General features: G+C 54.7%; 99 protein-coding genes, 3 pseudogenes and 1 riboswitch. Of the genes and pseudogenes, 80 read left to right on the plus strand and 22 right to left on the minus strand.

The window, feature by feature from the left end:
* Positions 1-227: 227 nt before the first annotated feature.
* The gene (locus CV945_RS03015; RefSeq protein ID WP_063329883.1) at positions 228-926 is read right to left on the minus strand and encodes a helix-turn-helix transcriptional regulator; all 699 of its coding nucleotides are present in this window, start codon (positions 924-926) and stop codon (positions 228-230) included.
* Positions 927-1118: 192 nt separating this feature from the next.
* Between CV945_RS03015 and comGA the strand changes: the two genes are divergently transcribed.
* The 8 genes from comGA to CV945_RS03055 all read left to right on the plus strand — a co-directional run bounded on the left by comGA (position 1119) and on the right by CV945_RS03055 (position 5534).
* Positions 1119-2192 carry a competence type IV pilus ATPase ComGA gene (gene comGA / locus CV945_RS03020; protein ID WP_011231917.1) on the plus strand — a complete coding sequence of 358 codons (1074 nt, stop codon included), beginning with the start codon at positions 1119-1121 and terminating at the stop codon, positions 2190-2192.
* Positions 2189-3217 (plus strand): competence type IV pilus assembly protein ComGB, encoded by a 1029-nt coding sequence (gene comGB, locus CV945_RS03025; protein ID WP_033016395.1) that lies wholly within the window; start codon positions 2189-2191, stop codon positions 3215-3217. The genes comGA and comGB overlap by 4 nt, the downstream gene beginning before the upstream one ends.
* 41 nt (positions 3218-3258) lie before the next feature.
* Positions 3259-3555, plus strand: coding sequence for a competence type IV pilus major pilin ComGC (gene comGC, locus CV945_RS03030; protein ID WP_100659103.1), 297 nt, complete (start codon positions 3259-3261; stop codon positions 3553-3555).
* Complete coding sequence (comGD, locus tag CV945_RS03035) at positions 3539-3982, plus strand: competence type IV pilus minor pilin ComGD (RefSeq protein ID WP_232721966.1); 444 nt, start codon at positions 3539-3541, stop codon at positions 3980-3982. Before comGC ends, comGD begins: the two co-directional genes overlap by 17 nt.
* On the plus strand, positions 3966-4292 hold the full coding sequence (locus CV945_RS03040; protein ID WP_047818694.1) for a hypothetical protein: 327 nt from the start codon (positions 3966-3968) through the stop codon (positions 4290-4292). The genes comGD and CV945_RS03040 overlap by 17 nt, the downstream gene beginning before the upstream one ends.
* Before the next feature lie 23 nt (positions 4293-4315).
* The gene (comGF, locus tag CV945_RS03045) at positions 4316-4717 is read left to right on the plus strand and encodes a competence type IV pilus minor pilin ComGF (RefSeq protein ID WP_230581369.1); all 402 of its coding nucleotides are present in this window, start codon (positions 4316-4318) and stop codon (positions 4715-4717) included.
* Between the two features lie 108 nt (positions 4718-4825).
* Positions 4826-5215 carry a competence type IV pilus minor pilin ComGG gene (gene comGG / locus CV945_RS03050; RefSeq protein ID WP_044743169.1) on the plus strand — a complete coding sequence of 130 codons (390 nt, stop codon included), beginning with the start codon at positions 4826-4828 and terminating at the stop codon, positions 5213-5215.
* A gap of 139 nt (positions 5216-5354) precedes the next feature.
* Positions 5355-5534, plus strand: coding sequence for a YqzE family protein (locus CV945_RS03055; protein WP_044743170.1), 180 nt, complete (start codon positions 5355-5357; stop codon positions 5532-5534).
* A 96-nt stretch (positions 5535-5630) separates the two neighbouring features.
* Here CV945_RS03055 and CV945_RS03060 read toward each other — a convergent pair whose 3' ends face one another.
* Together CV945_RS03060 and CV945_RS03065 are read right to left on the minus strand one after the other, a co-directional pair.
* Positions 5631-6425, minus strand: coding sequence for a YqhG family protein (locus CV945_RS03060; protein WP_063329790.1), 795 nt, complete (start codon positions 6423-6425; stop codon positions 5631-5633).
* On the minus strand, positions 6412-8076 hold the full coding sequence (locus CV945_RS03065) for a DEAD/DEAH box helicase (RefSeq protein ID WP_033010189.1): 1665 nt from the start codon (positions 8074-8076) through the stop codon (positions 6412-6414). Before CV945_RS03065 ends, CV945_RS03060 begins: the two co-directional genes overlap by 14 nt.
* A 218-nt stretch (positions 8077-8294) precedes the next feature.
* A riboswitch (glycine riboswitch) is annotated at positions 8295-8383 on the plus strand.
* A gap of 189 nt (positions 8384-8572) precedes the next feature.
* Between CV945_RS03065 and gcvT the strand changes: the two genes are divergently transcribed.
* The 4 genes from gcvT (at position 8573) to CV945_RS03085 (ending at position 13866) form a co-directional block, all read left to right on the plus strand.
* Positions 8573-9670 (plus strand): glycine cleavage system aminomethyltransferase GcvT, encoded by a 1098-nt coding sequence (gcvT, locus tag CV945_RS03070; protein ID WP_033010240.1) that lies wholly within the window; start codon positions 8573-8575, stop codon positions 9668-9670.
* 17 nt (positions 9671-9687) lie between these two features.
* Positions 9688-11034 (plus strand): aminomethyl-transferring glycine dehydrogenase subunit GcvPA, encoded by a 1347-nt coding sequence (gene gcvPA / locus CV945_RS03075; protein WP_033010188.1) that lies wholly within the window; start codon positions 9688-9690, stop codon positions 11032-11034.
* Positions 11027-12493 (plus strand): aminomethyl-transferring glycine dehydrogenase subunit GcvPB, encoded by a 1467-nt coding sequence (gene gcvPB / locus CV945_RS03080; protein WP_033010187.1) that lies wholly within the window; start codon positions 11027-11029, stop codon positions 12491-12493. Before gcvPA ends, gcvPB begins: the two co-directional genes overlap by 8 nt.
* A 182-nt stretch (positions 12494-12675) precedes the next feature.
* Positions 12676-13866 (plus strand): ROK family transcriptional regulator, encoded by a 1191-nt coding sequence (locus CV945_RS03085; RefSeq protein WP_033010239.1) that lies wholly within the window; start codon positions 12676-12678, stop codon positions 13864-13866.
* Between the two features lie 259 nt (positions 13867-14125).
* On the opposite strand, the gene CV945_RS03090 is transcribed toward CV945_RS03085, so the two are convergent.
* Positions 14126-14500 carry a rhodanese-like domain-containing protein gene (locus tag CV945_RS03090; RefSeq protein WP_011231903.1) on the minus strand — a complete coding sequence of 125 codons (375 nt, stop codon included), beginning with the start codon at positions 14498-14500 and terminating at the stop codon, positions 14126-14128.
* A gap of 149 nt (positions 14501-14649) precedes the next feature.
* Here CV945_RS03090 and CV945_RS03095 point away from each other — a divergent pair, with 149 nt between their 5' ends.
* The 3 genes and pseudogenes from CV945_RS03095 to CV945_RS03105 form a co-directional block, all read left to right on the plus strand.
* Positions 14650-15489, plus strand: a complete 840-nt coding sequence (locus CV945_RS03095) for a lipoate--protein ligase family protein (protein ID WP_033010185.1) — start codon at positions 14650-14652, stop codon at positions 15487-15489.
* A gap of 253 nt (positions 15490-15742) precedes the next feature.
* Complete coding sequence (locus CV945_RS03100) at positions 15743-18316, plus strand: vitamin B12-dependent ribonucleotide reductase (RefSeq protein WP_100659104.1); 2574 nt, start codon at positions 15743-15745, stop codon at positions 18314-18316.
* 100 nt (positions 18317-18416) lie between these two features.
* Positions 18417-18698, plus strand: a pseudogene (locus CV945_RS03105) (spore gernimation protein); the annotation flags it as partial.
* Between the two features lie 44 nt (positions 18699-18742).
* Here the strand turns inward: CV945_RS03105 and CV945_RS03110 are convergent.
* Positions 18743-19120 carry a hypothetical protein gene (locus CV945_RS03110; RefSeq protein WP_100659105.1) on the minus strand — a complete coding sequence of 126 codons (378 nt, stop codon included), beginning with the start codon at positions 19118-19120 and terminating at the stop codon, positions 18743-18745.
* Positions 19121-19175: 55 nt separating this feature from the next.
* On the opposite strand from CV945_RS03110, the gene CV945_RS03115 reads away from it, so the two are divergent.
* The 4 genes and pseudogenes from CV945_RS03115 to CV945_RS03130 form a co-directional block, all read left to right on the plus strand.
* The gene (locus CV945_RS03115) at positions 19176-19370 is read left to right on the plus strand and encodes a DUF2332 family protein (RefSeq protein WP_100659106.1); all 195 of its coding nucleotides are present in this window, start codon (positions 19176-19178) and stop codon (positions 19368-19370) included.
* 86 nt (positions 19371-19456) lie between these two features.
* Positions 19457-19585: pseudogene (locus CV945_RS03120) on the plus strand (spore photoproduct lyase family protein); the annotation flags it as partial.
* Positions 19586-19712: 127 nt separating this feature from the next.
* The gene (gene mntR / locus CV945_RS03125; RefSeq protein WP_033009676.1) at positions 19713-20138 is read left to right on the plus strand and encodes a transcriptional regulator MntR; all 426 of its coding nucleotides are present in this window, start codon (positions 19713-19715) and stop codon (positions 20136-20138) included.
* 87 nt (positions 20139-20225) lie between these two features.
* Positions 20226-20393: pseudogene (locus tag CV945_RS03130) on the plus strand (patatin-like phospholipase family protein); the annotation flags it as partial.
* A gap of 121 nt (positions 20394-20514) precedes the next feature.
* Here CV945_RS03130 and CV945_RS03135 read toward each other — a convergent pair.
* Both CV945_RS03135 and CV945_RS03140 read right to left on the minus strand, forming a co-directional pair.
* Entirely contained in the window at positions 20515-20871 is a 357-nt protein-coding gene (locus CV945_RS03135; RefSeq protein ID WP_033009672.1) for an SA1362 family protein, read from the minus strand.
* A 20-nt stretch (positions 20872-20891) separates the two neighbouring features.
* The gene (locus CV945_RS03140; RefSeq protein WP_033027765.1) at positions 20892-21821 is read right to left on the minus strand and encodes a DUF1385 domain-containing protein; all 930 of its coding nucleotides are present in this window, start codon (positions 21819-21821) and stop codon (positions 20892-20894) included.
* 187 nt (positions 21822-22008) lie between these two features.
* Between CV945_RS03140 and CV945_RS03145 the strand changes: the two genes are divergently transcribed.
* The 20 genes from CV945_RS03145 (at position 22009) to CV945_RS03240 (ending at position 36420) form a co-directional block, all read left to right on the plus strand.
* Positions 22009-22539, plus strand: coding sequence for a YqhR family membrane protein (locus CV945_RS03145; RefSeq protein ID WP_033016421.1), 531 nt, complete (start codon positions 22009-22011; stop codon positions 22537-22539).
* A gap of 163 nt (positions 22540-22702) precedes the next feature.
* Positions 22703-23764: a M24 family metallopeptidase gene (locus tag CV945_RS03150; RefSeq protein ID WP_033009385.1), complete on the plus strand. Its 1062-nt coding sequence runs from the start codon at positions 22703-22705 to the stop codon at positions 23762-23764.
* Between the two features lie 27 nt (positions 23765-23791).
* A complete protein-coding gene (gene efp / locus CV945_RS03155; protein ID WP_033009386.1) occupies positions 23792-24349 on the plus strand; it encodes an elongation factor P in 558 nt (185 codons plus the stop codon).
* Positions 24350-24534: 185 nt separating this feature from the next.
* Positions 24535-24816 carry a YqhV family protein gene (locus tag CV945_RS03160; RefSeq protein ID WP_033009388.1) on the plus strand — a complete coding sequence of 94 codons (282 nt, stop codon included), beginning with the start codon at positions 24535-24537 and terminating at the stop codon, positions 24814-24816.
* 60 nt (positions 24817-24876) lie between these two features.
* Positions 24877-25794, plus strand: a complete 918-nt coding sequence (gene spoIIIAA / locus CV945_RS03165) for a stage III sporulation protein AA (protein WP_033016424.1) — start codon at positions 24877-24879, stop codon at positions 25792-25794.
* The gene (gene spoIIIAB / locus CV945_RS03170; protein ID WP_033009392.1) at positions 25791-26303 is read left to right on the plus strand and encodes a stage III sporulation protein SpoIIIAB; all 513 of its coding nucleotides are present in this window, start codon (positions 25791-25793) and stop codon (positions 26301-26303) included. The genes spoIIIAA and spoIIIAB overlap by 4 nt, the downstream gene beginning before the upstream one ends.
* 16 nt (positions 26304-26319) lie before the next feature.
* Complete coding sequence (spoIIIAC, locus tag CV945_RS03175) at positions 26320-26526, plus strand: stage III sporulation protein AC (RefSeq protein ID WP_020960538.1); 207 nt, start codon at positions 26320-26322, stop codon at positions 26524-26526.
* A gap of 11 nt (positions 26527-26537) precedes the next feature.
* A complete protein-coding gene (spoIIIAD, locus tag CV945_RS03180) occupies positions 26538-26933 on the plus strand; it encodes a stage III sporulation protein AD (protein ID WP_227412604.1) in 396 nt (131 codons plus the stop codon).
* A gap of 12 nt (positions 26934-26945) precedes the next feature.
* The gene (gene spoIIIAE, locus CV945_RS03185) at positions 26946-28109 is read left to right on the plus strand and encodes a stage III sporulation protein AE (RefSeq protein WP_033009396.1); all 1164 of its coding nucleotides are present in this window, start codon (positions 26946-26948) and stop codon (positions 28107-28109) included.
* Positions 28110-28119: 10 nt separating this feature from the next.
* A complete protein-coding gene (spoIIIAF, locus tag CV945_RS03190) occupies positions 28120-28731 on the plus strand; it encodes a stage III sporulation protein AF (protein WP_033009399.1) in 612 nt (203 codons plus the stop codon).
* A gap of 5 nt (positions 28732-28736) precedes the next feature.
* A complete protein-coding gene (spoIIIAG, locus tag CV945_RS03195; protein WP_033009400.1) occupies positions 28737-29375 on the plus strand; it encodes a stage III sporulation protein AG in 639 nt (212 codons plus the stop codon).
* Positions 29376-29401: 26 nt separating this feature from the next.
* Positions 29402-29953 (plus strand): SpoIIIAH-like family protein, encoded by a 552-nt coding sequence (locus CV945_RS03200; RefSeq protein WP_033009401.1) that lies wholly within the window; start codon positions 29402-29404, stop codon positions 29951-29953.
* A gap of 141 nt (positions 29954-30094) precedes the next feature.
* Entirely contained in the window at positions 30095-30619 is a 525-nt protein-coding gene (gene accB / locus CV945_RS03205) for an acetyl-CoA carboxylase biotin carboxyl carrier protein (RefSeq protein WP_100659107.1), read from the plus strand.
* 15 nt (positions 30620-30634) lie between these two features.
* Positions 30635-31990 (plus strand): acetyl-CoA carboxylase biotin carboxylase subunit, encoded by a 1356-nt coding sequence (gene accC / locus CV945_RS03210; protein ID WP_033009405.1) that lies wholly within the window; start codon positions 30635-30637, stop codon positions 31988-31990.
* Positions 31991-32000: 10 nt separating this feature from the next.
* The gene (locus CV945_RS03215) at positions 32001-32405 is read left to right on the plus strand and encodes an Asp23/Gls24 family envelope stress response protein (protein WP_044743180.1); all 405 of its coding nucleotides are present in this window, start codon (positions 32001-32003) and stop codon (positions 32403-32405) included.
* A 200-nt stretch (positions 32406-32605) separates the two neighbouring features.
* Entirely contained in the window at positions 32606-32998 is a 393-nt protein-coding gene (nusB, locus tag CV945_RS03220; protein WP_100659108.1) for a transcription antitermination factor NusB, read from the plus strand.
* A gap of 86 nt (positions 32999-33084) precedes the next feature.
* Positions 33085-33939: a bifunctional methylenetetrahydrofolate dehydrogenase/methenyltetrahydrofolate cyclohydrolase FolD gene (gene folD / locus CV945_RS03225; protein ID WP_033009410.1), complete on the plus strand. Its 855-nt coding sequence runs from the start codon at positions 33085-33087 to the stop codon at positions 33937-33939.
* A 10-nt stretch (positions 33940-33949) separates the two neighbouring features.
* Entirely contained in the window at positions 33950-35296 is a 1347-nt protein-coding gene (gene xseA, locus CV945_RS03230) for an exodeoxyribonuclease VII large subunit (protein ID WP_044743181.1), read from the plus strand.
* Complete coding sequence (locus CV945_RS03235) at positions 35293-35523, plus strand: exodeoxyribonuclease VII small subunit (RefSeq protein ID WP_033009414.1); 231 nt, start codon at positions 35293-35295, stop codon at positions 35521-35523. Before xseA ends, CV945_RS03235 begins: the two co-directional genes overlap by 4 nt.
* A gap of 3 nt (positions 35524-35526) precedes the next feature.
* Positions 35527-36420, plus strand: a complete 894-nt coding sequence (locus CV945_RS03240) for a polyprenyl synthetase family protein (RefSeq protein WP_033009416.1) — start codon at positions 35527-35529, stop codon at positions 36418-36420.
* Here the strand turns inward: CV945_RS03240 and CV945_RS17000 are convergent.
* Complete coding sequence (locus CV945_RS17000; protein ID WP_157807505.1) at positions 36417-36572, minus strand: hypothetical protein; 156 nt, start codon at positions 36570-36572, stop codon at positions 36417-36419. The two genes, CV945_RS03240 and CV945_RS17000, sit on opposite strands and share 4 nt — an antisense overlap.
* A gap of 70 nt (positions 36573-36642) precedes the next feature.
* Here CV945_RS17000 and dxs point away from each other — a divergent pair, with 70 nt between their 5' ends.
* From dxs to spo0A, 6 genes are all read left to right on the plus strand, one after another.
* The gene (gene dxs / locus CV945_RS03245) at positions 36643-38535 is read left to right on the plus strand and encodes a 1-deoxy-D-xylulose-5-phosphate synthase (RefSeq protein WP_033009418.1); all 1893 of its coding nucleotides are present in this window, start codon (positions 36643-36645) and stop codon (positions 38533-38535) included.
* Positions 38536-38539: 4 nt separating this feature from the next.
* Positions 38540-39388, plus strand: coding sequence for a TlyA family RNA methyltransferase (locus tag CV945_RS03250; protein ID WP_033009419.1), 849 nt, complete (start codon positions 38540-38542; stop codon positions 39386-39388).
* Between the two features lie 80 nt (positions 39389-39468).
* Complete coding sequence (gene ahrC / locus CV945_RS03255) at positions 39469-39918, plus strand: transcriptional regulator AhrC/ArgR (protein ID WP_033009420.1); 450 nt, start codon at positions 39469-39471, stop codon at positions 39916-39918.
* Positions 39919-40059: 141 nt separating this feature from the next.
* Positions 40060-41781, plus strand: a complete 1722-nt coding sequence (gene recN, locus CV945_RS03260; protein ID WP_033009423.1) for a DNA repair protein RecN — start codon at positions 40060-40062, stop codon at positions 41779-41781.
* Between the two features lie 187 nt (positions 41782-41968).
* Positions 41969-43264, plus strand: a complete 1296-nt coding sequence (gene spoIVB, locus CV945_RS03265; RefSeq protein ID WP_082825805.1) for a SpoIVB peptidase — start codon at positions 41969-41971, stop codon at positions 43262-43264.
* Positions 43265-43553: 289 nt separating this feature from the next.
* Complete coding sequence (gene spo0A, locus CV945_RS03270) at positions 43554-44333, plus strand: sporulation transcription factor Spo0A (protein ID WP_100659109.1); 780 nt, start codon at positions 43554-43556, stop codon at positions 44331-44333.
* Between the two features lie 128 nt (positions 44334-44461).
* On the opposite strand, the gene CV945_RS03275 is transcribed toward spo0A, so the two are convergent.
* A complete protein-coding gene (locus tag CV945_RS03275) occupies positions 44462-44614 on the minus strand; it encodes a YycC family protein (RefSeq protein WP_064502501.1) in 153 nt (50 codons plus the stop codon).
* 110 nt (positions 44615-44724) lie between these two features.
* Here CV945_RS03275 and CV945_RS03280 point away from each other — a divergent pair, with 110 nt between their 5' ends.
* Complete coding sequence (locus tag CV945_RS03280; RefSeq protein WP_033009425.1) at positions 44725-45453, plus strand: glycerophosphodiester phosphodiesterase; 729 nt, start codon at positions 44725-44727, stop codon at positions 45451-45453.
* A 58-nt stretch (positions 45454-45511) separates the two neighbouring features.
* Here the strand turns inward: CV945_RS03280 and CV945_RS03285 are convergent, their stop codons facing one another.
* A complete protein-coding gene (locus CV945_RS03285) occupies positions 45512-45760 on the minus strand; it encodes a DUF2627 domain-containing protein (protein ID WP_033009427.1) in 249 nt (82 codons plus the stop codon).
* A 139-nt stretch (positions 45761-45899) separates the two neighbouring features.
* On the opposite strand from CV945_RS03285, the gene CV945_RS03290 reads away from it, so the two are divergent.
* The 23 genes from CV945_RS03290 to CV945_RS03400 all read left to right on the plus strand — a co-directional run bounded on the left by CV945_RS03290 (position 45900) and on the right by CV945_RS03400 (position 70163).
* A complete protein-coding gene (locus CV945_RS03290) occupies positions 45900-47963 on the plus strand; it encodes a sigma-54 interaction domain-containing protein (protein WP_100659110.1) in 2064 nt (687 codons plus the stop codon).
* Positions 47964-48104: 141 nt separating this feature from the next.
* Positions 48105-49004 (plus strand): phosphate butyryltransferase, encoded by a 900-nt coding sequence (yqiS, locus tag CV945_RS03295; protein ID WP_047818681.1) that lies wholly within the window; start codon positions 48105-48107, stop codon positions 49002-49004.
* A 20-nt stretch (positions 49005-49024) separates the two neighbouring features.
* Entirely contained in the window at positions 49025-50128 is a 1104-nt protein-coding gene (locus CV945_RS03300; RefSeq protein WP_033009431.1) for a leucine dehydrogenase, read from the plus strand.
* Positions 50129-50183: 55 nt separating this feature from the next.
* The gene (gene buk, locus CV945_RS03305) at positions 50184-51296 is read left to right on the plus strand and encodes a butyrate kinase (protein WP_100659111.1); all 1113 of its coding nucleotides are present in this window, start codon (positions 50184-50186) and stop codon (positions 51294-51296) included.
* A gap of 31 nt (positions 51297-51327) precedes the next feature.
* Positions 51328-52749, plus strand: coding sequence for a dihydrolipoyl dehydrogenase (gene lpdA, locus CV945_RS03310; protein WP_100659112.1), 1422 nt, complete (start codon positions 51328-51330; stop codon positions 52747-52749).
* Positions 52750-52816: 67 nt separating this feature from the next.
* Positions 52817-53812 carry a thiamine pyrophosphate-dependent dehydrogenase E1 component subunit alpha gene (locus tag CV945_RS03315; protein ID WP_033009435.1) on the plus strand — a complete coding sequence of 332 codons (996 nt, stop codon included), beginning with the start codon at positions 52817-52819 and terminating at the stop codon, positions 53810-53812.
* A gap of 13 nt (positions 53813-53825) precedes the next feature.
* Entirely contained in the window at positions 53826-54809 is a 984-nt protein-coding gene (locus CV945_RS03320) for an alpha-ketoacid dehydrogenase subunit beta (RefSeq protein WP_100659113.1), read from the plus strand.
* 124 nt (positions 54810-54933) lie between these two features.
* The gene (locus CV945_RS03325; protein WP_100659114.1) at positions 54934-56277 is read left to right on the plus strand and encodes a dihydrolipoamide acetyltransferase family protein; all 1344 of its coding nucleotides are present in this window, start codon (positions 54934-54936) and stop codon (positions 56275-56277) included.
* Between the two features lie 119 nt (positions 56278-56396).
* The gene (locus tag CV945_RS03330; RefSeq protein ID WP_100659115.1) at positions 56397-57374 is read left to right on the plus strand and encodes a YncE family protein; all 978 of its coding nucleotides are present in this window, start codon (positions 56397-56399) and stop codon (positions 57372-57374) included.
* A complete protein-coding gene (locus CV945_RS03335) occupies positions 57371-58045 on the plus strand; it encodes a response regulator transcription factor (RefSeq protein ID WP_100659116.1) in 675 nt (224 codons plus the stop codon). The genes CV945_RS03330 and CV945_RS03335 overlap by 4 nt, the downstream gene beginning before the upstream one ends.
* A gap of 2 nt (positions 58046-58047) precedes the next feature.
* Positions 58048-59454: a sensor histidine kinase gene (locus CV945_RS03340; RefSeq protein ID WP_031206535.1), complete on the plus strand. Its 1407-nt coding sequence runs from the start codon at positions 58048-58050 to the stop codon at positions 59452-59454.
* 66 nt (positions 59455-59520) lie between these two features.
* Positions 59521-60105: a Uma2 family endonuclease gene (locus CV945_RS03345; protein WP_011231854.1), complete on the plus strand. Its 585-nt coding sequence runs from the start codon at positions 59521-59523 to the stop codon at positions 60103-60105.
* A gap of 63 nt (positions 60106-60168) precedes the next feature.
* A complete protein-coding gene (locus CV945_RS17005; RefSeq protein WP_145994818.1) occupies positions 60169-60540 on the plus strand; it encodes a hypothetical protein in 372 nt (123 codons plus the stop codon).
* Positions 60537-62585: a methylmalonyl-CoA mutase family protein gene (locus CV945_RS03350; RefSeq protein WP_100659117.1), complete on the plus strand. Its 2049-nt coding sequence runs from the start codon at positions 60537-60539 to the stop codon at positions 62583-62585. Before CV945_RS17005 ends, CV945_RS03350 begins: the two co-directional genes overlap by 4 nt.
* Positions 62569-64764, plus strand: coding sequence for a methylmalonyl-CoA mutase (scpA, locus tag CV945_RS03355; RefSeq protein ID WP_100659118.1), 2196 nt, complete (start codon positions 62569-62571; stop codon positions 64762-64764). The genes CV945_RS03350 and scpA overlap by 17 nt, the downstream gene beginning before the upstream one ends.
* Entirely contained in the window at positions 64761-65909 is a 1149-nt protein-coding gene (meaB, locus tag CV945_RS03360) for a methylmalonyl Co-A mutase-associated GTPase MeaB (protein ID WP_100659119.1), read from the plus strand. The genes scpA and meaB overlap by 4 nt, the downstream gene beginning before the upstream one ends.
* A 32-nt stretch (positions 65910-65941) precedes the next feature.
* Positions 65942-66379 carry a BrxA/BrxB family bacilliredoxin gene (locus CV945_RS03365; protein WP_100659120.1) on the plus strand — a complete coding sequence of 146 codons (438 nt, stop codon included), beginning with the start codon at positions 65942-65944 and terminating at the stop codon, positions 66377-66379.
* A gap of 605 nt (positions 66380-66984) precedes the next feature.
* Positions 66985-67353: an AbrB/MazE/SpoVT family DNA-binding domain-containing protein gene (locus CV945_RS03375; RefSeq protein ID WP_033009440.1), complete on the plus strand. Its 369-nt coding sequence runs from the start codon at positions 66985-66987 to the stop codon at positions 67351-67353.
* Entirely contained in the window at positions 67340-67678 is a 339-nt protein-coding gene (locus CV945_RS03380; RefSeq protein ID WP_095859633.1) for a type II toxin-antitoxin system RelE/ParE family toxin, read from the plus strand. The genes CV945_RS03375 and CV945_RS03380 overlap by 14 nt, the downstream gene beginning before the upstream one ends.
* Positions 67679-67720: 42 nt before the next feature.
* Complete coding sequence (locus CV945_RS03385; RefSeq protein ID WP_033006466.1) at positions 67721-68176, plus strand: HI0074 family nucleotidyltransferase substrate-binding subunit; 456 nt, start codon at positions 67721-67723, stop codon at positions 68174-68176.
* A complete protein-coding gene (mntA, locus tag CV945_RS03390) occupies positions 68157-68444 on the plus strand; it encodes a type VII toxin-antitoxin system MntA family adenylyltransferase antitoxin (protein ID WP_081132527.1) in 288 nt (95 codons plus the stop codon). Before CV945_RS03385 ends, mntA begins: the two co-directional genes overlap by 20 nt.
* A 169-nt stretch (positions 68445-68613) precedes the next feature.
* A complete protein-coding gene (locus CV945_RS03395; protein WP_100659121.1) occupies positions 68614-69588 on the plus strand; it encodes an aromatic acid exporter family protein in 975 nt (324 codons plus the stop codon).
* Between the two features lie 68 nt (positions 69589-69656).
* Positions 69657-70163, plus strand: a complete 507-nt coding sequence (locus CV945_RS03400) for a L,D-transpeptidase (protein WP_100659122.1) — start codon at positions 69657-69659, stop codon at positions 70161-70163.
* 49 nt (positions 70164-70212) lie between these two features.
* Here CV945_RS03400 and prli42 read toward each other — a convergent pair whose 3' ends face one another.
* On the minus strand, positions 70213-70305 hold the full coding sequence (prli42, locus tag CV945_RS17010) for a stressosome-associated protein Prli42 (protein WP_020755294.1): 93 nt from the start codon (positions 70303-70305) through the stop codon (positions 70213-70215).
* Between the two features lie 214 nt (positions 70306-70519).
* On the opposite strand from prli42, the gene mce reads away from it, so the two are divergent.
* Together mce and CV945_RS03410 are read left to right on the plus strand one after the other, a co-directional pair.
* Positions 70520-70945, plus strand: a complete 426-nt coding sequence (gene mce / locus CV945_RS03405) for a methylmalonyl-CoA epimerase (protein WP_100659123.1) — start codon at positions 70520-70522, stop codon at positions 70943-70945.
* Complete coding sequence (locus CV945_RS03410) at positions 70942-72492, plus strand: acyl-CoA carboxylase subunit beta (protein ID WP_100659124.1); 1551 nt, start codon at positions 70942-70944, stop codon at positions 72490-72492. The genes mce and CV945_RS03410 overlap by 4 nt, the downstream gene beginning before the upstream one ends.
* A 54-nt stretch (positions 72493-72546) precedes the next feature.
* Here the strand turns inward: CV945_RS03410 and CV945_RS03415 are convergent, their stop codons facing one another.
* A complete protein-coding gene (locus tag CV945_RS03415; protein WP_044741236.1) occupies positions 72547-73212 on the minus strand; it encodes a transglutaminase-like domain-containing protein in 666 nt (221 codons plus the stop codon).
* 151 nt (positions 73213-73363) lie between these two features.
* On the opposite strand from CV945_RS03415, the gene CV945_RS03420 reads away from it, so the two are divergent.
* The 4 genes from CV945_RS03420 to gndA all read left to right on the plus strand — a co-directional run bounded on the left by CV945_RS03420 (position 73364) and on the right by gndA (position 76933).
* Positions 73364-74488 (plus strand): tripeptidase T, encoded by a 1125-nt coding sequence (locus tag CV945_RS03420; protein WP_100659125.1) that lies wholly within the window; start codon positions 73364-73366, stop codon positions 74486-74488.
* A 108-nt stretch (positions 74489-74596) separates the two neighbouring features.
* Positions 74597-75091 (plus strand): chemotaxis protein CheW, encoded by a 495-nt coding sequence (locus tag CV945_RS03425; RefSeq protein ID WP_011231828.1) that lies wholly within the window; start codon positions 74597-74599, stop codon positions 75089-75091.
* An 81-nt stretch (positions 75092-75172) separates the two neighbouring features.
* On the plus strand, positions 75173-75367 hold the full coding sequence (locus tag CV945_RS03430; protein WP_033009034.1) for a hypothetical protein: 195 nt from the start codon (positions 75173-75175) through the stop codon (positions 75365-75367).
* Between the two features lie 156 nt (positions 75368-75523).
* Complete coding sequence (gndA, locus tag CV945_RS03435) at positions 75524-76933, plus strand: NADP-dependent phosphogluconate dehydrogenase (protein ID WP_033009036.1); 1410 nt, start codon at positions 75524-75526, stop codon at positions 76931-76933.
* Positions 76934-77097: 164 nt separating this feature from the next.
* Here gndA and CV945_RS03440 read toward each other — a convergent pair whose 3' ends face one another.
* The 4 genes from CV945_RS03440 to CV945_RS03455 all read right to left on the minus strand — a co-directional run bounded on the left by CV945_RS03440 (position 77098) and on the right by CV945_RS03455 (position 81559).
* Positions 77098-79023 carry an FtsX-like permease family protein gene (locus CV945_RS03440; protein ID WP_100659126.1) on the minus strand — a complete coding sequence of 642 codons (1926 nt, stop codon included), beginning with the start codon at positions 79021-79023 and terminating at the stop codon, positions 77098-77100.
* A complete protein-coding gene (locus tag CV945_RS03445) occupies positions 79020-79775 on the minus strand; it encodes an ABC transporter ATP-binding protein (RefSeq protein ID WP_100659127.1) in 756 nt (251 codons plus the stop codon). The genes CV945_RS03440 and CV945_RS03445 overlap by 4 nt, the downstream gene beginning before the upstream one ends.
* A gap of 93 nt (positions 79776-79868) precedes the next feature.
* Positions 79869-80873, minus strand: a complete 1005-nt coding sequence (locus CV945_RS03450) for a sensor histidine kinase (protein ID WP_100659128.1) — start codon at positions 80871-80873, stop codon at positions 79869-79871.
* On the minus strand, positions 80873-81559 hold the full coding sequence (locus CV945_RS03455) for a response regulator transcription factor (RefSeq protein WP_013144816.1): 687 nt from the start codon (positions 81557-81559) through the stop codon (positions 80873-80875). The genes CV945_RS03450 and CV945_RS03455 overlap by 1 nt, the downstream gene beginning before the upstream one ends.
* Positions 81560-82075: 516 nt before the next feature.
* Between CV945_RS03455 and CV945_RS03465 the strand changes: the two genes are divergently transcribed.
* Both CV945_RS03465 and CV945_RS03470 read left to right on the plus strand, forming a co-directional pair.
* Positions 82076-83704 (plus strand): YncE family protein, encoded by a 1629-nt coding sequence (locus CV945_RS03465; RefSeq protein WP_232721969.1) that lies wholly within the window; start codon positions 82076-82078, stop codon positions 83702-83704.
* Between the two features lie 198 nt (positions 83705-83902).
* Positions 83903-85270: a glycoside hydrolase family 1 protein gene (locus CV945_RS03470; RefSeq protein WP_100659131.1), complete on the plus strand. Its 1368-nt coding sequence runs from the start codon at positions 83903-83905 to the stop codon at positions 85268-85270.
* A gap of 26 nt (positions 85271-85296) precedes the next feature.
* Here CV945_RS03470 and CV945_RS03475 read toward each other — a convergent pair whose 3' ends face one another.
* The 4 genes from CV945_RS03475 to zwf form a co-directional block, all read right to left on the minus strand.
* A complete protein-coding gene (locus CV945_RS03475; protein ID WP_025948590.1) occupies positions 85297-85713 on the minus strand; it encodes a type II toxin-antitoxin system VapC family toxin in 417 nt (138 codons plus the stop codon).
* Positions 85714-86025, minus strand: coding sequence for an AbrB/MazE/SpoVT family DNA-binding domain-containing protein (locus CV945_RS03480; protein ID WP_100659132.1), 312 nt, complete (start codon positions 86023-86025; stop codon positions 85714-85716).
* A gap of 241 nt (positions 86026-86266) precedes the next feature.
* Entirely contained in the window at positions 86267-86884 is a 618-nt protein-coding gene (locus tag CV945_RS03485) for a cyclase family protein (protein WP_100659133.1), read from the minus strand.
* Positions 86885-86957: 73 nt separating this feature from the next.
* Complete coding sequence (zwf, locus tag CV945_RS03490) at positions 86958-88451, minus strand: glucose-6-phosphate dehydrogenase (protein ID WP_100659134.1); 1494 nt, start codon at positions 88449-88451, stop codon at positions 86958-86960.
* Positions 88452-88679: 228 nt separating this feature from the next.
* Between zwf and rnz the strand changes: the two genes are divergently transcribed.
* Positions 88680-89603 carry a ribonuclease Z gene (gene rnz, locus CV945_RS03495; RefSeq protein ID WP_100659135.1) on the plus strand — a complete coding sequence of 308 codons (924 nt, stop codon included), beginning with the start codon at positions 88680-88682 and terminating at the stop codon, positions 89601-89603.
* Here the strand turns inward: rnz and namA are convergent.
* Both namA and proI read right to left on the minus strand, forming a co-directional pair.
* Positions 89600-90622, minus strand: a complete 1023-nt coding sequence (namA, locus tag CV945_RS03500) for an NADPH dehydrogenase NamA (protein ID WP_100659136.1) — start codon at positions 90620-90622, stop codon at positions 89600-89602. The two genes, rnz and namA, sit on opposite strands and share 4 nt — an antisense overlap.
* A 324-nt stretch (positions 90623-90946) precedes the next feature.
* Positions 90947-91786: a pyrroline-5-carboxylate reductase ProI gene (gene proI, locus CV945_RS03505; protein WP_060787746.1), complete on the minus strand. Its 840-nt coding sequence runs from the start codon at positions 91784-91786 to the stop codon at positions 90947-90949.
* A gap of 527 nt (positions 91787-92313) precedes the next feature.
* Between proI and CV945_RS03510 the strand changes: the two genes are divergently transcribed.
* Both CV945_RS03510 and CV945_RS03515 read left to right on the plus strand, forming a co-directional pair.
* Positions 92314-93285, plus strand: coding sequence for an MBL fold metallo-hydrolase (locus tag CV945_RS03510; RefSeq protein WP_100659138.1), 972 nt, complete (start codon positions 92314-92316; stop codon positions 93283-93285).
* Entirely contained in the window at positions 93276-94064 is a 789-nt protein-coding gene (locus tag CV945_RS03515; protein WP_033009048.1) for an SDR family NAD(P)-dependent oxidoreductase, read from the plus strand. The genes CV945_RS03510 and CV945_RS03515 overlap by 10 nt, the downstream gene beginning before the upstream one ends.
* Positions 94065-94238 lie beyond the last annotated feature (174 nt).

The following is a 94238-nucleotide window of genomic DNA, read 5'->3' on the forward strand; positions in this document are numbered from 1 at the left end:
GGTATGGTGAGTGATGTGTTTGACACCCCTGCATCATACCAAGAGGGCTTTTTTTGATCAAGTCCCCGGAAAAGCTCCTAACGGGAATGCTCCTTTTTGAGCAATCCATTGGTCTTTACTTATTATAATGTACAATGATTGTGAATGTAAATAACGCTTTCGGACAAGGTGAAAGAAAAAAAGCGGGCGGATCGCACCGCCCGTGTAAAACGAAAAAGGGGCCGCCGTCACGGGCGAATGGCGATGCGGTAAGCGCAGCGGCGGCTGCCGTTCATCATATTTTCTGTTTCCGCTACTTTCGCATCGGCAAACAACGCTTCCACCATTCCTTCTAAAAAGGCATGATGCAGGCTGCAAACGACATCAGGCTGCTGTGCGGCGATTTCTTTGAACGGACAGTTGAAAATGTCGAGGCAAAGCACGCCTTTGTCTTCCTCATAGCGAAATTGCGGCAGAAATCCGGCCGCTTCCGCTGCTTCTTCCATGATGCGGATCTTTTCCTCGAGGGCAAGCGCGCCCGTTGAACCGTTATGCGGCAGGCGTTTGGCGACGAGTTCATAGCCAAACTGTTTTCCTGTTTCGCGAAGCGCTTCCTGCCCGACCGCGCCGAGTTGAGCCATCGTCTGAATGGCGATGCGGGCGAGAAGCTGGTAGTCACGGAACGGAAAATACAAACCGACGACTTCGTCAGACAGCCGGTACAGCCGGCTCGGCCGTCCGCCTTTTCCCGTTTTTTGCGTATCCGATACGACCATGCGAACGTCTTCAAGCTTCGTTAAATGCAAGCGGGCAACGTTTGGATGGATATGAAATTTTTCTGCGATTTCTTGAACAGAAACTTCGCGATGCACTTTTGCCATATATTCATAAATATGAAATCTTGTCGGGTCAGACAATACGCTTGTGATTTTCAGCGTTTGTTCCATTGGTTTCCCTCCTAAATGAATCATTGGTATGGTTATTATAATGAAATCGTCCAAAGCGAGGAATGATTTTTGTCACTATTGGCAGTGAGTGGACTGACATTCAAAAAAATTTCACAAAAAAGCTGCGCCAAAAGCAGGATAACGACTCATGCTCGTCGAAATACAAAGCAGTCTGTCGAAAGGAGGGAATATGTGCTGAACGAGATCGAACAAACGGCAAACCGCCTTCTCGCCGAAGCGGTGCAACGCCGCGCCTCGGATCTTCACCTCGTTCCGCGCCGCCGCGATGCCGCTGTTCGTCTTCGGCTTGATGGCATGCTTGTCGACGTTGGCGTGCTTTCGAAGGAAACGGCGGAACGTCTCATCGCCCACTTTAAATTTTTAGCCGGCATGGACATCGGGGAACGACGCCGTCCGCAAAGCGGCGCCATGGAAGTGGCTGAGTTTGGGGAAACGGTGTATTTGCGTTTATCGACATTGCCGACGCTCTACGATGAAAGCCTCGTCATTCGGCTTCTGCCGCAGCGCTTCTCGCTGCCGCTTCGCGAACTATCTTTATTCTTCCGCTCCACCGCACGATTATTTTCCTTCATGCAGCATCCGCAAGGGCTTGTGCTGTTGACCGGCCCGACGGGGTCGGGAAAAACGACGACCCTCTACACCCTTCTTGATCTTTGCCAAGCTGAAAGGCAACGCAACATCATCACGCTTGAAGATCCGATCGAAAAACAGAACGAACGATTGTTGCAAGTGCAAATCAATGAAAAAGCAGGCATCACATACGCCGCCGGGTTAAAAGCGGCGCTGCGCCATGACCCGGATGTGTTGATGGTCGGCGAGATCCGCGATCATGATACGGCGGCCATTGCCATCCGTTCAGCGTTGAGCGGCCATTTGGTCGTCTCGACGATGCACGCCGCCGATGCAGTCGGCGCCGTCTACCGGCTGCATGAATTCGGCATTCCGCTCGGCGATTTGGCCGAGACGCTGCTTGCCGTCTCTGCCCAGCGGCTTGTCGAGCTGTGCTGCCCGCTGTGCGGCGACGATTGCCATCCATCGTGCGGCCGTCTTGGACGACGCCGGCGCACGGCTGTTTATGAGTTGCTTTGCGGTTCAGCGCTGGAGGACGTGATTCGTTCCCTCTCCAATGGGAGAGGGAAGCCAAAGCGCTCTTATATGACGCTGGCGCGCTTGATCCGCAAGGGGATTGCGCTCGGCTACCTGCCCGTTCGCATGCTTGAGCTCGTCGGAGGGGGAGAAAGATGAAACGCAAAATGTGGCCGCTCGCTGAACAGGCGTTGTTTTTCACTCGGCTCGGCCGGTTGCTCGAGCGCGGTTACCCCCTTGGGCAAGCGCTTGAGTTTTTGGCCATTCAGGCTCCCACACACCGCCGGATGGAAGTGGAACGCTGTCTGCAGCAGCTGCGCGCCGGGCTGCCGCTGTTTGCGGCTGTCGAAGCGCTGTCGGTCGACCGCATGGCGGTTAACCTTCTCTTTTTTGCCGAACGGCATGGCGATTTACCGCGCGGCATGGCAGAGACAGGGGAAGCGCTGGCGCAAAAAGCGCGCTTCTACGAGCAGCTTCACCGCTTCAGCCGCTATCCGCTGTTCCTTCTTTCTTTGCTCATCATCATGCTCGTCTTGATGGAATGGTGGCTGCTGCCGCAGTTTGAACGGGCGGCGGCGGCGTTTTCTCCACAACGCGGGCACACCGCTTGGCTGCTTGCGGTGGTCGCCCATGCCCCTATGGCGATGGCGGCCATCGCCGTCTTGGCGGTGTTCTCCGGGCTGTTTTACACCGCTTATTTCCGCCGCTGGCCGGTCTCCCGAAAACTTCAATTCGCCTTGCGAATTCCAGGGCTTGCTTCGTTTCTGAGACTGTTCCTCACCTGCCTGACTGCCCGACAGCTCGGGCGCTTGCTGCAGGCCGGGTTGTCGGTTTATGATGCGCTCGGCGTGTTCAGCGAGCCGTCGTCCTGGCCATTTTTGCAAATGGAAGGCCGGCGCCTTCGCCACGGGTTGATGAAAGGGATGGCGCTTGACAGATTAATCGGCGCCGCCCGCTATTACGAACAAGAGCTGGCGCTTGTCATCCGCCACGGCCAGTCGAACGGCGAGCTTGGCAAAGAACTTGAACATTACAGCGAGTTTTTGCTGCAGATGATCGAAAAACGGGCCGAGGCTGCGCTGAAGCTCGTGCAGCCGCTTTTGCTGTCGGTTGTCGGGGCGCTGATTGTCGGCATGTATTTGGCCATTTTGCTGCCAATGTTTTCGATGTTGAACAGCTTGTAAAACAAGCGATAACTACATTTGTCGAGCGAGGAGGAATAGTTGTGAACCAAAAAGGGTTTACGCTCATTGAAATGTTGATCGTCCTGATGGTCATTTCCGTGCTGCTGTTCATTGCGATTCCGAACATTGCGAAACATAACAGCATGATTAACGAAAAAGGGTGCGAAGCGTTTCTGAACACCGTGCAGGCGCAAGTGAAGGCATACGAGATGGAACATAACAAAATTCCGACGGTGCAGGAATTGCTCGCTGGCCGCTATATCAAGTCGGACAAATGTCCGAACGGTCATGCCATCCAAATCAGCGCGAACGGCGATGTGAGTGAAAGTGGCTCGTAACGGCGGGTTTACGCTGCTTGAGATGCTGGTCGTTTTATCGGTCGTCCTTTTGCTGTCGGTGTTGGCTGTTCCGGCGTTCGGCGGGGCGGTGCGCCAGCAGGAGGAAGCGCATATGCTGGCCGTGCTGCGCGCCGACTTGTACAGCGCGCAGCAGCACGCCATCGCCCATCGGAGGAAGGTGTCCGTCTTTTTCAGCAATGGACGCGGTGAGTATAGGGCGGTCGAAGGAGGAAGCGGCCGGACGGTCGTCGTCCGCTCGCTTCCTGCGCCTTGGCGGTTTCAGCTCAGCACGCTCCGTAATCCGCTCATCTTTACCGATAATGGCAATATCGAGCAAGCGGGAACTGTTTGGGTGAAAAGCGGCCGGGGCAGCTACAAGGTGACGTTTTTGCTCGGGAAGGGGCGGTTTTATGTGCAAAAAATGTAGCCGCGGATTTTTGCTCATGGAAGCGTTGTTCGCGTTGGCGCTGTTATGGACGGCGGCCGCCGTTTTTCTGCCTATGTTGATGCAAATGGAGCTTGAACGGAACAACCTCGCTCTTGAAGAACAAGCGCAGCGGCTGCTGGCCATTGCGCTGTATGAGGAGCCACTTGTTGGTGAAACGAAGGCATCGATTGGGCGGACGGTGTTTCGGCTTCGGGCGTATGAGGAAGGAGGGCGGATGTGGAAAGTATGTGTGCGTTGGAACGATTATGCCGGCCGCGAAAAGGAGCAGTGCGGGTACAGCAAGCGATAGGAAGTAAGGAAGGCGGGTTTGCATTGCTTGAGGCATTGATGGCCTTGGCTGTTGCTTTAGCGGTGGCCGCGGTCATCCCGGCGCTGCTTGCTGTCCGCCCGCTCGCCGCAGAGCCGAGCGACGGGTTTGCGCGCTTGGAATGGAGGCTGTTTTTGCAGCAGCTGCAAATCGAGTTGAATGAAGCGAAAAAATGGTCGACGGATGGCCGTGTGCTGTACTTACACAAATGGAATGGCGAGACCGTCAGTTTCTCGTTGGTTGCACCAAAAGCGGAACTGATTCGTCAAGTGAACGGAGCAGGCTACGAGACGGCGCTCCGCCATGTGCGGGCGGTGTCCTATCGCATCGGCGCCCATGGCTTGTTTTTGCAAGTGACAGCCGATGACGGCAAGGTGTGCGACGCGTTTGTGGCGCGGATGTTTTAGGCAAGGCGGCGCTAAGCCTGGAACGAGGCGAGCGCATCATTGAGGCTTTATGGCCTCATGCTTTGCGCGGTGTCGGCAAGGAGGAAAAGACGCAAGGGGTGAGGACAAATGGGCCGCCAAGATGGGGTGATTTTCCCGCTTGTCGCGGTCGTCGCGTTGCTGCTAGCGTTTTTTATGACGAATGCCGCACTTTTATACGAGGCGGAGCAGCAGGCGGCGCACGCCGTCCGGCAGGCAGCCGAGGCGGACGAGCTCGTGCAAATGGCGGTGTTTGATGTAAAGGAACAAATTGCAGCAACGGCTGCTGTGACAACGAAACAGGAAGGAAAGTGGACGTATCCGCGCGGGGAGGCGGTCTGCCGGTGGCAAAAGGAAACGGAGGCGAGCGTCCGGGTTTTCTTGACGGTTCGCTCGGCGGCCGGACTGCAGCGGACGGTCGCCTTCACCGTTGCCCTTCCATCGCTCGATATTACGGAATGGACGGAGCAAAACGGGTGAACTGCTCCGCCGGCCGAAATTCATCTCCCGCCTACTCATCGGGCTGTGCCATTTACGTTTCTTGAGGAGGGGACTTCTTTCGGAAAACGGTTAAAAAAGGAAAGATGAGGAAAAACTAAAAGAAAAAAGGGGGGCTTCGATGGCAGTCAACGACTATGTCAAATTTGTCACCCAGCGGTTCGTCACGTATATGGATATGCCAAAAGAGGAGCGGGCGCGGCGGCGGAGCGCGCGCAAACAAGAGCGGCCGCCGCTCTCTTACCGCTTGTTCGGCATCGTGCCGCTTTCACTCCGTTTGTTGTTTCGGCGCCGCCCGTAATGGGCGCCCGCTGGCTTGCAGCCGGCGGGCGTTTTTGATGGGGAGGGATGGCGGAATCCGCGCCGGGCTCAGGCTGCAGGCTTTTCGCACGGCAGCTCACGATGTGCGAGGCAGCAAGTAAAACAGCCCGCCGTTAATGACGGAAACGGTGATGCGCGGCTTGTACTGTTTTTCAAGCGCTTCTTTCTCGATATAATAACACTCCGGCTTTTCTTCCGTCTCTTTGTAAAACTCATCAAGCAAAGCTAAATCGTCGGCCCAGCGCCGGCGCGCTTCCTCGGCCCATGCATGATCGTCGGCGGCAATGCGGCCGCGGATATATTGCTCGAGGCGGGCGATGCCGCTTGGCGGCTTAATGAGCGGCGAAATTGTAAAACAATAGTCCGGGATTTTCGGCGTCAGTCGGCGCGCGCGGAGCCGCTCGTGGAACGACTCGACGATCGTTCCGCTAATGAGATGAAGGCCAAGGGAGACGATGGCATCTTTTTTTCGGTCGCATTCGTAGGAAATGACAACGTTCATCCCAAGCCATGGATGAAGGGCGGCATGGCTGGCGAGCGGGGCGTCCGGCTCTTCGTACAAACGAATGAAGCTGCCGCGTTTTTGCGCCGAGCGGAACAGCTGGTGCAGCCGCGGCGCCCCGAAATGAAGCCGGTCGCCTTTCAGCTTTTCCGTCCGTTCGCTCGGGCGGGTAATCAGCGTGAGCTGCATCGGCTGCGGGACGCCGCCCGTCCGTTCGATGTAATGCCAGTAAAACGGCCGGTTCATCAGCTCTTTATCCATTTCTGGCGTCAGCTGGACCGTCATATAGTCGTCATTCGCTTCTAACAACGTGCACCCGTTGGCGGCAAAATAACGCTCCACAAAACGACGGATTTCATGTTGCTGCATGCCGTTTGCCTCCTTCCTTTCCGAGCTGCTCCGCCAGCTCGATCATCGCGACGATGTTTTCCATTTTGATTTTCATCTCCCCTTCGCTCCGTGAATGAACGAAGGCGTCTTCGAAGTAGCGTTCCAAGTTGGCGAGGTTCATTTTCGCCAAAATGTCGTCCAGCTCGCCGACTACCCGCTCGAACAAGCGGATTTTCTCATAGAGAAGCGTTAAAATATGCTCTTCGACCGTCTGTTTGACGGCGAAGTTGTAAATGTAAACGTCATCTGTCTGCCCGAGGCGATGGACGCGGCCGATCCGCTGCTCAAGGCGCATCGGGTTCCACGGCAAGTCGTAGTTGATGACATAGCGGCAAAATTGCAAGTTGATGCCCTCGCCGCCCGCTTCGGTGGCGATGAACACTTGGGCGTGGTGTTTAAACAGTTCCTGCATCCAGTCTTTTTTGCCGCGCCGGAAGCCGCCGCGAAACGGGACGGATGAAATGCCGTGCTGTTTTAAAAACCATTGCAAATACAGCTGTGTCGCCCGGTATTCCGTAAAAATAATCACCTTATCGTTAATGGAGCGGATCAGTTCAAGCGCTTTTTCCGCCTTTGAATTCGTCGTGACGGCGTTGATTTTTTCCAGCACCTGCTCAAGCGCTTCAGGAATGGCTCCTTCGCATTTCTCCATCATATTTTTTATGGTTAAAAACAGCGCTTCACGGCTGCTGCACGCCTCGCGAAGCAGCGTGATGAGCGAAAACGAACCGGCGAACGGCTCATGGCGGAGCGCCCTCACTGCTTCGTACAGTTCGCGCTCTTCATCCGTAAACTCGATCAACACCGGCTCGACATGGCGCTTCGACCATTCGATCGGTGTATCGGCGCGGCGGTTGCGGATCATTACTTTGTTGACGAGCGCTTTTAAATGCTCGTTCGCCTGCACCGCCCTTGTTTTGCCGTATGTTTTGGCAAACTGCTCGGCGTTGCCTAAATGGCCGGGCTTCAAAAGTGAGACGAGGTTGAAGATTTCCTCAATCCGGTTTTGAATCGGCGTCGCCGTCAGCAACAAACAAAACTTCTTTTTTAAATTTTGCACAAACTCGTAGTTTTTCGTTTTGTTGTTTTTCAGTTTGTGCGCCTCGTCGATGATGATCATATCGTATGGCTGTTCGTAAATGATGGAGCGGTGCGGCTCCTTTTTCGCTGTATCGATCGAAGAAACCACAATGTCGCACTGTTCCCAGACGTAGCTCTTTTTTTGCTGGACGGCCGGGATGAAAAACTTTTCGTTCAATTCTTTCACCCATTGTGAAACAAGGGAGGCGGGAACGAGAATGAGCGCTTTTTTCACAAGGCCGCGAATCATATACTCTTTTAGGACGAGCCCGGCTTCAATCGTTTTGCCAAGTCCGACTTCATCGGCCAAAATCGCTTTGCCGTTCATCTCTTCAACGACGCGGCGCGCCACTTCGAGCTGGTGCGGGAGGATCGTCAAATGCGGCAAGTGCTTAGGCGCCTGCAGGCCGTCAAATTCCGGCACGCTTAAATGATGGGCCGCCTCTAACGCCAGCTCATACATTTCCCAGCTTGCCCACGGCCCGTCTTTTTCAATGCGCTCAAGAAATTCCTTTTTCCACGTCTCGTCCATTTCGATCGCAATGTTCATGTCCATCCCCTTCCCTTGTGACGAATGTTTATTCCGTAAAAATCCTCTTTGTTAGACAAAACAAGAACATTTTGACGGATAATTTCTATAAAAGTTCGATCATTTCCTATTGCCCTTTTTGAGTGGTTAATGGTAGTATAAATTTAGAACATTCGCATGAATGGCGGTCAAGGGCGTTTCTTAGTATGCCCGCTTTGGAAAATTTTATTGATCGGCGGATGACGGCAAGGGGAGAGACTACGGAATGTAGCGCCGAAGGAGCAAGCGGAAACGCGAATCTCTCAGGCAAAAAGACTCTTGCTTGACGCAGCTCTGGAGAGCGCCTGCCTATCGGCGGGCCACCCAAGGGGAAACCGTCGGGACCTCGCTGCCGCCAAGGCGCAGGCAAGCGGCCGACGGGAAACTTTCAGGTGCCAGGACAGAGCCTCTCTTTTTTCGCAAAGGGGGGAGTCTGTCCTTTTTTGCGTCATGCATTTCGATGAGGGAGGGAATCGCCTTGTTAAAGCGCACGCCGCTATTTCCGGTATACGCCCGTTACAACGCCAAAACAGTCGAATTTGGCGGCTGGGAAATGCCGGTGCAGTTTTCAAGCATCAAGGAAGAGCATGAAGCGGTAAGGACGCGCGCCGGACTGTTTGACGTCTCCCACATGGGGGAAATTGCGGTCCGCGGCCGCGGAAGCCTTGCCTTTTTGCAAAAACTGATGACGAACGATGTCGCCAAGCTTCGTCCAGGGCGGGCGCAATACACGCTCATGTGCAACGAAGATGGCGGCACGGTCGATGATTTGCTTATTTATCAAAAAGGAGAGAGCGACTATTTGCTTGTCGTCAACGCCGCCAATACGGAAAAAGATTTTGCCTGGCTGAATGAGCACATCGATGCGGATGTCGAGCTTGACAACGTTTCAGCGCAAACGGCGCAGCTTGCTCTGCAAGGACCAGCGGCCGAACGCGTGCTGCAAAAATTAACCAATCTGGATTTGCCGGCGATGCGTCCGTTTTCGTTCCAAGACAATGTGGAAGTGGCCGGCGTAAAGGCGCTCGTCTCGCGCACCGGCTATACGGGCGAAGACGGGTTCGAGATCTATTGCCAGGCAGAGGATGCCATCACGTTATGGGAGGCCATTTTAACAGCCGGGGCCGAAGACGGCGTCCTCCCATGCGGACTGGGAGCGCGCGATACGCTCCGGTTTGAGGCGTGTCTGCCGCTTTACGGCCAAGAATTGTCCGAAACGATCTCCCCGCTTGAAGCCGGGCTCGGGTTTGCCGTCAAAACGGAAAAAGAATCGCCGTTTATCGGCCAGGCCGCGTTAAAGCGGCAAAAAGAAGCCGGACCGCCGCGGCGGCTTGTCGGCATCGAGATGATGGACCGCGGCATTCCGCGCCATGGCTACCGGGTATTTGCCGGGAGCGCTGAAGTCGGATTCATTACGACCGGCACGCAGTCGCCGACGCTGAAGAAAAACATCGGGTTGGCGCTCGTGACAGCGGATGTTGCCGCAGCCGGTCAGGTCGTGGAGGTGGACATTCGCGGCAAGCGCTTGAAGGCGAAGATTGTACCGATCCCGTTTTACAAGCGGACGAAGTCATAAGCAAGGAGGAAAATACGGTGCTCCATCGTTATTTGCCGATGACGGAAGAAGACAAGCAGGAAATGTTGCGAACGATCGGCGTTGCATCCATTGATGAGCTGTTCGCCGACATTCCAGAACAAGTGCGTTTTCGAGGCGAGTTGAACGTGAAACCGGCGAAGTCGGAGCCGGAGCTATGGAAAGAGTTAAGCGCGTTAGCGGACAAAAACGCCAACGCCAAGCAATATGTTTCCTTTTTAGGAGCGGGCGTGTATGACCACTATATTCCGGCCGTGGTCGACCACGTCCTGTCGCGCTCCGAATTTTATACGGCGTATACGCCGTACCAGCCGGAGATTTCCCAAGGCGAACTGCAAGCCATTTTTGAGTTCCAAACGATGGTATGCGAGCTGACAGGCATGGATGTCGCCAATTCGTCGATGTACGACGGCGGCACGGCGCTCGCGGAAGCGGTGCTGCTTGCTGCCGCTCATACGAAGCGGACGAAAGTGCTTATTTCCGCGGCCGTTCACCCGCAATACCGCGATGTCGTGCGCACGTATGCGAAAGGGCAGAGATTAGAGGTAAAAGAAATTGCGTACGACGGCGGTGTTACCGATCTTCAAGCGCTTGAAGCGGAAATGGGGGATGACGTGGCGTGTGTGGTCGTCCAATACCCGAACTTCTTCGGGCAAATCGAGCCGCTCAAGGCGATGGAGCCGCTCGTCCATGAAAAGAAAAGCCTGTTCATTGTCGCGAGCAATCCGCTTGCCCTTGGCATTTTGACCCCGCCCGGCGCATTGGGGGCGGACATCGTCGTCGGCGATATGCAGCCGTTTGGCATCCCGATGCAGTTCGGCGGCCCACATTGCGGGTATTTCGCTGTCAAAGCGCCGCTGATGCGGAAAATTCCAGGCCGGCTCGTCGGGCAAACGAAAGATGAAGACGGGCGCCGCGGGTTTGTGTTGACGCTGCAGGCGCGCGAGCAGCATATCCGCCGCGATAAAGCGACATCCAATATTTGCTCGAACCAGGCGCTGAATGCCCTCGCCGCCTCGGTGGCGCTCTCGGCGCTCGGAAAACGGGGCGTAAAAGAGATGGCGACGATGAACATGCAAAAGGCGCATTATGCGAAACAGGCATTCGAACAGCACGGGGTTGTGTCGCCGTTTGCCGGTCCATTTTTCAATGAATTCGTCATCCGGCTCAACCGTCCGGTTTCTGAGGTGAACGCCCGCCTGCTCGAAAAGGGGATCATCGGCGGCTACGACCTTGGCGGTGATTATCCGGAACTTTCCAATCATATGCTTGTTGCTGTCACCGAACTGCGCACGAAAGAAGAAATCGATCGGTTCGTCAATGAATTGGGGGATTGCCATGCATAACGATCAACCGCTTATTTTCGAACGAAGCAAGCCGGGACGGATCGCCTACAGCCTGCCGGCGCTCGATGTTCCGGCTGTCGATGTCAGCGAGCTTGTGCCGCCCGATTATTTGCGTTCTGAAGAACCGGAGCTGCCGGAAGTATCGGAGCTCGATTTGATGCGCCATTACACGGCGCTTTCCAAGCGAAACCACGGCGTTGATTCCGGGTTTTACCCGCTTGGATCGTGCACGATGAAATACAATCCGAAAATCAATGAAAACGTCGCCCGTCTCGCCGGGTTTGCCCACATCCACCCGCTGCAGCCGGAAGAAACGGTGCAAGGGGCGCTTGAGTTGATGTACGACTTGCAGGAGCATTTAAAAGAAATCACGGGCATGGATGCGGTCACCTTGCAGCCGGCCGCCGGCGCCCATGGCGAGTGGACCGGGCTCATGATGATCCGCGCTTACCATGAGGCCAACGGCGATTTCAACCGGACGAAGGTAATCGTCCCGGATTCGGCGCACGGTACGAATCCGGCGTCGGCAACCGTTGCGGGGTTTGAGACAGTGACGGTCAAATCGACTGCCGCCGGCCTTGTTGATTTGGAGGATTTGCGGCGCGTCGTCGGCCCTGACACAGCGGCGCTCATGCTCACGAACCCGAACACGCTCGGGCTGTTTGAAGAGCAAATCGTCGAAATGGCGGAAATCGTCCATGCAGCGGGCGGCAAGCTGTACTATGACGGCGCGAACTTAAACGCCATCCTCGGCAAGGCGCGCCCCGGCGATATGGGCTTTGACGTCGTCCATTTGAACTTGCATAAAACGTTCACCGGCCCGCACGGCGGCGGAGGGCCAGGATCGGGCCCGGTCGGGGTGAAAGCTGACCTTGTGCCGTTTTTGCCGAAACCGGTCATCGCCAAAGGGGAAAACGGCCGTTGCTACCTTGACTACGACCGTCCACAGTCAATCGGCCGCGTCAAGCCGTTTTACGGCAATTTCGGCATCAACGTCCGGGCGTACACGTACATCCGCTCGATGGGGCCGGACGGTTTGAAAGCGGTGAGCGAATACGCCGTTTTAAACGCCAACTATATGATGCGCCGTCTTGCCGAGTATTACGATTTGCCGTATGACCGCCATTGCAAGCATGAGTTTGTCTTATCCGGCAAGCGGCAAAAGAAACTTGGCGTCAGAACGCTTGACATCGCGAAACGGCTGCTTGATTTCGGCTTCCATCCGCCGACCATTTACTTCCCGCTCATCGTCGAAGAGTGCATGATGATTGAGCCGACCGAGACGGAGTCGAAAGAGACGCTCGATGCGTTCATCGATGCGATGATTCAAATTGCCAAGGAAGCGGAAGAAACTCCGGAAATCGTTCAAGAAGCGCCGCATACGACGGTCGTCAAGCGGCTTGATGAAACGACCGCAGCGCGCAAGCCGATTTTGCGCTATCAAAAGCCGACAAACTGATCCGTGATACCGACAAACGGCTCGCCCGACAGTGGGCGGGCCGTTTCGTTTGGGGACAGCTGCATTGCTATGGCGGCATTGACAGAAAAGTCGAGTTAGTTTATTATATAAACTAATAGCAATGGCTGATCCATCATTCGCGGTGCATACTAAAAGTCATGACGAAAAGGATGACCGAAAACGTGAGGACAGGGAACATCACTCTTGTCAAAAAAATGAATAAACAGCTCGTCCTGAAATTGATCCGCGACCAACACCCGATTTCACGCGCCGATATTGCGAAAACGACCGGACTGAATAAAGCGACGGTTTCAGCGCTCGTCGATGAGCTGATCGCCGAGCATTTTGTCCATGAAAGCGGCATCGGCGTCTCCACAGGCGGACGCCGGCCGCTCATGCTCCGCTTTAATGCCGACGCCGGTTCGCTTGTCGGCGTCGAGCTCGGCGTTAACTATTTGTACGCCGTGGTGACGAACTTAAATGCTGAAATCATATGGGAGCAGCGGCGTTCGTTCCGCCCGTCCGAAGGGCAGGAGGCGATTGTCGGCGAGATGGCCGAATTGGTTGAAGCCGCGGTCCGCCGGGCGCCGGCGACACCGTACGGCGTAATGGGAATCGGCATCGGGGTGCCGGGCGTTGTCCATACGGAAAGCGGGACGGTGATTTTTGCGCCGAACTTGCGTTGGGGCGATGTGGCGTTGGCATCGGCCTTGCAAAAGCGATGGCCGCAATATCCGGTTATTGTGGAAAACGAGGCGAAACTGGCGGCGCTTGGCGAAAAATGGTTCGGCGCCGGCAAGGAGTTTGCCCATTTTGTGTATATTAGCGCCGGCATCGGCATCGGCGCCGGCGTCGTCCTTCATCATCAGCTGTATCGCGGGGTGAACGGGCTGGCGGGCGAGATCGGCCATCATACGATCGATGTCAACGGCGTCCGCTGTACTTGCGGCAATACCGGCTGCTGGGAAATGTACGCTTCACAAAAATATATTGAACGCCGTTTGGCCGAAGAAGGCCGTTTGGAGTGGCTGGACGACCGCTTTTCCATCGCCGCGATGGCGCTGGCGGCCGAAAACGATGCCCAGCTGGCGCGCATTTTGGAAGAAACGGGCCGCTATCTCGGCATCGGGCTGCTGCAGGTGATTTATGCGTACAACCCGGAGGCGGTCATTATCGGCGGCCCGCTTGCTCAGGCCGGTGATTTCGTGCTTGATGCAGCGCGCAAAGAGGTGAGGGAGCGCATTCTCGTCAAAAAAGAAAGCGAGCCGTCCATCATCGCCTCGAAGCTGAAAGAGAAAAGCTGCGCCATCGGTGCGGCTGCTTCGGTGCTTGAGGCGGTCGTCCTGCCGCCGGAATTTGAGACGGCTCCTTGACGGCCGCAACAGCAAAGGCGCCTGCCTATATAGATGCAATTTGAAGATTTACCATTTGCAGCTTTTATCGACTGTCAGGCGACCGAACAACGCCGCTTCACAGACCCATATATGGGTCTGTGAAGCAGGTGGTTGTTCGGTCTTCCGTCACGCCTTGGCGTGACGGGGCAAGCCTATGGCTTGCCTTCGACAGTCGAAATATGTTAAACTTCTTCGTTGCATCTATATAGTCCGGCAGCGCGCCTCTTTTTGCTGATCGCTACGCTTTTTTCTTCACTTTCCCGGTCCACGTTTTAAATCCGCCTTTTAAATGGTACAAATCGCGATACCCTTTCCGGTAAAGCATTTGTGCGGCCCGCCCGCTGCGCAGCCCGTTTTGGCAATATAAATAAATCGGCTGGTCTTTGCGCAATTCTTTCATGCGCATGCGCAGTTGGGTCAGCGGGATGTTGCGCGCCCCTAAAATATGTCCAGCCGCAAACTCATCCGGTTCGCGGACGTCGACGAGTTGCGCTTTTCGATAACCGGCGCGGAACTCTTCCTCTGTCAATGCTTTGACAATTCTCTTCTGCCAGAAGTACGTAATGACGGAATACACGATGATTGCGCCGAGAATAATGAGCAATGCTTCCACCCGTCATGCCTCCTTTCGCTTTGTCCGCTATTTCCTATTATATAGAGTTGCCGCTCGGAAGCAAAGTGTTTTCGCGATGCCATTTTTCTTCCCTTGGCCGGCGTTGTTTGCTAAACTAGTAAAGGTGATTCTGAAAAGAAGGTGGAACGATGGCTAAAAAGGAAGTATGGCGCTTTATTGACTCCGGCGAGGGCTCGCCGTCGTTTAATATGGCGCTTGATGAGGCGCTCTTAGAGTGGCACAGCGAAGGAAAAATTCCGCCGACGGTCCGCTTTTACGGCTGGAATCCGCCGACGTTGTCGATCGGCTATTTTCAAAAAGTGGAGAAAGAAATTGATTTAGACGCGGTGAAACGGAACGGCCTCGGCTTTGTCCGCCGCCCGACTGGCGGGCGCGGCGTTCTTCATGACAAAGAGTTGACCTACAGCGTCATCGTCTCCGAATCGCATCCCGCGATGCCGCAGACGGTGACGGAAGCGTATCGCGTCATCTCCCAGGGCATTTTGGAAGGATTTCGCTTCCTTGGGCTTGACGCGTATTTCGCCGTGCCGAAAACAGAAGAAGAAAAAGCGGATTTGCGCAGCCCGCGCTCGGCTGTTTGCTTTGACGCACCGTCGTGGTACGAACTTGTCGTTGAGGGGCGGAAAATCGCCGGCAGCGCGCAAACGCGGCAAAAAGGCGTCATTTTGCAGCATGGTTCGATTTTGCTCGATTTGGACGAAGACTTGCTGTTCAGCTTGTTTAAATATCCAAACGAGCGGGTGAAAGAGCGTCTGCAGCGCGATTTTAAAAAGAAAGCCGTCGCGATCAATGAGTTGACGAGCCGCACGGTGACGATCGAGGAAGCGAAAGAGGCGTTTTACAAAGGATTTGAAAAAGGATTGAACATCGTATTGGAACCGTACACGCTCACCGCCGAAGAGTTGGCATACGTCGAAGAGCTGGCGCGGACGAAATACGAAAGCGATGAATGGAACTTTAAGCGTTAGGCGGCAATATGGAACATCGCTCCTGTTTTGGCAAAAACGGCATGGCTGGTCCGTTTTTCGCCGTTTTTTGTCTTTTTTTGCTTGACAAAAACGAAATGATCTGTTCTAAATCACAATATATAGTATGATTTTCATAAAAAATCATACTATATATTGTTTTTTTCTGTTTGATATGGTAAGGTAGAGAAGACAGGGCAACATTGGCAAAAACATGAGAGATTATATAATTATATAAAAGAGGAGAGATAGGAGAATGACGGTGGCGTCATCCGAAAAAATGAAGATCAATATTGACAAGCTGAACGAGGATATCCGCCTATTTCCGCAAGTGCATCCGATTACGCCGGATATGCACATCACCCATAAAGGCGTATCCCGTTTGGTCATGCTTGACCGGTATTCATTCAAAGATACGGAGAAGCTGACGCTCACACCGGGCGATTTCGTTGTGTTGACGATCAAGGAGGACCCGAAATTCCCAGCCCGCGGTCTCGGTTTTATCGTCGATATTGACTGGGAGGCGAAAAAAGCGCGCGTGTTGATTGAAGACGAATACCGGCACGTGCTCGAAGGCGAGGAGGCGGAAACCGGCATTGTCCTTCGATCGCTCGACATTATCGACAAGCCGCTCGAGATTTTCTATGAGCAAATCGCCAAGCGCAATGCGACCGGGCTGGCGGCGGTGGAAAAGACCGAAGAAAAGCGGAAAGAGTGGTTCGAAAAGTTTTATCAAGAGCTCGCCAGCTTGAATTTTGTTCCGGCCGGCCGCGTGTTGTATGGGGCGGGTTCAGGCAAGGAAGTGACGTATTTCAACTGCTATGTGATGCCGTTTGTGAAAGATTCGCGCGAAGGCATTTCCGAACATCGGAAGCAGGTGATGGAAATTATGAGCCGCGGCGGCGGCGTTGGGACGAACGGCTCGACATTGCGGCCGCGCCATACGCTTGCGCGCGGGGTGAACGGCAAATCGTCCGGGTCGGTCTCATGGCTTGACGACATTGCGAAGCTGACCCACCTTGTCGAGCAAGGTGGCTCCCGCCGCGGCGCCCAAATGATTATGCTGGCCGACTGGCACCCGGACATTATCGAATTCATCGTCTCGAAAATGCAAAACCCGCGCATTTTGCGCTACCTGCTTGAAAATATGGAAGACGAGGGCATCAAAAAAGCAGCGCGCGACAAACTGAAATTCACGCCGCTCACCGAGCGGGAGCGGGCGATGTACGAAGCGATCGTCCGGTACAAAAACGCGCCTGACTACGGCGGCTTCACAGAGGAAATTATCAAAGACGCTGAAGAAAAACTGCGCACCGGCGGTACATACACGGTGCACAACCCGGACTTTTTGACCGGTGCGAACATTTCCGTCTGCTTGACGAAAGAATTCATGGAAGCGGTCGAAAAGGACGAAGAATACGAGCTGCGCTTCCCGGACGTAGAAACGTATTCTGAAGAAGAAATGCGCATTTACAATGAAAAATGGCATGAAATCGGCGATGTACGCGAATGGGAGAAAATGGGCTATCGCGTCCGCGTCTACCGGAAAATCCGCGCCCGCGAACTGTGGAAGCTGATCAACATTTGCGCGACGTATTCAGCCGAGCCGGGCATTTTCTTCATCGACAACGCCAACGAAATGACGAACGCCCGCGCGTACGGGCAAAAAGTCGTTGCGACCAACCCGTGCGGGGAACAACCGTTGGCACCGTATTCGGTGTGCAATCTGGCCGCCATTAACTTGGCGAACATGGTGGACAAAGAACGGAAGGTCATTGACTACGAAAAACTGAAACGCACGGTCGAAATCGGGGTGCGGATGCAAGACAACGTCATTGACGCCACGCCGTACTTCCTTGAGGAAAACAAAAAACAAGCGCTCGGCGAGCGCCGCATCGGCCTTGGCGTCATGGGGCTTGCAGACTTGCTCATTTACTGCGAAAAAGCGTACGGCTCTGAGGAAGGAAACCAGCTTGTCGATGAGCTGTTCCGCACGATCGCCACGACCGCTTACCGGGCCTCGATCGAGCTGGCGAAAGAAAAAGGCAGCTTCCCGTTTTTGGTCGGCGAAACGGAAGAAGAAACGCAAAAGCTGCGCGAAGCGTTCATCAACACCGGTTACATGAAACGGATGCCGGATGACATTCGCCAAGATATTTTGAAATACGGCATCCGCAACTCGCACTTGCTGACGGTGGCGCCGACGGGATCGACGGGGACGATGGTCGGCGTGTCAACCGGGCTGGAGCCGTACTTCTCGTTCTCGTACTACCGGAGCGGGCGCTTGGGCAAATTTATCGAAGTGAAAGCAGACATCGTGCAAGAATATTTGGACAAACATCCGGAAGCCGACCCGAACCATTTGCCGCCTTGGTTTGTGACGGCGATGGACTTGCCGCCGGAAGCGCACGCCGATGTGCAATGCATCATTCAGCGCTGGGTCGACTCGAGCTTGTCGAAAACGGTCAACGCGCCGAGAGGCTACACCGTCGAGCAAGTGCAAAAAGTGTACGAGCGTTTATGGCGCGGCGGCGCGAAAGGCGGCACCGTCTACGTCGACGGCAGCCGCGATGCGCAAGTGTTGACGTTGAAAGCGGAAGAAAACCGGATCGAAGAACAGCTAGAACTGCTTCCAGAAGAACAAGAGGAAAAAGAAACGAAACGCGCCGTCGTGCTTGTCGATACGATTCAAGATGTGCGCGCCACCGATGTGACGATCGGCTCCGAAATCGGCAACATTTGCCCGATTTGCCGCGAAGGAACGGTTGAAGAGATCGGCGGCTGCAACACGTGCACGAACTGCGGCGCCCAGCTGAAGTGCGGCCTGTAATGGTGATACGGATGGGTTTGGATGGATGAAACGCTGGTTTCCGTAGAGGAACCGGCGTTTTTTTTTTACATAAAAGGCAAAAGCCAAAATATAGTGGTAAAAGGCGGAAACGTTCAGTCCGAAAGAGGCGCTAGAGCGCGCCATTCGCTACGGGGCGTCCATCCAATACGATGCGGCGGCGGCTTCGCCGTTTTACCGCTATACAGATGAACAAGGGCGACAACATGAAGTGTGGTTTGAGGACGCCCGCAGCGCGTTGGCGAAATTTGACTTGGTGAAAGAATACGGATTGCGCGGAATCAGCTACTGGGTGCTCGGGTATCCGTATCCGGAAAACTGGGTGCTGTTGGAAGACAATTTCCGCATTCGCAAGCGTGGGTAAGCTAAGCAGTTAGAGCGTATGCGCCGGTCATCGGGCATGCGCTTTTATTTTGTTTCTTGGAGTTCGAGCCGCTTTTTTAGCTGATAAATTTCCAGATCGTGCTGGCCGATCTTATGGTTTAAATATTCAATCGCAATGTTCGCGTTGCGCCAATCATGTGACAATATCTCGAACATGCGCCGATGCTCAGCCAGCTCGTCCTCGATTTTTTTGAAATGGCTGCGCGTCTCGATAATGAAATGGCCCAACTTTTCCTCGAGGCGTTGTTGCTGTTCTTCGAGGCGCTGTTGTCGTTCTTCGAGGCGCTGTTGTCGTTCTTCGAGGCGTTGCTGTCCGGCTTCTAGGCGGTCGAGGCGTTCATGAATCGGCTGCAACTCCTCTTTCAGCACTGAGCGAAGCAATTCGACAAGCTCGTGAGACATTCTGCATCCCTCCTTTCAGTTTAGTTTTATTGTATCATTGCGTTCATGAGCTGTCATGGCAAATCTTGAGCAGCTTCGCGAAATCGGCCGCCAACGGGATTTGTTCCATGTGTATAACAACATGTGGGATCGGAAATTGCATCTGGATGGCATGATTGACGGCCGAGAATATCGGCAAATCGTGGCTGAAACCGATGGGCATGGTCGTTGGTTTCGCTGGGAGATGAACATATCAAATGAGGGGCAATGAACTTTCCATGAAAAATGGTGCCAAGCAAAAGAAGCATACGATTTCCCTCCAACCTTGAACCATACTAACATCAAAATATGGACAACTATAAGTGGGGGCGGTACGGCATCGGCAAATACGTGTATCGTGACGAGGAGGCGCAGGAGCTGGAGGAAACGATGCGTTCGTACATTGCCCGCTTTTTCCCGGCGGCTGAGGTGCAGTATTTTACGTAATGCCCCTTTTATGGTACAATAGAAATGATTGCTATTTTTGTCTGCCAAAAGGGCCGACGCATCGGAGTGACGGTATAGGCCGGGGGATTTGCTGGCGGCAGGCAAACGTTGCAGGAGGGGACAAACGTTGCCGACACCGAGCATGGAAGATTATATTGAGCAAATTTACATGTTGATTGAAGAAAAAGGCTATGCCCGCGTTTCGGACATCGCGGAAGCGTTGTCCGTTCACCCTTCTTCAGTGACGAAAATGGTGCAAAAGCTCGATAAAGATGAATATTTGGTGTATGAAAAGTACCGCGGCCTTGTCTTGACGCCGAAAGGAAAAAAAATCGGCCAACGGCTTGTGTACCGCCATGAGCTGCTTGAGCAGTTTCTTCGCCTCATTGGCGTCAACGAAGAAAACATTTACCGCGATGTGGAAGGGATTGAACACCATTTGAGTTGGAACGCCATCGACCGGATTGGCGATTTGGTGCAATATTTTCAAGAGGACGAACGCCGTCTTGAGGCGCTGCGCGACGTGCAAAAGCGCAATGAGCAAGGGGAGTAAGCGACTGCTTGCTCTTTTTTGTTTTTCGTACTAAACGCCTTTTCTTTCTCTTACATATATATAAACAGCGAGAAAGGGGAGGCGGCGATGAACATTGATCTCGTCTTTTCCGGCGGCGGAGTGAAAGGGTTTGCGTTGCTGGGGGCGTATGAGGCCATTGAAGAAAAAGGGCTGCGCTGGAAGCGGCTTGCCGGGACGAGCGCCGGGGCGCTGCTTGCTGCGCTGCTGGCGGCTGGATACACCGCCCGTGAGATTGCGACCGAGTTTTCCATCGACCTGGAAGCGCGCCGGCGTCTCATTGACTATGGGCGCGAGCGGGCGCGGCAGTTTTTGCGGCGGTGGGCGTTTTGAGCGCCCAAAACAAAAAAGAATCAAGCTAAAAGGAAGCCCGATTCTTTTTTTTGCCTTTTTTGCCCTCGATGACGGTCAAATGCGGAGTCGCCGTTCGCTTTTTCAACGGCCGTTTTAGTTTCGCCGGCTTCGGCTGCTTGCGCGCGGAGCGGGGATGAAGTTTTTTCGACTGCCGCACCGCTTTTAGATACGACAATCGTTCTTTGTTAGTGCGGCGTTGGTAGACGAAACGGTAAAAGAGATAAATCGCGGCTGCAAACAGCGCAACAAACAACAGCTGGCGAAACAGCACCGTCGGATGGGCAAAAAGGGTATACACAATGCCAAGCGTCCCAAGCAAAATCATAAGTCCGGCGAGCGGGTGAACAGCCCTGCGCCGCAATGAATCCACCCCCTTTACGATTACTGCACCGCTTTTTTCGCTTCCGCTTCCGCCTCTAAACGAAGAAGCTGCTGGAACGAAGCGATGGCCACTTCCACTTGGTCGTCGTCCGGCTCTTTTGTCGTCAGCCGCTGCAGCCATAGACCGGGATAGCCCAGCCAGCGCAGCAACGGAATGTCCCTCCATTTATTTGTAAACTGCAGCACCTCAAACGAAACGCCGAGCACGACCGGAATTAAGGCGAGCCGGTTCACAATCCGCAGCCAAAGCGGATCGGTCGGCACGAACAAATACAGAAACAAGCCGACGATGACGGTAAATAAAATGAAGCTGCTGCCGCACCGGTAGTGAAGGCGCGAGGCGCGTTGGACATGTTCGACAGTGAGCGGCCAGCCCGCTTCATAGGCGTTGATCACTTTATGTTCCGCCCCGTGGTATTGAAAGACGCGTTTTACAAGCGGCGTCAAGGAAATAAAGTAAATGTAGCCGAGCAATAAGGCGAGCTTAAAAGCCCCTTCAAGCAAAATTTGCCCCGTTTTTCCCGGGATGAGCGGCTTGAAAGCGGCGGCGAGCAACGCTGGGATGAGCGTGAACACCGTTTTGGCGAACAAAAACGAGAGCACGCCGATCGCGGCGGCGCCGAGAATCAGCGTCAGGTTGGAACTGCTTTCGGCCTCCGTCTGTTCTTCCCCTGGGGCGACGTCATACCGTTCGCTTGCAAACTGCAAATGTTTGGCCCCGGTTGCGCTCGCTTCAATAATGGCGACGATGCCGCGGACAAACGGGATTTTTTTGAAGGCGGCCAGCGTCGGATTGGCGCGGCGCGGTGCGGAAAAGTACTCGATCGTTCCATCGGTGCGGCGAATGGCGGTGACAGAATGCGTTTTGCCGGCAAACATGACCCCTTCGACAACCGCCTGGCCGCCGTATAACGGTTTCTCTTGTTTCATCGGGCAAACACCAACCTATTTTTTTATGTTTATTATTTTATTCTACAAGAAACGTCCGGAAACCTCTAGGTTGATGTTACTGTTATGATTTCCAAAAAATCCATTATTTACACAGAGGCGGTCATTTTTTTGCTTGATTCATGGGGCGGCAAATTGCAGGTCATACTAACAGACAAGGAGGTGTAGCATGATGGCGGAACAGAAAGGAAAACTGGAGCAAGAAAAAACGGAACGGCCGATGACGCTCGTGCAAAAAACGATTATCACCGGATTTGTCGGCGGGGTGTTTTGGAGCTTGATGGGCTATTTGGCTTACTTTTTCAACTTCAGCGAAATCAGTCCGAACATGGTTCTCATCCCGTGGGTCGCCGGCGACTGGAAATACGGCAAAGCCGGCAATTATGCGGCTATTGTGTTGATCGGCATCATTTCCATTGCGGCGGCGCTTCTTTACTATGCACTGCTAAGGAACATCCGCGGCATGTGGGCGGGAATGTTGTATGGCGCTGCGCTTTGGGTAGTGGTGTTTTATTTGCTCAATCCGCTGTTTCCGAACGTGAAGCCGGTTGCGGATTTAGAGACGAATACGGTCATTACAACGCTCTGCTTGTACATTTTGTACGGCGTGTTTGTCGGGTATTCGGTTTCTTTCGAGGCGCAGGAAATGAACCGGCCGTCGCCAAGCGCTGAACCGCAGGCGGCCAAGGAAGGAAGCTAAGCTGTCGGCCAAAGCGGGCGCATATGGCGGAAACTGCTGCGATCATGGTAAAATAAAGAAGGTTTCCATATTTTTTAGGCGCAGCCGATCTCGCGCATCGGCAACCGCCAACGTATCACATCGCCTTTGTATTACAATATTCATGGGCAGAGGAGAATGAAACATGGAAAAGCTGGAAAGGCTTCGAGCGTTGCTTGAAGAGCAGCATCTTGACGGGCTGTTGGTGACAAACGGCTGCAACCGCCGCTACATTACCGGATTCACTGGCACCGCCGGCGTTGCGCTTGTCAGCCGCCAAGGGGCGGTCTTTATTACGGATTTTCGCTATGTCGAGCAGGCGGCCAAGCAAGTTGAAGGATTTGAAATCGTCCAGCACAGCGGACCGATCGTCGATGAAATCGCGAAACAAGTGAAGCGGCTCGGGATCAAAACGCTCGGCTTTGAGCAGGAGCATGTGACGTATGCGGCGTACAAGGCGTATGAAGAGGCGATTGATGCCGAGCTTGCGCCGACATCCCATGTCGTGGAAAAGTTGCGCTTGATTAAGTCGGAAGCAGAGATTAAGATATTAAAGGAAGCAGCGGAAATTGCCGATGCCGCATTTGCTCATATTTTGTCGTTCATTCGTCCGGGCGTCAAAGAAATTGAAGTGGCGAATGAGCTTGAATTTTTTATGCGCAAGCAAGGGGCGTCTTCGTCCTCCTTCGATACGATCGTCGCCTCTGGCTACCGTTCGGCGCTGCCGCACGGGGTGGCGTCCGAAAAAACGATCGAGCGCGGCGAACTCGTCACGCTTGATTTCGGGGCTTACTACAAGGGATATTGTTCCGACCTGACAAGGACGGTCGCCGTCGGCCAAGTCAGCGCTGAGCTGCAAACGATTTATGGCATTGTCCTTGAAGCGCAGCGGCGCGGCATGCGCGGAATCAAAGCGGGCATGACCGGCAAAGAGGCTGACGCACTGACGCGCGATTATATTCGCGAACAAGGGTATGGCGATTATTTCGGACATTCAACCGGCCACGGCATCGGCCTTGAAATTCACGAAGGGCCGACGCTTTCGGCCCGCTCCGATGCGGTGCTGGAGCCGGGCATGGTTGTGACGGTCGAGCCCGGCATTTACATCCCGGGGCTCGGCGGGGTGCGCATTGAGGATGATGCGGTCATTACCGCCGATGGGAACGAAGCGCTCACTCATTCGCCGAAAGAACTGATCATTTTATAACGGATAGCGTGAGGAGGATTTCGGGCAATGATTTCAGTCAACGATTTTCGCACAGGACTTACCATCGAGGTCGACGGCGAGATTTGGCGCGTCCTTGAGTTTCAGCACGTCAAGCCGGGCAAGGGTGCGGCGTTCGTCCGTTCGAAACTGCGAAATTTGCGCACCGGCGCCATTCAAGAGCGGACGTTCCGCGCAGGCGAAAAAGTGAACCGGGCGCAAATTGACACGCGCAAAATGCAATATTTGTACGCCAACGGCGATCAACACGTCTTTATGGACATGGAAACGTACGAGCAAATTGAGCTGCCGGCAAAGCAAATCGAACATGAGCTCAAGTTTTTGAAAGAAAATATGGAAGTGTTCATCATGATGTACCAGGGCGAAACGATCGGCATCGAGCTGCCGAATACCGTTGAGCTGAAAGTTGTTGAAACCGAGCCGGGCATTAAAGGCGACACCGCTTCCGGCGGTTCGAAACCGGCCAAGCTTGAAACCGGCCTTGTCGTTCAAGTGCCATTTTTCGTCAATGAAGGCGACACCCTCATCATCAATACGGCTGACGGCACATACGTGTCACGGGCGTAAGAACCTGAACAAGGGCAGCACTGATCCGGAATGTTCCGGGCCGGTGCTGTTTTTATGCGCCAAAGGTGCCCCGTCCTGCTTCGTTGTCCATCCCCGTTTTCACCGGCAAAAACTTCTTCTGAAACGGCTTGTTCCCGCATACGTTTGTACTAATCCATCTCTATTCGCTAAATGAGGAGGGACACATGAAACATTGGCTGCGATCGATCGATTCGTCCGTTTTGGCGATGGCGGGCATGCGGATGTTGTCGGCGCTTATTGAACTGAGTGCAGCGCTGCTGATGTTGGTCTTTAATGATGTAAGAAAGGCGCTCGCCATTAACGCCGTGCTCGCTGCTGTCGGCCCGACTGTGCTGATCGTAACGATGGCGATCGGTCTGCTTTCGCTGGCGGACGAGCTTTCGTTTTCTCGGCTCGCGTTCATCGCGCTCGGGGTGGCGCTCATTTTGTTCGGCATTTACAAGTAAGGCATAAACAGCATCTTCCGCCCATACATATAGACTAGTCCACCAAAAAGGGGGAGGGCCATGGAAGCGGTATGGGGAATTTTGCCGAAAACGATCGCCGCTGTGCTGCAGCAGATGCCTTCCTGGGGGCGCAGCATCGAAGAAATCCGCATCCGTATTTCCCGGCCGCTTGAAGTGATCGTCGATGGGAAGGCCCGCTTGCTGCCATATGAAGTGACGAAAGAGGACGGCGTGTACTTGCTCAACAAGTTGAGCCATTATTCGATTTATGCCGTCGAAGAGGAGCTGAGGCGTGGATTTATGACGATTGAAGGCGGCCATCGCGTCGGGCTCGCCGGCAAAGTCGTTACAGAAGGGGGCAAGGTGAAAGCCATCCGCGATGTCGCCTCCTTTAACATCCGCATTGCCAAAGAGCAAATCGGCATTGCCGATCCGCTGATTCCGTATGTGTATGATGGGCGCTGGCGCCATACGATGATCATCGGTTCCCCGCAGACCGGCAAAACGACGCTGTTGCGCGACGCGGCGCGCCTGATCAGCAGCGGAACTGGGCGCATTCCGGCGCAAAAGGTGGCGATCGTTGACGAGCGGTCGGAAATCGCCGGCTGCGTGAAAGGCATTCCGCAATTTTCGTTCGGCCCACGCCTTGATGTGTTGGACGCTTGTCCGAAAGCGGAAGGGATGATGATGATGATTCGCTCGATGAGTCCGGATGTCATGATTGTGGATGAAATTGGGCGCGAGGAAGACAGCGAAGCGGTGCTGGAGGCGGCGAATGCCGGCGTTTCGATATGGACGACCGTGCACGGGCGCACCGTTCGAGATGTTTGGCAGCGGCCGACGTTGCGTCCGGTCATGGAGCAACGGGTGTTTGAACGGTTTATTGAGCTGACGAACGTCCCGCATCCCGGCTTCATCCGGCGCATTGTTGACGCCAACGGCGCCGTGCTGTACGAGCGGGCGGTGGCGGGCCGATGAAGTGGCTGGGCGCCTTGTTGATTCTTGCCGCCTCCACTTGGATGGGGATGGCAGCCGCCCGCGCCTTGTACGAACGGCCGCGCCAGCTTCGCCAGCTGAAAGCGGCGCTCAGGGCGTTCGAAGCGGAAGTGATGTACGGACATACGCCGCTTGCCGAGGCATCTCAGCATATCGCCCGCCAGACGGCCGCTCCGATTGGCGAGCTGTTTGCCCAGTTTGCGGCGGCGTTGCATGCGTGTGAAACGAGCGTGGCCGAAGCATGGGAAAAAAGCTTGCGGGCTGTATGGGGGAAGACCGCGCTCAAACAAGGAGAGTGGGAAGTGATGAAACAGTTTGGCGCCACGCTCGGCCAGTATGACCGGCTCACCCAGCAACAGCAAATCGCCTTGGCGCTCGCCCATCTTGAGCGGGAGGAAGCGGAGGCGCTGGACGATCAGGCGCGCTATGGCAAAATGGCGAAAAGTTTAGGCGTGTTAGCCGGGCTGCTGCTCGTCATTTTACTCATGTAGACAGGAGGCAGGACGAATGGGCATCGATGTCGATATCATTTTAAAAATCGCCGGCGTCGGCATCGTCATCGCGTTTTTGCATACGGTGCTCGACCAGATGGGAAGGAAAGAATACGCCCAGTGGGTGACGCTGCTCGGCTTTATTTATATTTTGTTTATGGTCGCTTCGATTGTAAGCGATTTGTTTCAAAAAATTAAAGATGTCTTTTTGTTCCGCGGGTAGGGGGAGAGGCCATGGACATTTTGCAAATCGTCGGCCTCGGGTTGGTGGCGACGTTCCTCGTTGTGCTGCTGCAAGAACAAAAATCGAGCCTCTCCTTTTTATTGACCGTTTTTGTCGGCTGCACCATTTTTTTGCTGCTTGTTGACCACATCAGCGATATTTTGCTGACGCTGCGGGAGATGGCGGAAGGCGCCCACATTCAAATGGTGTACTTGGAAACGATGTTGAAAATTATCGGCATTGCCTACATCGCCGAGTTTGCCGCGCAAATTTCCAAAGACGCCGGCCAAGGGGCGATCGCCGCCAAAATTGAGCTCGGCGGCAAAATCGTCATTTTGGCGCTCGCCGTCCCGATTTTGACTGCCATCATTGAAGCGGTCATCAGCCTCATTCCGGCGGCGCGATAAGGAGGGAACGGATTGAAGCGGACAGCGTTCCTCATTGCGGGGCTGCTCTCTCTCTTTTTTTGCCCGTTCGTCGTACAAGCTGCGAGCGATGGGCCGTCCGTCAGCGAGCAGCTCGCTCATTTGGATGTCAGCGACATCCGCCGTTATTGGGAAACGATCGTCCATGAGTATGGGGGCTTTTTGCCGGAAAGCGAAAAAGGGCCGCTCTCCGATTTTTTAAGCGGCGACCGGCAATGGTCGCCCGTCGAGTGGCTGAAAGCGCTCGCCCGTTATTTATTTTATGAACTGCAAGTCAACGGGAAGCTGCTTGGGACGCTCATTTTGCTCGCTGTCTTCAGCACCGTGCTGCAATCGCTGCAAAACGCGTTCGCCCAGCAGGAGGTAAGCAAAATCGCCCACGCCGTCGTCTACATGGTGCTGTTGTTGATCGCCTTAAACAGCTTCCGCCTCGCAACCGGCTATGCGCTCGAGGCGGTGCGGACGATGAGCCATTTTATCATCGCCCTCGTTCCGCTTTTGCTCGCTTTGCTCGCCTCCTCCGGCGGCGTCGTATCGGCGGCGTTTTTCCATCCGATCATTTTGTTTTTGATGAACACAACCGGCGTTGTCGTGGAATATGTCACGCTCCCGCTTCTGTTGCTAGCGGCGCTTTTAAGCGTCGTCAGCACGCTCAGCGACCGGTACAAGGCGACCCAGCTTGCCGATTTGTTGAACAAGGCCGCCCTCGGTTTGCTCGGCCTCATTTTGACGGTTTTCCTTGGCGTTATGTCGGTGCGGGGGGCAACAGCGGCGGTGGCGGACGGGGTGGCGCTGCGGGCGGCGAAATTTGTCACCGGCAACTTCATCCCGGTCGTCGGCAAGCTGTTTACTGATGCAGCCGATACGGTCGTTGCCGCTTCGATGCTGCTCAAAAATGCGGTCGGATTGGTCGGGGTGGCTGTGTTGTTGATGATTGCCATCTTTCCGGCGGTGAAAATTTTCGCCATCGTCATCATCTACAAACTATCAGCCGCGCTGTTGCAGCCGCTTGGCGGCAGTCCGGTGCTGTCTTGCCTCAACATTATCGGCAAAAGCATCGCCTATGTGCTCGCGGCGCTTTTGATCGTCTCGCTCATGTTTTTCTTCAGCCTCACCGTCATGGTTATGGCAGGGAATATTACGATGATGGTCCGCTAGGAGGAACGTTATGCAGCTTGTGATTGAATGGGTGACGAACATCATTTTGTTTTTGTTGTTTGCCATCATCATCGATTTTTTGCTGCCGTCCGGGACGATGCAAAAATATGTCAAAATGGTCGTCGGACTTTTGCTTCTCCTAATTATGTTGACGCCGGTGCTCCGGATGGCTTCGGCGGATCCGGATCAGCTTGTCGCTTCAGCACTTGCCCGTTTTTCCGACGGCTTCAAGGGGGAAGAGGCGATAAAAAATCAAATGGAACAACAGAAAAAAGAAATACAAGCTTCACAACGCGCATATATTTTAGAACAAATGGCTGTCCAGCTCGAAAACGACGTAAACGGGGAGTTGATGGAAAAGTATGGATTGAAGGCTGATATCAAAGTTTACGCCGATCACAACGAAAATTGGCGCATGCCAGAGGACATCAAGACGATTGAAGTGGCGCTTTTGAAACAACGCCCTGCCGGCGCGGTGGAGCCGGTTGTCATCGATACAACAAAGCCGCCGGCTTTGCCCGAGAGCGATGCCTCGCTGGCTGAAGAGGTGCGCGCCTTTCTCGCCGGCAAATGGGAAGTCGATGAAAATAAAATTGCCGTGCAATTTAGAGGGAGGGAATAGGGGGGATGCTCTCGTTTTTCAAACGGTTTCTTTCTTCCCCGCCCAAAGACGGGAACGGGGAAGGGGCGCGAAAACACATGCCGTTCTCATATGTCGTTGTCCTGCTGCTGGCCGGTGTGGCGCTCATGGCGGCGAGTCACTTTGCGGGTAGCGCAGACGATGCCGAAGCCAAGCCTTCCGCCAATCAGCCGGAATCCCCGTCCGAGCCGGCGTTTTTGTCGAGCAAGGAGACAAAGGATAAAGTGATCGCCGCCTATGAGGAACGGTACGAGAAGGAGTTGAAAGCCGCCCTCGAAGCAATTGAAGGGGTTGAGGATGTCACCGTTGTCGTCAACCTTGACTCAACCGAGCTGAAGCTGTTTGAGAAAAAACGCTCGACCCAGCAGCAAACGACCGAAGAAAGCGACAAGGAAGGCGGAAAACGGACGATTGAAAATCAGTCGACAAACGAAGAAGTGATCATCATCCGCAATGGCGACGAGGAAACGCCGCTTGTTGTCGCCACGAAAAAGCCGGATATTCGCGGTGTGCTTGTCGTCGCCAAAGGGGCCGACAACTTGCAAATTAAAAAATGGATCGTCGAGGCGGTGACGCGCGTGTTAAACGTTCCGAGCTACCGCGTCGCGGTCTTGCCGAAAAAATGACTCAAGTAAGGGGAGAGGAGATCGCCATGTTGAAAAAACAAACGGTATGGCTGTTGACGATGCTAAGCTTAGTAGTCGTACTGTCGGTGTATTATGTCACGGCGCCGAAAGAGATGGGCAACAGCCCGGCGCTCACCGCGAATGAGAAAACAGAAAAGCCGGCCAAACAACCAAGCGTAGCGGTGGAAGAGACCGGAGCGAAAGAGGAGCCGTCAACCGCAGGCGATGATTTGTTTACGGCGCTGCGCATGAAAATTGAGGATGAGCGGAGCCGGCTGCGCGATGAACTGAACGCTATCGTGGCTTCGGCGAATGCGACGGCCGAGGAAAAAAATGAGGCGCTCGATAAAATCGAAAAGCTCCAAGCGCTTTCTGAAAAAGAAGCGACGTTAGAGACGCTCATCAAATCAAAAGGCGGGTATGAGGACGTGCTGGTGCGCGCTGACGGCGGCCAAGTGCGCGTCACAATCAAAGCGAAAGAAAGCTCCGCCAAGTCGGCAAATGAAGTCATTCATATGGTGAAAAAAGAAATTCCGGATGCCCAATATGTCACCGTCGAGTTCCAGCCGGCCGGATGAACGCGCTGCTCTTTGCCAGAGCAGTTTTTTTTGCAATAAAAACCTTTCGTTTGCCCTGCAGTTGTGTGTATAATCGTTATGAATACGTTTGATCACCGCCTGCGAAAGACGGGCTGACACTTGGAGAAAGGTGTGAGAGCGATGAAAATTCAAGAAATCCGCGAATTGATTCGGTTGGTCGATCAATCCTCAATCGATGAATTTGTATATGAGCAAGGAGAAACGAAAGTACATATGAAAAAAGCGGTTGCTGTCGCCGTTGCACCGGCAGCCGCACCGGCGGCGCCCGCACAGGCAGTGGCAGCGGTCGAACCGCCGGCGGCCCCGGCGCCTGCGCCTGTCCAAGTGGCGGCTTCGGAAGTGAAGCCGGCGCCGGAAACGGAACCGCCGGCGGCCAAAGAAGCAAAGCCGGCTGTGGAAGACAACTTGCATCAAATTACATCGCCGATGGTCGGCACGTTCTACGCAGCGCCGGCGCCGGACAAGCCGCCGTATGTGAAGCCGGGCGACAAAGTGAAAAAAGATACGGTTGTTTGCATCATCGAGGCGATGAAGCTGTTTAATGAAATTGAAGCGGAAGTCGATGGCGAAATTGTCGAGGTGCTCGTGCAAAACGGCCAGCTCGTCGAATACGGCCAGCCGTTGTTTTTGGTCAAGCCTGAATAAGGGAGAGAACGGACGATGATCAAAAAAGTGTTGGTGGCGAACCGCGGGGAAATCGCCGTCCGCATTATTCGCGCCTGCCGGGAGCTCGGCATTGAGACGGTCGCCGTCTTTTCGCAGGCTGACCGCGACGCCTTGCATGTGCAGCTGGCGGATGAGGCGTACTGCATCGGGCCGACCGCCTCGAAAGACAGCTATTTGAATTTCACCAACATCATGAGCGTTGCCACGTTGACCGGCTGTGACGCCATTCACCCGGGCTATGGCTTTTTGGCGGAGAACGAGGCGTTTGCCGAGCTGTGCCGCGAATGCAATGTCACGTTCATCGGCCCGAGCCCGGAAGCGATCGCCAAAATGGGGATTAAAGACATCGCCCGCGAGACGATGAGGGAAGCGGGCGTGCCGATTGTGCCGGGCTCGCGCGGCGTTATTGAAAGTCTTGAGGAGGCGCGGGCGATCGCCGCTGAAATCGGTTACCCGGTCATCATCAAAGCGACGGCCGGCGGCGGTGGGAAAGGAATTCGCGTCGCCCGCAACGAAGAAGAGCTCGTCAAAGGCATCAACATCACCCAGCAAGAAGCGGCGACGGCGTTCGGCAACCCTGGCGTTTATATTGAAAAGTATATCGAAGATTTCCGCCATGTCGAAATTCAAGTGCTCGCCGATTCATATGGCAACACCATTCATTTAGGAGAGCGCGACTGCTCGATCCAGCGCCGGCTGCAAAAGCTTGTCGAAGAAGCGCCGTCGCCGGCCCTTGACGACGACATGCGCCGGAGGATGGGCGAGGCGGCGGTCAAGGCGGCCAAGGCGGTCAACTACACGGGCGCCGGCACGGTCGAATTTATTTATGACCACCGGAACAAACAGTTTTATTTCATGGAAATGAATACGCGCATTCAGGTGGAGCACCCGGTCACCGAGCTCATTACCGGTGTCGATTTAGTAAAAGAACAGATCCGCGTCGCTGCCGGTGAAAAGCTGTCGCTCACCCAAGAGGACGTCTCCTTTAACGGTTGGGCGATCGAATGCCGCATCAATGCGGAAAACCCAGCGAAAAACTTTATGCCGTCGCCGGGGAAAATCGCCATGTACTTGCCGCCGGGCGGTCCGGGCGTGCGCGTCGATTCCGCCGCCTACCCGGGCTATACGATTCCGCCGTATTACGATTCGATGATCGCCAAACTGATCGTTCACGCGCCGACGCGTGAGGAGGCGATCGCCCGCATGAGACGGGCTCTTTCGGAGTTTGTCATTGAAGGCATTCATACGACGATCCCGTTTCACATAAAATTAATGGAACATGAGAAATTCCAAAGCGGCGAGTTTAATACGAAGTTTTTGGAGTTATATGATATTATGAAGGCGGAATAGGAGGTGCCTTATGTCTGAGCATGTCTTTGAAACAGAGCAAGTGTACCCGGCGCTCGGCAAGGTGGAAATTGCACCGGAAGTGATTGAGGTGATCGCTGGCATCGCGGCGTCAGAAGTCGACGGCATCGCGCAAATGCGCGGCAATTTCGCCGCCGGCGTTGCCGAGCGGTTCGGCAAAAAGCATCACGGCAAAGGCGTCAAAGTCGATTTGCGCGATGACGGGGTTGTCATTGACCTTTATTGCTTCGTCCAGTTCGGCGCGTCGATCCCGAACGTGGCGAAAAAGGTGCAGGAAAACGTGCGCCAGGCGCTTTGGAACATGACCGGCTTGGAAACGAGCGAAGTAAACGTGCACATCGTCGGCATTCAGTTTGAAAGCGGAAAACAGGAGCACGACGCCGTCGAACAACGGTGACAAAAACAGAAGGCAGCTGCTTTCGGAGCAGCCGCCTTTTGTTTTTTTCGTCAAAGTCTGTTATTGTAATGAACGAGGCCATCAGCGGAGCCGGCGGTGTAAAATCGGCAGCAAGACGGGCGACGGGAAGGGGCTGGCTTTTTCCGAAAAATATGATAAGATTTTAATATAAATGTTCGTATTTAGAGAGGGGGAAGGCAATGAAGCGGCATGAAGCGCGGGAAAAAGCGCTGCAGGCGCTGTTTCAAATCGACGTCGGGCACATTCCGCCGGAGGAGGCGCTGGCCAATGTGGCAGGAAGCAGCGAAGCGGATCCATTTTTGCGCCAGCTTGTACTAGGCGTCGTCGAGCACCAGGAGGAAATTGACGAGCTGTTGCGCGCCAATTTGGAAAAGTGGACGCTTGAGCGGGTGGCCAATGTGGACCGCACCATCTTGCGCATGGCGACGTATGAGATGAAGTATGCCGACGATGTGCCGGTGAGCGTCAGCCTCGATGAAGCGGTCGAGCTGGCGAAAAAATTCGGCGATTGGAAATCCGGGAGTTTTGTCAACGGCGTGCTTTCGAAAGTGAAGGCGGCGCTGCAAAAATAGGACAGGCCGCCGGCTGCGCAAGCTTTCGGCGTCAAGTCAGGCAAACCGATATGGATGGACGAACAAGGAGAGGGGAACGAGATACGATGACAGCACAAATCATCAGCGGAGCAGAACTGGCCGCAACGATTCGCGCCGGGTTGGCGGAAGAAACAGCGAAGTTGAAGGAAAGCGGCGTTGAGCCGGGGCTGGCCGTCATTCTTGTCGGCGACGATCCGGCGTCGCATTCGTATGTGAAAGGGAAGCAAAAAGCGTGCGCTGAAGTGGGCATTCGTTCATTTCTTTACACATTTCCGGCGTCCATCAGCGAAGAGGAGCTGTTGGCGAAAATCCGCGAACTGAACGGCGATCCGGCGGTGCACGGCATTTTAGTGCAGCTGCCGTTGCCGGAGCATATCCGCGAATGGTCGGTCATTGAAACGATCGCCCCGGAAAAAGATGTCGATGGCTTCCACCCGATCAACGTCGGGAAAATGATGATCGGCCAGCCGGCGTTTCTTCCGTGCACTCCGCATGGCGTTCTCGTGATGGTCAAATCTGCCGGCATCGACATTGCCGGGAAGCATGTCGTCGTCGTCGGCCGGAGCAACATCGTCGGCAAACCGGTCGGCCAGCTGTTTTTGCGCGAGCATGCGACCGTCACCTACGCCCATTCGAAAACGCCTGATTTGCCGGCCGTCACGCGGCAGGCTGACATTTTGATCGTCGCGGTTGGCAAGGCGCGTCTCATCGGTCCGGACCACGTCAAACCGGGAGCTGTCGTCATTGATGTCGGCGTCAACCGTTTGGAGAGCGGCAAACTGTGCGGCGATGTTGATTTTGACGCCGTCAAAGAAGTGGCGGGCTATATCACGCCGGTGCCAAAAGGGGTCGGTCCGATGACGATTACGATGCTGTTGCACAACACGATCGAAGCGGCCCGGCAGCTCGCCGTGAAGTGAGGCGGTTTCGATGGAAGTGAAATACGTCACCGTCGGGGCGCTGACGAAATACATTAAGCGCAAATTTGACGTCGACCCGCATTTGCGCGATTTATGGGTGAAAGGTGAAATTTCCAACTTTAAGCAGCATTCGCGCGGCCATATGTATTTTACCTTAAAAGACAGCCAGGCGCGCATTGCCGCGGTCATGTTTGCCGGCTACAATCAACATTTGCCGTTCCGTCCCGAAGATGGGATGAACGTGCTTGTGCGTGGGGAAATTTCCGTCTATGAGCCGAATGGGAACTACCAGCTATATGTAAAAGAAATGCAGCCGGAAGGCATCGGCCGCCTGTATTTGGCGTATGAGCAGCTGAAGCAGCGGCTCGAGGCGGAGGGGCTGTTTTCTCCCGTCCATAAAAAGCCGCTTCCGGCGTTTCCGCGCTGCATCGGCGTTGTTACATCGCCGACCGGAGCGGCGGTGCGCGACATTATGACGACGATCCGCCGCCGCTATCCGCTTGCGAAAATCATTTTGTTTCCGGCGCTCGTCCAAGGCGACGGGGCGGCGCTGTCAATCGTGCGCGCCATCGAGCGGGCAAATGAGTTCGGCGGGGTTGACGTGCTCATTGTCGGCCGCGGCGGCGGTTCGATTGAAGAATTGTGGGCGTTTAACGAAGAAATCGTCGCCCGCGCCATCTTTGCTTCGCGCGTGCCGGTCATTTCCGCCGTCGGCCATGAGACCGATTTTACGATCGCCGATTTTGTCGCCGATTTGCGGGCGCCGACACCGACGGCGGCAGCAGAACTGGCTGCGCCGCACGTCGGGGAGCTGGCTGAGCGGCTCGCCGAGCGGAAATGGCGGATGATCCGCGCCATGAAAGAACAGCTCGCTGCCAGCCAGGAACGGTTGCGGCGGCTTCAAGCATCGTACGCTTTCCGCTATCCAAGGCGGCTGTACGAACAAAAAGAGCAGCAGCTTGACGTGTTGCTCGACCGGCTCGCCCGCCAGCGCGAACGGTTGCTCGACAAGAAGCGCCAACAATGGCGTGAGCTGCGCCTGCGGCTGTGGCGCCATCACCCGGCGGCCGAGCTTGAGCGGATGAAGGAGCGGCAAAAAGCGGCTGCCGGCGCGCTTGAAAAAGCGATGCGCACCGCCTTAGAGCGCCATGCGCTCCGCTTTCGTTCCCATGTCGCGCGGCTTGAGGCGCTCAGTCCGCTCCGCATCATGGAGCGCGGCTACAGTTTGGTGTACAATGAGCGGCGCGAGCTTGTCAAACGAATCGGCCAGCTTCAGGTCGGCGAGCGCCTGTCCATCCGGATTCAAGACGGACAAGTCGATTGTCAAGTGACGGGAGTGGAGGAGAAAACAATATGAGCGAAGAAAAAGAGCTGACGTTTGAAGAAGCGATGAAAAAGCTTGAGGAAATCGTCGAACGGCTCGAGGAAGGAAATGTGCCGCTTGAAGAGGCGATCGTCTTTTTTCAAGAAGGCATGAAGCTGTCGAAACTTTGCCATGATAAACTGCAGCACGTCGAAAAACAGCTCGAGTATATGTTGCGCGAAGACGGTCAGCTCGTGCCTTTTTCGCCGGAGGAGGAGTAAGCGGTGGCGCAGCTTTCAGTTGAACAGTTTCTCAACGAGCAAAAACAGGCGGTGGAAACAGCGCTCTCCTGTTATATAGAGCGCTTAGAAGGGCCGGAGAAGCTGAAAAAGGCGATGGCGTACTCGTTGGAGGCCGGCGGCAAACGAATCCGTCCGTTGCTGCTTCTGTCCACCGTTCGGGCGCTCGGCAAAGACCCGGCGGTCGGATTGCCCGTCGCCTGCGCGATTGAAATGATCCATACGTACTCTTTGATCCATGATGATTTGCCGAGCATGGACAACGATGATTTGCGGCGCGGCAAGCCGACGAACCATAAAGTGTTCGGCGAGGCGATGGCCATCTTGGCGGGGGACGGGTTGTTGACGTACGCGTTTCAATTGATCGCCGAAATCGACGATGAGCGCATCCCTCCTTCCGTCCGGCTTCGGCTCATCGAACGGCTGGCGAAAGCGGCCGGTCCGGAAGGGATGGTCGCCGGTCAGGCAGCCGATATGGAAGGAGAGGGGAAAACGCTGACGCTTTCGGAGCTCGAATACATCCATCGGCATAAAACCGGGAAAATGCTGCAATACAGCGTGCACGCCGGCGCCTTGATCGGCGGCGCTGATGCCCGGCAAACGCGGGAGCTTGACGAATTCGCCGCCCATCTAGGCCTTGCCTTTCAAATTCGCGATGATATTCTCGATATTGAAGGGGCAGAAGAAAAAATCGGCAAGCCGGTCGGCAGCGACCAAAGCAACAACAAAGCGACGTATCCAGCGCTGCTGTCGCTTGCCGGCGCGAAGGAAAAGTTGGCGTTCCATATCGAGGCGGCGCAGCGCCATTTACGGCACGCCGACGTTGACGGCGCCGCGCTCGCCTATATTTGCGAACTGGTCGCCGCCCGCGACCATTAAAAGCGGAACGGCCGCCCTTGCTTCGGAGCAAGGGCGGCTGTGTTGCTTTTTTGCTTCCTCCCCATGATGGGTCTTTCATCTTCGCGCCGCGGCCATACAGTGGCGCCAAGGCCGGCGTTGGCGGCAAAAGTCGATTTTTCGTGGCGAATCATGTATAATAATACTACCTGTATTCTAGGGAATCGGCTCGGAGAATGACCGAATGAAAGCGAGTGATCTCATTTGGATTTGACGAAAATTGAACATCCGCGCGTGTTAAAAACGATGTCCATTCCGGAACTGAAACAGTTAAGCGCCGAGATTCGGCGGTTTTTAATTGAAAAGCTGTCCAAAACAGGAGGACACATCGGCCCAAATTTAGGGGTCGTCGAGCTGACGATCGCCCTGCACCGGGAGTTTGACAGCCCGAAAGACAAACTCATTTGGGATGTCGGGCATCAAGCGTATGTGCATAAAATTTTGACGGGGCGCGCCGCTGAGTTCGACACGCTCCGCCAGTACAAGGGGTTGTCCGGCTTCCCGAAGCGGAGCGAAAGCGAGCATGACGTGTGGGAAACGGGCCATAGCTCAACGTCGCTGTCGGCAGCGATGGGCATGGCGATCGCCCGCGATTTAAAAGGGACGGATGAATACATCGTGCCGATCATCGGCGACGGGGCGCTCACCGGCGGCATGGCGCTCGAGGCGCTCAACCATATCGGCCATGAAAAAACGGATATGATTGTCATTTTAAATGACAACGAAATGTCGATCGCCCCGAACGTCGGGGCGCTGCACAACATCCTCGGACGGTTGCGAACAGCCGGCAAATATCAGTGGGTGAAAGATGAGCTTGAATTGTTGCTCAAGCGCATCCCGGCGGTCGGCGGCAAGCTGGCGGCCACGGCCGAACGTTTGAAAGACAGTTTAAAATACTTGCTCGTTTCCGGCGTGTTTTTCGAAGAGCTCGGGTTTACGTATTTAGGACCGGTGGACGGTCATGATTTTGATGATCTGTTTGAAAATTTGCGTTATGCGAAGAAAATGAAAGGTCCGGTGCTCGTGCATGTGATCACGAAAAAAGGGAAAGGCTACAGTCCGGCGGAAAACGACAAAGTGGGAACGTGGCACGGCACCGGCCCGTACAAAATTGAAACTGGTGCGTTTGTGAAAACGAAGGAAGCCGGGCCGTCGTGGAGCGCGCTTGTCAGCGAAACGGTGCGCCGGCTCGCGCGCACGGATCCGCGCATCGTGGCCATTACGCCGGCGATGCCGGTCGGATCGAAGCTGGAAGGGTTTGCAAGCGAATTTCCGGATCGGATGTTTGATGTCGGCATTGCCGAACAGCATGCGACGACGCTGGCGGCCGGGCTGGCGACGCAAGGGATGAAACCGTTTTTGGCCATTTATTCGACGTTTTTGCAGCGCGCGTACGACCAAGTCGTCCATGACGTATGCCGGCAAAACTTAAACGTCTTTTTCGCCATTGACCGCGCCGGGCTTGTCGGCGCCGACGGCGAAACGCACCAGGGGGTGTTTGACATCGCCTTTTTGCGCCATGTGCCGAACTTGGTGCTGATGATGCCAAAAGATGAAAATGAAGGCCAGCACATGGTGTATACGGCTATCCGCTACGATGACGGGCCGATTGCCATGCGTTTCCCGCGCGGAAACGGCCTGGGCGTTCCGCTTGACGAGGAGCTGAAAGAGATTCCGATCGGCACGTGGGAAGTGCTGCGCGATGGCCGCGATGCGGCGATCTTGACGTTTGGGACAACGATCTCCATGGCCCTTGAGGCTGCCGACCAATTGGCGAAAGAAGGCGTCTCGGTCAAAGTCGTCAACGCCCGCTTTATTAAGCCGATGGACGAAGCGGTGCTGCTTGAACTGCTCGAAAGCCGCCTGCCGATTTTGACGATCGAGGAAGCTGTGCTGCAGGGCGGCTTTGGCAGCGCCGTGCTTGAATTTGCCCATGACCGCGGCTACCATCAGGCGGTGATCGAGCGGATGGGCATCCCTGACCGGTTTATTGAGCACGGAAGCGTCAGCGAGCTGCTGCGCGAAATTGGGCTGACAGCCGCGCATATCGTTGACCGCATTAAAACGATGGCGCCAAGAAAACAGAAAAGGGCTTGAGACGATGAAAGGGAAAAAAGAACGGCTCGATGTGCTGCTTGTTGAACGCGGGCTGGCGGAAACGCGTGAAAAAGCGAAGCGGGCGATCATGGCCGGCCTCGTCTACTCGAACGACATCCGGCTCGACAAGCCCGGAGAGAAAGTGCCAACGGATATCCCGCTTGAAGTGAAAGGCAACCCGCTCCCGTACGTCAGCCGCGGCGGCTTGAAGCTCGAAAAAGCGTTGCGCGAATTTCAGATCAGCGTTAAAGGAAAAATTGTCCTCGATATCGGCGCCTCGACCGGCGGCTTCACCGATTGCGCCTTGCAGCATGGGGCGAAACTGTCCTATGCGGTCGATGTCGGCTACAACCAGCTCGCCTGGAAGCTGCGTCAAGATGAGCGCGTCGTCGTCATGGAGCGGACGAACTTCCGCTACGCGACGCCGGATTTGTTTACAAAAGGGCTGCCGGAAGTGGCGGTCATCGATGTGTCGTTTATTTCACTTCGGCTCATTTTGCCGGTCGTCAAGACGGTCATCGTTCCAGGCGGCGATGTTATTGCGCTTGTCAAACCGCAGTTTGAAGCAGGGAAAGAAAAGGTTGGCAAAAAAGGAATCGTCCGCGATCCGGCCGTTCATCGCGACGTGCTGGAGTCGATCGTTCAGTTTGCCTGCGCGGAACGGTTCGATGTTCTTCATTTGTCGTACTCGCCGATCACCGGCGGCGACGGCAATATCGAGTTTTTGCTTCATGCCGTCTATTCCGGCGAAGAGCGGGAAGGCGAAAACCGGCTCGCCAAGCCGATTGCAGACGTCGTCAGCGAAGCGCACGCCCGCCTCAGCCTTAAAGAGGGGGAAGAAAACGGCGCCTAAGCAACCGTCGGAAAGAAGTCCCGCCCCCAGCCGGACGGGGCCGCGACTGCGCATCTTAGGGAACGAGGAGGTGGCGCGATTTGAACAAAGGGCAAAGGCATATTAAAATTCGCGAGATTATCATGAACAACGACATCGAGACGCAAGACGAGCTGGTCGACCGGCTGAGGGAAGCCGGCTTCAACGTCACACAGGCGACCGTCTCGCGCGACATTAAGGAGATGCAGCTTGTCAAAGTGCCGATGGCCAACGGCCGCTATAAGTACAGCCTTCCGTCCGATCAGCGCTTCAACCCGCGGCAAAAACTGAAGCGGGCGCTCGTTGACGTGTTCATTAAGCTTGACGGAACCGGAAACTTGCTCGTGCTGCGGACGCTGCCGGGCAACGCCCACGCCATCGGCGTTCTGCTCGATAACTTGGACTGGGACGAAATCGTCGGTACGATTTGCGGCGACGATACGTGTTTAATCATCTGCCGGACGCCAAAAGACGCCAAAAAAGTGTCGAACCAGCTGCTGTCCATGCTTTAACCGAGGACCGGCCCGACTTTCCTCTGCGTCAGAGAGAGGAACAAACGGGGACGGTCCTTTGTTGGAATGTGAACACGTGTTTTATCATTAAGGCAGCCTGGACAAGGCAGGCGCCATTCCAGCGTTCAAGGGGAGGATGGAATGCTCGCTGAACTGTCGATTAAAAATTTCGCGATTATCGAATCGCTCTCGTTGTCGTTTGATAAAGGGCTGACGGTGTTGACGGGCGAAACAGGGGCCGGCAAGTCGATCATCATCGACGCCATTCATTTGCTCATCGGCGGGCGCGGTTCGTCTGAGTTCGTCCGTTTCGGCGCAGAGAAGGCCGAAATCGAAGGGCTGTTTTTGCTTGATGACGACCGCCATCCATGCTGCCAAAAATGTGCGGACATTGGCGTTGATGTCAGCGATGGGATGGTGGTGCTCCGCCGCGACATTTTGGCGAGCGGCAAAAGCATCTGCCGCATCAACGGCAAGCTCGTCACCACCGCCGTGCTGCGCGACATCGGTTCGACGCTCGTCGATATTCACGGTCAGCATGAGCATCAAGAGCTGATGGATCCATCCCGCCATCTGCCGCTTCTCGATGAGTTTGGCGGCGCGGAAACGGCGGCGGCGCTGGCGCGTTATCGCGCTCTGTATGAAGAGCGTGAAGCGTTGGTAAAAAAGTTGAAAAAGCTGAGTGAAAATGAGCAGCAAATGGCGCATCGGCTCGATTTGCTGACGTTTCAGCTGCGCGAAATCGAACAAGCCGGGCTCGAGATTGGCGAAGACGAGCGGCTGATGGAAGAAAAAGTGCGGATTGTGAATTTCCAAAAAATTTATCAAGCCATTCAGCATAGCTACGAAGCGCTCGCCGGCGAAGGACGCGGCTTGGATTCGGTCGGCCAGGCGATGGGACATCTCGAGGACGTCGCCGCGATGGACGCGGAACTTAAAGAGGCGCATGAAATGGTGGCCAACAGCTACTATTTGCTCGAGGAAGTCATGTATAGGCTGCGCGACCAACTTGAGGAGCTTGAATACGATCCGATGCGGCTTGACGCCATTGAAAGCCGCCTCGCGGAAATCCAGCAATTAAAACGGAAGTACGGAGCGACGATCGCCGATATTTTGCAGTATGCCGAAGCGATCGCCGAAGAAATCGAGACGATTGAAAACCGCGACATGCATGTGCACGACCTCGAGCGGCAGCTTGCCGACGTGACCGGCAAATTGCTTGCCGAGGCGAAAAAGGTGACCAGCATCCGCCAGGCGTACGCCCGGCAGCTGATTGAGCGCATTCAGCAAGAATTGAAAGATTTGTACATGGAAAAAACGCAGTTTGACATCGTCTTCGCCAAACGCGAAGGCCCGCTCGACGCCCCGTTGGTCGACGGCGTGCCGGTCAAATTTGCGGAAGACGGCATCGATGTTGTTGAATTTTACCTGTCGACGAACGTCGGCGAGCCGCTGAAGCCGCTTGCCAAAACTGCTTCAGGCGGCGAGCTGTCGCGCATTATGCTCGCATTGAAGACGATTTTTTCGAAACACCAAGGCGTGACATCGATTATTTTTGATGAAGTCGACACCGGCGTCAGCGGCCGGGTCGCCCAGGCGATCGCCGAAAAAATTTACCGCATCGCCAGCCAGTCGCAAGTGCTTTGCATTTCCCACCTGCCGCAAGTCGCCGCCATGGCGGACACGCATCTGTTGATCGTGAAGGAAACGGACGGAACGCGGACCAAAACGGCCGTGAAAAAGCTCGACGAGGAGGAGAAGGTGAAGGAAATCGGACGGATGATTTCCGGCGTGGAGATGACCGAACTGACGAAGCAGCATGCCAAAGAGCTGCTCGAGCTGGCGGCGAAAATGAAGCGATAGCCTTGCTGTCCGCCCCCCGTCGGGCCGTTGCCCCCGCTGCGAGGCAATGGGCTGCCCGGATGAAAGTCCATCCAATCCGGGCAGCTTTTTTTATAAGCGTTGCGATTATATTTTCCCCTGTTCAGGCAAAATTAAAACTGTAACCGTTTTTGTATGGTGTAGGCGGGAGCGAGGAGAGTGAACGACATTGAAGAAAGAAATGGCCCGAAACATAGCAGGAGTGCTTCTCCTAGGCATGCTGATGGCGATCGGTTTTGCCAAACCGATGAAAGAATATTGGCAAATTCCAAAGCAGCTTGTGCTGTTTGAAGGCGATACGGTCGAATTTCGGGCGTCATCCCTTCCGGTGCAAGCGGCCGTCCATGACCGAAACGCTCCCGAAACGCTCAATGTTGAGCAAAAAAACGGTTCGTTGTCTGTAAAGGCGAAACAGCGCGGAGAAGAAACGTTGATTTTGCAGGTCGCCGGAATGCCGATTAAACAAGTGGATGTCAACGTGCTGCCGACGCTGAAAGTCATCCCCGGCGGGCAATCGATCGGCGTCAAACTCAATACGGTTGGGGTGCTTGTGGTCGGCTACCACTTAGTCGAAACAGAAAACGGAAAGAAGTCCCCGGGGGAGGCGGCCGGCATCCAAATCGGCGACGTGATCACCGCCATTAACGGGCAAAAAATTGAAAACATGAGCGATCTCTCCCCTTTCATTGAGGAAGCCGGCAAAACCGGAAAACCGCTTCATCTCACCATTCTGCGCGATCAGCACTCCGTCACAGCGAAGCTCGTTCCGCTGAAAGACAAGCATGACGACGTGTACCGCATCGGCTTGTATATCCGTGATTCCGCCGCCGGCATCGGGACGATGACGTTCTATGACCCAAAATCGAAAACGTACGGTGCGCTCGGCCATGTCATTTCCGACATGGATACGAAAAAGCCGATTTTGGTGCAAAATGGGCAAATTATGCGCTCGACCGTCACCTCCATTGAAAAAGGGACGAGCGGCAACCCAGGCGAAAAGTTAGCCCGCTTCTCCGATGGCGAAGAGGTGATCGGCACGGTGACGAATAACAGTCCGTTTGGCATTTTTGGTAAACTGACAAAGCCATTGCCGGACAGCCCATTCACGAAACCGATTCCGATCGCTTTGGCCAGCCAGGTGAAAGAAGGACCGGCAAAAATATTGACAGTGGTCGAAAACGACAAGGTGGAGCAATTTGATGTTGAAATTGTCAGCAACGTTCCACAAAAGTTTCCAGCCACAAAAGGACTCGTCATCCGCGTCACCGATCCGCGCCTGCTCAAGAAAACGGGCGGCATCGTTCAAGGCATGAGCGGCAGCCCGATCATTCAAGACGGCAAACTTGTCGGTGCGGTGACGCATGTGTTTGTCAACGATCCGACATCGGGATACGGCGTCCATATTGAATGGATGCTGCAAGAAGCAGGAATCGATCTATATGGCCGTCAAAAAAAGGCGAGCTGACCGCGAGTCAGCTCGCTTTTTTGCAGCCCAAAAATTTTTCAAAAAAGACGGCAAATATTTTGCCGATTGGGCATAGATATTTGGTGAAACATCCGTTAAAATGGAACATGTAAAGATTTTTCGACAAATACATGGTTAAAAAAACGAATATTGTCTAAAGAGCTCATCTTTTGCTATAATTTTTATTTTGCGTTAATTTGTGAAAAAGAAAAGGATTTTTTGCTGCTGCTGTCGAATGTACGTTAACGGAAAGTTACATAGGAAAAAAATGTGGGGGAGGACGATCAAGTTGAGCATTAAAGTGTGCATTGCCGACGATAATCGCGAATTGGTGTCATTGCTTGATGAATATATTTCGAGCCAGCCGGACATGGAAGTGATCGGCACGGCGTACAACGGCCAGGACTGCCTGCAGATGCTTGAGGAAAAGCGGCCGGATATTTTGCTGTTGGACATCATTATGCCGCATTTGGACGGACTGGCTGTTTTGGAGAGAATCCGCGCCGGCTTCGAACATCAGCCCAATGTCATTATGCTGACGGCGTTCGGCCAGGAAGACGTGACGAAAAAGGCGGTTGAACTCGGGGCTTCCTATTTCATTTTAAAGCCGTTTGACATGGAAAACTTAGTCCACCATATTCGGCAAGTTTACGGCAAAACGACGCCGGTTGTGAGGAAAGCAGCCCCGGCGCCCCAAGTGCGCAACAACAAGCCGAAAAACTTGGACGCGAGCATTACGAGCATCATCCATGAAATCGGCGTTCCAGCCCACATTAAAGGCTATTTGTATTTGCGCGAGGCCATTGCCATGGTCTATCACGACATCGAGCTGCTCGGCTCGATCACGAAAGTGCTGTACCCGGACATCGCCAAAAAATACAACACAACGGCAAGCCGGGTCGAACGGGCGATCCGCCATGCGATCGAAGTCGCCTGGAGCCGCGGCAATCTCGAATCGATCTCATCGCTGTTCGGCTATACGGTCAGCGTCTCGAAAGCCAAACCGACCAACTCCGAATTCATCGCCATGGTGGCCGACAAACTGCGGCTTGAGCATAAAGCGTCATAAAGGGCGGAACGCGGTGAAGGCAAAAGAGGCGGGCCGAAAAAGCGGTTGACCGGCTTTTTGGCGCCGGCCTTTTTTGCGGCCGGGCGCCTACTCGAAACGCCAAGCCACCCGTTGATGAGGGCGGGCCGCTACGGTTCGTCATGCTCTGTTTCCTTTTTCTCAAGTTCGAGCAATTTTTTCATCAAAATATGCGGCGGCATGTGCATCACTTGCTCGATCGGCACGCCGAGCGCTTTTGCCAGCTTTTGCGCCGTCTCCAAGGAAATTTTCAGCGGCTGCATCATCTTCCCCTCCAGTGCCTCATACATTACTTTTAGTATAACCGATCACTGCCGCATTCGGCCAGCTTTGTCGGCCAAATGGCGAATTATATGGGAAAGGAAGAAACGGTATGACATATATTTTTGCCCACCGCGGAGCGGCGGGAACCCATCCGGAAAATACGATGGCAGCGTTTGAAGAAGCGCTGAAGGCGGGGGCGGATGGCATTGAGCTCGATGTGCAGCTGACGAAAGACGGCGAACCGGTCGTCATTCATGACGAAACGGTCGACCGGACGACGGACGGCAGCGGCTGGGTCAAAGACATCCTATACCGCGAACTCCGCAAGTTCAACGCAGCAGCGAAATGGGACGGCCGTTACGGCCATTGCCCGATTCCCCATCTCGAGGAAGTGCTCGCCTGGCTGGCGCCGACACGGCTTTTAGTCAACATTGAGCTGAAAAACAGCCTCGTGGCTTATGAAAGGCTTGAGCAAAAGGTGATCGCCGTTGTGCGCCGCTATGGGCTCGAGAACCGGACGATTTTCTCGTCGTTCAACCATAACAGCATGCGTCTTTGCCGCCAGTTGGCGCCGGAGATCGAAACGGCGCTTCTTTATATGGAGCCGCTCTATGACCCGTGGACGTATGTGCAGGCGATGAACGCAGGCGGGGTGCATCCGTACCACCGAACGGTGACGGCGGACTTCGCCGCGGATGCGCGGCGCCGCGGCGTCGCAGTCCGGCCCTTTACGGTGAACAAGCCGAAAACGGCGAAGACGATGTTCGCCTATAAAGTGGATGCGATTTTCACCGACTATCCGCGTCAAGCGAAGGAATGGAAGGAGAAAACGCCTTAACGAAAACCGTTAAGGCGTTTTTTGGCTTGCCTTGAAATGGATGGTTTCTAATTCCGAATCAAGGCGTTTTTCGTTTTCGTTGAAAACGCGCCTGCACTTTGTTCCGTTTTCGGTCGCGGTGCAGCAAAAACCCGCCGATAAACGCCAACCCGGCCGCAAACAGCACAAGCCCGGCGAGAAATTGCAGCCATAAGGCGGCAAACGGCGGCTGCATGATGCCAAACAACGCATCGCGCATCCATTTAATGCCGAGCGCCGCCGCCAGCCCCGGAACGACTAAAATGAACAGCGCAATCATTCGCCCCATCGCGATCGCGTCCCTTTCCCAGCAGAAATCACTTCACCGATTATCATAACCGTTATCCGTCATTTGTCAAGGAACGAAAAAGCGGGTATGATAAAACTGTCTGCAAAATTTGGCATAGGACGAAATGTGGGGGAACAGGATGAAAAACGTGATCATCATCGGGGCGGATTCGCGGGGAACCTCGTTGCTGAAACTGCTCCATGAAGCGTCAGGGTTTGACGTCGTGGCCGTCATTGATGTTGATGACAACGCCCCGGGGCTGCAATTGGCGCGCAAATGGGGCATTGCGGTTGGCCGCGACTGGCGCCCATGGATGGATGAGCCGCTTGATTTGATTATTGAAACGACCGGGAGGGCAGACGTTCTTGAGTCAATCCGCCAGCAGGCGCCCAAGGGGGCGAATATCGTTCCAAGCGCCGTCGCGCGAATGATGGCGGAGCTCGTCGAGGAAAAGGAAGCGCTCATCGCCAAGTTGAAAAGCGAGGCGGCCCGGCGCGCTCTCATCTTTCACTCGTCCCACGATGGCATGATTGTCGTTGATGAATATGCTTACATTACCGATATGAATGAAAGCGCCGCCCAGCTTCTCGGAGTGGACAAGGACGAGGTGATCGGCCGCCATATTTTATCCGTCTTGCCGTCAAGCGGCTTGCCGCGCGTGCTGAAAACGAGGCAGACGGAATTTCATCAAGAGGTGGAGCTGGCCAACGGGAAAAAAATTATCGCCACCCGCATCCCGATTATTGACGACAGCGGCAAATTGTTCGGGGCGTTGGCGGTGTTCAAAGATATTACCGAACTCGTCGCATTGGCGGAAGAAATCACCGACCTAAAGGAAATCCGCATGATGCTTGAGGCGATCATCCATTCATCAGAAGAAGCGATCTCTGTCGTTGATGAAAACGGCAACGGCATTTTAATCAATCCGGCGTATACAAGGCTGACCGGTTTGACGGAAGAGGATGTCATCGGCAAACCGGCGACCGCCGACATCGCGGAAGGGGAAAGCATGCATATGCAAGTGCTCAAAACGCGCCGTCCGGTGCGCGGCGCGCGCATGAAAGTCGGCCCCAAAAACCGCGATGTCATCGTCAATGTCGCTCCGATTATCGTTGACGGAGTGCTCAAAGGAAGCGTCGGTGTCATTCATGATGTATCGGAAATCCAGCGGCTGACGGCTGAACTCAACCGGGCGCGGCAAATCATCCGCACGCTTGAAGCGAAATATTCATTTGCGGATATTATCGGCGAATCGGAAGAAATGAAAGTGGCCATTGAACAGGCGAAACTGGCGGCGAAAACACCGGCGACGATTTTGCTGCGAGGGGAATCGGGCACAGGCAAGGAGCTGTTCGCCCACGCCATTCACAACGCGAGCGACCGGAAGTATAACAAGTTTATCCGTGTCAATTGCGCCGCGATTCCGGAAACATTATTAGAAAGCGAACTGTTTGGCTATGAGGAAGGAGCGTTTTCTGGTGCGCGGCGCGGCGGCAAGCGCGGGCTGTTTGAAGAGGCGAACAACGGCAGCATTTTCCTCGATGAAATCGGCGAGCTGTCGGCCAGCACGCAGGCGAAGCTGCTCCGCGTTTTGCAGGAGCGGGAGATCGTTCGCGTCGGCGGGACGAAGCCGATTCCGATCAACGTCCGCGTCATCGCCGCCACGAACGTCAACCTTGAAAAAGCGATTGCCGAAGGAGCCTTTCGCGAAGACTTATACTATCGGCTCAATCGGATGCCGATTTACATCCCGCCGCTGCGCGCCCGCAAGGAAGACATTCCAGCGCTTTGCCGGCATTTGATCCAAAAGCTGAACCAAGATTACGGGCGCAACGTCGAAGGTGTCACGGATGAAGCGATGGTGAAGCTTCTTGCCTATGATTGGCCAGGAAATGTCCGCGAGCTCGAAAACGTGCTCGGGCGGGCGATGATTTTCATGAAGTTTCATGAAGTGATGATCGATATTTCGCATTTGCCGCCGCTTTCCGCGCCGTCGGCCGCGCCGTCGGTTCGCCCCGAAACGGAAGGGGAGTTCCGGCCGCTTGACGAGATGCTTGGCCGGTATGAAGCCCAATTGCTCGAAGAGGCGCTCCGGCGTCATCGCGGCAATAAAACAGCAGCGGCCCGCGCGCTCGGCATTTCGGTGCGCAATTTATACTACAAGCTTGAAAAATACAACATTGACAAAAACAGCGTGCAATAATTTGCGTATAGTGAAAAAGATTGCACAAACGAACTTCAACAGCCTTTATTTCATAAAGCGCTTTCACGTATTGGTGATTGGCATGGTTTTTGCATATAAAGAAGTGCCTCGACGGATTGGCAGAAAAGGTTGGTGCAGACGATGAAGTTGAACACATTAATCGAGGAAGCAAGTCAATGTCAAGGTCGGACGGTGGCCGTGGCCGCCGCCGAGGATGAGGAAGTGATCGAAGCGGTGGCGATGGCGCTCGAGCATCGCCTCGGCCGGTTTGTGCTGTACGGAGACCGGGAGCGAATCGGACGGTTGCTCAAAGAAAAAGGGGGGGCGCGTTTTGCCGATGTCGACATCGTTCACGCCAATTCGGTCGCCCAAGCGGCCGAACTGGCGGTGCGCGCCGTTCATTTGAATGAAGCAGATGCCTTAATGAAAGGGCACGTACCGACGGCAACCTTGCTGAAAGCCGTCTTGAACAAAGAATACGGGCTGCGCACAGGAAAGGTGTTGTCCCATGTCGCGGTGTTTGACGTGCCGGAGTTCGAACGGCTGGTCATCGTGACCGACGCGGCCATGAACATCGCCCCCGATCTCGAGCAAAAAGTGCAAATTGTGAACAATGCCGTCAGCGTGGCGCGTTCCATCGGCATCGAGCGTCCGAAAGTCGCGGCGCTGGCGGCGGTGGAGACGGTCAATCCGGCCATGCCGGCAACCGTCGATGCAGCGGCGCTCGCGATGATGCAAAAGCGGGGGCAAATCGAACATTGCCTGCTTGACGGGCCGCTTGCCTTGGACAATGCAGTGTCCATGACGGCGGCGAAGCATAAACGAATTGAAAGCGAAGTGGCTGGACAGGCTGATATTTTGCTCGTGCCGGACATTGAATCCGGCAACATGTTGTACAAGTCGCTCGTCTACTTTGCAAAAGCCAAAGTCGGCGCGGTCATCGCCGGGGCGAAGGCGCCGATCGTCTTGACGTCGCGCGCCGACTCGGCGGAAAGCAAACTGTATTCGTTGGCGCTCGCCATCTGTTCGGCAGCGAAATGAAAAGAAGGAGGCCATCTGAGATGGAATTGTTCAAATATATGGAAACTTACGATTATGAGCAAGTGCTGTTTTGCCAAGATAAAGAATCGGGTTTGAAAGCGATCATTGCCATTCATGACACAACGCTCGGCCCGGCGCTCGGCGGGACGCGCATGTGGATGTACAATTCGGAAGAAGAAGCGCTTGAAGACGCCTTGCGCCTCGCCCGCGGCATGACGTACAAAAACGCGGCCGCCGGCCTCAACTTGGGCGGGGGCAAAACGGTCATCATCGGCGACCCGCGCAAAGATAAAAACGAAGCGATGTTCCGCGCGTTCGGCCGCTTCATTCAAGGGCTGAACGGCCGCTACATCACGGCGGAAGACGTCGGCACGACCGTCGCCGATATGGATATCATCTATCAAGAAACCGACTATGTCACCGGCATTTCGCCCGAATTCGGCTCATCCGGCAACCCATCGCCGGCGACCGCCTACGGCGTATACCGCGGCATGAAGGCGGCGGCAAAAGAGGCGTTCGGCAGCGATTCGCTCGAAGGAAAAGTCGTCGCCGTCCAAGGAGTCGGCAATGTCGCGTATCATTTGTGCCGCCATTTGCACGAAGAAGGAGCGAAACTCATCGTGACTGACATCAACAAGGAAGCGGTGGCGCGCGCGGTCGAGGAATTCGGAGCGAAAGCGGTCGACCCGAACGACATTTACGGCGTGGAGTGCGACATTTTTGCTCCATGCGCGCTCGGCGGCATCATCAACGATCAAACGATTCCGCAACTGAAAGCGAAAGTGATCGCCGGATCGGCGAACAACCAGCTGAAAGAGCCGCGCCATGGCGACATCATCCATGAAATGGGCATCGTCTATGCCCCGGATTATGTGATCAACGCCGGCGGCGTCATCAATGTCGCGGACGAACTGTACGGCTACAACCGTGAACGGGCGATGAAAAAAATCGAGCAAATTTATGACAACATCGAAAAAGTGTTTGCCATCGCCAAGCGCGACAACATTCCAACGTATGTGGCCGCCGACCGGATGGCAGAAGAACGGATTGAAACGATGCGCAAAGCGCGCAGTCAATTTTTGCAAAATGGTCACCATATTTTAAGCCGCCGTCGCGCCCGCTAACAGCGGCGCGGGGCGGCCTTCCGCCCCGCCGGCGGATGACGGAGGGACGACAACGATGCAAGAGCAGAAGTTCCGCATTTTAACGATCAATCCAGGTTCGACGTCAACGAAAATCGGCGTCTTTGAAAACGAACGGCCATTGCTCGAAAAAACGATCCGCCATGAGGCGGACGTGCTTCGGCAATATAAAACGATTGCGGATCAGTATGAGTTCCGCAAACAAACGATTTTGCAAGCTCTCGATGAAGAAGGGATCAATTTATCGAAGTTGAACGCCGTCTGCGGCCGCGGTGGGCTCCTCCGCCCGATCGAAGGCGGGACGTACCGCGTCAATGAGGCGATGCTTGAAGATTTGCGCCGCGGTTATTCGGGACAGCACGCCTCCAATCTCGGCGGCATTTTGGCGCATGAGATCGCCTCGGCCTTAAACATCCCGGCGTTTATCGTCGACCCGGTCGTCGTTGATGAGCTTGAGCCAATCGCCCGGATCAGCGGCTTTCCGCTCATTGAGCGGCGCAGCATTTTCCACGCCCTAAACCAAAAAGCGGTCGCGCGCCGCGTCGCCAAGCAGCTTGGCAAGCGGTATGACGAACTGAACTTGATCGTCGCTCATATGGGCGGCGGCATCACGGTCGGCGCCCATAAGCAAGGGCGGGTGGTGGACGTGAACAACGGGCTTGACGGCGAAGGCCCGTTCAGCCCGGAGCGCGCCGGGACGGTGCCGGCCGGCGATTTGGTGGCGCTATGCTTCTCGGGCGACTACTATCGCGAGGAAGTGATGCGCATGCTCGTCGGTCAAGGCGGACTTGTCGGGTATTTGGGCACGAACGATGCGGTGAAAGTCGAGAACATGATCGAAGCCGGCGATGAAAAGGCCAAGCTCGTCTATGAGGCGATGGCGTACCAAGTGGCGAAAGAAATCGGCGCGGCAAGCGCCGTATTGGCGGGCAAAGTGGACGCCATCATTTTGACCGGCGGGTTGGCGTATGGCAAATCGTTTGTCGAACAAATCACTCGCCGCGTGCAATGGATCGCCGATGTCATCGTCCATCCGGGCGAAAACGAACTGCAGGCGCTTGCCGAAGGGGCGCTTCGCGTCCTGCGCGGCGAAGAAGAGGAAAAAACGTATTTAGGTGAAGCGGCCTCGCCGGTTTCAGTCCGGCGTTGATGCGGCAACGGATGAGAAAGGGGAAGACAAGATGGCAAAAGAATACGATGTCGTCATTCTCGGCGGCGGCACGGGTGGCTATGTGGCCGCTATTCGCGCCTCGCAGCTCGGCTTGAAAACGGCGGTTGTCGAAAAAGGGAAGCTCGGCGGCACGTGTCTGCACGCCGGCTGCATTCCGTCCAAAGCGCTGCTCCGCAGTGCGGAAGTGTACGCACAAACGAAAAACGGCGAGGCGTTTGGCGTCATCGCCGACGGCGTGCGCCTTGATTTCGCGAAAGTGCAGGCGCGCAAAGCGACGATTGTCGACCAGCTCCATAAAGGTGTGCAGCATTTGATGAAAAAAGGGAAGATCGATGTGTACGCCGGCACCGGCCGCCTGCTCGGCCCGTCGATCTTTTCCCCGCTGCCGGGGACGGTGTCGGTTGAGATGAACGACGGCAGCGAAAACGAAATGCTCGTCCCGAAATTCGTCGTCATCGCCACCGGTTCGCGCCCGCGCACGCTGCCGGGGCTCGAGCCGGACGGCGAATTCGTGATGACATCGGATGAGGCGCTGCAAATGGAGGTGCTTCCGTCGTCCATCTTGATCGTCGGCGGCGGTGTGATCGGCATGGAATGGGCGTCCATGCTTAATGATTTCGGCGTTGACGTGACGGTGCTGGAATATGCCGATCGCATTTTGCCGACAGAAGATGAAGATGTCTCAAAAGAAATGGAAAAACTGCTCCGCCGCCGCGGCGTCAACATCGTCACGGGAGCGCGGGTGCTCGCGGAAACGCTCGAGAAAGGAAACGGCGTCACGATCCAAGCGGAGCATCAAGGCGAGCGGAAAACGTTTGCGGCCGACAAGATGCTCGTTTCCGTCGGGCGTCAGGCGAACATTGAAGGAATTGGTCTTGAAAACACCGAAATTGTTGTGGAGAAGGGATATATTCAAACAAACGAGTTCGGCCAAACGAAAGAATCGCACATTTACGCAATCGGTGATGTCATCGGCGGCCTGCAGCTGGCCCATGTCGCTGCCCATGAAGGGATTGTCGCCATTGAACATTTAGCCGGGCATAACCCGGCGCCGATTGACTACACGATGGTGCCCCGCTGCATTTACACCCGTCCGGAAGCGGCGGCGGTTGGCTTAACCGAACAAGAGGCGAAAGCGAAAGGCTATGATGTCAAGGTCGGCAAATTTCCGTTTAAAGCCATTGGCAAGGCGCTTGTGTTCGGTGAGGCGGAAGGGTTTGTGAAACTCATCGCCGACCGGAACACGGACGATCTGCTTGGCGTCCATATGGTCGGGCCGCACGTGACCGATTTGATTTCCGAAGCCGGGCTCGCCCGCGTGCTTGATGCGGCTCCGTGGGAAGTGGCCCATGCGATCCACCCGCATCCGACGCTGTCAGAGGCCATGGCGGAAGCGGCGCTGGCGGTCGATGGCAAAGCGATTCATTTTTAGTTCGTGGCGGCATGAGCTCGGCGCGTGATCATTGGTTGACTATGTAAATCTAAGGGAGGTTGTTGTGATGGCGCAAAACCGTCATCAAGCGCTCGGATTAAGCGATGACACGGTGTTGGAAATGTATGAAACAATGCTTCTCGCCCGCAAGCTCGATGAGCGGATGTGGCTGTTAAACCGCGCCGGAAAAATTCCGTTCGTCATCTCGTGCCAAGGGCAGGAAGCGGCGCAAGTCGGCGCGGCGTTCGCCCTCGATCGGACGAAGGACTATGTACTGCCGTACTACCGCGATATGGGGGTTGTGTTGACATTTGGCATGACGGCGAGAGAATTGATGCTGGCGGCGTTCGCCAAGGCGGAAGACCCGAACTCCGGAGGCCGGCAAATGCCTGGCCATTTCGGGCAAAAGAAAAACCGGATCGTCACCGGCTCCTCGCCCGTGACGACGCAAGTGCCGCATGCGGTCGGCTTTGCGTTAGCGGCGAAAATGGAAAAGAAAGATTTTGTCGCTTTTGTCACCTTTGGCGAAGGGTCGTCGAACCAAGGCGACTTCCATGAAGGGGCAAACTTCGCCGGTGTTCACAAGCTTCCGGTCATCTTCATGTGCGAAAACAACAAGTACGCCATTTCCGTGCCGATTTCGAAACAACTCGCGTGCGAAAAAGTGTCCGACCGCGCTGTCGGTTACGGCATGCCGGGCTATACGGTCGACGGCACCGATCCGCTTGAAGTATACCGCGTCGTCAAGGAAGCGGCCGACCGCGCCCGCCGCGGCGAAGGGCCAACGTTGATTGAAGCGGTGACGTATCGGCTGACGTCGCACTCGTCGGATGACGACCATCGCGTCTACCGGACGGAAGAAGAGCTCGCCGAGGCGCGCGCCAAAGACCCGATCATCACATTTGCCAACTATTTGAAAGAAACGGGCGTTTTGACCGATGAACGGGATGAAGAAATTCAAGCGCGCGTCATGAAGGAAGTGAACGAAGCGACCGACTACGCGGAGAAGGCGCCGTACGCCGAGCCGGAGCATGCGCTTCGCTACGTGTATGCCGAGGAGTAAGGGGGAATCGACGATGCCTGTTATTTCCTATATTGATGCGGTTACGATGGCAATTCGCGAAGAGATGGAGCGCGACCCGCGCGTGTTTGTGTTAGGAGAAGACGTCGGCCGAAAAGGCGGAGTGTTCAAAGCGACGCAAGGATTGTACGAGCAGTTTGGCGAAGAGCGCGTGATTGATACGCCGCTTGCCGAATCGGCGATCGTCGGCGTCGGCATCGGCGCGGCGATGTACGGTCTGCGCCCGATCGCGGAAATTCAGTTTGCCGACTTCATCATGCCGGCGGTCAACCAAATCATTTCGGAGGCGGCGCGCATTCGCTACCGCTCGAACAACGACTGGAACTGCCCGATCGTCATCCGCGCCCCATACGGCGGCGGTGTTCACGGTGCTCTGTACCATTCTCAATCGGTGGAAGCGATTTTCGCCAACCAGCCGGGGCTGAAAATCGTCATGCCGTCGACGCCGTACGATGTGAAAGGGCTGCTGAAAGCGGCGATTCGCGACGAAGACCCGGTGCTCTTTTTCGAGCATAAACGCGCTTACCGCCTCATTAAAGGGGAAGTGCCGGAGGACGACTACGTGCTTCCGATCGGCAAAGCTGATGTCAAGCGTGAAGGAGAGGACATCACGGTCATCACGTACGGGCTGTGCGTCCATTTTGCCTTGCAGGCGGCCGAACGCGTCGCACAAGACGGCATTTCCGTCCATCTGCTCGATTTGCGCACCGTCTACCCGCTTGACAAAGAAGCGATCACCGAAGCGGCGAGCAAAACGGGGAAAGTGCTGCTCATTACGGAAGACAATAAAGAAGGCAGTGTCATGAGCGAAGTCGCCGCCATTATCGCGGAGCATTGTTTGTTTGATCTCGACGCGCCGATTATGCGCCTTGCCGGTCCAGACGTTCCGGCCATGCCGTATGCGCCGACGATGGAGAAGTTCTTTATGGTCAACCCGGAAAAAGTCGAAAAAGCGATGCGTGAACTCGCGGCGTTTTAATGTAGGAGCAGTGGAGGAGCGGAGAACCCCGGTCCGCAGCGGAGCGCGCCAAGCCTTGAGGCGAACCGCAGGCGGCCGGGGCGCCGCGGCGAAGACATTGCAGCCAAGATAGGAGGGTATCGATGTGGTCATCGAACAATTGACGATGCCTCAGCTTGGGGAGAGCGTCACGGAAGGCACGATCAGCAAATGGCTCGTCTCCCCGGGCGACAAAGTGAACAAATACGACCCGATCGCTGAAGTCATCACCGATAAAGTGAGCGCGGAAATTCCGTCGTCGTTTGCCGGCGTCATCCGCGAGCTGATCGCCAAAGAAGGGGAGACGCTCCCAGTCGGCGCGCCGATTTGCACGATCGAAGTCGAAGGCGCTGCACCGGCTTCGGAAGCGAAGCCGGCGGATGAAGCGCCGAAAGCAGAAGACAACGCCAAGCCAGCCGCTCCGAAAAAGGCCGGCCGGGCAAACAACGGCCGCTATTCGCCGGCCGTGCTCCGCCTCGCCCAAGAGCACGGCATTGACTTGGAACAAGTCCAAGGCACCGGCCTTGGCGGGCGGGTGACGCGCAAAGATTTGCTGAAGCTCATTGAGTCTGGACAAATTCCGAAAGCGGGAGCGGCACCGGCGGCGGAACAAGCGGCGCCAAAAGCGGAACCGAGAACGGAGCAGCCGGCCCCGGCCGCCGCGGCGGCTCAACCGTCTGCCGCGGCCGCGCCAACCGCGCCGCAGGCAGCGCCGATCAAACTAGCGGCCCCGAACGTCGAAGCCGGAGCGGGCGACATCGAAATTCCGGTCACCCCGGTGCGCAAGGCGATTGCGGCGAACATGCTCCGCAGCAAACACGAAGCGCCGCACGCGTGGACGATGGTCGAAGTCGACGTCACCGACCTGGTCGCCTACCGCGATGCGATCAAAGACGAGTTCAAGCGGCGTGAAGGCTTCAATTTGACGTATTTCGCCTTCTTCGTCAAGGCGGTCGCCCAAGCGCTGAAAGAATTTCCACAGCTGAACTCGACGTGGGCGGGCGATAAGATCATTCAGCGCAAAGACATCAACATCTCGATCGCCGTCGCGACCGATGACGCCTTGTTCGTGCCCGTCATCAAGCACGCCGATGAAAAAACGATCAAAGGCATCGCCCGCGAAATCGCCGAGCTGGCGGCAAAAACGCGCGCTGGCAAACTGCGCCCGGAAGACATGCAGGGCGGCACGTTCACCGTCAACAACACCGGCGCGTTCGGCTCGGTGCAGTCGATGGGCATTATCAACTACCCGCAAGCGGCCATTTTGCAAGTGGAAACGATCGTCAAACGACCCGTCGTCAAAAACGGCATGATCGCCATCCGCGACATGGTCAACTTATGCTTGTCGCTTGACCATCGCGTCTTGGACGGCCTCATTTGCGGCCGCTTCCTCGCCCGCGTCAAAGCGATTTTGGAAAACATGAACAAAGACAACACGCCGATTTATTAACGATTCCCCCATCGCCATCGAGTTGGCGGTGGGGTTTTTGCATGGCGCGATTTCAAACTTCTTTCACAAATGTGAGGTATAATGAGGACAGAAACGAACGTGCGAAGGAGAAAAACGAGATGAAACGAGCGAGCGTATGGATGCTGTTGTGTTGCTTCTTTCTGCTAAGCGGCTGCGTCCATCCGTCGTTTCCCCCGGTGGCCGATTCGCTTTCTGTCGTCATCAGCCTCGATGTCAAAGCGGGAACGGTCACCTTTTTGAACGCGAAAAATGGCAGCAAAATCGCCCGTTGGAACATCAATGAACCGTTTCAAGGAGGGGCGTTGAGCCCAGACGGCCGGACGCTTCTTTTGTACGGACGGGAGCTTGACGGCGTATATCGGTATGATTTGGCGACGGGAAAGCCGCTTTCAGAGTGGAAAACGGGAAGCGGCATCGTCAGCGCGGCCCCGTCCCCGGATGGCCGTACGTGGTTTTTCGGCGACAGCGAACATCACGCGGTGCGCGTTGTGAGCCGGGGCGGGAAAGAGATCGCCCGCCTTTTGGTCGGACGCTCCCCGATGACGCTGCTTGTCAATCGCCAAGGAACGGAGCTGTATGCCATCGACTTTCAAGACGGCCGCGCCTTTGTCATTGATGCAAGCCGCCTCCGCGTCATTCGCTCATTTTCGGTGCCGAAGATGGCGTTAGGTGGATTGATGCGCGAGCAGCAAGGGGAATTGTGGGTCGGCGGACATGGAAGCGGAAGCAAGGTGGAGACCAATATCCATGTCTATTCACTTCGAGACGGCCGCTTGTTGCGGACGGTTGCTGCGCCGGTCATGCCGGTCGATTTCGTCGAAACAGGCCGCGGCGTGTTTGTGCTAAGCCACGGTTCGAACACGGTCTATCAATTTTCGCCAAGCGGGAAGCGGCTCGGCTCCATCTCTGTCGGCGCCAATCCATTTGCGATGGAAGCGGCGTTGGGCCGTTTGTATATCGCGAGCTATGACAGCGATGAAATGATCGTGGTCGATGAGGCGACGCTGCGCCCGCTCGCCCGCTGGAAGACGGGAGACGGCCCGCTGCAGCTATTCATTCGGGAGGGACGGACATGAAGGAGCGCGTTGTTTTAATGGTGGATGATGAGGAAGACATGCGCCTGCTCGTTGGCATGTATTTGGAAAACGCCGGCTTTCGCTGCCTCGAAGCAGGGGACGGGGAAGAAGCGCTGGTGCTGCTTTCGCAACATCCGGTTGATGCCGTGCTGTTGGACGTCATGATGCCAAAACAGGACGGATTCGCCGTCTGCGCCCGCATCCGCGAGCAGTCGGACGTGCCGATTTTGTTTTTGACCGCTCTTGGCGAAGAATGGGATAAAGTGAAAGGATTGAAGCTTGGCGGCGACGATTACATCGTCAAACCGTTCAGCCCAGGAGAGCTCATCGCCCGCCTCGAGGCGGTGCTGCGTCGGACCGGTCGTGGTTTTGAACATGAGGGGCATCTCCGTTTTGGCAACCTGGCCATTGATGAAAAAGGCCGAACCGTGACCGTCGGCGGCGAGGCGGTGAAGCTGACGCTGAAAGAGTTTGAGCTGTTGCTGTTTTTGGCGAAACACCGCGGACAGGTGTTCAGCCGCGATGATTTGCTCGTCAAAGTGTGGGGATATGATTATACAGGAAACGCCCGCACGGTCGATACGCATGTGAAAACGCTGCGTATGAAGCTGAAAGACGCTGCCCGCCACATCCAAACCGTCTGGGGCATCGGCTACAAGTTTGAGGGATGAACATGAAACGGCTTCGGTTAGGACAAAAACTATGGCTGGCGATCGGGGCCGCGGTCGTGGCGACGCTGGCGTTTTCCTTTGGCCTTCTGAATTATTTTTACCGGACGGTGTACATGAAAGAAGTTGAGCGAACGTTGATCGCGGAAGGGACGAGCCTCGCCCGCGACTATCGCGGCGGGGCGGTGACGGAGGCATATCGCCGTCAAATCGAATGGTATGACGAAAAATCAACGGCCACGATCTTGTTGATTGACAACCCGCGCGAACTGAGCGCCTGCTTTCCGTTTCCGGTCCACTATGACGCGTTAGTCAGCGGCCGCGACCGGGAAACGCTGTTAGCCGGGAAGCCTGTTGTCAAAACGGGATACGAAAAGCGGTTCGGCCGCCGCGTGATGGCGGTCGTCGTTCCGCTTTTGGACGGCAAGCGGCTTGAAGGAGCGATTTACTTGTATTTGCCGTTAGCCGACGTTCAGGAAGCAACGAAGCGGGCGGCCGCCGCGTTTTGGCCGTTGGCCGCCATATTCGCCGCCGCGCTTTTGGTTGTCGGCCGACGGATGGTGCGGCAGATGACCGAGCCGCTCCAAGCGATGGAACAAGCGGCAGAACGCATGGCGGAAGGACGCTACGAAGCGGACATTCCCGTGCGGAGCGATGATGAAATCGGCCGCCTGGCGGAGGCGTTCAACCAAATGGCGGACGCCATTGCTAAAGAAGACGAGCGGAAACGCGAGTTCTTAGCGAACGTCTCGCATGAGCTGCGCACGCCGCTCAGCTATATGAAAGGATACAGCGAAGCACTCCTTGCTGGCCTCGCGAAAACGAAGGAAGAAGAAAAGGCGTACCTTCGCCTCATCCACCGCGAAACGGAGCGGATGGAGCGGCTGGTGCGCGATCTTCTTGACCTGGCGCGCCTTGAAGGGCAAAGCGTGCCGCTCGAGCGCGCGCCGGTGGCGTTCGCCCAAGTGATCGAAGATGTCATCGCCACGTACGAACCGATCGCCGCGCAAAAGCGGATCGAGCTGGCGTGTGAGTTGGACTATGACATCATCGTCAACGGCGACGCCGACCGGCTCGAACAAGTCGTGCGCAACTTGCTCGACAACGCCATCCGCTACACCCCGGAAGGCGGCGCGGTGACGGTGCGGCTTTCCCGCTTGTCGGAAGCGGAAGGCGAGCTTGTCATCCAAGACACGGGAAAAGGAATTCCGAAAGACCAGCTCCCGCTTCTCGGCCAGCGCTTTTTCCGCGTCGACCGCGCCCGCACCCGCAAAGAAGGCGGCACCGGCTTGGGGCTTGCCATCGTCAAACAAATCGTCTCTCTTCATGACGGCGCGATTTGGTTCGACAGCGACCTTGGACGCGGGATGACCGTATTCGTCCGCCTGCCGCTCGTTCGGGAAGAGGAATAAACATCGTTCAAGACACAGGAATGGATGATGTATAATCAATATAAAATTAGGAGGCAGGTGGAGGATATGGGTTCACCAGAAAAGGAACAGGCCCCTATGACGTACAAAGAGTATGCGACATGGCCGGAAGGAAAACGGTGCGAGGTGTTGGATGGGAACATCATTAGCATGGCGCCGTCGCCGACACCGGAACATCAATCAGTTTCGCTCCAACTTTCCATTGAATTCGGGATGCATCTTCGTGGGAAGGATTGCCGCGTGTTGGCCGCCCCGATCGATGTGTATCTTTTCGAAGATCATCGCAAGGGATGGATGGATGAAAACGTCCGAAACTGGGTATGCCCCGATCTTGTCGTCATCTGCGACAAAAACAAAATTCAAAAAAACCGCATTGTCGGGGCTCCGGATTTGGTCGTCGAGATCTTGTCCCCCGCCACGGCCAAAATCGACCGGATGGACAAACGGATCGCGTACGAGCGGGCCGGGGTGAAGGAATATTGGATCGTTGACCCGGCGAATCAAGTGGTGGAAGTGTATTTGCGCGGAAAAACAGGAAGATTGGAACTTCATGGAGTGTACAACCGGGATGACGCCGTTTTGGTTCATGTATTGAAGGATTTCGTGATCGATTTGCGAAACATTTTCCAATGAATAAATGGCAGTTGAGACTTACGCTAAGTGCGATTTGGAAGGGGACGAGGGAGGCTCATTAGAATGTGCCGTCAACGCCCTCTTCCTTTTCATGGCGAAAGGCGGCATTCATACTTCGATGAATCCAACCCCTTGGTGTGTTCCCGTTTCGATGTCGATCATGTGGAAAGGCTGTGGAATTCCTTGGCCTTTTTGGTCCAACCCGTATCCAATGCAGCGCCCTTGGCCAGTCATTTCGCTGTTTTTTGTTCATTGCCCAAAACCAGCCTATGTACTACAATAAACATAGAACCCGTTTTTTCCCACCCAAGCACGGCTTCATTTGTTTGGCGTGAGGCGCCATTGGGTGTTGCCCGTCTTCAGGTGGAAAAAGGCGCGGAAAAACGAAAGCGGTTTCTTTTTGAGAGAAAGACGCGAAAGGGGATGGGGAAATGAGCGATGTCGCGAAGATGAAGGAAGCGGCGTTTCCGGCTCCGACGGTGGAGGAGTGGGAGCGGGAAGCGGAAAAGTCGCTGAAAGGCAAGCCGCTCGAGCGGCTTGTATCGATGACGTACGAAAACATTGCGGTCAAACCGCTCTATACGCGCCGCGATGTGGAGGCGCTCGGCCCGCTTGAGCAGTACCCGGGCTTTGGCCAGTACGTGCGCGGAGCGCGGCCGGAAGGGTATCGGGGCGGGCCGTGGAAGGTGAGCCAGGAGATTTCGGCGGCGAGCCCGTCGGAATGGAACGAAGCGGTCAAGCACGACTTGGAGCGGGGACAGACGGAAATCCATTTCGCTCTCGGCCGGCTGCCGTTTGCCGTCGAGTCGGTTGATGATGTGGCGGCGATGTTGGATGGCGTGCTGCTGGACCGCTATTCGCTCCGTGTGGACGCCGGGGCGCGGTCGCTTTCGTTTTTGGCGCTGCTTGTCGCTTATTTCAAGGAACAGGGGGTGCCGCTATCGAGCGTACGGGGCGCGATCGGCATGGATCCGCTCGGAGCGTGGGCGGAGCAGGGGACGCTCCCGTGTTCGCTTGAGCGGCTGTATGATGAAATGGCGGAAGCAACGAAGTGGGCGAAGGAACAGATGCCTGCCGTTCGCACGATTTTGGTGCGCGGCGAACCGTACCATAACGGCGGGGCGAACGCCGTGCAGGAGCTCGCGTTTTCGTTGGCGACAGCGGTCGAGTACATCCGCGCCGGGCTCGATCGAGGCTTGGCGGTCGACGACATCGCGGTGCGGATGCAAGCGTCGTTTGCGGTTGGAGCGGATTTTTTTATGGAAATCGCAAAACTGCGGGCGGCGCGGCGCTTGTTTGCTCAAGTGATGGAGGCGTTTGGCGGCGGTGAATCCGCAAAGCGGATCGAGCTATATGTGCGCACGTCGCCGTTTACGAAAACGGTGTACGACCCGTATGTGAACATGCTGCGGGCGGCGGCGGAAGCGTTTGCGGCCGTTGTCGGCGGCGCCGATGGCGTGCACGTGTCGCCGTTTGACGAAGCGATCGGACTCGCTGATGAGTTTTCGCGGCGCATCGCCCGCAACACGCAGCTCATTTTGCTCGAAGAGGCGCATGTGGCGAACGTCATCGACCCGGCGGGCGGCTCGTATTATGTGGAAACGTTGACCGCCAAGCTCGCTGAAGAAGCGTGGAAGCTGTTCCAACGCGTCGAAGAACAAGGCGGCATGGCGAAGGCGCTCGAAGCCGGCTTCGTGCAGACGGAAGTGGAAGCGGTCGCCAAGCGGCGGCTTGATCGTGTCAAGATGCGGAAGGAAAAAATCGTTGGCACGAACGTGTACGCCAATTTGGAGGAAACGCCGGTCGAAAAACCGAAGCAAGACGCAGCGAACGTGGCGCCGCCGCTGGATGAAAAGCGGGTGGCCGATATTCGCGCCTCGCTCGCGGGCGGGAAGTGGATGGAAGCGGCGATTCGTGCGGTTCGCCGTCGAGCAACCGCTCGGGAAATCGCGGCGGCTCTCGCTGACGGAAACACGTCCATCCGCATTGCGCCGATTCGCGCATGGCGCTTGGCCGAGCCGTTTGAGCGGCTGCGCAAGGCGGCCGAGAAGCATGCGGAGCGTACGGGAAGCCGGCTTTCCGTTCACTTGATCAATATCGGGCCGCTTGTCCGCCATCAAGCGCGCGCCGATTTCATCGCCGGGCTGTTTGCGGCCGGCGGGGTGGCGGCTGAGCGGAGCGACGGTTTTGCCTCGGTCGCGGAAGCGGTCGAATGGGTGCAAAGCACGAACGGGACGCATTATATCGTGTGCGGCGCCGATGACGATTACCCGGCGTTCGTTCCAGCGTTGGCTGAGGCGTTCAAGCAAGCCAAGCCGAACGCGAAGCTGTATGTCGCCGGAAAGCCGCCGGAAGAGCTTGAGAGAACGTACGCGGACGCGGGCGTGGACGGATCGATTCATCTCGGTTCGAACGCGTACGATGTGATCGTGGCGTTTCTAACGGAAAGAGGGGTGGCGCTTGATGGCGAAGTACGTTGATTTTACCAACATGACGCTTTCCACGGCGGCGGCCGATGTGGATGAGAAACAGTGGAGAGACGCGGTGGAGCGGCGCGTGCAAGCGTCGATCGATGAGCTGTTGGTTCAGACGAACGAACACATTGCGGTGAAGCCGCTGTATACAAAGGAAGACATCGATGGGCTCGATTTTCTTGATTATATGCCCGGCTTGCCGCCGTACTTGCGCGGGCCGTACCCGACGATGTACGTCGTGCGGCCGTGGACGATCCGCCAATACGCCGGCTTTTCGACCGCCGAGGAGAGCAACGCCTTTTACCGGCGCAACTTGGCGATGGGGCAAAAAGGGTTGTCGGTCGCTTTTGACTTGGCGACGCACCGCGGCTATGACTCCGACCATCCGCGCGTCGTCGGCGACGTCGGCAAAGCAGGGGTGGCCATCGATTCGGTGCTCGATATGAAAATTTTGTTTGACGGCATCCCGCTCGACCAAATGTCGGTGTCGATGACGATGAACGGGGCGGTGCTCCCGATCATGGCGTTTTACATCGTCACCGCCGAAGAGCAGGGAGTGACGCAAGACAAACTGTCCGGCACGATTCAAAACGATATTTTGAAAGAATATATGGTGCGCAACACGTACATTTATCCACCGGAGATGTCGATGCGCATCATCGCCGACATTTTCGCCTATACGGCCAAATACATGCCGAAGTTCAACAGCATCAGCATCTCCGGCTACCATATGCAGGAAGCCGGGGCGCCGGCCGATTTGGAGCTGGCGTACACGCTCGCCGACGGGCTTGAGTACGTGCGCACCGGCTTGAAAGCGGGCATTGACATCGACTCGTTCGCGCCGAGGCTGTCGTTTTTCTGGGCGATCGGCATGAACTACTTTATGGAAGTGGCGAAACTGCGGGCGGCGCGCCTCATGTGGGCGAAAATGATGAAAACGTTCAACCCGAAAAACCCGAAATCGCTCGCTCTCAGGACGCATTCGCAAACGTCGGGCTGGAGCTTGACCGAGCAAGATCCGTTCAACAACGTTGTGCGCACGCTCATCGAGGCGCACGCGGCGGCGATGGGGCATACGCAGTCGCTCCATACGAACGCCTTGGATGAAGCGATTGCTTTGCCGACCGATTTCTCGGCGCGCATCGCCCGCAATACGCAGCTGTACTTGCAGGAAGAAACGGGCATTTGCCGGACGATCGATCCATGGGCCGGTTCGTATTACGTCGAGGCGTTGACGAACGAGTTGATGAAACGGGCGTGGGTGCATATCGAAGAAATTGAAAGCTTGGGCGGGATGGCGAAAGCCATTGAAACGGGCATCCCGAAAATGCGCATCGAAGAAGCGGCGGCCCGCCGCCAAGCGCGCATCGATTCAGGAGCGGAAACGATCATCGGCGTGAACAAATACCGCCCGGACAAAGAAGAACCGATCGACATTTTGGAAGTCGACAACACCGCCGTGCGAAAGCGGCAAATCGAGCGGCTGAACGAGCTCAAGGCGACGCGCGACAACGAGCAGGTCGAAGCGGCGCTTGACGCCATCACAAAAGCGGCGGAAACGGGCGAGGGGAATTTGCTCGAGCTGGCCGTCCAAGCGGCGCGCGTCCGGGCGACGCTCGGAGAAATTTCGTACGCGATCGAAAAAGTGGCGAGCCGCCATCGCGCCGCCATCCGCTCGATCAGCGGCGTTTACAGCTCGGAATACAAAAACGAAGCGCAGCTCGAACGGGTGAAGCGGCGGGTGGAGCAGTTCGCCGAACTCGAAGGACGCCGCCCGCGCATCTTGATTGCGAAAATGGGGCAGGATGGGCATGACCGCGGGGCGAAAGTCGTCGCCACAGCGTTTGCCGATCTAGGGTTTGACGTCGACATCGGCCCGCTCTTTCAAACGCCGGAAGAAACGGCGCGCCAGGCGGTCGAAAACGACGTGCACGCTGTCGGCATCAGCTCGCTCGCCGGTGGACATAAAACGCTCGTGCCGCAGCTTGTGGCGGAGCTTGAAAAACTCGGCCGCGGCGACATTCTCGTTTTTGTCGGCGGCGTCATTCCGCCGCAAGACTACGCGTTTTTGTATGAGCACGGCGCCGCCGCCATCTTCGGGCCGGGAACCGTGATTCCGGAGTCAGCGGAAAAGGTGTTGGAGGAAATTTACGCCCGGCTTGGCTATGAGGAAGTGAACCCATGAGCGGGGAAGAGAAACGGCGGGAACAGGAAAGCGGCCAGAGCGCAGCTTCGGACGGGCAGCCGCGGCGCCCGGAATGGGCGGACGGCAATGGCTTGTCGTCGTACGTGCAAGCCGAGCGCCCACCTGCGCCGAAGCGGCTCGTGCGGCGAAAAGAACGATCGGTTAAAGAATACGTCCAAGGGGTGCTCGCCGGCGACCGCACCATTTTGGCGCAGGCGATTACGCTTGTCGAAAGCAATGCGGCCAGGCATATGGATCTCGCCCAGCAAGTGCTCAATGAACTGCTTCCGCACGTCGGCCGCTCGATTCGCATCGGCATCACCGGCGTGCCGGGGGCGGGAAAAAGCACGTTCATTGAAGCGTTTGGCACGTTTTTGTGCGAGCAGGGCCATCGCGTCGCCGTCTTGGCCGTCGACCCGACGAGTTCGTTGACCGGCGGCAGCATCCTTGGCGACAAAACGCGGATGGAGGCGCTTGCCCGCCATCCGCACGCCTTCATCCGTCCATCTCCATCCGGTGGGGCGCTTGGCGGCGTGCATCGGAAAACGCGCGAGACGATGATGCTGTGCGAAGCGGCCGGCTATGACATCATCCTCGTCGAGACGGTCGGCGTCGGGCAAAGCGAGTTTGTCGTCCGCGGGATGGTTGACTTTTTCCTGCTGCTCGCCTTAACCGGCGCCGGCGATGAGCTGCAAGGCATGAAGCGCGGCATCATGGAGCTGGTCGACGCCATCGTCATCAACAAGGCGGACGGCGATAATAAAGAAAAAGCGCGGATGGCGCAAAAAGAATACAACCAGTTTCTCCATTACCTCCGCCCGGCCACGCCCGGCTGGGAGACGAAAGCGTACACATGCTCGGCGCTTTTGGGAGAAGGGATCGCCGACATGTGGCGCGTCATTCAAACGTTTGTCGAAACGACGAAGCAATCCGGCGTCTTTTTCGACCGCCGCCGCCAGCAGCAAAAAGACTGGATGCACGCCATGATCAAAGAATATGTGGAAACGCGCTTTTTTGCCGATCCGGTCGTGAAAGAGAAGCTTCCGATGCTCGAGAACAGCGTCATTTCCGGCGCCAAGCCGGTCACCGCCGCCGTCCGCGAGCTGATCGAGGCGTATGAACGGAAGCGAGGCGGTGAACTGTGATATGATAAAGGCAAATCGAAGGAGGTGTCACGATGTTCCAATTTCAATTTCCGCTCTATCACGACATCGTCGAACAAGCGCGGCGTGAAGCGGTCGAAGCCGGATTTGAAGAACTGCGCACGCCGGAAGACGTCGATGCGGCATTCCGCCGTCCGGGCACCACGCTTGTCCTCATCAACTCCATGTGCGGGTGCGCCGGCGGCATCGCCCGTCCCGCAGCGGCCCACGCGGTTCATTACGACAAGCGCCCGGACCATTTGGTGACCGTCTTTGCCGGCCAAGACAAAGAAGCAACGGCCCGCGCGCGCGAATATTTTGTCGGCGAGCCGCCATCCTCGCCGTCGTTCGCCTTGTTAAAAGACGGGAAATTGTGCGCCATGCTGCACCGACACGACATCGAAGGGCACGAACCGGTCGCTGTCGTGCAAAAGCTGCAGGCGCTGTTCGATGAATATTGTGAGGAAGTGTGAAAGGAGAACCCGAAGTTCCAAAAGGGACTTCGGGTTTTTGCATGGCCATTATTGTTTGTGATAATATAATTGTAAAGAGATCAGAGACAGGCAAACAGCAGTGCATATGATCATCATTTTAGCAGGCTTCTCTTGTGATCAACTTTTTCTCTTGTTTCTATCAAAAACCAAAAACTAAAAAAGGATCATCTTTTATGGAGTTATATGATGTTAGCCACTGGAAAAAGATGAGGAACGGCAAGCTTCTGGGACAAGAGAGAAGTTTTGGTTGATTAATCCAGATAATAAACGTCGGTATCTATTTAAGAAAGTTCCTATTTGAAATAATAATCACTATCTTTGAGGACCTTGGCCTCCATCAATTGAGCGTCGTTTTGTTCAGGAATTCTCCGCTTTGTTCCACTAGGATGTTAGTGTTTGCATCAATCTATTCCTCTTCCGCAAACATTGAACACTTCTCCTCCCTACGGTATGGGAAAATCATTGTGTTTGTTTCCCCACCATGCTATGATCATTAGTAAAGAAACCAAGAAATTTGGTTATTTTTTTAGAAGGAGGGGAATAATATGGTACCATCAGATTCGATGACAAAGGAGAAGGTACCGATGGACAAACTCCCAGATGACAAGAAAAAACGTGTGAAGCGCATTGCTGTATCAAGTAAAAAACAAATTACAATCCCAAAAGATTTTTATGAGCAATTAGGGATTGGAAATGAAGTGCTGATTGAGCTGGCGGATAATAAGTTAATTATTCATCCGATTCATGAGGACCACTTTGACTTTTCCGATCTGATTTTAAAAGACTTGATCAGGGAAGGATATGCAGGTGAAGAACTATACAAAGAATTTGTATATCGTAAATCGCAAATTGCCCCTGCATTCAACGCGATGATTTCTGAGGAAAGACCGAAGGCAAAAACGTATACGGCGGATACGTTAGAGGAGTTATTCGGCGAAGATGATGAACAATAATCGGCTGCAATTGCTTCCGAAAGCAGAAAAAGCCATTAAAAAATTGACAAAAAAGGATGCAGCTCTGAAGCAGCGTTTGATCGAAGCCTTGCGGCAGATTCTTACCGATCCCGCCGAAGCAGGGGAAGCGAAAACTGGTGATTTAGCAGGAATTTACGGTTATGACATTTATCATCGAGGCATCAATTATGAGATTGCTTATTTGATCGACCAAGATGACAGCGGACATGTTGTGGTGGTGGTTTTGGTGGGGACGCGTGAAAATTTTTACGAAGAGCTGAAGCGTTATATGAAGACGAATCAAGCGCCATTTTCGAAGCCATAGATGCAGATCCATTTAGGACAATGGGCAAAGGAGAACGATGGCATGGATGAACGAGAATCGATTGTATTATCGTACCAGCGCGCGTTTCGATTGTTGCTTCATTTGAAGAATGTCATTGCCGCGTCGAAGCAAGTGTCGGCAGAAGATGAACTGCTGAAGGAAGTATATCGTGATTCGATCGTGAAAAAGTATGAAATTTTGGAAGACCAGCTCTGGAAGCTGTTGTCGCGAATTTTCAAAGCGTCCGGTCTGGAATTGAACAACCCGCGGGCATGTTACCGCCAGGCGTTTAAGGAAGGGTGGATTCAGAATATTGATGTATGGAACGATATATTGCACTCGCGAAACGCTGCAGCCCATGTATATAACGAGGAAGACTATGAACAGATTAAAAACCGAATTGTATCACAATATGTCCATGAAATTGAAGCACTGCTCAAATACATCAAAAAAGAAGTGATCGATCGTGACCTATGGAATGAGCCCGACCGTGTTTGAACGGTTGATGGCGTATTTCGCGGGCGAAGAAGATATACAAAAAGTCATTTTGTTCGGCTCACGGGCGCGCGGCACGGCCCGCTACAACTCTGACATTGACTTGTGCGTGGACTACACCGGCAAACAAAAGTGGAAAATCAAAGAGGATCTTGACGAGATTGTCGGCATTTACTCATGTGACGTGCTTTTTTTCGACGCGCTGAACGAAGCGATCCGGCGGGAAATCGAGCGCGACGGGAAGACGATTTATGAGAAATCTCCGTCGTGAGCCTAGGCGGCTTGCCCTGCATGAGCGGACAGCCGCCTTTTTTGTCCTTTTGCGCCTGTTGGGACAGATCGGCTTCGGAGCGGAGGCCAGGATTGTCCGTTTTTCCTTGCACCGAAAGCGCCGTCATCGGTACAATGAAGTCGGCAACCATTGGCAAAGGAGACTCGCGATGAAAATCGGCTATCGGACGTTGAAAACGGCGGTGGGGGCGGCGCTGGCGATCGCCATCGCTCAGCTGATCGGCCTGCATAATTTCGCTTCCGCTGGCATTATCGTCATTTTATGCGTTCAAGTGACGAAAAAGCGGTCGCTTGAGACCGCCCGGGCTCGTTTTGCGGCGTGCGTTGTCGCGATCGGTTTTGCGGCGTTGTTTTTTACCGTCTTCGGCTATCATCCGTGGACGATCGGGCTGTTGCTGCTGCTGTTCATTCCAGTGACCGTCAGGCTGAAAGTGAACGAGGGCATTGCGACAAGCTCGGTCATTATTTTGCATTTGTATGAGGCCAAGGACATCACGTGGGGATTGGTCGCCAATGAGATCTTGCTGGTGGCGGTTGGCATTGGGGTAGCGCTGCTGATGAACATGTACATGCCGAGCGCCGAGAAGGAGCTCAAAGAGTACCAGCGCATTGTCGAAGATTTGTTTCGCATTATTTTAAAAGAAATCGTCCGCTACTTGCGCACAAATGAGCTTGATTGGGATGGGAAGGAGCTGCCGCTTGCGGCGGAGACGCTCGAAAAAGCGAAAAAGCTCGCCATCCGCCACGCCGACAACCAGCTATGGCGGAATGAGGATGAATATGTCCGCTATTTCCGCATGCGTGAGCGACAGCTTGAGATTATTGAACGGATGTTGCCGCTTGTGACATCGCTCACCTATACGGTTGAACAGCGGATGATGATCGCCGATTTTATCGATGAGTTAAGCGACGCCATTCATCCGGGAAATACGGCGGACCGCTTTTTGCGGCGCCTTGCCGAGATGCGCGAACAGTTTAAAGCGATGCCGCTGCCAAAGACGCGCGAGCAGTTTGAAGAGCGGGCGGCGTTGTTTCATTTAGTGCGCGAATTGGAGCGATATTTAATCATCAAAAGCGAATTCCATCCCGGAAACGAACGAAAACCGCAGCGGCTGAAGGCATGATGCAGGGCATATGTTCATCCGTTTTGGTGCACACTATAGCCAAACATTCAAGCAAAGGATGGACGGATATGCGGGTATGGTTGGCCATTTGTTTCGTGCTCACCGCCGTGTTGGGAGCGCCTTTCCAGACAGCGGCGGAGGCAAAGCCGCTTGTCATTGTGAACAAAGCGATCAATAAGCTCGCGCTCGTCCGCGACGGCCGCATCGAAGCCGTTTATCCGGTGGCGACCGGGGTCAATACCGATTTGACGCCGGAGGGGATGTTTACGGTGACGGTGAAGGCGAAACACCCGTATTATCGGAAAAAGAACATTCCAGGCGGGGCGCCGAACAATCCGCTCGGCACAAGGTGGATCGGCTTTAACGCGCGCGGGACGGACGGGCGCATCTACGGCATTCATGGCACGAACAACCCGGCGTCGATTGGCGGCTACGTTTCGCAAGGCTGTGTGCGCATGCACAACCGCGATGTCGAGCAGCTGTATGAACGGGTGCCGATTGGCGCCAACGTGCTCATTCTCCGCAGCAACGAATCGTTTTACGCCATTGCCAAACGGTACGGTGCTGTCCGATGAAAAACGCAAGCTCCGAAACGGAGCTTGCGTTTTTTACGCCGGATCGCGCTTAAAACCACATGCTGATGCCGGCGAGGAGCGTCGTCAGCAGCATGCAAATAAGCATTACGTACACGATGAATTTTTGCGTTTTCCGCGACAACGGTCCGTCCTCCTTCCGTCCGCTGTTCTACGTTTATTGTAACGGCAAACAGCAGGGCGGACAAGGAAAAAAGCAGGATGAGAGATGAAACGGATCGCTCCATGGCTTGACCGTTGCGCAGACAAAGAAAAACAAAAAAAAGCAGGATTTTTTGTCGAAACGGCGAATGATAAAATGTTGGCCTCATCATTTTGCGGCAAAGGGGATGCAGACGATGGAAGTGAAAAAAGTCGACCATATCGGCATTGCCGTCCGCTCGATCGAGAAAGCGCTTCCGTTTTATACAGATGTGCTCGGCCTGCCGTTTCTTGGCATCGAGGAAGTCGAGTCGGAACAGGTGAAAGTGGCGTTTTTGCAGGCTGGAGAGGCGAAAATTGAACTTCTTGAGCCGCTGTCGCCGGAGAGCGCGGTGGCGACATTTATCGAAAAGCGCGGTGAAGGGATTCATCACGTGGCGCTTGGCGTCGAGGACATCGCCGAGCGCATCCGTGAGCTCAAGGAGCATGGCATCCGCATGATTCAAGATGCGCCGAAACGCGGCGCCGGCGGGGCATGGGTCGCGTTCATGCACCCGAAATCGACCGGCGGCGTGTTGTACGAACTTTGTGAACGGACGAACCGAACGGAGGGACACCAATGAGCGACATGTACGATAAAATCAACGAACTGTATGACCGCCGACGCGAGATTGAACTGGGCGGGGGCGATGAGAAAATCGAACAGCAGCACGCGAAAGGGAAGCTGACGGCGCGCGAGCGGATTGACTTGCTGTTGGATGAAGGAACGTTTGTCGAGCTCAATCCGTTCATCGAGCACCGCTGCACCGATTTTGGCCTCGGGGAAAAGAAGGGGCCGGGTGACGGGGTGGTGACCGGCTACGGGAAGATCAACGGCCGCACCGTGTTTGTGTTTTCGCAAGATTTCACCGTCTTCGGCGGGGCGCTTGGGGAAATGCACGCGAAAAAAATTGCGAACATCATGGATTTAGCGGCGAAAACCGGGGCGCCGGTCATCGGTTTGAACGATTCGGGCGGCGCCCGCATTCAAGAAGGGGTCTTGTCGCTTGACGGGTACGGACACATTTTTTACCGCAACGCCATTTATTCCGGCGTCATCCCGCAAATTTCCGTCATTATGGGGCCGTGCGCCGGCGGGGCCGTCTATTCGCCGGCCATCACCGATTTTGTGTTCATGGTCGAAAAAACGAGCCAAATGTTCATCACCGGTCCGAAAGTGATTGAAGCGGTGACCGGGGAGAAAATCAGCGCTGAAGATTTAGGCGGCGCCCGCGTGCACAACACGATCAGCGGCAACGCCCACTTTGCGGCAGCGAATGAAGAGGAGGCGCTCGCTGAAGTGCGGCGGCTCTTGGGCTATTTGCCGTCCAACAACAACGAAAAGCCGCCGTTTGGCCCGATTCCGGATGGGGACGACTACCGCCCCGATTTGGCCGATGTCGTGCCGATTGACGCCGTCCGCCCGTACGATGTGCGCCACGTCATCGCCCACGTCGTCGATGACGGGTCGTTTTTTGAGGTGCAAAAAGATTTCGCGAAAAACATCGTGATCGGCTTTGCCCGCATTAAAGGCGAAGTGGTCGGGCTTGTGTGCAACCAGCCGAAGTTTATGGCCGGCGGGCTTGACATTGATTCGTCCGACAAGGCGGCGCGTTTTATCCGTTTTTGCGATTCGTTCAACATCCCGATCATTACGTTTGAGGACGTCACCGGCTTTTTCCCGGGCGTCAAGCAGGAGCACGGCGGCATCATCCGCCATGGGGCGAAAATTTTGTACGCCTACTCGGAAGCAACGGTGCCGAAAATTACGGTCATTTTGCGGAAAGCGTACGGCGGCGCGTACGTCGCCTTAAACAGCAAATCGATCGGCGCCGATGTCGTCTATGCGTGGCCGAACGCCGAAGTGGCCGTCATGGGGCCGCAAGGGGCGGCGAACATCATTTTCGCGGGCGAAATTGAAAAAAGTCCGAATCCGGAAGAAACGCGGGCGCAAAAAATTGCCGAATACCGCGAGAAATTCGCCAATCCGTACGTCGCCGCGAAATACGGCATGATCGATGACGTCATCGACCCGCGCGATACGAGAATCAAGCTCATTCAGGCGCTCGAGATGCTTCGAAACAAGCACGAGGAGCGGCCGAAGAAAAAACATGGCAACATTCCGCTGTAAACGATGGAAGGCGTCCGGTAAGCAACGGGCGCCTTTTTCGCGGCAAACGATATTTTAGATGGGGGCGGCGTGGCCGTTTGCCGCAGCGGGAGCGGATGAAAGCTCGCTCGTTGAGAGGCGGTCAGGCAGCCCGTATCGGTACATCTCAAGCGCGTTCTTATACGTTTGCAGCGTTTTGATCGTTCCGGCGTCCGGTTTGACGTAAATGACGGGAAAGTCCTGTTCTCCGTATGCCGGCTGGACGGGAAACGCCAGCTTTTCTTGATCAAGGGAAAATTCCGCCTGCACCCCCGGTTTATTGCCGCGGGCATCTAAGCGGACCCAGCGGCGCAACGAGCGAAAATAAACGGCATTCAAGGCGTGCAGGCAATATCCTTGATCCGGTGTGTCAAACAGCATCAGCTTTTGGTAGCAAAATCCAACTGGAATTCCTTGTGACCGCAATAAGGCCGCCAATACATTCGCTTTGGCATAGCAAATGCCTTCCCGGTGCAACAGCACTTCAGAAGCGTGGCAAGTCACCGTTGTGCTTTGGATGTCCCATGAGTGGGCGATATGATCTCTCACAAATTCAAAGGCCGTTTTTGTTTTGTCGATTTCCGATTGCAGGTTGTGAAACAATTCTTTCGCCGTTTGTTGAATAAGCGGATGAGAGAAATCAACAACATCCGTTTCTTCCAGATAGTCGTCCAACCGGGCGGATTCAGGAATAAGATGCATAGAAACGCTCCTTTCATTCAGTAAATTTTAAATAATTATACATATAATTGCATATAAATTCAATCTTGTGTTTTGCCAGACGCATGTTTGGCTCTTGGCGGAACATTTCGGTATACTTAAGGTGGAGTACATAAGCAGGAGGAAAAAAGCGATGGTCAATGAACAGCGTCTTGTCGACGAATTTTTGGAACTCGTGCAAATCGATTCAGAAACGAAGCATGAAGGAGAAATCGCCAACGTGCTCAAACAAAAGTTTGAAGCGCTCGGCCTTGAGGTGATCGAAGACGATGCCGCCGCGAAAACGGGGCATGGGGCAGGCAACTTGATTTGCACGCTCGCGGCGACGAAAGACGGGGTGGATCCGATTTATTTCACGTCGCATATGGATACGGTCGTGCCGGGCAAAGGGGTGAAACCGTCGATCCAAGACGGCTATGTCGTCACCGACGGGACGACGATTTTAGGGGCGGACGACAAGGCGGGCTTGGCGGCGATGTTGGAAGCGATTCGGGTGTTGAAAGAGCAAAACATCCCGCATGGCGTGATCCAGTTTATCATCACCGTCGGAGAAGAGTCGGGGCTTGTCGGGGCGAAGGCGCTTGACCCGTCGCTCATCCAAGCGAAATACGGCTATGCCTTGGACAGCGACGGCAAAGTCGGCAACATCGTCGTCGCCGCCCCGACGCAGGCGAAGCTGAAAGTGGTTGTGCATGGCAAAACCGCTCATGCCGGCGTGGCGCCGGAAAAAGGAGTGTCTGCCATTACGATTGCGGCGAAGGCGATCGCGAAAATGCCGCTCGGCCGCATCGACGAGGAAACAACGGCCAACATCGGCCGCTTTGAAGGCGGCACGCAAACGAACATCGTCTGCGACCGCGTTGATATTTTAGCGGAAGCCCGTTCCCTCGTTCCGGAAAAAATGGAAGCGCAAGTGGCGAAAATGAAAGAGGCGTTTGAAACGGTTGCCGTGGAAATGGGCGGCCGCGCCGATGTCGAAGTGGAAGTGATGTACCCGGGCTTTAAGTTCAGCGACGGCGACCATGTCGTCGAGGTCGCCAAACGGGCGGCGGCGAAAATCGGCCGGCCGTGCAAGCTGGAGAAAAGCGGCGGCGGCAGCGATGCCAATATCATCGCCGGCTTCGGCATTCCGACGGTCAACCTCGCAGTCGGCTACGAAGAAATCCATACGACGAATGAGCGGATGCCGATTGAAGAGCTGGTGAAGCTGACAGAGATGGTTGTCGCCATTGTCGAGGAAGTCGCCAATGCCGAGTGAGCATCCCGAGGCTGGATGCTCTTTTTTCTTGAACCTTTCGGTAAACATTCGGCCGGAATGAGCCGATAAAAAAAGCAGAGTGCGAATCACGAAAGAGGTGGCGGGGGAATGGACAAATACGTGGTGTTTCGCGTCGAGCGGGAACAGTACGCCGTCTCGATCGCGTATGTCGTCTCGATTGAGAAAATGACGGCGCCGACGGCCGTGCCGCATATGCCGGATTGTATGGCGGGCGTTGCGCGCATCCGCGGCGAGCTCGCGCCGGTGCTCGATATGCGAAAGCTTCTATATGGGAAAGCGATCGAGGAAACCGAGCAGACGCGTCTTGTCGTCGCCGCGGTCGACGGGTTGTCGGTGGCGTTTATCGTTGACGAAGCAAAGGAAATTGTCGATATTGAACCGGAAGCCATCAAACCGCTGCAGCTCGTATCCGCGGAGCGCACGCCGTATGTCGTCGGGATCGCGACGCTGCCGGAGCGGTTGCTCACGGTGCTGGATCCGCGCGTCTTGTTTGCCCATTTGGAAGAAGCGGACGCGATTCGCGAGCAAGTGGCCGCCGCCCAGGCCGCGGCCCAGGTCATCCAAGAGGAAGAGACGGTATAGGTGTTTGCCTATACCGTTTTTTCTTCCGCGCATATCCTAATCATGGAAATGAACTTCAACACATGAGAGGAGGCGCATTCCATGGTTCGACCGTTCGGTCCGTATATGGGCGGATTTTATCCGCCGTACGTTGGCGGCTACGGCTATCCTCCATACGGTTATCACCATCATCATTGGCATGGAGGGTATGACGGCTATCATCACTTCCCGTATGGCGTGCCTTATGGTCATTACCCGTTTGGACCATACGGATTCCCGCATTATGGAGGCTACTAAGCATGAGGGGCGTTACGCCCCTTTTCGCATGGACAGGTCAAGCAAAGTCCGTCGTGCCGCCTCGTTCCTAAATCGGTTTAGAAAAACTTGCAGGCAAGCGCAAACGTATGGTATGTTGTTTGATGAACAAACCAAAACGGAAAGGGACGTTGGACAATGGCGAAACAGCAAATCGGCGTCATCGGACTGGCGGTCATGGGGAAAAACTTGGCGCTTAACATCGAAAGCAAAGGCTATTCGGTGGCGGTGTACAACCGTTCGCGCGAAAAAACGGACGAGTTTTTGCAAGAAGCGAAAGGAAAAAACATTGTCGGTACATACAGCATCGAAGAATTCGTCAACGCCTTGGAAAAACCGCGGAAAATTTTGCTGATGGTGAAAGCGGGCGCGCCGACGGACGCGACGATCGAACAGCTGAAGCCGCATTTGGAAAAAGGCGATATTGTAATTGACGGCGGCAATACGTATTTTAAGGATACGCAGCGCCGCAACAAAGAACTCGCCGAACTTGGCATCCACTTTATTGGCACGGGCGTCTCGGGCGGCGAGGAAGGGGCGCTGAAAGGCCCGTCGATCATGCCAGGGGGCCAAAAAGAAGCGCATGAGCTCGTGCGCCCGATTTTTGAAGCCATCGCCGCCAAAGTCGACGGCGAACCGTGCACGACGTACATCGGTCCGGACGGCGCCGGGCATTATGTCAAAATGGTGCACAACGGCATCGAATACGGCGACATGCAGCTGATCGCTGAAGCGTACTTCTTGCTCAAACATGTGCTCGGCATGGATGCTGCAGAGCTGCACGAAGTGTTCGCCGACTGGAACAAAGGCGAATTGAACAGCTACTTGATTGAAATTACGGCCGACATTTTCACGAAAATCGATGAAGAAACAGGCAAGCCGCTTGTTGATGTCATTTTGGATAAAGCTGGGCAAAAAGGGACGGGCAAATGGACGAGCCAAAACGCCCTCGATTTGGGCGTGCCGCTGCCGATCATCACGGAATCGGTGTTCGCCCGTTTCCTCTCGGCGATGAAAGACGAGCGCGTGAAAGCAAGCAAAGTGCTGGCAGGCCCAGCGGTGAAGCCGTTTGAAGGCGACCGCGCTCACTTCATCGAAGCGGTGCGCCGCGCGCTTTACATGAGCAAAATTTGCTCGTACGCCCAAGGATTTGCGCAAATGAAGGCGGCTTCTGAGGAATACAACTGGAACTTGCGCTACGGTGATATCGCCATGATCTTCCGCGGCGGCTGCATCATCCGCGCGCAATTTTTGCAAAAAATTAAAGAGGCGTACGACCGTGATCCAGCGCTTTCGAACTTGCTCTTGGATCCGTATTTCCAAGACATCGTCGAACGCTACCAAGACGCGCTCCGCGAAATCGTCGCCACCGCGGCGATGCGCGGCATTCCAGTGCCAGGATTCGCTAGCGCCCTCGCCTATTACGACAGCTACCGCACCGCGGTGCTCCCGGCCAACTTAATCCAAGCGCAGCGCGACTACTTCGGCGCCCACACGTACGAACGCGTCGACAAGGAAGGCATTTTCCATACGGAATGGTTGAAATAAGAAAAAAGCCCTTAGAGTCATTCGCTACTCTAAGGGCTTTTCGTGTTCGATAAAGCTAAAATTCGTTCCGTCAACTGGAACTGCATCTTCAGAATGGGATGACCACTGATCGAGTGGGCGAACGTTGGAACGGTTTTGGTTCTTCCCTCACTCGCTGCATCGTTTTAAAGCGCCTCGCGAATTAGCTTTTTGTAATAACGAACGGACAACACGCCAAACAGCGAATAGCAGACCGTGTAAATCGCCATCACCGTCAACATCGGCATCCACAGTTCGGTGCCGAAAAAGAACCAGCCGGAGCGGACGGCGAAATAGCTATGGGACAATCCCAGCAACAACGGAATGCCAAAGTAGAACAGCTGTTTCCGCCGAATGCCCCCGAGCAAGTCTTTTTCGGTGAATCCCAGTTTGCGCAAAATGGTGTAATTCGGCCGCTCTTCTTCGCCAGCGCCCATTTGCTTGAAGTAAAGAATGCAGCCGGATGTGACCAAAAAGGCGAGTCCTAAAAAGGTGACGACAAACATGATCAATCCGAACGTTTGCTTTCGGTGGCGGCTCATCATCAGGCGCGAATCGGCGATGGAGGAAAACTCCATGCGTTGAAACAACTGATCAGCGCGTTCAATATTGGTTTCATCGGTCAGGTGAATGCCGATATGCACCTTTTTCTTTTGTGGATCGGTTTCTTTTTGCAAACGATCAAACATCGTTTGGTCGACGATGACGGTCGGCATGCCGTACGTGAAATGATAGTTGACGTAATAGTCTTTTTTCATCCCAAGGTAATGAAGTGGGACCATGCGGCCGTTTTCTTCTAAGCGAATCGTTCCCGTTTCTTTAAACGGCAAGAATTGACGGAGTATGTCCTGATATCCCGTCAGCAGCGCTTCATTAGGCTTGACATCGATGCGGCCTGTACTTGTGTCGCTGATCACCGATAACGGCGCGGCGGACGGCTGAAACTGGAGCCGGCTTTGATCAGCGATGTCCAAAATCATCGAAATATCAGTCGGTGCTTCGATGACATCGATCATCGTTTCCCGATAGCGAATATCATGAGATCGCAGCGCCGCCGTAAAACGGGCGGCATCTTTTTTGTCCGTAAACGCGAAATCGGCGGCGACATAGTTTTGCGCGGATCGTTCGGCGGAATAGTAGGAAATATAGCTTAACGAAATCAACCCGATCGCGATGGCCGACACGGTCGTGATGATCGTCAGCAGCAACGCGTTCGATTTCATGCGAAACATGAGCGACGATCCCGATAGCACGGCGTTGATCGACAAATAGCCGCCTTTTTGTTTTCGCCATAGGTGGAACAGAAAGCTGATCGTTCCTTTGAAAAACAAATAGGTGCCGATGATGACAGCGCCTAAGATGAACGCCATGGCCATGAATAATCCTTGCACGCTCTTCCAGTCGCTGCTAAACAATTTCGTCGATATACCATAGCCGCTGGCGATGAGGATGATCCCCACCATCCCCACGACCATGTTCCATACGGATACGTGTTTTGCTTCGGTTGTGGATGTAGTGCGGAACAAGGATAAAATCGTCTGTTTTTTGAGAAACAAGCGGTTCATCCCCATCATGAGGACATCAATCACGCTGAACACAATCAACGTTTGCACCAATGCTCGGCCAGAAAAGGAAAGAGATGCCGCTAGTGGAATATCGATGATTTTAAACAAAATCATCATCAACAGCTTGGAAGCGGCAAATCCCACCAATATGCCGATGATCAGTGTGCCGTAATAAAGAATGACGTTTTCGGCCGCCAGCATAAAAAAGATGTTTCGTTTCGTCATGCCGATCAACTGCAAAAGAGCGATCTCATGGCTCCGACGCTTGATAAACAGGGCGTTGGCGTACAAAAGAAAGACGGCGACAATCACGATAAGAAGCACCGCGCCTGTGCGGACGGCCGCCGCGCCTTTCACTCCCCCTTTGATGGCATCAAGCGATGGATCGTACTGCAATGTCACGAACGCGAAATACAAGGCGGAAGCAAACATCAAGGCAAACACGTACAAATAATAATGTTGGATGTTTTGTTTCAAGTTGCGGAACAGGAGTTGCTTCATGCTCATGGCCGAACACCGCCCAGCACGCCTTGCGTTTGCATAATGGCTTGGAAAAATTGCTGCCGCGTTTCCGTTCCTTTATACAGTTGCGTATACAATTGTCCGTCTTTGATAAAAACGACACGTCCTGAGAAACTGGCGGCGACCGGATCGTGGGTGACCATGATGATTGTCGTCTTCCGTTTTTTATTAAGTTGTTGCAGCTTGTGCAATAAATCGGAAGCCGATTTTGAATCGAGTGCGCCCGTCGGCTCATCGGCAAAAATGATGCTCGGTTCATGGATGAACGCCCGCGCCGCGGCAACGCGCTGTTTTTGCCCACCAGAAATTTCGCTCGGATAGTGGTTTTGGATGTCAATAATGCCAAGTTCAGCCGCCAATTCTGCAAATTTCTTTTCCGCTTCTCGCTTGGGCGTTTTCGTAATCGATAAAGGCAAAAGGACGTTCTCCTTTACCGTCAGCGTGTCAAGCAAATGATACTCTTGAAAGATGAAGCCGACATGGCGTTTGCGAAATTCTGCCAGCTCTCGGTCTTTCATGGCGACGACGTTGTTTCCTTCGATGAAAATAGCGCCCTCGCTCACCCGGTCGATTGAGGAAAGAACGTTGAGGAGCGTCGTTTTCCCTGATCCGGAAGGCCCCATGATCGCGAGAAATTCCCCCTTCTCCACACGCAGATCGATGCCTTTGAGCACTTCTTGCAGGTTCTTTTTCGTTCCGTACGTTTTGTGGATGTTGGTTGCTTCCAATATGACCATCTCGTTTTCCCTCCTTCGTTTCTATCATAAGCAATGGGGTTGGTTTTTTCCTGCGTTTGGCCGAACAAAACGAAACCGCGTGTGACAAAATCGTCACATGCGGTGCGTGCGGATGATGTCATTTTCTTGCGGAAATAGGATCGTAAATGTCGTTCCGCGCCCGGGCGTGGATTCGACATGAAAGTCAAGAAGAAGCGGTTTGGCGGCTTTTTTCGCCAAATACAGCCCCATCCCCGTCGCCGCTTCATTTTGGTGTTCGGTGGTGGAGGTGAATCCTTTCTCGAAAATGCGCGGCAAGTCCTTTGGATCAATGCCCAAGCCGAAATCTTGAATTTGCAAGCGGGCATGGCCGTTTTTCATAAAGCTTTTCACGACAATGTCAGATGACTCGCTGTATTTCACCGCATTTGTGATGATTTGCCGGATGATAAAAGAAAGCCATTTGGCATCGCTCAGGACGGAGCGGACGTCCAATTGAAGGTCAAAGCCGATGCCTTTTTGCATACACCACGATTGCAGCGGTTTAATCTCATTGATGAGAAGTGGCTCAAGTTCGACTTGTTCGATATATAAGTCGTTTTCCATGTGTGGAAGCCGTCGTTGATGAAGTTGCTGATCAAGAAGCAGATGAATGCGCAGCCATTCGTACAAGAGTTGCGCTTTCGTGTTTTCGTCCCCAACCCGTTCGATGATGAGCCGCATGGCCGTCAGCGGCGTTTTCATTTCATGAATCCATGACAACAGTTCATCTTTCTCTTGTTCCAACGTGGTGAGGTGTTCTTTCAGTTCCTGTTTCCATTGGTCCGTTTGGCTGGCGAGGACGCGTTCGACGATCTTCTCCAGCGGGCTTGCCGCCCGCAGGGCAGAGACGGGATCGTGGCCGCGCTCCCACTCTTGCAAACGTTGATAAAATGCCGTTTCTTTTTTCCAACGGATGATGACAAAGACAACAAAGATGATAGTCGTTAAAAAGACGATGTAAAGGACGGAGGAGAGCGGAATCGTCGGATCCAGATAAGCGACAAACAGGATGAACAGCTCTAGAAAGAGAAAGAGGGCCATCCAGCTTTTTCGTTCCCACAAATAATCTTTGATCATCAGTGGCTCCCTTCTTCCGTAGCCATATAGCCTTGCCCAACTTTCGTTTCAATGAAGCGGCCCAAGCCGAGTTCGTCCAGTTTTTTTCGTAGGCGGTTGACGTTGACGGTCAGCGTGTTGTCGCTGACAAACCGTTCGTCTTCCCATAGCCGTTTGATCAGCTCCGTCCGAGCAACGATCTGGTTTTTCTTGGCCAATAAATGTTTCAAAATCAACAGCTCGTTTTTCGTCAGCTCCACTGTTCCGTGTTCATTTGAGACTGTGCTTTTTTCATAGTCGACCGTTGCCCCGCACCATGTTTGCAGCTGAACGGGTCCGGCATTGTAGTTGTACACGCGGCGGAGCAGCGCTTGGATTTTGGCGATCAGCACATCGAAATGAAACGGCTTTTGGATGTAATCATCAGCTCCAAGCTGCATCGACATGACCATATCAGTCGGGTGGTCGCGCGATGATAAAAACAAAATCGGGACGTTCGAATGAGCACGAATCTGGCGGCACCAGTGGAACCCGTCAAATTTCGGCAGCTGGATGTCGATGATCACCAAGTGCGGCTTGCAAGCAGAAAACTCTTCCATCACACGACCGAAATCGCGGATGCCGCAAACGTCGTACGACCATTGTTCCAAACGGGCTTTGATTTCTTGAAACAACGTCACATCATCTTCAATGAGCAAAATGTTCAACTTTGCCTCACCCCACTTGTTTCTATTGGGAGTTCCGTTTTCATTATATTTGTTTCACCGTTTGGGGGAAAGGAGGTTCAAAAGGGAAAGCATGAAAATGCATTACACAGCAAAGCGATGGCCGCTGTTCGTGATCGGCAGCGGTTGGTGTATGCAGCCGAACGGGGTGCGTATGGCAAAAAGAGCTTGAAGTGATGATCGACGGTGGGCTATCATGGATATTGAGGATGGATAAGGAATGGTCAAATGTCGGTGCTCGATTGTTTGAGCTATGCTATGCGCAAGGAATGTATAAGGAAGGAATTAGAAATCATTGTTTGACGGGGGATTGGAATGGGAACAACATTTAGGAAAGGTTTTTTATTTTGTCTCTTCTTGTTTATCTGTCTTTTCCATGTGTTTCCTTCCGCTAAAGCGGAAGCGGCCGGACCGCGTACGCAACAGCTTCCTGGGCGCGTGCTCGATTGGGTCATGGATGATCAAAATGGGTATATTTATGCGCTCACGGAAAAGGGGATGTTATTATTTATTGAAGCGAGCACATTGTCGATCAAAAAGCAGGAACCCGTTTCTCTGCGGGCATACAGCGCTTTATGGCGGAAATATGCCCAGCGGTCGGTCACTCTTCTTTTGCGGGACGGGAAGCTGTATGTGCCGTCTGAAACATCGATAGACGTTTTTGACGTCAAAACGAAACGGCTGATTCAACGAGCCCCGTATAACGGATTGCCGTTTGGCTTATTAGGCAACAAAATCGTAACTTTCGGAAAGCAGTACGGGCGCGGGAAGACGACGTATGAGATGTACATGTGGGATTTGGCGGCGAAACGCCAAACAAGCCGGCTGATTGCTGATCCTAACTTTTTTTCCGTTTTTTCAGAGGAAAATACGTTGTTTTTCAATGAGAAGCGAGGTCTGGCCTTCATCGGCCGCAATGTTTCCATTCCTGATTTAGCGGTATTGCGCCTGTCCGATTTGAAGGTGGTGAAGCGAGTTTCGTATCAAGGGCCGAGAGGCAGCGCGCCCATCCATCCGCTCATCGTTGACGGAAGCGATGTGTTTTTTGCGGGAAGGCGCATTGATGCCGGAAATATCAACATGGTGCACGACTGTTATAACGGCCCCGTTTTAGATGTTCAAGGGGCCTACGTGGTGACAAATAAGGCGGTGTATGACCGTTACACCTCTGCTAAGATAAACGCGCTTCCATTCCCGACGAACTATGCGTTGATGGATGCAAAGTACAATTTGTATTTGATCAAAGAAGGGGAAAATCGAATTTATAAATATCCATTGCCGGCCGATGAGAGCTATTATGTTCGATCGTCCCATTATGCTTTCACCAATGTCCCCATTTCCCATTTGGCTTATGATTCGTCGACCGGATGGTTGTATGTGTTGTCCGCCGAAGACAGCAAACTGTTTGTCATTCGCGCCAGCGACATGAAAATGGTGAAAGAAATTCATCCCGGACCGCAGCCGACGGATGTAAAAATTGATGGCGGCAAGGTGTATGTTGCGCTATCGGGAGCGACGAAAATGGCGATTTACGACGCCAAAACAATGCGGTTTCTTGGAACGGTGCCGCTGATCGCTGCTCCGCGTTCATTGGCGATCGGGGACGGGAAAATTTTCTTCACGGACAATAGCCGCACGTTGACGGGATCGATTGCCGTTTATGATATGAAGACGAAAAAACAATGGCGAATCCCAAAGGTATTCATCAATCCGTTGATTGGGTATGACGAAAAACAAAATGTATTGTATGTCGGACAGGAAGGAACATCGGATCATGATCTGTATGCGGTGCGGCTTTCCGATTGGCATGTTTCGCAACTATTGTCCTTCCCTGGAGGGGATGATGCCTTTTTTATGAACGGCGGGGAGATTTTTTACGGAAAGGCGCGCATCAATCCAGCCCAGCCCGGCGCATTGGTGGCCGCTGAATTTCCGGAGCCGCTGCGGGCGGCGAGCCGTCAATATATCATCACCAGCCGTGCCATTTATAACCGGGCAACAGGAACGAAAATCGCCGATTTGTCATCTGAAGCGCTGCTCGCAACGGCTGGAGATGATGGAATGATCTTCACGTATCGAAAAGTGGCTACGAACCATTATTTGATTAAGCAAAAACTGTCTCAATAAAATTGCCATTGCTGGGAGCGTTGGTGCTTCTCCAAAGCGCATGAAACAGTTTTCACAACGTCTAGACGGGCTCGTACCTCCGCCCGTCTAGTTTTATAAAGAAGCAAATATGTCATCATGAGGATGATGCCCAAGGGTGAATTTTCCAAGGCGTTCAATCACTTAAACACGTCTGTTCACAGATAGGAGGGTCTTTCCATGTCACAACAGCGTAAATCGATCATCCCCGACGGCTTTTTATGGGGCGGGGCGGTGACCTCGTTTCAGACGGAAGGGGCGTGGAACGAAGGCGGCAAAGGGCTGTCGATCGTGGATGCACGCCCGATTCCAAAAGGGCATTCCGACTGGAAAGTGGCGGTCGATTTTTACCATCGCTACAAAGAAGACATCGCGTTGTTCAAGGAGCTCGGCTTTACCGCCTACCGGACGAGCATCGCTTGGACGCGCATTTTTCCGGACGGGGAAGGGGAGCCGAATGAAGCGGGGTTGGCGTTTTATGACGCTGTGTTTGATGAATTGAGGGCGAACGGCATCGAGCCGGTCATTACGCTGTACCATTTTGATTTGCCGCTGGCGTTGGCCAAGAAATACAACGGCTTTGCCTCGCGAAAGGTCGTCGACTTGTTTGAGCGGTACGCGCGCATCGTATTTGAGCGTTACCGCGGGAAAGTGAACTATTGGCTGACGTTCAACGAACAAAATTTAGTGCTCGAACAACCGCATTTATGGGGGGCGATCTGCCCGGATGATGAAGACCCGGAAGCGTTTGCCTACCGCGTCTGTCATAACGTGTTTATCGCCCACGCGAAAGCGGTGAAGGCGCTGCGCGAAATCGCTCCCGAGGCGAAGATCGGCGGGATGGTGACGTATTTGACGACGTATCCGGCGACATGCCGGCCGGAAGACGCTTTGGCCAACGTGCAGGCGAAAGAGCTGTTCATTGATTTCTTCTTTGATGTGTTCGCCCGCGGCGCCTATCCGCGTTATGTGACCAACCGGCTTGAGAAAAAAGGAATCTGCCTGCCGCTCGAAGCGGGGGATGAGGAGTTGCTCCGTTCGCAGACGGTCGACTTTTTGTCGTTCAGCTACTATCAAAGCCAAATCGTCCGCCATCAGGAACAGGATGAGCGGATCATCAAAGGTCTTGCGCCGAACCCCCACTTGCCGAAGACGAAATGGGGCTGGGCGATCGATCCGATCGGGTTGCGGATGGCCTTAAAAGACGTGTACGCCCGCTACCAGATGCCCATTTTCATTACCGAAAACGGCATCGGGCTTGAGGAGGAGCTAAACGAGAACGGCACGGTCGACGATGACGAGCGGATCGACTATATGCGCCGCCATATCGAACAAATGAAGCTGGCGATCGAAGAAGGGGTCGAGGTGATCGGTTATTTAATGTGGGGAGCAACCGACTTGTTAAGCTCGCAAGGGGAGATGCGCAAGCGCTACGGCGTCATTTTCGTCAACCGCGATGATCAAAACTTGCGCGATTTGAAACGCTATAAGAAAAAAAGCTTCTACTGGTTCCAGCGCGTCATTCGCACGAACGGGGAAGAGCTGTAAACAGAGGCGGGGAAGCCCCCGCCATTTTACCAGTCTTTAGGGCGGCCATGGCGAATATTCAATCGTTTAAAATGTTTGTCCCAAGTCACGACATCTTCTGGGGGATTCGCTTTTGCATGAGCGGCGATATATGCGTCGATGAAGTCCACCTTTTTCTCGCCATAATCTCGAAGCGCCTGTTGCACAACATCTTTTTCCTCTGTTTCGATCCCGATCCCGTTGGTAAACTTTAATAAGGCGGCGGAAATGTCGGACGGCGATGCTTGATAGACGGAGGCCAGCACCCAGCAACATTCTGCGACGACGAGCGGATTAAGGCGCAAAATCAATTCTCCTGCTTCTACTTTCTGCAACATGTCCCCAACTTCTTCCGCAAGCTCTTGAGGATGGCCGGTCATGATTCGAATCACGACATTTGTGTCAATCCACAGCTTGCGAGCCACCTATTTTTCCTCCCCGTCTTTCAATTCCTCTGCTCCCATCGTCCGATATGCTTCATCTCGGATTTCCTCAACAGGGCGGAACGGCTGATTGGTTTTGAGAATGCCGATTAATTGTGACAAGCGATATTTCTTCGTGACTTCCACTTTTATTTCTCCATCTTGGTTGACAATAAACGTCAGATCATCGCCTTCGGTGAGGCCCAATGTTTTCCGGATTTCAGCAGGAATGACCACTTGCCCTCGGCTGGACAGCTTGCTTGTCGCTTTCATGACGACCGGCGATGGTTGATCCGAAACATTCATTTTCTCCATTGGTGCGTTTCGCTCCTTCCTAAACCCTTTTCATACTTACTTTTATTATACGTCTTATTTGTATGCTTAATCAATCATTGAAAATCATATTATTTTTGGTGTAGTAAGAAGTTGTGTGAGGGACAACAACAATGATGAGAATGGACGTTGAACGCTCTCTTGCCTACGCTCATACGTGGAAGAGGGGGCTTCTCGGTTTGAAATGATCAAACAGCCGGTCCCATCGGGGAACCGGCTGTTTTTACGGCTCGCGGTCCAACAGCAAGACGCGCGCCGGGGCGGCGTCGGTGCCGACGAGTTTGAGCGGAGCGGCGACCATGAAATAGCGGCCTTCGGGGACGTCTTTCAGCCGCAGCCCTTCGATGATGATGACGCCGGCCGAAAAGAGCGTTTTATGGGTCGGGTGGCCTTCTTGCGCTCGCTCAATGCCAAGGGCGTCGATGCCGACGCCGCGGATCCGTTTGTCGGCTAGATACCGAGCCGCGTCTTCGGCGACGAAAATAAACTCAAAGTTAAATGCATCATCAAAGGAGTTTTTCGTTTTAAACAGAACGAAGTCGCCTTCTTGAATGTCAAGATGCGCGATGTCGTCTTTCGTGATCCGGTCGTTGACATCGGTTAAATCGAACAGCTTGCACGGGCCGACGAGGTCGTCCAATGGAATCGTTTCAAACGTCGCTCCGCCTTCGACCATATGAAGAGGGGCGTCAATGTGCGTGCCGGTGTGCACGTCCATGTCAATGCGCGATTCGGTCACATAGCCGTTGGTGACGGTGGTGCGCTTCGGTTGTTTTTCCGGTTTGTTTTTATACACGGGCATGCCCTCGTAAATCGGGGCCGTGACGTCATACACCTTCATCGTTCATTCGCTCCTTTGCATGAGAGATAACGCTCGCTTGTCCAAAAGGGCGGCGGGCGCAAACGATTCGCGGTTATGGCCGCGGATGCTCGATCGGCCACCAGTGGAAGCCGTCTTGTTTGAGCAGCTTGTCCGCGGCCGCCGGGCCCATGGAGCCAGCCGCGTAGTTCGGAAAGTCGGAAGCTTTTGTGTTCGCCCACACCTCAGAAATTGGGTCGACAAATTGCCATGACGCTGCCACCTCGTCCCAATGAGTGAAGTTCGTCGCATCGCCGCGCATGCAGTCGTACAACAGCTTTTCGTACGCTTCCGGCGTGTTGATGCCGTCGATGCAGTTGTTGCAATAGTCGAGTTGAAATGGAGCTGTTATGGTCGTCGATTCCCCGGTTTTTTTGCCGTTTAACTGAAGGGTGATCCCTTCGTCCGGCTGGATGTGGATGACGAGCAAGTTCGGGGCGATCGTCTCATTCGTCCGGTAATACAAGTTCATCGGTACATCTTTAAATTGGACGACGATTTTTGTCGATTTTTCCGCCATCCGTTTGCCGGTGCGGATGTAAAACGGCACGCCGGCCCAGCGGAAGTTGTCGATCAGGAGTTTTCCAGCGACGAACGTTTCCGTGTTCGAGTTCGGATCGACGTTCGGCTCTTCGCGGTACGCCGGCACGTGTTTGCCGTGGATGGCTCCGCGTCCGTATTGGCCGCGCACGAAATAGCGGTCGACTTCATCGTGCGCAATCGGGCGCAAGGCGCGCAACACTTTCACTTTCTCATGGCGGATGTCATCAGTTGTTAGTTTGATCGGCGGCTCCATCGCCAACAGGGCGACCATTTGCAGCATATGGTTTTGCACCATGTCGCGCAGCGCCCCGGAATGGTCGTAGTAGCGGCCGCGGTCTTCGACGCCGAGCGTTTCGCTCGATGTGATTTGAATGTTGGCGATGAACCGGTTGTTCCAAAGCGGCTCGAAAATGGCGTTTGAAAAGCGGATGACCTCGATGTTTTGCACCATTTCTTTGCCGAGGTAATGGTCGATCCGGTAGATTTCCCGCTCGGAAAAGACGCGGCGAATCTCGTCATTCAGCTTCTCGGCGCTCGCCAAGTCATGCCCGAACGGCTTTTCGATGACGAGCCGCTTAAAGCCGTGCGTTTCCGTCAATCCTTCCGACTGCAAGCGGGACGTGACGGTGCCGAAAAATTCCGGCGCCATCGCCAAATAAAAGATGCGGTTGCCTTCGGTCTTGTATGTGCCGTCGAGCTGTTCGAGGAGCGACTTTAAGCGCTGGTACGACTCGGCTTCCGTCACGTCGAACGGATGATAGTAGAAATGGGAGGTGAATCGCTCGTCAGCGAGCTTCTGCTGAAACGCCGTTTCGACCGAGTCGCGCACATAGTTCCGGAACTCGTCGGCCGACAACGGGCGGCGCGCGACGCCGACGACAGCGAATTGCTCGTTCAAATGCCCTTTTTCATACAGGCGGTAAAGGGACGGAAACAGTTTCCGTTTCGCCAAATCTCCCGTCGCTCCGAAAATGACGATGATCGATTTCGGATTCATGTTGTCCACCGTATGTACCTCGCTTTAACCAAATTTGTCTCTTCAATGAAACCATTGTAGAGGTTTGCCGGTCGGAACGCAAACACTTTGTTGCTTTCCGGCGGGAAAGCGTTTATGTTCATGAAAGAGCCGGGCGCCAACCCGGCGTTTTTGAGCGCAAAAGAAAGTTGAAAAGCCGTTTTGACATTGGTACGCTAACAACAGGCCATATTGAGCGAGAAAAAGGAGTGAAGCGCGTTGGAACTGTTGTTTTTAGGTACGGGTGCCGGCGTGCCGGCCAAAGAGCGCAACGTATCGTCCGTCGCCCTGCAGCTGCTTGGCGAACGCGGGGCGACATGGCTGTTTGACTGCGGCGAAGCGACGCAGCATCAAATTTTGCATACCGCCATTCGCCCGCGCCGCATCGAGCATATTTTTATTACGCACTTGCATGGCGACCATTTGTTTGGATTGCCTGGGCTGCTTGGCAGCCGTTCGTTTCAAAGCGGCGAGACGCCGCTTACGGTCTTCGGCCCAAAAGGCATTCGCGCGTTTGTGGAGACGGCGCTGTCCGTCAGCGGGACGCGGCTGCGGTATGAATTGAACATCGCCGAGATCGAAGAAGGAGTCATTTTTGATGATGAACGGTTTCAAGTCATCACCAAACGGCTCGACCACGGCATGCCGTCATACGGTTTCCGCGTCGTGGAAAAAGATTTGCCCGGCCCGCTCTTGGTCGATCGATTGCAAGCACTCGGCGTCCGCCCTGGCCCGATTTATCAACAAATCAAGCAAGGGAAAACAGTCATGCTCGATGACGGCACGGTCATCGACGGGCGTGAGTTTGTCGGCCCGCCGCAAAAAGGGCGGATCGTCGCGGTGCTCGGCGACACCCGTTTTTGCGAAGCGGCGATTGAACTCGCCCGCGATGCCGATGTCGTCGTCCACGAGGCGACGTTTGCCGCGGCGGAACAGCGGCTGGCCCATGACTATTTCCATTCCACGACCACAGATGCAGCCGAGGTGGCGAGGCGGGCCGGAGCGAAGCGGCTTATTTTGACCCATATCAGCTCTCGCTATCAAGGCGAGGCGGCGCTGCAGCTCGTCGCCGAGGCGCGGAAGGTGTTTCCGAACACCGATCTTGCCGCTGATTTCGCCTCGTTTTCGATCCCGCGCGGTTAAAACCGCCAGCCGCGCTCATATTGGACGGGCGCCGAGATTTTTGCGCCCAGCTCTCTCGCCGCGGCGTATGGCCAATACGGGTTGCGCAGCAGCTCGCGCCCCAAAAAGACGAGGTCGGCGCGGCCGTTATGCACAATTTCTTCCGCTTGCCAGCCGGACGTAATGAGGCCGACGGCGCCGGTCGGGATGTCTGCTTCACGGCGGATCAGTTCGGCAAATGGCACTTGATAGCCCGGATAGACGTCAATGCGCGCCGGAACGACGGCGCCGGAACTGACGTCAACAAGGTCGACGCCTTGCTCTTTCATCCGTTTGGCGTATGGAACATAGTCTTTCGCTGTCAGTCCTTCCGGGTGATAGTCGGACGCTGAGATGCGCACAAACAGCGGCCCGTCCCACACCTCGCGGACAGCGTCAATCACCTCGCCCAAGAAACGGTAACGGTTTTCCGGAGAGCCGCCGTACTCGTCTTGGCGCCGGTTGGAGAGCGGCGATAAAAATTCGTTAATGAGGTAGCCGTGGGCGGCATGGATTTCAATGACGTCAAAGCCGGCTTCTTTTGCCCTCCGCGCCCCGTTTTGGAACGCCTGCACCGTTTCTTCGATGTCGGCTTTCGTCATTTCTTTTGGCGTCGGCGACGAATCATCAAACGGGATGGCTGACGGAGCGATGATCTCTCCCGGCACTTGCGATTTTCTCCCCGCATGGGCAAGCTGGATGCCGATGGCCGCCCCATGCTCTTTCACAAGCCCAACGAGTTCGCGAAGCCCGGCGATATGGTCATCGCTCCAAATGCCTAAGTCGCGTTCAGAAATGCGACCTTGCGGCGTCACGCCGGTCGCTTCAACGATAATCAAGCCGACTTGGCCGACAGCGCGAGCCGGGTAGTGGATTTTATGCCACGTGCGTACGGCGCCGTCTTTCGTGTCGCACGAATACATGCACATCGGCGACATGACAATTCGGTTTTTCAGCGTCAGCCCGCGGATCGTATACGGCGAAAACAATACCGTGTTCATGACAAGCAGCTCCTTTCTAGGCCAATGAGTGGTTCATGACTGATGATAGCACGCTGCCTGTCAAAAACAAAGTGAAACGGACTGTTTTGCCTGAGCCGGACGGTGGAAAAGCCGCGGCCCTGTTAACATAGCCTGTTTTGGGTAAAGATGGGCTTATGCGGTTGTGTCATGTGCGAAATTCGAGTTTCCGTTATGCGAAACCAAAAAAATCTTCCATAACCGGATGAAAAGGTTCGTTTGTTTCCTTGTTCATTGCGCCCGGTTTTGCCGAAACGTCCCCGCCCATCCGCCGTGCGGGGGCGGCGCGCTTTGGAGGTCCGTTCTTTACGCTTCCATGATGGCAGCGAGAAGCGCGCTGCCGAGCTCTTCGGAGCGGGCCGTCGCCCTTCGGATGCAGGCGATGACCGCTTCTTGGAACCGGTATTGCTCAAGCACGCCAATGCCGGCTTCGGTCGTGCCGCCTGGGCTCGTGACTTCACGGCGCAAGACGGATGGATGTTTGTCGGACGCTTTTAGCATCTCGGCTGCGCCGATGATCGTTTGCAAAATGAGCCGTTTGGCGACATCTCGCTCAAGGCCGATGTCGGCTGCCGCTTTTTCCATCGCTTCGACCAAGTAATACACATACGCCGGACCGCTCCCGGACAGGCCGGTGACCGCATGCAAGTCGCGCTCCGGCACAACAGCGACGATGCCGACCGTTTCAAACAGCTGTTTGGCGATCTCAAGATGTTCTTTCGCGGCGAAGCGGCCGCCGGCGATGGCGGTCGCCGACAAACCGACGGCGGCGGATGTGTTTGGCATGGCGCGCACGACAGGGATGTTGCGCCCGGCGAGCCGTTCGATCGTTTCCGTTGTCACGCCGGCCAACAGCGAAAGAATAAGATGATCGGACCGGATGGATGGTGCGATGGCGTTCATCGCTTCGGCGACGTCTTTCGGTTTCATCGCCAAAATGATGATATCCGCTTGTTTGACGGCTTCTTGCGCGCAATCCGCCGTGCCAACACCGTATTGACGCGCCAGTTCCTCAAGACGGGGGCGGTTTCGTCGGTTGGCGACGACAATGTGCGCCGGATGGCAAAACGCTTTCGTCATGCCGGCGATGAGCGCTTCCGCCATCGAGCCGGCGCCGATGAGCGCGATCGTTCGTTCGTTGTTCATCATTCCACTCCTCCTTGCCTTGATGTATCCATCCAAAAGAAAAAGGTTTCCCGTCCTGCAAAAGGACGGAAAACCTTCGTTTCCGCGGTACCACCTTTTTTGGCCTGATTTGGCCCAAGCGCCAAACAGGCCCAACTCTGCCCCGATAACGCCGGGGAGGCGTTTAGGTTGGCCTAACAGCTCCTAGGGTAGGTTCAACCGCAAAGAGGGCCGCAAAGCCTTCCAGCCGCGGGCTTCGCTCTCTGGTGCCGTTTGCGGTTTACTGGCCCTGTTCATCGCCTGTTTTGCCGTATCATAATTTATTTGTCGTATCATAATTTATTTGTCATTATGCCGCGGGACGAGCACGGTTGTCAAGAGAGGAGAACGAATTTTTTTGCAATTTCGTCGTGCGGAAGAAAAAGGCATGACAAATGGATGAAATCAGTGTAAACTGTAAAATAAAATATAATGAATCATTATTCATTTTGCTTGATGAAACGGTTCGAACGGGGCGGTTCATGAACTTTGGGAAAGAAGGGAACGCAATGAACGAAGAACGAGTGTATCGGATCACGGTGCCGACGCCGTTTCCGGTCGGCGATGTGCATATGTACGTGATCGCCGGCGATCGGTTGACACTGGTCGATGCCGGAGTGAAAACAGAGCAGGCATGGCAGCTGTTTGTGAAGCAGCTTGGCGAGATCGGTTATGCGCCGCAGGATATTGAACAAATCGTCATTACTCATCATCATCCGGATCATGTCGGCTTGCTTGATTATGTTCCGCATGCGCCGATCATCGGCCATCCGAAAGCCGATCCGTTTTTGCGCCGTGAACGTTCGTTTATGGAACGGTACGTCCAATTTTTTCAAGAATTTTTTACGGAATGCGGCGTTGACCGCCGCTTGTTCAGTCAGCTGTCCAAAGAAGGCGGATCGCTTCGATATGCAAGCCGGCGCGGGCTTGACATCATGGTGACGGAAGGGGACGCGGCGCCGGGGTTGCCAGGGTGGCAGGTCATCGAAACGCCGGGACATGCGCAAAGTCATATTGCTCTTTACCGCGAGGCGGATGGGGTGTTGATCGGCGGCGATCATTTGCTTGTTCATATTTCCCCGAATCCAATGATGGAACCGCCGGCGGAAGGGGAGACGGAGCGGCCGAAACCGTTGTTGCAGTACAACGAATCGCTGCAAAAAATGCTGCAATACGACATCGTTCGCTCGTTAAACGGCCATGGCGACGATGCGACCGATATTCCGGCGCTCGTTCGCGAGCGGCTCGATAAGCAGCGCCAGCGCGCCGAGCGGGTGCTCGAAATGGTGAAAGAACGCCCGCATACGGTGTTTGACGTTTGTCAAAAGCTGTTTCCCACCGCTTACGAACGCCAGCTCATGCTGACGATGTCAGAGACGATCGGCCAGCTTGATTATTTGGAAGAAAACGGGTATGTACAAAAAAGACACGAAGACGGCCATTATGTGTACAAAGCGGCGGGGGTGTCGGTGTGCGGCTGAAGGGGCGCCATGTCGTCATCACCGGAGCGTCGGGAGGAATCGGCGAGCAAATCGCCTATGAAGCGGCGCGCCAAGGGGCGGTGCCGGTGCTCTTGGCGCGCAGTGAAGAAAAGTTGAAAGCAATCAGTGCGCGCATTGAAGCGCAAACCGGCATTCGCGCCCCGTACGCGCCGCTTGATGTCAGCGACCGCGAGATGGTCGAAGCGGTATTTGCGAAGCTGTCTGCTGAACTGGGCGCTATCGATGTGCTTGTGAACAATGCCGGATTTGGCGTATTTCGCTACGTGGAAGATATCGACCTTGACGAGATGGAACGGATGTTTGCGGTCAATGTCTTCGGCTTGATCGCCTGCACGAAGGCGGTGTATCCGCATATGAAAGAACGCCGAAGCGGCCACATTCTCAATATCGCCTCGCAAGCCGGCAAAATCGCGACGCCGAAGTCGAGCGTCTATTCCGCGACGAAACATGCCGTCATCGGCTTTACTGACAGCCTTCGCCTCGAGGCGGGGCGCTTTGGCATTTTTGTCACGACCGTCAATCCGGGGCCGGTGGAGACGAACTTTTTTTCAACCGCTGATGAATCTGGCGAGTATGTGCGCAACGTGTCGCGTTGGATGCTGCGCCCGGAGGCGGTGGCGAAGCGCGTTGTTGCCGCGATGATGACGCCGACGCGCGAAGTGAACATGCCACGCTGGATGGATCTCGGCAGCCGGCTGTATCGCCTTGCGCCGAGTTTGGTGGAAAAGGTGGCGAAAGGGGCGTTTTTCCAAAAGTAAGTCAAAGAAGCGGGTCCGAAAACGGTCATGTTGTTTCTTCGATCATCGGTTTTGCGTCTATGATGGAATGCGAGAGGGGGCTGACCCAAAAGTCCGCCAAAAAGCGGACTTTTGGAGTCAGCCCTCTCTGGTTTTTGTATATTTTACCAAACGGAACAAAATTCCGACTCTGTT

The sequence above is a fragment of the Geobacillus sp. Manikaran-105 genome, assembly GCF_002809955.1.
Lineage (GTDB): Bacteria > Bacillota > Bacilli > Bacillales > Anoxybacillaceae > Geobacillus > Geobacillus thermophilus.

Excerpts from the sequence above, each read along its gene's own strand:
- CV945_RS03465 (WP_232721969.1), top strand. The coding sequence starts at position 82,076 with ATGTTATTATTTATTGAAGCGAGCACATTGTCGATCAAAAAGCAGGAA.
- CV945_RS03380 (WP_095859633.1), top strand. The coding sequence starts at position 67,340 with ATGATGAACAATAATCGGCTGCAATTGCTTCCGAAAGCAGAAAAAGCC.
- CV945_RS03110 (WP_100659105.1), bottom strand. The coding sequence starts at position 19,120 with ATGTCTCACGAGCTTGTCGAATTGCTTCGCTCAGTGCTGAAAGAGGAG.
- CV945_RS17005 (WP_145994818.1), top strand. The coding sequence starts at position 60,169 with ATGTGCCGTCAACGCCCTCTTCCTTTTCATGGCGAAAGGCGGCATTCA.
- folD (WP_033009410.1), top strand. The coding sequence starts at position 33,085 with ATGACAGCACAAATCATCAGCGGAGCAGAACTGGCCGCAACGATTCGC.
- CV945_RS03150 (WP_033009385.1), top strand. The coding sequence starts at position 22,703 with ATGGAAAAGCTGGAAAGGCTTCGAGCGTTGCTTGAAGAGCAGCATCTT.
- spoIIIAG (WP_033009400.1), top strand. The coding sequence starts at position 28,737 with ATGCTCTCGTTTTTCAAACGGTTTCTTTCTTCCCCGCCCAAAGACGGG.
- CV945_RS03385 (WP_033006466.1), top strand. The coding sequence starts at position 67,721 with ATGGATGAACGAGAATCGATTGTATTATCGTACCAGCGCGCGTTTCGA.
- meaB (WP_100659119.1), top strand. The coding sequence starts at position 64,761 with ATGAGCGGGGAAGAGAAACGGCGGGAACAGGAAAGCGGCCAGAGCGCA.
- namA (WP_100659136.1), bottom strand. The coding sequence starts at position 90,622 with ATGAACACGGTATTGTTTTCGCCGTATACGATCCGCGGGCTGACGCTG.
- CV945_RS03345 (WP_011231854.1), top strand. The coding sequence starts at position 59,521 with ATGGGTTCACCAGAAAAGGAACAGGCCCCTATGACGTACAAAGAGTAT.
- CV945_RS03375 (WP_033009440.1), top strand. The coding sequence starts at position 66,985 with ATGGACAAACTCCCAGATGACAAGAAAAAACGTGTGAAGCGCATTGCT.
- CV945_RS03445 (WP_100659127.1), bottom strand. The coding sequence starts at position 79,775 with ATGGTCATATTGGAAGCAACCAACATCCACAAAACGTACGGAACGAAA.
- comGG (WP_044743169.1), top strand. The coding sequence starts at position 4,826 with ATGGGCCGCCAAGATGGGGTGATTTTCCCGCTTGTCGCGGTCGTCGCG.
- CV945_RS03410 (WP_100659124.1), top strand. The coding sequence starts at position 70,942 with ATGAGCGACATGTACGATAAAATCAACGAACTGTATGACCGCCGACGC.
- CV945_RS03485 (WP_100659133.1), bottom strand. The coding sequence starts at position 86,884 with ATGAAGGTGTATGACGTCACGGCCCCGATTTACGAGGGCATGCCCGTG.
- CV945_RS03470 (WP_100659131.1), top strand. The coding sequence starts at position 83,903 with ATGTCACAACAGCGTAAATCGATCATCCCCGACGGCTTTTTATGGGGC.
- accC (WP_033009405.1), top strand. The coding sequence starts at position 30,635 with ATGATCAAAAAAGTGTTGGTGGCGAACCGCGGGGAAATCGCCGTCCGC.
- CV945_RS03430 (WP_033009034.1), top strand. The coding sequence starts at position 75,173 with ATGGTTCGACCGTTCGGTCCGTATATGGGCGGATTTTATCCGCCGTAC.
- CV945_RS03425 (WP_011231828.1), top strand. The coding sequence starts at position 74,597 with ATGGACAAATACGTGGTGTTTCGCGTCGAGCGGGAACAGTACGCCGTC.
- spoIIIAC (WP_020960538.1), top strand. The coding sequence starts at position 26,320 with ATGGGCATCGATGTCGATATCATTTTAAAAATCGCCGGCGTCGGCATC.
- CV945_RS03160 (WP_033009388.1), top strand. The coding sequence starts at position 24,535 with ATGAAACATTGGCTGCGATCGATCGATTCGTCCGTTTTGGCGATGGCG.
- CV945_RS03065 (WP_033010189.1), bottom strand. The coding sequence starts at position 8,076 with ATGAACATTGCGATCGAAATGGACGAGACGTGGAAAAAGGAATTTCTT.
- comGB (WP_033016395.1), top strand. The coding sequence starts at position 2,189 with ATGAAACGCAAAATGTGGCCGCTCGCTGAACAGGCGTTGTTTTTCACT.
- CV945_RS03350 (WP_100659117.1), top strand. The coding sequence starts at position 60,537 with ATGAGCGATGTCGCGAAGATGAAGGAAGCGGCGTTTCCGGCTCCGACG.
- CV945_RS03280 (WP_033009425.1), top strand. The coding sequence starts at position 44,725 with ATGACATATATTTTTGCCCACCGCGGAGCGGCGGGAACCCATCCGGAA.
- CV945_RS03440 (WP_100659126.1), bottom strand. The coding sequence starts at position 79,023 with ATGAGCATGAAGCAACTCCTGTTCCGCAACTTGAAACAAAACATCCAA.
- CV945_RS03300 (WP_033009431.1), top strand. The coding sequence starts at position 49,025 with ATGGAATTGTTCAAATATATGGAAACTTACGATTATGAGCAAGTGCTG.
- nusB (WP_100659108.1), top strand. The coding sequence starts at position 32,606 with ATGAAGCGGCATGAAGCGCGGGAAAAAGCGCTGCAGGCGCTGTTTCAA.
- CV945_RS03140 (WP_033027765.1), bottom strand. The coding sequence starts at position 21,821 with ATGAAACAAGAGAAACCGTTATACGGCGGCCAGGCGGTTGTCGAAGGG.
- CV945_RS03015 (WP_063329883.1), bottom strand. The coding sequence starts at position 926 with ATGGAACAAACGCTGAAAATCACAAGCGTATTGTCTGACCCGACAAGA.
- CV945_RS03275 (WP_064502501.1), bottom strand. The coding sequence starts at position 44,614 with ATGCAGCCGCTGAAAATTTCCTTGGAGACGGCGCAAAAGCTGGCAAAA.
- CV945_RS03200 (WP_033009401.1), top strand. The coding sequence starts at position 29,402 with ATGTTGAAAAAACAAACGGTATGGCTGTTGACGATGCTAAGCTTAGTA.
- CV945_RS03330 (WP_100659115.1), top strand. The coding sequence starts at position 56,397 with ATGAAACGAGCGAGCGTATGGATGCTGTTGTGTTGCTTCTTTCTGCTA.
- mntA (WP_081132527.1), top strand. The coding sequence starts at position 68,157 with ATGAGCCCGACCGTGTTTGAACGGTTGATGGCGTATTTCGCGGGCGAA.
- CV945_RS03215 (WP_044743180.1), top strand. The coding sequence starts at position 32,001 with ATGTCTGAGCATGTCTTTGAAACAGAGCAAGTGTACCCGGCGCTCGGC.
- CV945_RS03320 (WP_100659113.1), top strand. The coding sequence starts at position 53,826 with ATGCCTGTTATTTCCTATATTGATGCGGTTACGATGGCAATTCGCGAA.
- spoIIIAD (WP_227412604.1), top strand. The coding sequence starts at position 26,538 with ATGGACATTTTGCAAATCGTCGGCCTCGGGTTGGTGGCGACGTTCCTC.
- gndA (WP_033009036.1), top strand. The coding sequence starts at position 75,524 with ATGGCGAAACAGCAAATCGGCGTCATCGGACTGGCGGTCATGGGGAAA.
- CV945_RS03315 (WP_033009435.1), top strand. The coding sequence starts at position 52,817 with ATGGCGCAAAACCGTCATCAAGCGCTCGGATTAAGCGATGACACGGTG.
- CV945_RS03095 (WP_033010185.1), top strand. The coding sequence starts at position 14,650 with ATGGCTAAAAAGGAAGTATGGCGCTTTATTGACTCCGGCGAGGGCTCG.
- CV945_RS03060 (WP_063329790.1), bottom strand. The coding sequence starts at position 6,425 with ATGCAGCAACATGAAATCCGTCGTTTTGTGGAGCGTTATTTTGCCGCC.
- CV945_RS03250 (WP_033009419.1), top strand. The coding sequence starts at position 38,540 with ATGAAAGGGAAAAAAGAACGGCTCGATGTGCTGCTTGTTGAACGCGGG.
- CV945_RS03145 (WP_033016421.1), top strand. The coding sequence starts at position 22,009 with ATGATGGCGGAACAGAAAGGAAAACTGGAGCAAGAAAAAACGGAACGG.
- CV945_RS03100 (WP_100659104.1), top strand. The coding sequence starts at position 15,743 with ATGACGGTGGCGTCATCCGAAAAAATGAAGATCAATATTGACAAGCTG.
- CV945_RS03415 (WP_044741236.1), bottom strand. The coding sequence starts at position 73,212 with ATGCATCTTATTCCTGAATCCGCCCGGTTGGACGACTATCTGGAAGAA.
- CV945_RS03235 (WP_033009414.1), top strand. The coding sequence starts at position 35,293 with ATGAGCGAAGAAAAAGAGCTGACGTTTGAAGAAGCGATGAAAAAGCTT.
- CV945_RS03365 (WP_100659120.1), top strand. The coding sequence starts at position 65,942 with ATGTTCCAATTTCAATTTCCGCTCTATCACGACATCGTCGAACAAGCG.
- efp (WP_033009386.1), top strand. The coding sequence starts at position 23,792 with ATGATTTCAGTCAACGATTTTCGCACAGGACTTACCATCGAGGTCGAC.
- accB (WP_100659107.1), top strand. The coding sequence starts at position 30,095 with ATGAAAATTCAAGAAATCCGCGAATTGATTCGGTTGGTCGATCAATCC.
- CV945_RS03420 (WP_100659125.1), top strand. The coding sequence starts at position 73,364 with ATGGTCAATGAACAGCGTCTTGTCGACGAATTTTTGGAACTCGTGCAA.
- mce (WP_100659123.1), top strand. The coding sequence starts at position 70,520 with ATGGAAGTGAAAAAAGTCGACCATATCGGCATTGCCGTCCGCTCGATC.
- CV945_RS03480 (WP_100659132.1), bottom strand. The coding sequence starts at position 86,025 with ATGGAGAAAATGAATGTTTCGGATCAACCATCGCCGGTCGTCATGAAA.
- CV945_RS03285 (WP_033009427.1), bottom strand. The coding sequence starts at position 45,760 with ATGGGGCGAATGATTGCGCTGTTCATTTTAGTCGTTCCGGGGCTGGCG.
- yqiS (WP_047818681.1), top strand. The coding sequence starts at position 48,105 with ATGAAGTTGAACACATTAATCGAGGAAGCAAGTCAATGTCAAGGTCGG.
- CV945_RS17000 (WP_157807505.1), bottom strand. The coding sequence starts at position 36,572 with ATGATTCGCCACGAAAAATCGACTTTTGCCGCCAACGCCGGCCTTGGC.
- lpdA (WP_100659112.1), top strand. The coding sequence starts at position 51,328 with ATGGCAAAAGAATACGATGTCGTCATTCTCGGCGGCGGCACGGGTGGC.
- spoIIIAA (WP_033016424.1), top strand. The coding sequence starts at position 24,877 with ATGGAAGCGGTATGGGGAATTTTGCCGAAAACGATCGCCGCTGTGCTG.
- gcvPB (WP_033010187.1), top strand. The coding sequence starts at position 11,027 with ATGCATAACGATCAACCGCTTATTTTCGAACGAAGCAAGCCGGGACGG.
- spoIIIAF (WP_033009399.1), top strand. The coding sequence starts at position 28,120 with ATGCAGCTTGTGATTGAATGGGTGACGAACATCATTTTGTTTTTGTTG.
- CV945_RS03055 (WP_044743170.1), top strand. The coding sequence starts at position 5,355 with ATGGCAGTCAACGACTATGTCAAATTTGTCACCCAGCGGTTCGTCACG.
- CV945_RS03040 (WP_047818694.1), top strand. The coding sequence starts at position 3,966 with ATGTGCAAAAAATGTAGCCGCGGATTTTTGCTCATGGAAGCGTTGTTC.
- CV945_RS03115 (WP_100659106.1), top strand. The coding sequence starts at position 19,176 with ATGGCAAATCTTGAGCAGCTTCGCGAAATCGGCCGCCAACGGGATTTG.
- buk (WP_100659111.1), top strand. The coding sequence starts at position 50,184 with ATGCAAGAGCAGAAGTTCCGCATTTTAACGATCAATCCAGGTTCGACG.
- CV945_RS03395 (WP_100659121.1), top strand. The coding sequence starts at position 68,614 with ATGAAAATCGGCTATCGGACGTTGAAAACGGCGGTGGGGGCGGCGCTG.
- CV945_RS03450 (WP_100659128.1), bottom strand. The coding sequence starts at position 80,873 with ATGATCAAAGATTATTTGTGGGAACGAAAAAGCTGGATGGCCCTCTTT.
- recN (WP_033009423.1), top strand. The coding sequence starts at position 40,060 with ATGCTCGCTGAACTGTCGATTAAAAATTTCGCGATTATCGAATCGCTC.
- CV945_RS03340 (WP_031206535.1), top strand. The coding sequence starts at position 58,048 with ATGAAACGGCTTCGGTTAGGACAAAAACTATGGCTGGCGATCGGGGCC.
- scpA (WP_100659118.1), top strand. The coding sequence starts at position 62,569 with ATGGCGAAGTACGTTGATTTTACCAACATGACGCTTTCCACGGCGGCG.
- CV945_RS03290 (WP_100659110.1), top strand. The coding sequence starts at position 45,900 with ATGAAAAACGTGATCATCATCGGGGCGGATTCGCGGGGAACCTCGTTG.
- CV945_RS03400 (WP_100659122.1), top strand. The coding sequence starts at position 69,657 with ATGCGGGTATGGTTGGCCATTTGTTTCGTGCTCACCGCCGTGTTGGGA.
- spoIIIAB (WP_033009392.1), top strand. The coding sequence starts at position 25,791 with ATGAAGTGGCTGGGCGCCTTGTTGATTCTTGCCGCCTCCACTTGGATG.
- CV945_RS03510 (WP_100659138.1), top strand. The coding sequence starts at position 92,314 with ATGAACGAAGAACGAGTGTATCGGATCACGGTGCCGACGCCGTTTCCG.
- xseA (WP_044743181.1), top strand. The coding sequence starts at position 33,950 with ATGGAAGTGAAATACGTCACCGTCGGGGCGCTGACGAAATACATTAAG.
- proI (WP_060787746.1), bottom strand. The coding sequence starts at position 91,786 with ATGAACAACGAACGAACGATCGCGCTCATCGGCGCCGGCTCGATGGCG.
- CV945_RS03335 (WP_100659116.1), top strand. The coding sequence starts at position 57,371 with ATGAAGGAGCGCGTTGTTTTAATGGTGGATGATGAGGAAGACATGCGC.